At 29.0% G+C, this 115,343-nt stretch carries 123 protein-coding genes and 27 tRNA genes (2 of these 150 only partly in view); 105 read left to right on the top strand and 45 right to left on the bottom strand.

The annotated features are described in order from the left end of the window. Nucleotides 1-532: the 3' portion of an SAF domain-containing protein gene (locus HYG84_RS19045; RefSeq protein ID WP_212382409.1), read on the top strand. It extends 350 nt beyond the left edge of the window; only the last 532 of its 882 coding nucleotides appear in the window; its start codon lies beyond the left edge, outside the window; its stop codon occupies nucleotides 530-532. 149 nt (nucleotides 533-681) lie between these two features. Then, nucleotides 682-1,098, top strand: coding sequence for a hypothetical protein (locus tag HYG84_RS19040; protein ID WP_212382407.1), 417 nt, complete (start codon nucleotides 682-684; stop codon nucleotides 1,096-1,098). Nucleotides 1,099-1,160: 62 nt separating this feature from the next. On the opposite strand, the gene HYG84_RS19035 is transcribed toward HYG84_RS19040, so the two are convergent. Then, nucleotides 1,161-2,315 (bottom strand): DUF4317 family protein, encoded by a 1,155-nt coding sequence (locus HYG84_RS19035; RefSeq protein WP_212382405.1) that lies wholly within the window; start codon nucleotides 2,313-2,315, stop codon nucleotides 1,161-1,163. 263 nt (nucleotides 2,316-2,578) lie between these two features. Between HYG84_RS19035 and HYG84_RS19030 the strand changes: the two genes are divergently transcribed. The 16 genes from HYG84_RS19030 (at nucleotide 2,579) to HYG84_RS18955 (ending at nucleotide 16,753) form a co-directional block, all read left to right on the top strand. Continuing rightward, nucleotides 2,579-2,767: a hypothetical protein gene (locus HYG84_RS19030; RefSeq protein ID WP_212383358.1), complete on the top strand. Its 189-nt coding sequence runs from the start codon at nucleotides 2,579-2,581 to the stop codon at nucleotides 2,765-2,767. Further along, entirely contained in the window at nucleotides 2,767-3,144 is a 378-nt protein-coding gene (locus HYG84_RS19025; RefSeq protein WP_212382403.1) for a type II toxin-antitoxin system death-on-curing family toxin, read from the top strand. The genes HYG84_RS19030 and HYG84_RS19025 overlap by 1 nt, the downstream gene beginning before the upstream one ends. A gap of 429 nt (nucleotides 3,145-3,573) precedes the next feature. Continuing rightward, nucleotides 3,574-4,803, top strand: coding sequence for an S-layer homology domain-containing protein (locus HYG84_RS19020; RefSeq protein ID WP_212382401.1), 1,230 nt, complete (start codon nucleotides 3,574-3,576; stop codon nucleotides 4,801-4,803). A gap of 109 nt (nucleotides 4,804-4,912) precedes the next feature. Next, the gene (locus tag HYG84_RS19015) at nucleotides 4,913-7,879 is read left to right on the top strand and encodes an Athe_2463 domain-containing protein (protein ID WP_212382399.1); all 2,967 of its coding nucleotides are present in this window, start codon (nucleotides 4,913-4,915) and stop codon (nucleotides 7,877-7,879) included. 265 nt (nucleotides 7,880-8,144) lie between these two features. After that, on the top strand, nucleotides 8,145-8,339 hold the full coding sequence (locus tag HYG84_RS19010; protein ID WP_212382397.1) for a hypothetical protein: 195 nt from the start codon (nucleotides 8,145-8,147) through the stop codon (nucleotides 8,337-8,339). A 632-nt stretch (nucleotides 8,340-8,971) separates the two neighbouring features. Next, nucleotides 8,972-9,715 (top strand): PP2C family protein-serine/threonine phosphatase, encoded by a 744-nt coding sequence (locus HYG84_RS19005; RefSeq protein WP_212383338.1) that lies wholly within the window; start codon nucleotides 8,972-8,974, stop codon nucleotides 9,713-9,715. A 122-nt stretch (nucleotides 9,716-9,837) separates the two neighbouring features. Beyond that, on the top strand, nucleotides 9,838-10,536 hold the full coding sequence (locus tag HYG84_RS19000; protein WP_212383336.1) for a hypothetical protein: 699 nt from the start codon (nucleotides 9,838-9,840) through the stop codon (nucleotides 10,534-10,536). 16 nt (nucleotides 10,537-10,552) lie between these two features. Beyond that, on the top strand, nucleotides 10,553-11,341 hold the full coding sequence (locus tag HYG84_RS18995) for an AAA family ATPase (protein WP_212383334.1): 789 nt from the start codon (nucleotides 10,553-10,555) through the stop codon (nucleotides 11,339-11,341). 19 nt (nucleotides 11,342-11,360) lie between these two features. Continuing rightward, nucleotides 11,361-12,830, top strand: coding sequence for a CpaF family protein (locus HYG84_RS18990; RefSeq protein WP_212383332.1), 1,470 nt, complete (start codon nucleotides 11,361-11,363; stop codon nucleotides 12,828-12,830). A gap of 49 nt (nucleotides 12,831-12,879) precedes the next feature. Then, on the top strand, nucleotides 12,880-13,836 hold the full coding sequence (locus HYG84_RS18985) for a type II secretion system F family protein (protein ID WP_212383330.1): 957 nt from the start codon (nucleotides 12,880-12,882) through the stop codon (nucleotides 13,834-13,836). A gap of 18 nt (nucleotides 13,837-13,854) precedes the next feature. Further along, the gene (locus tag HYG84_RS18980; protein WP_212383326.1) at nucleotides 13,855-14,835 is read left to right on the top strand and encodes a hypothetical protein; all 981 of its coding nucleotides are present in this window, start codon (nucleotides 13,855-13,857) and stop codon (nucleotides 14,833-14,835) included. A 220-nt stretch (nucleotides 14,836-15,055) separates the two neighbouring features. Next, entirely contained in the window at nucleotides 15,056-15,274 is a 219-nt protein-coding gene (locus tag HYG84_RS18975; protein WP_212383323.1) for a hypothetical protein, read from the top strand. A gap of 57 nt (nucleotides 15,275-15,331) precedes the next feature. Next, on the top strand, nucleotides 15,332-15,562 hold the full coding sequence (locus HYG84_RS18970) for a hypothetical protein (RefSeq protein WP_212383320.1): 231 nt from the start codon (nucleotides 15,332-15,334) through the stop codon (nucleotides 15,560-15,562). A 114-nt stretch (nucleotides 15,563-15,676) separates the two neighbouring features. Next, nucleotides 15,677-15,868: a hypothetical protein gene (locus HYG84_RS18965; RefSeq protein WP_212383317.1), complete on the top strand. Its 192-nt coding sequence runs from the start codon at nucleotides 15,677-15,679 to the stop codon at nucleotides 15,866-15,868. 16 nt (nucleotides 15,869-15,884) lie between these two features. Further along, nucleotides 15,885-16,058 (top strand): hypothetical protein, encoded by a 174-nt coding sequence (locus tag HYG84_RS18960; protein WP_212383314.1) that lies wholly within the window; start codon nucleotides 15,885-15,887, stop codon nucleotides 16,056-16,058. Between the two features lie 119 nt (nucleotides 16,059-16,177). After that, nucleotides 16,178-16,753 (top strand): hypothetical protein, encoded by a 576-nt coding sequence (locus HYG84_RS18955; RefSeq protein ID WP_212383311.1) that lies wholly within the window; start codon nucleotides 16,178-16,180, stop codon nucleotides 16,751-16,753. A 50-nt stretch (nucleotides 16,754-16,803) separates the two neighbouring features. Here the strand turns inward: HYG84_RS18955 and HYG84_RS18950 are convergent, their stop codons facing one another. After that, complete coding sequence (locus HYG84_RS18950; RefSeq protein WP_212383307.1) at nucleotides 16,804-17,550, bottom strand: hypothetical protein; 747 nt, start codon at nucleotides 17,548-17,550, stop codon at nucleotides 16,804-16,806. 199 nt (nucleotides 17,551-17,749) lie between these two features. Between HYG84_RS18950 and HYG84_RS18945 the strand changes: the two genes are divergently transcribed. The 3 genes from HYG84_RS18945 (at nucleotide 17,750) to HYG84_RS18935 (ending at nucleotide 27,390) form a co-directional block, all read left to right on the top strand. Beyond that, complete coding sequence (locus HYG84_RS18945; protein WP_212383304.1) at nucleotides 17,750-20,986, top strand: fibronectin type III domain-containing protein; 3,237 nt, start codon at nucleotides 17,750-17,752, stop codon at nucleotides 20,984-20,986. A 115-nt stretch (nucleotides 20,987-21,101) separates the two neighbouring features. Continuing rightward, on the top strand, nucleotides 21,102-25,715 hold the full coding sequence (locus HYG84_RS18940) for a PA14 domain-containing protein (protein ID WP_212383301.1): 4,614 nt from the start codon (nucleotides 21,102-21,104) through the stop codon (nucleotides 25,713-25,715). Nucleotides 25,716-25,827: 112 nt separating this feature from the next. Continuing rightward, nucleotides 25,828-27,390, top strand: coding sequence for a hypothetical protein (locus HYG84_RS18935; protein WP_212383298.1), 1,563 nt, complete (start codon nucleotides 25,828-25,830; stop codon nucleotides 27,388-27,390). A 29-nt stretch (nucleotides 27,391-27,419) separates the two neighbouring features. On the opposite strand, the gene HYG84_RS18930 is transcribed toward HYG84_RS18935, so the two are convergent. Then, complete coding sequence (locus HYG84_RS18930) at nucleotides 27,420-28,025, bottom strand: hypothetical protein (protein ID WP_212383295.1); 606 nt, start codon at nucleotides 28,023-28,025, stop codon at nucleotides 27,420-27,422. A 106-nt stretch (nucleotides 28,026-28,131) separates the two neighbouring features. On the opposite strand from HYG84_RS18930, the gene HYG84_RS18925 reads away from it, so the two are divergent. Further along, nucleotides 28,132-29,079, top strand: a complete 948-nt coding sequence (locus tag HYG84_RS18925; RefSeq protein ID WP_212383292.1) for an endonuclease NucS domain-containing protein — start codon at nucleotides 28,132-28,134, stop codon at nucleotides 29,077-29,079. Between the two features lie 113 nt (nucleotides 29,080-29,192). Further along, complete coding sequence (locus HYG84_RS18920) at nucleotides 29,193-29,837, top strand: hypothetical protein (RefSeq protein ID WP_212383289.1); 645 nt, start codon at nucleotides 29,193-29,195, stop codon at nucleotides 29,835-29,837. Between the two features lie 27 nt (nucleotides 29,838-29,864). Here the strand turns inward: HYG84_RS18920 and HYG84_RS18915 are convergent, their stop codons facing one another. Next, entirely contained in the window at nucleotides 29,865-30,089 is a 225-nt protein-coding gene (locus tag HYG84_RS18915; RefSeq protein ID WP_212383286.1) for a hypothetical protein, read from the bottom strand. A gap of 182 nt (nucleotides 30,090-30,271) precedes the next feature. Here HYG84_RS18915 and HYG84_RS18910 point away from each other — a divergent pair, with 182 nt between their 5' ends. Together HYG84_RS18910 and HYG84_RS18905 are read left to right on the top strand one after the other, a co-directional pair. Beyond that, nucleotides 30,272-30,646, top strand: a complete 375-nt coding sequence (locus HYG84_RS18910) for a hypothetical protein (RefSeq protein WP_212383283.1) — start codon at nucleotides 30,272-30,274, stop codon at nucleotides 30,644-30,646. Nucleotides 30,647-30,765: 119 nt separating this feature from the next. Further along, complete coding sequence (locus tag HYG84_RS18905; protein ID WP_212383280.1) at nucleotides 30,766-31,113, top strand: hypothetical protein; 348 nt, start codon at nucleotides 30,766-30,768, stop codon at nucleotides 31,111-31,113. A gap of 43 nt (nucleotides 31,114-31,156) precedes the next feature. Here HYG84_RS18905 and HYG84_RS18900 read toward each other — a convergent pair whose 3' ends face one another. The 4 genes from HYG84_RS18900 to HYG84_RS18885 all read right to left on the bottom strand — a co-directional run bounded on the left by HYG84_RS18900 (nucleotide 31,157) and on the right by HYG84_RS18885 (nucleotide 33,358). After that, the gene (locus HYG84_RS18900; protein WP_212383275.1) at nucleotides 31,157-31,876 is read right to left on the bottom strand and encodes a hypothetical protein; all 720 of its coding nucleotides are present in this window, start codon (nucleotides 31,874-31,876) and stop codon (nucleotides 31,157-31,159) included. 102 nt (nucleotides 31,877-31,978) lie between these two features. Further along, entirely contained in the window at nucleotides 31,979-32,542 is a 564-nt protein-coding gene (gene lepB, locus HYG84_RS18895; protein WP_212383272.1) for a signal peptidase I, read from the bottom strand. A gap of 16 nt (nucleotides 32,543-32,558) precedes the next feature. Continuing rightward, on the bottom strand, nucleotides 32,559-33,041 hold the full coding sequence (locus HYG84_RS18890) for a hypothetical protein (protein ID WP_212383270.1): 483 nt from the start codon (nucleotides 33,039-33,041) through the stop codon (nucleotides 32,559-32,561). 125 nt (nucleotides 33,042-33,166) lie between these two features. Further along, nucleotides 33,167-33,358: a hypothetical protein gene (locus HYG84_RS18885; protein WP_212383268.1), complete on the bottom strand. Its 192-nt coding sequence runs from the start codon at nucleotides 33,356-33,358 to the stop codon at nucleotides 33,167-33,169. Nucleotides 33,359-33,630: 272 nt separating this feature from the next. Between HYG84_RS18885 and HYG84_RS18880 the strand changes: the two genes are divergently transcribed. Continuing rightward, nucleotides 33,631-34,431, top strand: a complete 801-nt coding sequence (locus HYG84_RS18880) for a hypothetical protein (protein WP_212383266.1) — start codon at nucleotides 33,631-33,633, stop codon at nucleotides 34,429-34,431. A gap of 100 nt (nucleotides 34,432-34,531) precedes the next feature. On the opposite strand, the gene HYG84_RS18875 is transcribed toward HYG84_RS18880, so the two are convergent. The 7 genes from HYG84_RS18875 to HYG84_RS18845 all read right to left on the bottom strand — a co-directional run bounded on the left by HYG84_RS18875 (nucleotide 34,532) and on the right by HYG84_RS18845 (nucleotide 43,773). After that, the gene (locus HYG84_RS18875; protein ID WP_212383264.1) at nucleotides 34,532-37,306 is read right to left on the bottom strand and encodes a cation-translocating P-type ATPase; all 2,775 of its coding nucleotides are present in this window, start codon (nucleotides 37,304-37,306) and stop codon (nucleotides 34,532-34,534) included. A 144-nt stretch (nucleotides 37,307-37,450) separates the two neighbouring features. Continuing rightward, the gene (locus tag HYG84_RS18870) at nucleotides 37,451-38,293 is read right to left on the bottom strand and encodes an AIM24 family protein (protein ID WP_212383262.1); all 843 of its coding nucleotides are present in this window, start codon (nucleotides 38,291-38,293) and stop codon (nucleotides 37,451-37,453) included. 73 nt (nucleotides 38,294-38,366) lie between these two features. Beyond that, a complete protein-coding gene (locus tag HYG84_RS18865) occupies nucleotides 38,367-39,008 on the bottom strand; it encodes a TerD family protein (protein ID WP_212383351.1) in 642 nt (213 codons plus the stop codon). Nucleotides 39,009-39,376: 368 nt separating this feature from the next. After that, nucleotides 39,377-40,114: a TerD family protein gene (locus HYG84_RS18860; protein ID WP_249168780.1), complete on the bottom strand. Its 738-nt coding sequence runs from the start codon at nucleotides 40,112-40,114 to the stop codon at nucleotides 39,377-39,379. A 238-nt stretch (nucleotides 40,115-40,352) separates the two neighbouring features. Continuing rightward, nucleotides 40,353-41,147, bottom strand: a complete 795-nt coding sequence (locus HYG84_RS18855) for an HAD hydrolase family protein (protein WP_212383261.1) — start codon at nucleotides 41,145-41,147, stop codon at nucleotides 40,353-40,355. A gap of 54 nt (nucleotides 41,148-41,201) precedes the next feature. After that, nucleotides 41,202-42,329 (bottom strand): cysteine protease StiP family protein, encoded by a 1,128-nt coding sequence (locus HYG84_RS18850; protein WP_212383260.1) that lies wholly within the window; start codon nucleotides 42,327-42,329, stop codon nucleotides 41,202-41,204. A gap of 94 nt (nucleotides 42,330-42,423) precedes the next feature. Beyond that, complete coding sequence (locus HYG84_RS18845) at nucleotides 42,424-43,773, bottom strand: phosphoribosyltransferase family protein (RefSeq protein ID WP_212383258.1); 1,350 nt, start codon at nucleotides 43,771-43,773, stop codon at nucleotides 42,424-42,426. 197 nt (nucleotides 43,774-43,970) lie between these two features. On the opposite strand from HYG84_RS18845, the gene HYG84_RS18840 reads away from it, so the two are divergent. After that, on the top strand, nucleotides 43,971-44,351 hold the full coding sequence (locus HYG84_RS18840; protein WP_212383256.1) for a hypothetical protein: 381 nt from the start codon (nucleotides 43,971-43,973) through the stop codon (nucleotides 44,349-44,351). Nucleotides 44,352-44,425: 74 nt separating this feature from the next. Here HYG84_RS18840 and HYG84_RS18835 read toward each other — a convergent pair whose 3' ends face one another. Further along, a complete protein-coding gene (locus tag HYG84_RS18835; protein WP_212383254.1) occupies nucleotides 44,426-45,595 on the bottom strand; it encodes an HpcH/HpaI aldolase/citrate lyase family protein in 1,170 nt (389 codons plus the stop codon). Between the two features lie 295 nt (nucleotides 45,596-45,890). Here HYG84_RS18835 and recD2 point away from each other — a divergent pair, with 295 nt between their 5' ends. Both recD2 and HYG84_RS18825 read left to right on the top strand, forming a co-directional pair. After that, complete coding sequence (recD2, locus tag HYG84_RS18830) at nucleotides 45,891-48,065, top strand: SF1B family DNA helicase RecD2 (protein ID WP_212383252.1); 2,175 nt, start codon at nucleotides 45,891-45,893, stop codon at nucleotides 48,063-48,065. Nucleotides 48,066-48,260: 195 nt separating this feature from the next. Further along, nucleotides 48,261-48,464 carry a hypothetical protein gene (locus HYG84_RS18825; protein ID WP_212383249.1) on the top strand — a complete coding sequence of 68 codons (204 nt, stop codon included), beginning with the start codon at nucleotides 48,261-48,263 and terminating at the stop codon, nucleotides 48,462-48,464. 62 nt (nucleotides 48,465-48,526) lie between these two features. Here the strand turns inward: HYG84_RS18825 and HYG84_RS18820 are convergent, their stop codons facing one another. Genes HYG84_RS18820 through HYG84_RS18810 form a run of 3 tightly spaced genes read right to left on the bottom strand, consistent with a single transcriptional unit; the run spans nucleotide 48,527 to nucleotide 50,683 of the window. Further along, nucleotides 48,527-49,201, bottom strand: coding sequence for a hypothetical protein (locus HYG84_RS18820; RefSeq protein WP_212383247.1), 675 nt, complete (start codon nucleotides 49,199-49,201; stop codon nucleotides 48,527-48,529). A 15-nt stretch (nucleotides 49,202-49,216) separates the two neighbouring features. Then, nucleotides 49,217-49,807, bottom strand: coding sequence for a membrane lipoprotein lipid attachment site-containing protein (locus tag HYG84_RS18815; RefSeq protein WP_212383246.1), 591 nt, complete (start codon nucleotides 49,805-49,807; stop codon nucleotides 49,217-49,219). 15 nt (nucleotides 49,808-49,822) lie between these two features. Next, a complete protein-coding gene (locus tag HYG84_RS18810) occupies nucleotides 49,823-50,683 on the bottom strand; it encodes an RDD family protein (protein WP_212383244.1) in 861 nt (286 codons plus the stop codon). Between the two features lie 224 nt (nucleotides 50,684-50,907). Between HYG84_RS18810 and HYG84_RS18805 the strand changes: the two genes are divergently transcribed. Then, complete coding sequence (locus HYG84_RS18805; RefSeq protein WP_212383242.1) at nucleotides 50,908-51,537, top strand: thymidine kinase; 630 nt, start codon at nucleotides 50,908-50,910, stop codon at nucleotides 51,535-51,537. Nucleotides 51,538-51,653: 116 nt separating this feature from the next. Here HYG84_RS18805 and HYG84_RS18800 read toward each other — a convergent pair whose 3' ends face one another. Further along, nucleotides 51,654-52,148: a hypothetical protein gene (locus HYG84_RS18800; protein ID WP_212383240.1), complete on the bottom strand. Its 495-nt coding sequence runs from the start codon at nucleotides 52,146-52,148 to the stop codon at nucleotides 51,654-51,656. A 217-nt stretch (nucleotides 52,149-52,365) separates the two neighbouring features. Between HYG84_RS18800 and HYG84_RS18795 the strand changes: the two genes are divergently transcribed. From HYG84_RS18795 to HYG84_RS18775, 5 genes are all read left to right on the top strand, one after another. Next, nucleotides 52,366-52,716, top strand: coding sequence for a hypothetical protein (locus HYG84_RS18795; RefSeq protein WP_212383238.1), 351 nt, complete (start codon nucleotides 52,366-52,368; stop codon nucleotides 52,714-52,716). Nucleotides 52,717-52,781: 65 nt separating this feature from the next. Then, entirely contained in the window at nucleotides 52,782-53,162 is a 381-nt protein-coding gene (locus HYG84_RS18790) for a hypothetical protein (RefSeq protein ID WP_212383236.1), read from the top strand. 261 nt (nucleotides 53,163-53,423) lie between these two features. Next, nucleotides 53,424-53,582: a hypothetical protein gene (locus HYG84_RS18785; protein WP_212383234.1), complete on the top strand. Its 159-nt coding sequence runs from the start codon at nucleotides 53,424-53,426 to the stop codon at nucleotides 53,580-53,582. 48 nt (nucleotides 53,583-53,630) lie between these two features. Next, nucleotides 53,631-53,972 carry a hypothetical protein gene (locus tag HYG84_RS18780; protein WP_212383232.1) on the top strand — a complete coding sequence of 114 codons (342 nt, stop codon included), beginning with the start codon at nucleotides 53,631-53,633 and terminating at the stop codon, nucleotides 53,970-53,972. A 63-nt stretch (nucleotides 53,973-54,035) separates the two neighbouring features. Beyond that, nucleotides 54,036-54,215: a hypothetical protein gene (locus HYG84_RS18775; protein ID WP_212383230.1), complete on the top strand. Its 180-nt coding sequence runs from the start codon at nucleotides 54,036-54,038 to the stop codon at nucleotides 54,213-54,215. A 343-nt stretch (nucleotides 54,216-54,558) separates the two neighbouring features. Here HYG84_RS18775 and HYG84_RS18770 read toward each other — a convergent pair whose 3' ends face one another. Beyond that, nucleotides 54,559-54,969, bottom strand: a complete 411-nt coding sequence (locus HYG84_RS18770) for a hypothetical protein (protein ID WP_212383228.1) — start codon at nucleotides 54,967-54,969, stop codon at nucleotides 54,559-54,561. A gap of 157 nt (nucleotides 54,970-55,126) precedes the next feature. Between HYG84_RS18770 and HYG84_RS18765 the strand changes: the two genes are divergently transcribed. The 6 genes from HYG84_RS18765 (at nucleotide 55,127) to HYG84_RS18740 (ending at nucleotide 61,223) form a co-directional block, all read left to right on the top strand. Next, nucleotides 55,127-55,321 (top strand): hypothetical protein, encoded by a 195-nt coding sequence (locus HYG84_RS18765; RefSeq protein ID WP_212383226.1) that lies wholly within the window; start codon nucleotides 55,127-55,129, stop codon nucleotides 55,319-55,321. Between the two features lie 181 nt (nucleotides 55,322-55,502). Beyond that, entirely contained in the window at nucleotides 55,503-56,048 is a 546-nt protein-coding gene (locus tag HYG84_RS18760) for a hypothetical protein (protein WP_212383222.1), read from the top strand. 80 nt (nucleotides 56,049-56,128) lie between these two features. Next, on the top strand, nucleotides 56,129-56,449 hold the full coding sequence (locus HYG84_RS18755; protein ID WP_212383219.1) for a hypothetical protein: 321 nt from the start codon (nucleotides 56,129-56,131) through the stop codon (nucleotides 56,447-56,449). Between the two features lie 117 nt (nucleotides 56,450-56,566). Then, on the top strand, nucleotides 56,567-56,923 hold the full coding sequence (locus HYG84_RS18750; protein WP_212383216.1) for a hypothetical protein: 357 nt from the start codon (nucleotides 56,567-56,569) through the stop codon (nucleotides 56,921-56,923). A 406-nt stretch (nucleotides 56,924-57,329) separates the two neighbouring features. After that, nucleotides 57,330-58,466 (top strand): DNA cytosine methyltransferase, encoded by a 1,137-nt coding sequence (locus tag HYG84_RS18745; protein WP_212383214.1) that lies wholly within the window; start codon nucleotides 57,330-57,332, stop codon nucleotides 58,464-58,466. Nucleotides 58,467-58,976: 510 nt separating this feature from the next. Beyond that, nucleotides 58,977-61,223: an ATP-dependent helicase gene (locus tag HYG84_RS18740; RefSeq protein WP_249168779.1), complete on the top strand. Its 2,247-nt coding sequence runs from the start codon at nucleotides 58,977-58,979 to the stop codon at nucleotides 61,221-61,223. 74 nt (nucleotides 61,224-61,297) lie between these two features. Here HYG84_RS18740 and HYG84_RS18735 read toward each other — a convergent pair whose 3' ends face one another. Together HYG84_RS18735 and HYG84_RS18730 are read right to left on the bottom strand one after the other, a co-directional pair. Continuing rightward, nucleotides 61,298-61,759 (bottom strand): hypothetical protein, encoded by a 462-nt coding sequence (locus tag HYG84_RS18735; protein WP_212383212.1) that lies wholly within the window; start codon nucleotides 61,757-61,759, stop codon nucleotides 61,298-61,300. A gap of 148 nt (nucleotides 61,760-61,907) precedes the next feature. Then, complete coding sequence (locus HYG84_RS18730) at nucleotides 61,908-62,141, bottom strand: hypothetical protein (RefSeq protein ID WP_212383210.1); 234 nt, start codon at nucleotides 62,139-62,141, stop codon at nucleotides 61,908-61,910. A gap of 252 nt (nucleotides 62,142-62,393) precedes the next feature. Between HYG84_RS18730 and HYG84_RS18725 the strand changes: the two genes are divergently transcribed. Next, a complete protein-coding gene (locus tag HYG84_RS18725; RefSeq protein WP_212383208.1) occupies nucleotides 62,394-62,852 on the top strand; it encodes a hypothetical protein in 459 nt (152 codons plus the stop codon). Between the two features lie 65 nt (nucleotides 62,853-62,917). Here HYG84_RS18725 and HYG84_RS18720 read toward each other — a convergent pair whose 3' ends face one another. Beyond that, entirely contained in the window at nucleotides 62,918-63,670 is a 753-nt protein-coding gene (locus tag HYG84_RS18720) for a Gmad2 immunoglobulin-like domain-containing protein (protein WP_212383206.1), read from the bottom strand. Nucleotides 63,671-63,906: 236 nt separating this feature from the next. Between HYG84_RS18720 and HYG84_RS18715 the strand changes: the two genes are divergently transcribed. The 8 genes from HYG84_RS18715 to HYG84_RS18675 all read left to right on the top strand — a co-directional run bounded on the left by HYG84_RS18715 (nucleotide 63,907) and on the right by HYG84_RS18675 (nucleotide 71,455). Then, nucleotides 63,907-64,827: an NUDIX hydrolase gene (locus HYG84_RS18715; protein ID WP_212383204.1), complete on the top strand. Its 921-nt coding sequence runs from the start codon at nucleotides 63,907-63,909 to the stop codon at nucleotides 64,825-64,827. Between the two features lie 14 nt (nucleotides 64,828-64,841). Continuing rightward, nucleotides 64,842-65,513 (top strand): cysteine hydrolase family protein, encoded by a 672-nt coding sequence (locus HYG84_RS18710; protein ID WP_212383202.1) that lies wholly within the window; start codon nucleotides 64,842-64,844, stop codon nucleotides 65,511-65,513. Between the two features lie 14 nt (nucleotides 65,514-65,527). Beyond that, nucleotides 65,528-66,886 carry a nicotinate phosphoribosyltransferase gene (locus HYG84_RS18705; RefSeq protein ID WP_212383199.1) on the top strand — a complete coding sequence of 453 codons (1,359 nt, stop codon included), beginning with the start codon at nucleotides 65,528-65,530 and terminating at the stop codon, nucleotides 66,884-66,886. Nucleotides 66,887-66,960: 74 nt separating this feature from the next. Next, nucleotides 66,961-68,280: an NAD(+) synthase gene (gene nadE / locus HYG84_RS20480; RefSeq protein ID WP_249168778.1), complete on the top strand. Its 1,320-nt coding sequence runs from the start codon at nucleotides 66,961-66,963 to the stop codon at nucleotides 68,278-68,280. A gap of 184 nt (nucleotides 68,281-68,464) precedes the next feature. Next, a complete protein-coding gene (locus HYG84_RS18690) occupies nucleotides 68,465-69,019 on the top strand; it encodes a hypothetical protein (RefSeq protein WP_212383196.1) in 555 nt (184 codons plus the stop codon). A 342-nt stretch (nucleotides 69,020-69,361) separates the two neighbouring features. Then, nucleotides 69,362-70,264 (top strand): DNA polymerase III subunit delta, encoded by a 903-nt coding sequence (holA, locus tag HYG84_RS18685; RefSeq protein ID WP_212383193.1) that lies wholly within the window; start codon nucleotides 69,362-69,364, stop codon nucleotides 70,262-70,264. Then, complete coding sequence (locus tag HYG84_RS18680; protein WP_212383190.1) at nucleotides 70,264-71,127, top strand: AAA family ATPase; 864 nt, start codon at nucleotides 70,264-70,266, stop codon at nucleotides 71,125-71,127. Before holA ends, HYG84_RS18680 begins: the two co-directional genes overlap by 1 nt. 121 nt (nucleotides 71,128-71,248) lie before the next feature. After that, nucleotides 71,249-71,455, top strand: coding sequence for a hypothetical protein (locus tag HYG84_RS18675; RefSeq protein ID WP_212383187.1), 207 nt, complete (start codon nucleotides 71,249-71,251; stop codon nucleotides 71,453-71,455). A gap of 29 nt (nucleotides 71,456-71,484) precedes the next feature. Here the strand turns inward: HYG84_RS18675 and HYG84_RS18670 are convergent, their stop codons facing one another. Both HYG84_RS18670 and HYG84_RS18665 read right to left on the bottom strand, forming a co-directional pair. Continuing rightward, a complete protein-coding gene (locus tag HYG84_RS18670; RefSeq protein ID WP_212383184.1) occupies nucleotides 71,485-71,652 on the bottom strand; it encodes a hypothetical protein in 168 nt (55 codons plus the stop codon). Between the two features lie 342 nt (nucleotides 71,653-71,994). Further along, nucleotides 71,995-73,134 carry a DNA primase gene (locus tag HYG84_RS18665; protein ID WP_212383181.1) on the bottom strand — a complete coding sequence of 380 codons (1,140 nt, stop codon included), beginning with the start codon at nucleotides 73,132-73,134 and terminating at the stop codon, nucleotides 71,995-71,997. Between the two features lie 317 nt (nucleotides 73,135-73,451). Between HYG84_RS18665 and HYG84_RS18660 the strand changes: the two genes are divergently transcribed. The 30 genes from HYG84_RS18660 (at nucleotide 73,452) to HYG84_RS18515 (ending at nucleotide 78,103) form a co-directional block, all read left to right on the top strand. Continuing rightward, nucleotides 73,452-73,537: transfer RNA gene (locus tag HYG84_RS18660), tRNA-Tyr, on the top strand. Nucleotides 73,538-73,657: 120 nt separating this feature from the next. Then, a complete protein-coding gene (locus tag HYG84_RS18655; RefSeq protein WP_212383178.1) occupies nucleotides 73,658-73,846 on the top strand; it encodes a hypothetical protein in 189 nt (62 codons plus the stop codon). Between the two features lie 86 nt (nucleotides 73,847-73,932). Next, nucleotides 73,933-74,009 (top strand) — tRNA-Cys (locus tag HYG84_RS18650). A gap of 4 nt (nucleotides 74,010-74,013) precedes the next feature. Continuing rightward, nucleotides 74,014-74,090: transfer RNA gene (locus HYG84_RS18645), tRNA-Ile, on the top strand. A gap of 5 nt (nucleotides 74,091-74,095) precedes the next feature. Then, nucleotides 74,096-74,171 (top strand) — tRNA-Lys (locus HYG84_RS18640). Between the two features lie 4 nt (nucleotides 74,172-74,175). Continuing rightward, nucleotides 74,176-74,252: transfer RNA gene (locus HYG84_RS18635), tRNA-Val, on the top strand. A 9-nt stretch (nucleotides 74,253-74,261) separates the two neighbouring features. Further along, a tRNA-Arg gene (locus HYG84_RS18630) sits at nucleotides 74,262-74,337 on the top strand. 9 nt (nucleotides 74,338-74,346) lie between these two features. Next, nucleotides 74,347-74,420: transfer RNA gene (locus HYG84_RS18625), tRNA-Gly, on the top strand. 5 nt (nucleotides 74,421-74,425) lie between these two features. Next, nucleotides 74,426-74,499, top strand: a tRNA-Gly gene (locus tag HYG84_RS18620). A 1-nt stretch (nucleotide 74,500) separates the two neighbouring features. Beyond that, nucleotides 74,501-74,576, top strand: a tRNA-Ala gene (locus HYG84_RS18615). A 112-nt stretch (nucleotides 74,577-74,688) separates the two neighbouring features. Then, a tRNA-Phe gene (locus HYG84_RS18610) sits at nucleotides 74,689-74,764 on the top strand. An 8-nt stretch (nucleotides 74,765-74,772) separates the two neighbouring features. After that, nucleotides 74,773-74,847 (top strand) — tRNA-Glu (locus HYG84_RS18605). A gap of 70 nt (nucleotides 74,848-74,917) precedes the next feature. Beyond that, nucleotides 74,918-74,994, top strand: a tRNA-Pro gene (locus HYG84_RS18600). 67 nt (nucleotides 74,995-75,061) lie between these two features. Next, nucleotides 75,062-75,132: transfer RNA gene (locus HYG84_RS18595), tRNA-Ser, on the top strand. A 55-nt stretch (nucleotides 75,133-75,187) separates the two neighbouring features. Next, a tRNA-OTHER gene (locus HYG84_RS18590) sits at nucleotides 75,188-75,258 on the top strand. A 6-nt stretch (nucleotides 75,259-75,264) separates the two neighbouring features. Continuing rightward, nucleotides 75,265-75,350 (top strand) — tRNA-Leu (locus HYG84_RS18585). A gap of 7 nt (nucleotides 75,351-75,357) precedes the next feature. Next, nucleotides 75,358-75,441, top strand: a tRNA-Leu gene (locus HYG84_RS18580). A 5-nt stretch (nucleotides 75,442-75,446) separates the two neighbouring features. Next, nucleotides 75,447-75,523 (top strand) — tRNA-His (locus tag HYG84_RS18575). A gap of 19 nt (nucleotides 75,524-75,542) precedes the next feature. Then, nucleotides 75,543-75,619, top strand: a tRNA-Pro gene (locus HYG84_RS18570). 78 nt (nucleotides 75,620-75,697) lie between these two features. Beyond that, the gene (locus HYG84_RS18565; RefSeq protein WP_212383175.1) at nucleotides 75,698-76,153 is read left to right on the top strand and encodes a hypothetical protein; all 456 of its coding nucleotides are present in this window, start codon (nucleotides 75,698-75,700) and stop codon (nucleotides 76,151-76,153) included. Between the two features lie 235 nt (nucleotides 76,154-76,388). Then, nucleotides 76,389-76,464 (top strand) — tRNA-Ile (locus HYG84_RS18560). A 9-nt stretch (nucleotides 76,465-76,473) separates the two neighbouring features. Next, a tRNA-Asp gene (locus HYG84_RS18555) sits at nucleotides 76,474-76,548 on the top strand. Nucleotides 76,549-76,613: 65 nt separating this feature from the next. Continuing rightward, nucleotides 76,614-76,688 (top strand) — tRNA-Asn (locus tag HYG84_RS18550). Nucleotides 76,689-76,708: 20 nt separating this feature from the next. Next, a tRNA-Gln gene (locus HYG84_RS18545) sits at nucleotides 76,709-76,784 on the top strand. 35 nt (nucleotides 76,785-76,819) lie between these two features. Further along, nucleotides 76,820-76,895, top strand: a tRNA-Thr gene (locus tag HYG84_RS18540). Between the two features lie 107 nt (nucleotides 76,896-77,002). After that, nucleotides 77,003-77,097, top strand: a tRNA-Ser gene (locus tag HYG84_RS18535). A 167-nt stretch (nucleotides 77,098-77,264) separates the two neighbouring features. Continuing rightward, nucleotides 77,265-77,339 (top strand) — tRNA-Met (locus HYG84_RS18530). 180 nt (nucleotides 77,340-77,519) lie between these two features. Continuing rightward, nucleotides 77,520-77,612: transfer RNA gene (locus HYG84_RS18525), tRNA-Ser, on the top strand. Between the two features lie 118 nt (nucleotides 77,613-77,730). Then, nucleotides 77,731-77,979 carry a hypothetical protein gene (locus HYG84_RS18520; protein ID WP_212383172.1) on the top strand — a complete coding sequence of 83 codons (249 nt, stop codon included), beginning with the start codon at nucleotides 77,731-77,733 and terminating at the stop codon, nucleotides 77,977-77,979. 48 nt (nucleotides 77,980-78,027) lie between these two features. After that, nucleotides 78,028-78,103, top strand: a tRNA-Trp gene (locus HYG84_RS18515). Between the two features lie 174 nt (nucleotides 78,104-78,277). Here the strand turns inward: HYG84_RS18515 and HYG84_RS18510 are convergent. Together HYG84_RS18510 and HYG84_RS18505 are read right to left on the bottom strand one after the other, a co-directional pair. Further along, entirely contained in the window at nucleotides 78,278-78,715 is a 438-nt protein-coding gene (locus HYG84_RS18510) for a hypothetical protein (RefSeq protein WP_212383169.1), read from the bottom strand. Between the two features lie 89 nt (nucleotides 78,716-78,804). Further along, nucleotides 78,805-79,395, bottom strand: coding sequence for a hypothetical protein (locus HYG84_RS18505; protein WP_212383166.1), 591 nt, complete (start codon nucleotides 79,393-79,395; stop codon nucleotides 78,805-78,807). A gap of 161 nt (nucleotides 79,396-79,556) precedes the next feature. Between HYG84_RS18505 and HYG84_RS18500 the strand changes: the two genes are divergently transcribed. Then, on the top strand, nucleotides 79,557-81,647 hold the full coding sequence (locus tag HYG84_RS18500) for a methyl-accepting chemotaxis protein (RefSeq protein WP_212383164.1): 2,091 nt from the start codon (nucleotides 79,557-79,559) through the stop codon (nucleotides 81,645-81,647). 16 nt (nucleotides 81,648-81,663) lie between these two features. Here HYG84_RS18500 and rnr read toward each other — a convergent pair whose 3' ends face one another. The 4 genes from rnr to HYG84_RS18480 all read right to left on the bottom strand — a co-directional run bounded on the left by rnr (nucleotide 81,664) and on the right by HYG84_RS18480 (nucleotide 85,920). Then, nucleotides 81,664-83,817: a ribonuclease R gene (rnr, locus tag HYG84_RS18495; protein WP_212383162.1), complete on the bottom strand. Its 2,154-nt coding sequence runs from the start codon at nucleotides 83,815-83,817 to the stop codon at nucleotides 81,664-81,666. 405 nt (nucleotides 83,818-84,222) lie between these two features. Further along, on the bottom strand, nucleotides 84,223-84,381 hold the full coding sequence (locus HYG84_RS18490; protein WP_212383160.1) for a hypothetical protein: 159 nt from the start codon (nucleotides 84,379-84,381) through the stop codon (nucleotides 84,223-84,225). 234 nt (nucleotides 84,382-84,615) lie between these two features. Then, nucleotides 84,616-84,801, bottom strand: coding sequence for a hypothetical protein (locus tag HYG84_RS18485; RefSeq protein ID WP_212383158.1), 186 nt, complete (start codon nucleotides 84,799-84,801; stop codon nucleotides 84,616-84,618). Between the two features lie 93 nt (nucleotides 84,802-84,894). Then, nucleotides 84,895-85,920: a hypothetical protein gene (locus HYG84_RS18480; RefSeq protein ID WP_212383156.1), complete on the bottom strand. Its 1,026-nt coding sequence runs from the start codon at nucleotides 85,918-85,920 to the stop codon at nucleotides 84,895-84,897. A gap of 254 nt (nucleotides 85,921-86,174) precedes the next feature. On the opposite strand from HYG84_RS18480, the gene HYG84_RS18475 reads away from it, so the two are divergent. The 6 genes from HYG84_RS18475 to HYG84_RS18450 all read left to right on the top strand — a co-directional run bounded on the left by HYG84_RS18475 (nucleotide 86,175) and on the right by HYG84_RS18450 (nucleotide 91,274). After that, on the top strand, nucleotides 86,175-86,642 hold the full coding sequence (locus HYG84_RS18475; protein ID WP_212383154.1) for a hypothetical protein: 468 nt from the start codon (nucleotides 86,175-86,177) through the stop codon (nucleotides 86,640-86,642). 31 nt (nucleotides 86,643-86,673) lie between these two features. Then, on the top strand, nucleotides 86,674-87,360 hold the full coding sequence (locus HYG84_RS18470; protein WP_212383151.1) for a hypothetical protein: 687 nt from the start codon (nucleotides 86,674-86,676) through the stop codon (nucleotides 87,358-87,360). Between the two features lie 162 nt (nucleotides 87,361-87,522). Next, nucleotides 87,523-88,281: an ATPase, T2SS/T4P/T4SS family gene (locus tag HYG84_RS18465; RefSeq protein ID WP_212383148.1), complete on the top strand. Its 759-nt coding sequence runs from the start codon at nucleotides 87,523-87,525 to the stop codon at nucleotides 88,279-88,281. Between the two features lie 29 nt (nucleotides 88,282-88,310). Beyond that, nucleotides 88,311-88,991: a hypothetical protein gene (locus HYG84_RS18460; RefSeq protein ID WP_212383145.1), complete on the top strand. Its 681-nt coding sequence runs from the start codon at nucleotides 88,311-88,313 to the stop codon at nucleotides 88,989-88,991. 230 nt (nucleotides 88,992-89,221) lie between these two features. Then, nucleotides 89,222-89,968 carry a LytR/AlgR family response regulator transcription factor gene (locus HYG84_RS18455; protein ID WP_212383142.1) on the top strand — a complete coding sequence of 249 codons (747 nt, stop codon included), beginning with the start codon at nucleotides 89,222-89,224 and terminating at the stop codon, nucleotides 89,966-89,968. Next, nucleotides 89,952-91,274 carry a sensor histidine kinase gene (locus tag HYG84_RS18450; protein ID WP_212383140.1) on the top strand — a complete coding sequence of 441 codons (1,323 nt, stop codon included), beginning with the start codon at nucleotides 89,952-89,954 and terminating at the stop codon, nucleotides 91,272-91,274. The genes HYG84_RS18455 and HYG84_RS18450 overlap by 17 nt, the downstream gene beginning before the upstream one ends. Nucleotides 91,275-91,292: 18 nt before the next feature. Here the strand turns inward: HYG84_RS18450 and HYG84_RS18445 are convergent, their stop codons facing one another. Together HYG84_RS18445 and HYG84_RS20920 are read right to left on the bottom strand one after the other, a co-directional pair. Continuing rightward, the gene (locus tag HYG84_RS18445; RefSeq protein ID WP_212383361.1) at nucleotides 91,293-91,460 is read right to left on the bottom strand and encodes a hypothetical protein; all 168 of its coding nucleotides are present in this window, start codon (nucleotides 91,458-91,460) and stop codon (nucleotides 91,293-91,295) included. After that, the gene (locus tag HYG84_RS20920) at nucleotides 91,417-92,046 is read right to left on the bottom strand and encodes an accessory gene regulator B family protein (RefSeq protein WP_212383137.1); all 630 of its coding nucleotides are present in this window, start codon (nucleotides 92,044-92,046) and stop codon (nucleotides 91,417-91,419) included. Before HYG84_RS20920 ends, HYG84_RS18445 begins: the two co-directional genes overlap by 44 nt. 325 nt (nucleotides 92,047-92,371) lie before the next feature. Here HYG84_RS20920 and HYG84_RS18435 point away from each other — a divergent pair, with 325 nt between their 5' ends. The 3 genes from HYG84_RS18435 (at nucleotide 92,372) to HYG84_RS18425 (ending at nucleotide 94,902) form a co-directional block, all read left to right on the top strand. Further along, entirely contained in the window at nucleotides 92,372-92,932 is a 561-nt protein-coding gene (locus HYG84_RS18435; RefSeq protein WP_212383135.1) for a hypothetical protein, read from the top strand. 17 nt (nucleotides 92,933-92,949) lie between these two features. Next, the gene (locus HYG84_RS18430) at nucleotides 92,950-94,263 is read left to right on the top strand and encodes a vWA domain-containing protein (RefSeq protein ID WP_212383133.1); all 1,314 of its coding nucleotides are present in this window, start codon (nucleotides 92,950-92,952) and stop codon (nucleotides 94,261-94,263) included. A gap of 96 nt (nucleotides 94,264-94,359) precedes the next feature. Next, on the top strand, nucleotides 94,360-94,902 hold the full coding sequence (locus tag HYG84_RS18425; protein WP_212383131.1) for a hypothetical protein: 543 nt from the start codon (nucleotides 94,360-94,362) through the stop codon (nucleotides 94,900-94,902). A 203-nt stretch (nucleotides 94,903-95,105) separates the two neighbouring features. Here HYG84_RS18425 and recA read toward each other — a convergent pair whose 3' ends face one another. Beyond that, the gene (gene recA, locus HYG84_RS18420; RefSeq protein ID WP_212383129.1) at nucleotides 95,106-96,116 is read right to left on the bottom strand and encodes a recombinase RecA; all 1,011 of its coding nucleotides are present in this window, start codon (nucleotides 96,114-96,116) and stop codon (nucleotides 95,106-95,108) included. A 351-nt stretch (nucleotides 96,117-96,467) separates the two neighbouring features. On the opposite strand from recA, the gene HYG84_RS18415 reads away from it, so the two are divergent. After that, nucleotides 96,468-97,199, top strand: coding sequence for a hypothetical protein (locus tag HYG84_RS18415; protein ID WP_212383127.1), 732 nt, complete (start codon nucleotides 96,468-96,470; stop codon nucleotides 97,197-97,199). 22 nt (nucleotides 97,200-97,221) lie between these two features. Here HYG84_RS18415 and HYG84_RS18410 read toward each other — a convergent pair whose 3' ends face one another. Next, nucleotides 97,222-97,446, bottom strand: coding sequence for a hypothetical protein (locus HYG84_RS18410; protein ID WP_212383126.1), 225 nt, complete (start codon nucleotides 97,444-97,446; stop codon nucleotides 97,222-97,224). 127 nt (nucleotides 97,447-97,573) lie between these two features. On the opposite strand from HYG84_RS18410, the gene HYG84_RS18405 reads away from it, so the two are divergent. The 3 genes from HYG84_RS18405 to HYG84_RS18395 all read left to right on the top strand — a co-directional run bounded on the left by HYG84_RS18405 (nucleotide 97,574) and on the right by HYG84_RS18395 (nucleotide 100,936). After that, a complete protein-coding gene (locus tag HYG84_RS18405) occupies nucleotides 97,574-98,290 on the top strand; it encodes a hypothetical protein (RefSeq protein ID WP_212383125.1) in 717 nt (238 codons plus the stop codon). An 80-nt stretch (nucleotides 98,291-98,370) separates the two neighbouring features. Then, nucleotides 98,371-100,149 carry a single-stranded-DNA-specific exonuclease RecJ gene (recJ, locus tag HYG84_RS18400; protein WP_212383124.1) on the top strand — a complete coding sequence of 593 codons (1,779 nt, stop codon included), beginning with the start codon at nucleotides 98,371-98,373 and terminating at the stop codon, nucleotides 100,147-100,149. 136 nt (nucleotides 100,150-100,285) lie between these two features. Next, nucleotides 100,286-100,936 carry a hypothetical protein gene (locus HYG84_RS18395; RefSeq protein WP_212383123.1) on the top strand — a complete coding sequence of 217 codons (651 nt, stop codon included), beginning with the start codon at nucleotides 100,286-100,288 and terminating at the stop codon, nucleotides 100,934-100,936. A 36-nt stretch (nucleotides 100,937-100,972) separates the two neighbouring features. Here HYG84_RS18395 and HYG84_RS18390 read toward each other — a convergent pair whose 3' ends face one another. The 3 genes from HYG84_RS18390 to HYG84_RS18380 all read right to left on the bottom strand — a co-directional run bounded on the left by HYG84_RS18390 (nucleotide 100,973) and on the right by HYG84_RS18380 (nucleotide 102,862). After that, a complete protein-coding gene (locus HYG84_RS18390; protein WP_212383122.1) occupies nucleotides 100,973-101,233 on the bottom strand; it encodes a hypothetical protein in 261 nt (86 codons plus the stop codon). 19 nt (nucleotides 101,234-101,252) lie between these two features. Further along, nucleotides 101,253-101,606 carry a hypothetical protein gene (locus tag HYG84_RS18385; RefSeq protein WP_212383121.1) on the bottom strand — a complete coding sequence of 118 codons (354 nt, stop codon included), beginning with the start codon at nucleotides 101,604-101,606 and terminating at the stop codon, nucleotides 101,253-101,255. 119 nt (nucleotides 101,607-101,725) lie between these two features. Next, on the bottom strand, nucleotides 101,726-102,862 hold the full coding sequence (locus HYG84_RS18380; protein ID WP_212383120.1) for a hypothetical protein: 1,137 nt from the start codon (nucleotides 102,860-102,862) through the stop codon (nucleotides 101,726-101,728). Nucleotides 102,863-103,334: 472 nt separating this feature from the next. Here HYG84_RS18380 and HYG84_RS18375 point away from each other — a divergent pair, with 472 nt between their 5' ends. The 4 genes from HYG84_RS18375 to HYG84_RS18360 all read left to right on the top strand — a co-directional run bounded on the left by HYG84_RS18375 (nucleotide 103,335) and on the right by HYG84_RS18360 (nucleotide 105,385). Next, a complete protein-coding gene (locus HYG84_RS18375; protein ID WP_212383118.1) occupies nucleotides 103,335-103,898 on the top strand; it encodes an RNA 2'-phosphotransferase in 564 nt (187 codons plus the stop codon). A gap of 216 nt (nucleotides 103,899-104,114) precedes the next feature. Then, nucleotides 104,115-104,384, top strand: coding sequence for a hypothetical protein (locus HYG84_RS18370; protein WP_212383116.1), 270 nt, complete (start codon nucleotides 104,115-104,117; stop codon nucleotides 104,382-104,384). Nucleotides 104,385-104,507: 123 nt separating this feature from the next. Next, nucleotides 104,508-104,792: a hypothetical protein gene (locus tag HYG84_RS18365; RefSeq protein WP_212383115.1), complete on the top strand. Its 285-nt coding sequence runs from the start codon at nucleotides 104,508-104,510 to the stop codon at nucleotides 104,790-104,792. 71 nt (nucleotides 104,793-104,863) lie between these two features. Beyond that, entirely contained in the window at nucleotides 104,864-105,385 is a 522-nt protein-coding gene (locus HYG84_RS18360; protein ID WP_212383113.1) for a DUF5698 domain-containing protein, read from the top strand. Nucleotides 105,386-105,466: 81 nt separating this feature from the next. On the opposite strand, the gene HYG84_RS18355 is transcribed toward HYG84_RS18360, so the two are convergent. Beyond that, entirely contained in the window at nucleotides 105,467-106,228 is a 762-nt protein-coding gene (locus HYG84_RS18355) for a metallophosphoesterase family protein (protein WP_212383111.1), read from the bottom strand. A 116-nt stretch (nucleotides 106,229-106,344) separates the two neighbouring features. Beyond that, a complete protein-coding gene (locus HYG84_RS18350) occupies nucleotides 106,345-106,728 on the bottom strand; it encodes a PadR family transcriptional regulator (protein WP_212383109.1) in 384 nt (127 codons plus the stop codon). Between the two features lie 133 nt (nucleotides 106,729-106,861). Here HYG84_RS18350 and HYG84_RS18345 point away from each other — a divergent pair, with 133 nt between their 5' ends. The 3 genes from HYG84_RS18345 (at nucleotide 106,862) to HYG84_RS18335 (ending at nucleotide 108,646) form a co-directional block, all read left to right on the top strand. Next, nucleotides 106,862-107,449, top strand: coding sequence for a hypothetical protein (locus tag HYG84_RS18345; protein ID WP_212383107.1), 588 nt, complete (start codon nucleotides 106,862-106,864; stop codon nucleotides 107,447-107,449). 19 nt (nucleotides 107,450-107,468) lie between these two features. Next, the gene (locus tag HYG84_RS18340) at nucleotides 107,469-108,227 is read left to right on the top strand and encodes an HAD family hydrolase (protein ID WP_212383105.1); all 759 of its coding nucleotides are present in this window, start codon (nucleotides 107,469-107,471) and stop codon (nucleotides 108,225-108,227) included. Between the two features lie 131 nt (nucleotides 108,228-108,358). Beyond that, nucleotides 108,359-108,646 (top strand): hypothetical protein, encoded by a 288-nt coding sequence (locus HYG84_RS18335; protein WP_212383103.1) that lies wholly within the window; start codon nucleotides 108,359-108,361, stop codon nucleotides 108,644-108,646. A 94-nt stretch (nucleotides 108,647-108,740) separates the two neighbouring features. Here the strand turns inward: HYG84_RS18335 and HYG84_RS18330 are convergent, their stop codons facing one another. Further along, a complete protein-coding gene (locus HYG84_RS18330; RefSeq protein ID WP_212383101.1) occupies nucleotides 108,741-109,460 on the bottom strand; it encodes a hypothetical protein in 720 nt (239 codons plus the stop codon). Between the two features lie 87 nt (nucleotides 109,461-109,547). Beyond that, a complete protein-coding gene (locus HYG84_RS18325; protein WP_212383099.1) occupies nucleotides 109,548-110,264 on the bottom strand; it encodes a hypothetical protein in 717 nt (238 codons plus the stop codon). Between the two features lie 244 nt (nucleotides 110,265-110,508). Between HYG84_RS18325 and HYG84_RS18320 the strand changes: the two genes are divergently transcribed. Beyond that, nucleotides 110,509-110,844, top strand: coding sequence for a hypothetical protein (locus tag HYG84_RS18320; protein WP_212383097.1), 336 nt, complete (start codon nucleotides 110,509-110,511; stop codon nucleotides 110,842-110,844). Nucleotides 110,845-110,912: 68 nt separating this feature from the next. Further along, a complete protein-coding gene (locus HYG84_RS20560; protein WP_256442603.1) occupies nucleotides 110,913-111,035 on the top strand; it encodes a hypothetical protein in 123 nt (40 codons plus the stop codon). 19 nt (nucleotides 111,036-111,054) lie between these two features. Here HYG84_RS20560 and HYG84_RS18315 read toward each other — a convergent pair whose 3' ends face one another. After that, nucleotides 111,055-111,942 (bottom strand): HsdM family class I SAM-dependent methyltransferase, encoded by an 888-nt coding sequence (locus HYG84_RS18315; protein WP_212383095.1) that lies wholly within the window; start codon nucleotides 111,940-111,942, stop codon nucleotides 111,055-111,057. A gap of 186 nt (nucleotides 111,943-112,128) precedes the next feature. On the opposite strand from HYG84_RS18315, the gene HYG84_RS18310 reads away from it, so the two are divergent. Beyond that, a complete protein-coding gene (locus HYG84_RS18310) occupies nucleotides 112,129-112,290 on the top strand; it encodes a DUF3006 family protein (protein ID WP_212383093.1) in 162 nt (53 codons plus the stop codon). Nucleotides 112,291-112,392: 102 nt separating this feature from the next. On the opposite strand, the gene HYG84_RS18305 is transcribed toward HYG84_RS18310, so the two are convergent. Beyond that, nucleotides 112,393-114,894 carry a hypothetical protein gene (locus HYG84_RS18305; RefSeq protein ID WP_212383091.1) on the bottom strand — a complete coding sequence of 834 codons (2,502 nt, stop codon included), beginning with the start codon at nucleotides 114,892-114,894 and terminating at the stop codon, nucleotides 112,393-112,395. A gap of 383 nt (nucleotides 114,895-115,277) precedes the next feature. Here HYG84_RS18305 and HYG84_RS18300 point away from each other — a divergent pair, with 383 nt between their 5' ends. Beyond that, a protein-coding gene (locus tag HYG84_RS18300; protein WP_212383090.1) for a hypothetical protein crosses the window boundary here: on the top strand, nucleotides 115,278-115,343 show its 5' end (the start). The gene runs 330 nt beyond the window's last position; the window shows 66 of its 396 coding nt (coding positions 1-66); the start codon lies at nucleotides 115,278-115,280; its stop codon lies off the right edge, out of view.

The raw sequence follows: 115,343 nt of genomic DNA, 5'->3' as shown, positions 1-115,343 counted from the left end.
AGGTGCTGATAAAAATGAGGAAATCTTTGAGAATACAAATTTAAGAAGAATGACTTATACAGCACAAGGTATTAATAACCTTGCGGGGCAAGTTAAATCAGGTGATAGGGTTGATTTTTGGATTAGATATACATTAGCAGACAAGATCAATAAAGACAAAGTTGTTGTTGTAGATAAGGTATTAGCAAATGTACCTATTCTAAAAGCACTTGACCAAAATTCACAGGAAATTAGAAATGGTTCAGAGGCTCCTTCAACCACCATTGAAGTTGCACTTACTCAAGAACAAATTCAAGAATTTATAAAGTGGAAAGGTATGGGTTCAATTACTCTAGTTAAAGTGCCTGTAGATGCCGATCTTGATAAAGAAAATGACATTACAAGAAAGAAGATGTCTATGAATGATTTAATCCTTGAAGTTATATCAATGACAGAGGACGAAATGAATAAAGAAGATATTGTTATTGATAAAAACAAAAAAGGAGAAGTAGGAAACTATGAAATTATTGAAGATATAACTGGTGGTAATTAATAAGTTGGCAATCAGCAGAGTTGCTGTTTATATATATATCTTTTTAAAGGGGACTCTTGATAATTCAAGGGTCTCTTTTGCTTTTACTTGAAACTAATATATGTGTTTTTATAATATTTAACCACTAAAGATATAGGAGGTATTTAATAATGAATAATATTTTAAAGGCATTAAAATTAGATCCTACACATGTAGACTTTAAAGTTGCGATTGATAACATTGGACAGACGTTTCAATTGATTATTGAGAGAGAAACAGAGGTTAAGTTGACATATGGGAAACAATTTACTATTGGTATAGATGAAGAAACAGATGGCTTATATGTAACATTTGATGATAATGCTATTGATGAAGAAACATTGGAAAAAATAGGTGCAATATACAATACTCAAGAAGATTATGAAACGTTTCAACATATACTGGCTGATATTTTTGGTATTACTATTCACTCAGTTTTCGCTTATGCTTATTTAGATTCAGAGGGCTATGCTCTACTGTCAATCGAATATAAAGAATATCTAAAAATTAAGGACCAAATTGATCAATTATTAGATTTTCTGATTTAGAGAAATATTTATATTAAATCAATAAGAAACTCCAGCCATTGTGACTGGAGTTTTGTTAAAAATTATTCTTGACCAATAAGTTTATTGAATTCATCCATTGAATCTACATTAAAGTTGAATCCTTCAGTTTGCAGATTTTCGTTTAATCTAACAACTAGAAACATTTCTCCGTTGTGATTTTGAACTTGTCTTAAATTACTAAGGCTCTTAGGAGTAATTTTGATTTCGGTGTCACTATTTCCAATATTAATAGATTTTTTGCTCGTATCAGGAAGAATATTATCAATTTTAAATTCATAATTTGGATCACCTAAAGTTTCTACAAAAGATTCTTCAATATCCTTTTGTATATCTGCTCCAAGAGAAGTAAGAATATTATTCAGTATGCCTTTGCTAATTCTTCTATATTCATCATCTTCCTCATCTATAAATCTATATGCAATTTCCTCATATAATTCAAGAAGTACATTAGGTTTGATTTTTCCACCCATAGTTAAGTTGAGTATATTATGAAAGTATTCTTTTTCCTGTTTTGCAGATAATTTAATTTCACAATTTAATATATTATATACAAAGGTAGCATTAACTTTATGTGATTTAGAGGAGTAATAAAAAACCTTATCCTTATTTATACTTTCATTTTCCCATACTGGATACATAAATGCATCCATTGGAGATTTAAGGTTTACAATCGGATCTAGTTGACTCTTAATGTCAAATCCTTTATTCTCATGTTCATAAATCATTTCAGATTTACCTTTTTCGGCTTTATTTACAGTGCATAAAATCATTTCATAAGAGCCATTCTCTCTAAAGAATGTGAACTGTATACAATTAATAACTATACTCTTATCGTATGGATAATTTTTAATTATTTTTTTAATTAACTTATCTGATTCTTTAACAAAATCATCTTTTGTATTAGTATTTCTTATATCATTTAGAATAGTATAACTGCCATCTTTATCGTCCTTGTTTTCTTCATTAAATGATTGCTCGAAGAGTTTTACATCGAATTGTCCTGTTAATGCTTTTTTAAAATTCTTAATAAGCATTTCTCCAAGTTCTTCTTCTAGTGCATCAAATCTACGTGACATATTTCCAAGTATCTCCCTATTATCACCGTTGATGTATACAGAATAGATTTGGTTAATTCTCACTAATGTTCCATCAAGTTTAAATTGTTTTTTTAAGTATGCCAGTTCATTTTTATTCATTCCAAATTCCTCCTTAGAATTTCATCTCTTGATTACTTTTTTTAACATAACACACGCTTTTATGTTTTTTACTTACTAGATAAAAAATATAATCTGACCATTCAAATAAATTATTAAACAAAAGTATCTATATTTTAAAATTGAACTTAATTATATGCGTTATATTAAAAAAGAAATCTACTTAAAAAAGGCAAAAAACAATTCAATTTTTGGTATAATATTACTAGATAAGCAAAAGATAGGGCTTTATAAAATAATCGTAAATGAAGTGTAATACTATGACTTTAGCAGAGAAATTGATTAAAGAATTTGAACAATTAAGTGAAGAAAGAAAGAGAGAAGTCATCAATTTTGTTGAATTCATAAAATTAAAAGAACAGAAAGAACTTGAAAGCCTTATGAATTGTGTTATTAATGAAAATAAAGAGGCTCTTGAGGAGTTGGCGAAATAATGAGAGTTTTAAATATACAAAATATAATATTATTTCATGAAAAGATTATTAAAGAAACAGGTGGAAGCACTGGTATAAGAGATAGAGGACTTATTGAAAGTGCTTTAGACAGGGCTTTTGCAACTTATGATGGAGTAGATTTGTATCCGAGTGTTGTTGAAAAAATTTCTGTTATAGCACATAGTCTAATTAGTAATCTTGGATTCATTGATGGAAATAAAAGAATTGGTGTGGCAGCAATGATTATGTTACTTAAAATAAATAACATAACGATATATTACTCTCAACAAGAATTAATTGATTTAGGAATTGGGGCAGCAGAAGGCTCTATGAATGAAAAAGATATATTAAATTGGATTAATGAACGAGTGGGTTAAATACTAAGATTTAGAAAACACAAAAAGAAATGTTAATTCGGTCTTTCCAAGGAGTTTTTCCGTATTAAGCAAAACCTATGATTTCAGAACCTTTATAAAATGCTCTTGTCGTATTTAAATCGAACCTTCCAAATTTGCTATTCAGTATTTCTATTATATAATTTGTAAATATTTCATGCCGTATCATATGTAATCTGTTCTCTTGAAAGATTTATTTCTTAATTTTTCAAAGAAGAATCACTCTTTACTCTAGGATATAGGCAGAATGTATACAATGTAAAAGATTAAAAGTATACTTTTATTTAGCAAAATGTGTTAAAATGATTTAAGTTATACTTGAATTGCCAGTCAACGATACATATAATTACTTGAAATCAATAAGAGCATTGATAAAATTATGAAGGAATATAACAATAGGAGGAATGGCTTATGAATAAGAAAAAATTTATTGCAATTACAGTTGGATTTACTATTATGATAGGCGGTTTAATAGGAGGTACTGCTCTTAATGTAAATGCTAATACTGATGCAGTAAAAGTACTTACAGTAAAAGAGACTTCTGAAAAACCTAATTCTTTCAAAGATGTAAAATCAACGGACTGGTTTTTTAATAATGTAAACACATTAACCGAACAGGGCTTAATTTCTGGCTATCCAGATGGTACATTTAAACCTAATAGTACAATTACTGTTGGCGAGTTTGTAAAGGTAGTTGTAAGTAGTAAAACCCAAGAGGTAAGGGCTGCTTCTAAAGGTGAGTTATGGTATATGGGGTATATTGAAAAGGCTCAAGAACTAGGTCTTGTTTTGCAAGGTGAATTTACTGCTGCTGACTATGACAGAAATATTACTAGAGGCGAAATTTCTAGGATGACTGTTAGAGCAATGGAAATGCAGGAAAAGGGATTAAGTGATGAAGAATTAGAGCCATATAAAAATCAGATTTCAGACTTTAACTCTATTCCATCAACACTTAAATCATTTGCTCTTAAAGCCTATACAAGTGGGATCATAAGTGGTTATCCAGATAAAACTTTTAAAACGCAAAATACTGCTACTAGAGCAGAGGCAAGTGCCATGATTCACAGATATTTGGATAAAAACTTTAGAATTATTCCAAAACTTGAACAAAAAACTACGACTACTTATCCTACAGATAAATTTGTTGATAAAGATGGAAAAGAACTTACGACTAACGATGGGAAAGTTTTGAATGTTGTAGAGAAAGAAGTAATTAAACCTTACTATCAAACTTTAGATATTCTTGAAAATAAATCAAGCCAATATGCTAAAATTGTGAATAATCAAGAGGCTGTTACGGTTTTTTTACAACCTAAACAAGACTCTGCCTATTGGGCTATTGAAATGACTTTTGCTTTTAGGTACAATGGGGATGGTGCTTCTAAAGAGTATCCTTACTACATAGAGTACAAACAAGCAAGTACTGAAAATAAAGAAGTTTTAAAAGAAACTCTTAAATCTTTCTTCCCAACAAAATATCAAGAACTTTATGATAAAATGATAGGATTATATGGTTCTCAAAATGTTTTTTCAGACAATAAGGTTTGGAAGTACGAAGGAACTTTAGAAGGAAGGAAATACTTTATTGCTGAAAATACTAATGGAAGTGTAAGTATTCAAATTGGAACTTTAAAATAATAATTTAAAAGATGTAGAACTTCTACATCTTTTTTTATGTAAAAAATTGATTTTGTAAAGGAGATAATTATAATATACATAAAATTTAATAATGGGGGTGAGAGAAATTATGAAAAGCCTCTTTAAAACAAAAATAGCAATATGTTTGTTGTTTGTTATGATTTTTACAAGTCTTAACCTTACTGGTTTTTTAGGTTCACTTAAAGAGGTACAGGCTAATGGTGTAAGTCCTTACACTATTCCGAAAATACAAGATCAAACTGGAGCAGAATATATTGTTGATTGGAGTTATGCAGCCACAACGATGAAAGAAGCGATAAATAAGAATACAAATCTTCAAGATAATTTAGTTCCTGTAAAAGTACAAAATAAAAGCAATCCTTCCGAAGTATTATGGGCTAATATTGATATATCTAAACTTCCAAATCTACCCGAATCTATATCTGCAAGTGGAAAAACATTAAAACTTAATGGATTTTTATTAGCGGGTAGAGGACTTGTTGCATATGGAGTACCAGAAGATGTGCCGGGAAATGAACTTAAAAACGATAAATACAGATATTTGGGATACAGCATAAACGGGGATAAATATACAAATCCTGATTTTCCACCTGATGCAGTAAGTGGAACCCATGCAAAGGATAAGAAATGGATAAAGCATCCATGGAATGATTCAAGAGTTCAATCAAGTAAATATGGAATAAGAAATCCTTCTCCAATTTATGTTGCAGGGCAATTTAGCACTATAGCAGGATGGCTTGAAAGGGCAATATGGCATGATGCTAGTGGAACTGTTTACTCCTATATAAAGGATGATGGAGTGATTAATAGAGGACAAAGCACAAGAACATATAGTACGTCAGAAATTCTTCATTATTTCCATGTAGAGGCTGAACCAACGGATTATACGAATGGAACTATAAGGGGATGGCATGATACACATGGTCCTTTATTTTATCAAACTTTTACGATTCCTGCACTTTATCAAATTGAACTTGTTCATATTATTCCGATTAGAGAAGGGGATTTTATTATTAAACATGAGGGAGAGGACTATACTGATGGTACAGTTATTAAATCTTTACCTTCAGGGACTCAAGCAGGTGTAACTGAATATCCTATAAATCTTGAATTAAAAGGAATAGATACCAATTTAGTACAAACTGTAGAGTGGTATCAATTCAATAGCCCTTCTGTAACAAATGGTTCTACATCATTTAGTCCGAGTTCTATAGGGAATGGAATAACGACTACGATTAACCGAAAGGGTTCAACAGCAGGGGCAATATATGCAATAGGAGCCATAATCAAATATAAAAATGGAACACAATATCCTGCCGGTACTGGAAATACATTAGGGGAAAAATATATACTCCATAAGGTCACTATTATAGAGCAAAATCAGGAAGCAGGAGAAGGTTCAGGAGAAATAGTATTTAATCCTAACAGTTCTTTTGATATAGGTGGTAATAGGTTAGGGTGGGTGAAATCTGATATTAATGTATCTGTCACTGTAACAGGGGAAACAACAAAGACCGCAAATGGTTCTGCATCTTGTCAATATAGTTATCAAAAAAGGCACGAACGAACGTATTGTTCTGACAGGGACGAGAATGGATCATGTACAGATTGGGATACTGAGGTGTGGTATACTACCGAATATGGAAATGCTTCAAGAGAATATACAGAAATATGGGAAATTAAAAGTCTAAAGGTTTGGGGAAGTGGAACTAATTTAGCAGGTTCATCGGTGAGGTTGCCTGAACAAACTATTAATGGAACTTCAGGCACTTATATTATTAGCCAAGAACTTTCAGCCATTCAACTACAAGCAGAAATTATAGAATGGCAACCTAAAAGTCAAAATTGGGGAAGTACGCAGCCACCTAATGATGGTAGTTGGACTGGAGGAAGTCCGCCAGTAGGTCGTACAAGTAAACCAACTGACAAATATTCTTCAAATTCAGGATTTTATTACCTAGACAAAACTAAACCTGTAATCGCTAGTGCCTCTCCAACAAGCCATAATTGGACAAATCAAACAGTAACAGTTCCAATTAGAATAACAGATAATTTATCTGGGCTTTGGAGAAACAGTAGTTTTTTTAGAGTGATTGATAAGAGTTATTATAATAGACCTATAGTAACTACTTATTATAATCACCGTTCAACGGATGATACTCAAACTGCTATTATGTCTCAAGATGGTATATATGAGATAGAGGTTGATGCAGAAGATACAGCACAAAATAAGATGACACAGGTTAAATATCGTGAATATCTTATTGATAAAACAAATCCATATGATGCAAGATTCTCTAGCGATAATAGAAGTTATATTGATGATGATTTAACAGTAACAGTAACAGTTGGAGATAATTTATCAGGAGTTGTAGAAACAAGATATGTGCTTAACAACAGTCCCTATAATAATTCAGGAATGAGGAATGTATCAGCAACAACACCTGAAAGACAAGAAGGATATAGTAACTTTAATGTGCATATAACTCAACCGGGTTCTTGGTGGATACATGTTTATCAAAAAGATAGAGCAGGTAATGAAACATGGTCAACATCTTCCGAGTATAGACTTGTAAGAATATCTGATCCTTGGATAGAGCCATCACAGATGAATAATAAGGTTCCAAGGGCAACAAGATTCGATATCTTAATAGATACTTACGGTTTAACGGAAGAAAGAGCAGATTATTCAATTATGAATATGGATTCACCTAAATGGATAGATGATGCTGTTGAAAGAAAAGTAAATGGTATATATTCAGCAAATAGTGGAAGAACATATGATTATATGAATTATTACTATGGAAAAGAGAAGGGTCCACAGGATTATGCAACCCCATCAACAGAAATTATGTGGTGGAAAGCATATATACCTCCTTATGGTACACCTGCAACATCAAACCGAGATGGTGGTAGATTAAGAAACCAAGAATATGTTGATGTTTATTTGACAGTAGGGGGATATTACCCAAGTGATACTCATACAAAAAAAGTATATTTTGATGTAATTCCTGAAACAAAGATAAAAACTGAAGTTATCAACAATCCTAAATAAAAATGGTGATAAAAAAGCATGTGAAATTTCACATGCTTTTTTAATAGTAGTAGGTTTATAATTTAATTATTATATGAATTTACACAAACAAAATTGATTTTGCTTTGTAGGCTATAGTATAATAGTAATAGAAATCTTCTTTAATTTATAAAAAGAAGGTAGTTGAATAATAACCACAGTGCGGTTCTGTGGGGGTTTGAGTGTTTATCCTCCTTTCTACAAAAGAAAATCCTCCTTTACAAGAGGTTGAAAGGAGGTGGGATTAATGGTTCTTTATTTAATGGTGTCCATAAGTACTCTACTTATTTTAATAATCATCTATTTGATGACTGCAAAGAGTGGCATTTATGCTGATAAGATAGAAATTAATGTTTGTAAAAACATATTTAAAATCAAAATCAGCAATAAAGAAAAATGCTCTGGCGAGACCGCTAAATCTCCAGAGCAACAGAACATGTAATTCACCTTTTTAAAAACACTCCAGAAGTCAAGGTATCCAAAATGCCTTGGCTTCTGTTTATATTATATCATATATCTTAAAAAAATAAACAATTTATATAAAAATATGTAGCATCTTTAGAAGTGCTTTAATTAGCACTTCCTTTTATGTTACATCTAATGCAATTTGTCTCACTTGTAACAACGGCTTTCCCTATTATTCTTCTAACATATAATACAAATATCTTTTAATAATTTATTTCCACATTCCCCACAAAAGTTCCCCAGATTCACTATTTTAACTCCACAAACTTTACATATGACTTTAAAGTTTAAATTAACTTTATACTTTATTATCAAAATCTCCCATTTAATTAATCAAAACTAACATTTGAAATACTATACTTCGTTTACCTTTAGAATTTCAAATATTTCAACAAACAATCTCATTTCTCATTGAGTCAAAGAATCCATATTATTTATATTTTGCTATTTGAAATATTAAAACTTGATTAAAACAAAAAACACCTGCAAGGTGTTTTTTTATTTGTAATATATTCATAATTTAAATTTATAAAAAAGGATGAGATTTTTTGACTTTAGATTTTCTTATCAGTAAAATGCTACAAAGTTTAGATAAGGGAGGTGCTTGAGATGGCCTTTAATTATTATGGCTTTTCTGACATAGGTAAGCAACTATCAGTTATGGAGGATTTTTTTGATGGATTTATTTTAAATAACAATGTGCTATTTATATGTGTTGCGGATGGATTAGGTGCTAAAAAAGGCACAGATGTTGCGTCCGTCATAGCCATTGATGAATTTAAAAAATATATGGAGAAAAACCTTCAGAGCGATAATATAAGCGAAATAGAAAAACATTCAAAGATAGCACTGTATTTGGCTAACAGAATGATCTATAACTATCGCAGAATTGACGAGGAGAAGTTCGGAAATTTCACAACAACTTTTACTGCTATTGCTATTAATAATAGAAAAGAAATTGTAATTATGCATGTAGGAAATACAAGGGTTTATTTATTCAGGGGTGGCAACTTAGTGCAAATGACAAAAGATGATACAGAGGCTATGACTTTATTAGAGCAGAGAAAGATTAAAGAAACGGATTATTCTATGCATCCAGATAGAAATGTACTTACTAAATTTTTAGGTATGCCAGATATGGATCCTTTTATTACAAAAGGAGTATTGCAGCAAGAAGATATCATTTTACTTTCAACTAATGGAATTTATGAAATGCTTGATAATGAGAAAATAACACAGATCCTAGTAAATACTGAATCTTCAAAACAGGCTTGCGAATGGCTTATTGAGGGAGCAAATGAAGTTGGAGGAGTAGACAATTCGGCAGTAGTTATAAGTTATATTAACTTTTAAAAAATTTGAAACCGGCTAGAGATTTATGCAAAATAGTATACCAAGTTAGATAAAAAATAATTTTTAATAATGTATTTTAAAATATACAGCAAAAAAACAAATATTGAGAGAGGTGATTTCATATGAAAAAAGCACTAAATATTATTGCAATGATCGTTCTTGTATTATCAATAGGTCTTTATTTTCTTATGACTCAAACCAACATCTTAGAGAAGAAGTTTGGGATGAAATTAAATAAGAAACAAGTGATTGTCGCATCCACGATGATTAATGAAGGAGATGCAATTACGCTAGATAACGTTAAAGAAATATTAGTAGATTCTGAACTTGTTTTAGTTAATCCAAAGGATAGTAAAGACACTAATTTTGTTAAAAAAAATTTGGATGAATTAGAGAAAACTCATTACGTGGCAACCCAAAAAATATATCCGGGAGAACAAGTTATTACAAGCAAGATCCAAACAAGAACCGAGGCAGATAACCCTAAAAAGTTAATGTATGCCATTACAGTTGACTACTTATCTACGGTGGGTTCTTCACTATATGCAGGTGATAGTCCTATTTTATGGCACTCATGGATAGAAAAAGTTGGTCAAGATGAAGTAAAACATACTGACAAGGTATTCAGTGTACCAGTGGAAATTCTTACTTTGAAAAATGGAGATGGAGAAATTATCAATACTGATAGAAGTCAACCTGCACAAATTCCAAGTGTCGCAATTATTAGAGTTGATGAAAATGATGTAAGGACTTTAGAAAAGGCTTTAGGAAAACCAAGCAATAAATTTTTCTTTGTGAAGCCAGTTCCAATTCTAAACTAAAAAAGGGGGTGTAACTATGGGGAAAATAATCACTTTATGGTCTCCTGCTAATCATACGGGAGTAACTACTACTGCAATTTTATTAGCAGAAAAAATATCAAAAGAGAAAACGGTATGTTTGATTGATATGGATTTAAATAATCCAGATACAACAATGTACCTTAATATAACAGATGCCGAGCATAATCTGGACAATCTGTTCCCATATATTGAAGGACATACGCTTACGGAAGAAATCTTTAAAATGAATCTAGTAAAAGTGAATGGTTTTGAATTACTTCAAGGTACGAAGAAAATAGATAAAGGGCCTACATTTGAAATAGAACTTTTGGAGCCAATTATTGATATGGCAAAGGAAATGTTTGATGTTGTTATTTTGAACACAAGAACTTCTTTAGATAATGCAGGTACATTTCTAAGTCTTAAAAAGGCTGACAGGCTTGTAATGGTGGTAAATCAAAATGCATTACACTTTAGAAAATTTATCGAAAAGTCCCAACTTATAGGAGCACTGCTAAGAGATTTGCTTGTAGTTGTTAATAAGTATGACAAAAACATAGTTTTATCACTAGAAAATATTACTGAAAACTTAAACACAGAAGTATATCCATTAAGCGATGTAGATCATGTGGTTATATCAAACAGCATTAACTCACAGGATCTTTTATTTGAAATATTCTCAAGTAAAAAAGCCAAAAAACATGAAGAAGAACTTGTAGTTATTAAAGATAAATTGCTAGTTGATCTAGGACTCAAGAAAGAAGAATTAGATGCAAAGAAAAAAGGGTTCTTCTTCAAGAAATAAGAAAAGGGGGTGAATCCTTATGTCCAAAATTTTTAATTTAGACAATCTAACGGATGGAAATTCTGTAGATACTCATACAGATCAAGTTCTAAGTTTAGATAAGGAAACATTTAATTTACAAAATAATGTATTTAATATAGATGCTCATTTATCAATCATTAATAATCACGAAAACTTAAATGTAGTAACTCTTATTGGTATGGATGAATATGAAAAGGTTACAAAAAGGGTAGTTGATGTATTAACTAATCCTAAAGGAACAAAAGAGGAAAAGATTCAACATAATAACTTACTTGCTAGATGTGCTAAAGGTAATAGAATGGCACAAAAACAAGTTAAGTCTCTTATAATTAAAGTTTTAACAGAAGAAAAGTTAATTGACTCTGCACTTATTATGAGTGCAGCAGACCGCATATATAAGGAGAATTACGGATTAGGGGAAATTCAAGAATTATATGATGATCCCCAAATTTCTGAAATATGGGTAAATGGTTATGATCATATTTGGATTGATAAAGGTGGAGTTAAAACAAGACTAAATAAGCGGTTTAAGAATGACCTTGATGTTGAGAGGGTTATTCAATTAATGCTTAGGTATGATAAAAAAAGTATTTCTCCTACAAATCCCAAGATAGAGTGTCGTATGGAAGATGGTTCTCGTCTTACAGTTATGATTCCTCCTACTGCTAAAAGACCTTATATTAACATTCGTAAGTTTGCATCATTTAAAATCACTACAGAGAACTATTTGAAATCAGGTGCTTTTAATGATGAAATGGCAGTATTACTTCAAAAGTTAGTAAAGGGAAGGGCAAATATGATTGTGTCAGGGGAGACTGCTTCTGGAAAAACAACTCTACTTAAATATTTAGTTCAATATATAAATCCAGATTATAGAATTGGTGTTATCGAATCTCATTTTGAGTTAAAAATAGATGAAACTTATCCTGAAAGAAATATTGTATCTGTTGAGGTACATGAAGAAGATCCAATAAATATATCTATGAAAGACTTATTTATATCTATGCTTCGTTTCTCTCCTGATGTAATTATAGTAGGAGAGGCTCGTTCAAACGAGGCTGAAGAAATGATTAAAGCATTTCGTAGAGGACATCAAGGTTCTATCGGAACAATTCACAGTTCATCTCCTAACCTTGCGATTGCAGATATTATGGACATGATAAACGAGGATGGTAAGGCTAGAAATGCGGAAATGCTACTCAAAAAGATTACTAATGCAGTAGATATTATTATTCAGTTAAGAAGATTTTCTGATGGCACAAGAAGAATTACCAAAATATCTGAAATTTGGGCTACGCCTGAAAATGAACTAGAATTTCGCTATGAGGTAAGAGATATTTATTCGTGGATTGTAGATTATAAACATCCTAATGATGGATATTTCAAAAGAGTAAATGAAATTAGTAAAGAACTTAAAGAAAAATTATTTTATTATGGTTTATCGGAAGAAGAATTAAAGAATCTATAGGGAGATTAACTTCTCCCTACCTTTTTTAAAATCAAGGGGGTGAAAATATATGAATTTTTTTCAAACTATAGATTGGACATCCAAATCGACACTAACCGTTATTTTCAACATTTTAATTGTAGGTAGTATTATTTTTTTAATTTCAAACTATTTAAAACAAATGCAAATGAAAAAGAAGGTTTCTCAAACACTAGTTTTAGTAAAATCATCTCAAAAAAAGAAAGATTTTATTGAGGAAATGATAATAAGAAACAAACATCTTAATAAATTGGCAATTGACTTAGAAGAAAAAATATCAATATGCGGATTTGAGGATACTACAGCATACGATATTGTAAAAAAATCATTTATTTATGCGGGGATAGGTACTGCCATCGGGATATTTATTCTTAATCCAGTTGCAGTTTTACTTTTCATGATTGTGGGTTTTGTAATTCCTATTATCGGTCTCAATGATAAAGTCGAATCTCAACTGAAAAAAATGGATAAGCAAATTTTAAAAGCAATTCAATCATTTCTCAATGAATATCAAAAAACTCAAAATATTGCAGAGATTTTAGAAGCAATTTGCCCTAAACTGGAGTATCCAATTAGAGCAGAATTTGAAAGACTTTTAAGACTTATCAATTCAGGTATGGATTTAGAAGATGCTTTGTATGACTTCGCAAAGCGAATGAGCAATGAGTGGATTTATTTATTTATAAATGCACTTGTTATTAATAAAGAAAATGGCTCTGACATTACAGATGTACTAATGAGAACAATTACTAAGATTTCAAATAGAGAAATTGTTCAAAGTGAAAAAGATATGGAGATATTTAGTGGAAAGATTCTTAATAGGATTTTGATGTTAACAGTTCCTGCTGCATTTGTTACGGTATTAATTTTAAGGCCAGAGGCTAAGGATCTATTTTTCCACACCACACAAGGTAAAATGGTAATTAATGCATCAGTAGTGCTTTGTATTATAAGTTTTATTATAAACAGAGTAACATCAAAAATGTAAAGAAAAGAGGTGTTTGACATGAGTGATGTTCTATTAACTTTCATCGTAGAGAATACAGGCTATATACTCCAAGTTTTTATTTATCTTTTTTTAGGTATATATCTTTTAACTATCCTTTGGCCAAAGAAAAAAGCATCTCTTGATGATCTATTTAATGAAGAAACATTAATTTTGACTAAAGAAGATAAGAAATATATGAAACTAGCACAGAACAAAATAATTGCATTATTAATTCCAAAGCCTGATTCAAATAGTTATAAAAAAACTTTAGTTAAGTTCTCTAAAATTGGTGGCTATGGTAAATATAAAAATTTAACCATATATTATGCCAAAAAAGCATATTTCACATTTTTAGCGATTGCAGGAGTATTGATTGCTAATATGTTACCTGCACTTCTGTTTCAACTGCAAATATATATGGAAGTCGAGAATCCACAAGTAATTAAATTGCCTATAGGTTTTATAATTTTCACTTTTATTATTCCACTTATTCTTTATATATACCCTGATCTTGAAATTAATTCTGCTGCTAATAAGCAAGAAACACAATTAAAAAAAGAATTAATATCATTAGGAATTTTTATTCACACTATGCTTGAAACAGGCAATAATGCCTATGATATTTTGACTCTTGTTAAGGAGATCAAGCCTGTATATAGGGAATATATAGAAGCAGCATTAAATGAATATTATGTTAATGTTCATTCTGCTTTGACCAATCTAAAGGATAAGGTGGGAATATATGAATTTGATATGATTGTCGATTCTTTAATATTTTCCTGCGAAACAGATAATAACTATGCATCAAAGTTCTTAGGAGAGTATTTAGATAGACTCGAAGAAACTACTAAGATTAATGATGAGAAGGGTAATAAGTTAAAACCATATATTCTTTTAGTATCTGCAATGCCTCCTCTTATTGCAGCCTTACTTATATGGTTCTATCCATGGATTACACAGGCTACAAGTAGTTTAATAAAAGGGGTATCTGGATTCTAATTAGTTTTAAAAGCAATTAAAACCTGTTAGATAAAAATAAAAATAATTATAAAAAATACTTGACATCATATGATATTAATTTTTATATTATCACTGTCGATGATGACAATCATAAATCAAAAGATAAAAACAAAATTACTTGACTTTGGAAAAGTAAATATAATATCCTAATAAAAATTTATATAGAAATTATTATACATTAAGAAAAGGAGTGGTTTTCATGAAAAAATTAATGAACAGAAAAGGATCATCTGAAATTGTATCTGTTGTGCTTTTAGTAGTTGTTATAGGTGGTTTAGCACTTGCAGTAACAGGAACTTTTTCAAAGCAAACAAATAGTTCTTTAAATGCAGGAATGACACAACAAACAAATCAATTAGGAACTAATTATCAAGATGCTGCAACTCAAAGAAACGCTACATCCCCAACATTACAATAATATAAATATTTGTTTAATGTTGAAATAAATTAAGATAGATAGAAGGGAGATGATTACATGAATAAATTATTCAATAGAAAAGGTTCTTCAGAAATGGTTTCAGTAATTTTATTAGTAGTTGTAATAGGAGGACTTGCACTTGCAGTAACAGGAACTTTTACAAAGCAATCTAAGCAAAGTTTTAGTTCTGGTATGACTACCCAAACTAATCAATTAACAAGCAACTTTAATGAGGCTATTCAAAATAAGAGTGCTGAAACTCCGGGATTAAGTGGATCAACTAACTAATTTATATAAAGATTAGATAAAGAAAGGGCTATAAACATTATTTCTTATTAAAGAAAAGATTCCTAGTCCTTTCAGTACATAACCCACAATATTAAGAGATAGGAGTTGATATTTATGAAATTTTCAAGAAAAGGAAGTAGTGAAATTATTGCTGTTGTATTACTTGTAGTTGTTATAGGAGGTTTATCCCTTGCAGTTTCAGGTTCAATCGCAAATCAAACAAGACAAAATACTGATGCAGGTTTAACTCATACAACTCAAAAATTTGAAGAAACATACAATAATATATCTTCACAGATTAAATAGTTTGGTGGTGATTGGCATGAAAAAACTAAGAAGAAAAGGTTTTATTATAACAGCAGAGTTGATATTACTTACAGTTATTATTTCTATCGCTGCTATACTAGTATTTTCAACAACGACAAAAACAATGCAGGATAACTTCGATACTGAAACTAAAACAAAATTGCAGAGAGATTTATGGACTAATCAATAATAGCACTATTTTCTTAGGTAAAAGAAGATAGTGCTTATTTTATTTAAAAGCACTTAATAACTTGAATACCCTATGCTATTTTAATAAAATAATTAAAATTTATGGCAGGAGGTGTCTTTATGAAACCATTTAACATGTTTAATAAAAAAGGCAACGTTCTTACTCTTGAGTTTGTCATTATAATTATAATTCTTACATTCTTTATTTTTTATCCATTTGCATTATATTCGGCTTACCAAACAAAAGACATTATTGCAGATGTAAAAGATAGAAGTTTACAACTTGTTGCAACTACAGGAGAGGTTACTCCTATTATAGTGGATTCGCTTGAAAAAGAATTAGAGTTTTATAATTTAAAACCAAACTCAAATCAAAGGATAATTATGGCTTTTTATAATATGACACAAGACAATGGAGAGTTCAATGATTCTACTTTATCTGCGGGGAAGAAAACAGTAGTTGAGTTCACTACCGATTCCAATGGAAGATTGAAAGGCAGAATTGTTCATGATAACATGTCAAAAGCATACAGGAAAGACTATGATATTATTAGAATGACACTAGAATATCCATCAGATAATTTCCTTAACTCTACATTAAGAATGATTGGGAAAAAACTTACAAATACGAATAATACTGGTGCTGAACTTGCATTTAAAACATCAGGATTTATTATGAGTGAATACAAAGACTAAAAATAAAGTGACTAGAAAATCTAGTCATTTTTTATTATAAATTAATATGTTCAAGACCCTTGTAGATTCATAATATGTAGAATACATAAAAGTAAAATACCAAGGATTATGCATGATATTAATTTATTATTTACTAAACTATTATAAATCCTATCTTTTAGCGAAAGATCTCTCTTATTTTCTGCTCCTTGAGTTTGTGGATCTTGGTTATCTAATGTAATATTTGATTGTTCAGTTGTCTTGTTTTCTGATTTACTTTCTTTTACAGATATTGTTTTGAGCAGTTCCTCATTATTTCCTCCATATCGAACTTCTTTCCCTTGAAGCAAAGCATCTATATCGGCAATTATTTTATCTCCAACTTCTTCAGGATGGTATCCTATATAATTATATTCTTCATTAATAAATGTTGATGGGATTTTTCCTCTTAGTTTTTCATGCATGTTAACTGAATCCATCATTTTGTCAAATACGGGTAAAATTTCGCTGTTATCTTTATCAAAAACCTTTATTGCTACTTGCTCTTTCGTGTATTTTTCATATATTCTTTTGGGTAAATCTTCTTCTAATTTTTTACAATATAGACACCAACTTGTGCCAAATATTGTTATTCTGACAGGTGCATTGCTGTACTCTTCGTCTGTAAATATAGGAATATTTTCAAACATATAAGGTTCTGATAATTTAACATTGTTTTTTTCTGCAAAAGCAGGAATTATTGCTGAAAGAATTGTGGCCAGAATTAGAATTATAGGTAATAATATTTTAAAAAGTTTTTTAAACTTAAATTTCTTCATAAGATAGTCTCCTTGTAATTTATTTTTATTTATAACATAACACACGTTTTTACTATACGAAGGCTGATTATTACAATAAAATCAAGGAATGTACCGAAGTGTTTTATTTTATCGCTTTAAAAATTGAATTACTTGAAATAAGTAATTAAAATATACTATCCTAATTAACAGACTAGTAATAAAGAAGGGAGGTATTCTTATGCGAAAAAAAAGAATGATGTTTTTTATAAGTTTTATATTGTTGATATCTGTTTTTTTGATAGTTCCAGTATATGCTGCTGAAAAAACAATATCGAACTCATTTACATTAAGGGATCCTTATTCAACTGGAACAATTTCTGTCCCAACAGGAATGAGTCCTGTATCATATTATTTCAATGTTTCATCAGTAAGTGGGCATAGCGGAAACGATTGGGGAAAAATTGAAGGATATAATCCATCAAGTAAACAATGGGAGGAAATAGATTATAGAACTACTCGGAATGGAATTACAATGAGTGGTAGTATTGTCAATGATGTGTATACGCAAATTAAGTTTACCTACTATGCAGATCATTGTATGTATGATATTGCAACTGTATCATACTCATTAACTGTGAGAGACTATGTTATTGTTCCTAAGAGTCCAACTTATTCTAATCATACAGAGAATTCGGTAAGAGCGACATGGGATACAAATGGCAATATAAGTGGTACTATATATACACTTTACAATGTTACCACAGGAAAAACTGTATATACAGGAACTAATAACTATTATATAGAGACAGGATTAAATACTAATGCTTATTACCAGTATAAAGTGATGGCGACTAATCCATCAGGAAGAACTTCTAGTTATTCTACTACATCAGGAACTTATACAGCAGCAAAACAGCCTATATCTCAAGGGTTTGATAATATTACAGAAAATAGTGTAAGGCTTAAATGGAGTTCAAATGGGAATCCATCTGGAACTATATATGAATGGAATGTAAAAAACACTAGTGGAACTATAATAACTAGTGGTTCAACTACCTCAACAGATGTTACAGCAACAGGGTTAAGTCGGGCTACTAACTATAAATTGTATGTTAGAGCAAAAAACCATTCAGGATTGGTTACATCATACACACATTTGGGAGATGCTTATACTATATCAACTCCAAGCAATCCAACTTATTCTAATACAACAGATAATTCTATAACTATTAGTTGGAGTGGTAATGGGAATCCTAGCGGAACCACATATGAATTGTATAATGTTACTACTAGACAAACTATTTATAATGGGCCAAATACATCGTATATTCAAAGTGGTCTTAATAGTAACACCCAATACCAATATAAAGTAAGGGCTAAAAATTCATCAAATAATTATTCGGAGTACTCAGGCACCACAAACAAATATACTTTGGCAAAACTCCCAATATCAGATGGCTTTTCTAATTTAGGTACATCAAGTGTTACTCTTAATTGGAACCACAATGAAAATCCAAGCAACACAGATTATCAATATGTAGTTCAAAGAGTAAGTGATGGGGTTTGGGTTGCAAGTGGGTGGGTAACAGGTACTAGTGTTAATGCAACTGGTTTATCACCAAATGTTGAATATAAATTTCTGGTTAAAGCAAAAAATAAAGAAAATATAGAAAACAGCACATTTACTTCATTAGGACAAACATACAGTCATGCAAACATTCCGACAAGTTTGACTTTAAGTAATCCTACTCAAAATTCAATGACAATTAGTTGGAACCCTAATGGAAACTCAAATGGTACTAAATATCAATTATTTAATATAAATAGTAATAAGGTTGTTTACGAAGGAACAAATACTTATTATACGGACACAGGACTAAATCCTGATACATTTTATCAATATAAAGTGAGAAGTATTAATGCTAATGATGTTGTAACAACTTATTCTACAACAACAGGTAAAGACACCCTTCCAAGCAATATTTCTTCTGATGGAATAGATTCAATTACGACTAATTCTATGAGGGGGAAGGTAAAAAGTACAAATAGTACTAATGGAACTGCTTACTATTATGAGATTGAAGAATATAATGGAGGACTCGTTGGGAATAGTGGTTGGATAAATAAGATATACCATAATTTCACTGGATTATCACCAAATAAAAAGTATGATATTTATGGTAGAGTTAAAAATAATTCTGGTCAATTAGATAGAATTTTTATTGGTGCATCAACTACATTGCCAAATACACCGGGAGTGACGTCATTAAAAAGTTCAAGTACAAGATTATCAAATCATCTAACATGGGATACTAGTGGCAATCCAAATTATACTGTTTATGAATTACATGTAAAACCTCTAAATGGTGGAACTTATTCGTTACTTTATAGCGGGACAAATAACTTCTATAATCATAATTCATCCACATGGAGTGGATATGTTTATAAAGTAAGAGCAAAAAATTTAGATGGTGAATATTCGCCATATAGTGCAGAATATATATATACTGATACAATAAAGCCAGTAGGGCAAAGTATTGTAATTAACGATAATGCACAATATACAAATAATAAAAGTGTTAATTTAACATTACTGGCAACTGATGATTTATCAGGAGTAGAATATATGAGATTTAAAACAGAGAACGGTAATTGGTCAAATTGGGTTCCTTATGATACGACTTATAATTATCAGATGGACAATGTTTATACACATCAAGGCACAAATAAAGTATATGTGGAATTTAAAGACAAAGCGGAAAACATAAGTGATCCTATTTATGACACTATTATCTATGATAATATAATGCCTATAGGAACATTGAAAACTGATAAAGAAAAAGTTACAGATAAAAATATTGAACTTGAAATCACTGCCTCTGATATAAATCCAACAAATGCTGATTTTATTTCTGGATTAGATAAGATTAGATTTAGAGAGATATATAGGGAAACAGTAGTGAAGGATTGGAGTTCATGGGAAAGGCCAGTGTATTCTAAAAGTTGGATTTTAAGTGATGGTGACGGTGCAAAAACAATAGAAATGGAAATAAGAGATAACGCAGGTAATACTAGAATAGTACAACTTACAATAGCACTTGATACATTATTTATTGATAGGGCCATATTTACTGACATAGTGAATCCACCGCTTAATAATCCTGAACTACCTACATCCGAACTTGTAAAGATTAAAAGGGGATATGAGTTTACATTTGTAGTTGAGACTAAAGGATTCCCTGATACTGCTACATGGTACTTTAACGAACAAAGTGGACTTATGGATACAATCGGAGATAATAAATTTAAGAAAACATTAATAATAGATGTAGATGCTGAACATATTAATAACACAGTATTGCCAATAGATATTACAGTTCATAGAAATAGTGATGGAGCAGAAAAGTATGCAACACTTAAAGTACACGTTGTAGGCACAGCAAGGGAAGATTATGATATTAACCTAACAAACTAAGATATAAGATAGCCGTAGAATTTTTGTTCTACGGTTATTTTTATGTGATAAAAAATTGAATTTTAAGTCTTAAATAACTATAATATGTTAAATTTCAAAAATGGGAGGTGGAAGTATGCGATTCATAAAAAGAAAAGGCTTAATCTCATTTATTGCACTGATAATGATTATTTTAAGTAGTTTATTTGTATTCTATTTTATGAATATGAATGACACTCATTCTTTGGGGCTTCATGTTAAACATGGGCTAGATAGGTCAACTAAGGCTTCTAGTGTTGTTGTAAATGAGGATGTTCTTGCAGAAGGTTCTTTTAAAATAGATGAAGATAAATCAAAAGAGATATTTGAAAAGTTAATTAATGTAAACTTAGGCACAGAAAATTTAATTAAATTAAGTCCTATAAAACAAAATAATGGAGTAAATTATGTGTTCCAATATAACGGCAATGAAACGACACCTTTTGATACATCAAGATTAGAGAAAACACCAAAAATGACTTATTTTGTTTTTAATGCTGATTCAAAACATGTATCAAATAAATCTGCTGATGTTGAAGATTTTATAAATAATATAAAACAAACATTAAACAGTGTTCAAATCAGCAATAATTCTACAGATGATAAATCAATTAAAGATTCCATTATGTCAGAGTTGGTTGCTAGAAATATGAGTGATATCCCAGTTAATAGGGATCCGAAAATTAAGGATACTCGTTCATTTACTTTGGCAGTCGCAGAAATTCCAATTAATACTTTTAATGGTAGTTTAAAAAAGATATATCGTTTTTCTACCTCGAGATTAAATAGTAAGGTGGATACACAACAAGATAATACAAAGGTAATAATCAATGGACTTAGAGGAGAATATTATAAGCATGAAATATTGACTGATTTATCAGGGGAACCTATGCCTCCTACTTCTAAAGGTGAAAAAATGGCTGAAAGAATAGATAAGGAAATAAACTTTCAATGGGGTTTATATGAACCACATCCAAATCTCGATAAAGATGGTTTTACTGTTGTTTGGACAGGGCTTGTAAAAGCACCAGAGACAGGAATAATCGACTTTAGAACAATCACTGATGATGGTGTAAGGCTTTGGGTGGATAACACTTTACTAATTGATAAGTGGGGGCAACAAGAAGGTGCTAAGGCTTGGACTGGAACAATATCTCTAACAAAAGACCAGTGGTATCCTATAAAAATGGAATACTATGAGAATACAGGTGAGGCGACAGCATATCTCCAATGGAGATATCAAGGAAGAACTGATTATTCTATTATTCCAAGTGCTTATTTATTGCCTTATTCATCAGATTATAGTGGAGATACACCTTATTATTCTAAGACTTTTACTATTAAGGAACCTCTAGGAATTAAAAGATTTGGAGAAATTCTTGAAGTTCCTATTATATTTGATGAAGGAAAAATGGTTAAAGATACAATAAATATGACTTTATTAGAAGGTACAGAAATGGTTCCATTTGTGATGGAGGATTTAGTAAAAACATCAACAGGACACATTAAGAAAGGTAAATTAGTTTTTGTTGATGATATTGAACCTAGTGAAGAAAAAGCATACAGTCTTATTTTCTCTGATGGAATCACTTATATACCGCCTGAAAGTGGAATAAACGTATCAAGTAATAGCACACATATTTCAGTATCTAATAATAATTTATACTCTCTTAAATTTAAAAAAGATTCAAGAGCAGGTTATTCACAGGCATATATTAATGGTAGCGGATATGATGCTATTGGAGAAAAGACTGATAAAAATTTCTATTTTTCCTCAAAAAATCAGGAGAGTGGATATACTGATTGGGGTTCGTTAAACAATTTTAAAATCTTAAAAGATAATGCTATTTATACAACAATTGAATATACGGTTAAAGATACGGCAAATGCATTAGAATACGATGTAATAGCGAGTTATTATAAAAACTCTCCAATAATTAAACATAAATTTAAAAATACAAACATTTCAAATCAAACACTATATTCTTATATTGGTGGACATGCACCTATGTTTGAAAGAACATCTCATATGGATGGCATTGGAGCGTGGGGAGTAAGTGGTACCTATCAAATTGTAGAGGGAAGCGACTATCAAGCATTACCTCATTCTTATTTAGCAACGGGTACTGCTTATTGGTCAAATCAAAACAACTATGAGATAGGGTTGCACACTAGAAATGGTGTAGCAATGGTAGATTCAATAGGAGATGTAAAATATGATGGTGGAAGAATAAATTTACATCATGACAGTGAACAGCAAGTTCTTCAACCTAACTCCTCTAGTAGTGAAAAAGAATTTTGGATGTCTGTGTCTCATAATGATTATTTAGGGGATGGAAAAGATGTTGCACAAAATATTACTTTAAGAATGGCTAACCCCACAACTCTTAAAACTCCAGATGTAGTTAATATATTAGATAAACCAGATAAACCTGTTATTGTGCCTTCTAAGGCAGGAGTTATATTGCCGGCTGAAATTATAACATTTGATATAAAAGATCAGTATGATCAAAATGGAAATCCTATTATTGATGTTCAATGGGAGGGCAAAACCCCTAATAATAGATATCGTGGAGGACTTCATACCATAAGGGCAAGAGTTAAAAATGGACTAGGTATGTGGAGTGATTGGGCTGAATATGATTTTGTAGTTAAATTTAAGGTGTTAGAAGTTTATCTGTTTGAACCACAATTACCCGCAGTAATTAATCAACTTGTTCCAAATCAAGTAGATGTTTATGGTATAAGTTTAAATAGTTTCAATAGTACTAAGCCATCTCTGGAACAGTATGATATGCTAATTTTTGGTTTCTCAAACAATTATGGACTTATAGACTTAAATGATGAAATGTATCAAAAGGTTGATAAGTATATAAATGAAGGCAGAGGGGTATTGTTCACACATGATACAATAAGCCATCATAGTAAGAACTTTAATAAGTTTGCACGATACTTTCAATTAGATCAAGGTACAGATGGAAAAACTCAAACTGCCATTCGTTGGGGATATAAATATCCTTCATATCCAACATTGAACCCTGAAGGCATTACTAAGGTTAAAGAGGGTTTACTGACCAAATATCCATTTTTAATTCCAGATATAATAGATGTTCAACCAACACATAGTCAATCATATGAGACAGGAGCAGATGTTTGGTTTGCAGCAGATCCTACAAGACCTCAAGAGACTTGGTTTGCGATAAGTAATAATAATGTAGTGTTTTTATCTTCAGGGCATCATACCTATAATTATGATGGAACAAAGGGTAGTCTATTAGTTAATGCACCAGATGATGAGAAGAAACTTATAATTAACACTATATTTTATACAAGCCAATTTAGAAAAAGTGAAATAATTGAAGAACCAAATGCTAAGATTTCCATTTCAGGCCCAAATGTACCGGGAGTATATTATAGGGGAGATACTTTAACTTTTAGTTTATATGATGCATTTTTACCAAATGGTGAACCAACATCATATGAATGGAAGTTAACAGAAAAATTTGGACAACATAGGACATTTACATTTGATAAATCAAATCCAACTTATAAAATAGATGCACCACCTAATATAATTCCTGAATATGAAATTTCAGTTCAATTTAAAGATGGTCTAAATGTTCCTTCTAATTGGATTACAGAAAGTTTTAAAATAGAGAACAGACCTCCATCTACACCAACCGTTGATGTAAATGATACCCATACTAGAGTAAATGATAAGTTTAGAGTATATCTAACACCTTCATCCATTGATCCCGATGGTGACACCATAACTTACGAGTGGGATGGTAAAGCAAGTGATGACCTATATCCAGTTGGAGAAAATGTGGTAAAGGTAAGAGCAAAAGACAGTCATGAAGCATACTCTGCATGGAAAACTGTGACCTTTGTAACTAATAGGGAACCAAATAATCCTATAATTACAGTAAAGCCAACAAGAACCGTATCTAGTGGTAAATTTTTTGTAAATATTTCAGCAAGTGCTACTGATCCTGATGGAGATTCAGTCACCATTGAATGGCAAGGAAGAGCCGTTAATGACTATTATGCAGTAGGTACACATACAATTAAGGCAAGAGCAAAAGATGTTTTCGGAGCATACTCTGATTGGGTTACAAAAACATTTACAGTGGTAAATAATCCACCAAGTCAGCCTGTAATTCATCAATCACCAACAGGAAATATATCTAATAGTCAGTATAAAACAATTACTGCTACTTCAAGTGATCCTGATGGAGATGCTGTAACATTCATTTGGACAGGAAGATTAGCAGAGACTAGCAGATATCCAATAGGGCGACATACTATTACTGTAAAAGCAAGAGATGCAGCAGGGCTAGAATCTCAACAGGCTGCAATAGTATTCTTTTCACTTGACCCTAGCGGTGGTGGTGGAATGACGTTGACGGATCCAGAGTCAAGAATCTATGAAAACGGTATTGAAGGCGGTCATATTTTAAAGTATACGTTTAATGTTCCATCTGTAAGTGGACATTCTGGTAGCGATTATGCATGGGTTAAAGGTTATAACCCAAGCACAAGACAATGGGAGCAAATTGAATATAAGACTACAAGTAATGGTATATTCTTAAATAATGGTGGAGGAACACTTCCAGTAGGTAAATATACTAAACTTGAATTCTTTTATTATGCATCACATTGTATGTATAACAAATCTAATATCACTTATACAGTGGAATATGGATTCTAATAAAAACTAGGGAAAATTCCCTAGTTTTTATTAATATAAAGAATTGAAATATAAAGAAAATATAAATTATAATATACATCATACATCAAATAATATAAAGGAGGGGTTTTGTATGGATATGATATTAAAACTTTCAAATAAAAGAAAGAAACAAAAGTTTACAGTTGTTGAGTTGATTATTTCGATCATTGTGTTAGGGTTATTAGCAGGATTAGCGGTTCCAAGATTTATAGGTGTTAAGAGAAATGCTGATGTTGCTTCGTTAATTATGGATATTGAAAGTCTTGAAAAAGCAATAGTAATATATGATTCTAATAAAAACTCTTTACCACTTGGAGAAAAAATAACACCGAATCAAAATTTACTTAAAGCAATAACTTCTATTGGAGATTCAGGTGAAGAACTTTATAAAATCAATTTGGAGCAAAGCAAAGAATATCATACTAATTTAAAGCATGGCTATGATAAAGATTCAGAAGATTACTTTGTATATTCAAAAGAAAGCAATAGAGTATTTTATGCGGGAGGCTTAATGGATGAATATGGAGAGTTGGTTTTTTCTTCTGTTAATGGAGAAATTAGAAATGTTAAGGTTGCAGATAAAATGCTGTCTATGACTAGAAATAATATAATGAAAGGTTCAAACACATTGATGACTGGAGAAGTTCCTGCGAATGAGACAATAAAAGTTCTAGTAAATAATTCAGAAATTCCAGTTGAATATGAAAATATTGCTTATGCAAAACATATGGATAACATATATGCTGCTAAGAGTCAATTTAAAACATTTAAATCAGAATTAATAGTGGAAAGAGATAAGGTTAATACTATTGAAGTAAAAACTGCAAAGGAAAGTAAAATATTTAATGTAGAATGGGTCAATCAGGCTCCACAAAGACCTACTATTGCTATGAATGTAACAGGCAGAATTGTAAACGGTCTTTATGAAATTATATTAGGGGCTTCATCTATAGATCCTGATGGAGACCAACTAAGATATGAATGGGTTGGAAAAAGTGAAAATGATTTGTACACCCAAGGAACACATACAGTAAAGGTAAGAGCAATAGATAATTTTGGAAAAGCATCTGAATGGACAACTAAAACATTTGACACTAAAGATCCAATGAAGGCAATATTTGATGATTGGAATAATTATATTAAAACAGATTCTAAATCAGGGGAGTGGAAATACAATTCAACTAGCAAGTCTATATATTCTACTAAAAATGTTGGATGGACAGGGTTTTGGAATCCAGAGGATGTTAATTTAAAAGATTATAAAGTTAATGTATCAATGGCAGTAACTCCTAATGCGGGTGATGACGATAATATTGGAATGGCTTTTAGGATGCAAGATTTAAATAATATGTACATATTTGCTTTTAGCAAAGGTACAGATTCACATATTTATATAACTGGTTTATATAAAGTAACTAATGGTGTGGTTAAAAAACTTGTTGATTATTCATCTTGGAGATGGAACTTTAATATATGGTATAATATGAAATTTGAAGTTGTGGGAAATAATATAAAAATATATAATGGAGAAAATTTGATTATTGATTATACAGACAATGATAATCCATTTTTAACAGGAGGTTATGGTCCATTTACTATAAGTCAACAGAATGGTACATTTAAAAATATTTCTGTAAGTATAATAAATGATTAATATAAAAAGGACTAGGTTTCTAGTCCTTTTTATATTAAACAATTACTTTTTACATAAACTTCTGCATTTTGAATTTCAAGAGGTTTTAGTTTTGGTAATGATTCTAGTATTTCTATTATTAAATCAATTTTATTCATTTCTATTCCTCGTTCATACAGTTCTCTATTTAATAAATCTAAATACTTTATTCTATGTCTATAAATTAGGTTATTTACTTGCTTTATTTTTATATATTCTTTAGTATCTATATACTTTCTTAAATGAGGGCATAGAGTAACCCTGCATATAAAGGGTCTTGCATAAACAGGCAAAGAGCATCCCTTATCTTTTTCAAAGAAAATACATACTTTATTCTCTCTATTCTCATTATTATTTATCTTATTTGCAGAGAAATATATAACATTTAGATCTGCATCAATTATATATGGATGTTTAGATATTATATCAATAAAAATAGATTTATCTCTATCAATTATATTTTTTATATCATAAAGATCTAATTCTACATCATACCAACAGCAGCCACGTTTAGGCACATTTTTTTCTCTTTTTCCACAAGGTAAGTTACAGTTGGCACAACCTGTATATTTAATAACGGGAATTTCTTTTTCAGTTGTAATCAATATTTTATTCATGTATATCACTCCTTTAAAGAAAATGATATAGAACCTTTTTTAATATTATCAAGCATAATTTTTATGTGTTATTTTAAAAATAGTATTTTAAAATTGAGGTGAAATGATGGAAAGTTTATTACAAGAAAAAATAGTAGATGAATTAAAATATATGTATAACAAATCATCCGAACATGAAACGATGATGATATTTTTTATTAGATATATGATTTATTTTAATAATAAAAAAATAGATACAAAAAATTTGATTGAATTTTTAATAAGAGAATTAAATATGCCAAATCAAAATGGCTTCCATTTTTATGATACAAAAATATATAAAAGGTTTTTTCAAGGAACTTATAGCCTTGAGAATATAGTAGATGATTTTTCATTTAGGCATCTTGAAATGATTGCTACAAATTTAAAAGGGCAGAAAGTTGTCAAGAAAGAAATTTTAAAAGAATTCTTTGGAAAATATAAAGTTATTACAGAACAAAAATTTAAATATGAAAAGAAAACACATCCTTACTATCAATTCAGATATAAACATTTTATGCTTTTTCTATTATATAATGATTTTGAGATAATGGCCGTAAATTCTCCAAGAATGATAGAGGGGGTAACGTATCCTTTAGACCATAATGATTTTGCACTTACAATAGATGAATATTATTGCAGATATGAAGATATATATAATGCTGAAAATGAAAAATCAACAGAAAAAGAGGTAGAGGATTATATAGTAAACAACAGAGGTGTATTAGAAGGTTTTAAGGTTCTTAAAAGACAATATGAAATAGATAGTGGTATTATTGATTTGCTATGTGAAGATGAACAAAAAAACAAGGTGGTAGTTGAGTTAAAGGCAAATAGCAGACCAAAAGATTTAACATGGCAACTTAATGCATATACAAAAGATGTAAAAAAGATATTTAAAGATGATAATATCAGAAAGGTTGCGGTTACACCTATGTTAGATAAACCTATTATAGATGAATTGAAAGAAATTGATGCTGAACTCTACTATTTTGAGAAAAGATACGATAAATTTACATTCATAAAACAATTTTAGTATATGATTATGAAATTATCAGATTATATTTGCTCAAAGAGGCTGGTTTCCTAGCCTCTTTAATTTTTATTTGAGATGTGGAAACATTTTTTAATAAAGTATAAAAACTTTATATGAAAAAGGTGATAAATATGAAAGCATATATTGCAATATTAATTATAATTTTTATGCTTTGGGCTGCCCTTTTTACTAATAGTAATCGAACTCTTGTGTCAAATACCTCCAGAATACATGATGACGCTATGATGATTGAAGATGAACAATATAAAAATCTTCTGAAGGAAAGAATTAGATTATTAGAAAGTAAAAAACCTATAAATATGTCCATTATCACTTTAAAGGAGTGTGGTATAAGGGAATCTGAATTTTTTCTTGATAACATGGAATTAGAATTGCAAATAGGTAAGACAAAAGACAAGAGGATATTAATTATTATATTTGAAAAAGATAATAAAGTTATTATATGGATAGATGATATTTTTAAGAAGTATTTTAACGGATTGAAAATAAAGTACCTTGAAAATGAGATTAAAAAAGGAATAAATGAGGAGATTTTAGAAGAAAAGATTTATCATGTCGTTAATAAAACATATCAATATTTAACTGATTATAATTTAGTTAGTGTATTTACCTACAGGGTTACATCATTTTTTAATGATATATTTATTAAATACGGTGCTCCGATAAAGAGAAAAACGGTTCCTAAGAATTACATTCATTTTAATAAACTAAAGGAAATAGAAAGGGCGATAAAATAAATTAAGGTGAGATTGACTCACCTTTTTTTATTTTATTTCTTCTATAATAACGTCTCCATAATTCCACTTATTTTCTATTTCATTATTTGTAAATATAAAGTTTGATTTTTCTTCAGTATAAAGTTTCCCATTTACCTCTAAACTACAAATAGAATTTGTTAGGTTTACAATTTTTAAAATATCCTTAAATATTCCTTTTTGATTGTTCATTTCACCACTTATGAACTGAACCTCTTGTTGTTTAAATATCATAGATAGAAAACCTCCCTATGTAAATATAATAATTAAATTATAACAGATATTTTTAAAATTTGAATGTTTGAAATAGAAATTAAGAATATTTGACTTTATAAATTTAAATATGGTATATTCTAATACATAATAATGATAATAAGGAATTTTGGCATAATGAAGTATAAAGCGAGGGATGTTAGGTGACTAAAAAGTTAATTTCAATAAATTATGCTTTAAGTGTTTTGAATAAAGTAGAAGATAATAATATAAATAAGGTTGATATAGAAAAACAAATTGAAAGAAAGATGAAGGAAATACATTTTTCATCAGAAGATACCGTTTATTTTACAAAAGAATTTCCTTGTGAGAAAACATGGACAAACTACTTAATTATTGGAACTGCTAAAAAGAAAAATAATACAATAGAAGTATTTATTACTGATTTAGGGTTTCTGAACAAGAGAGTTAGTTTTGATAAAGATTCTAAAATATACACATTGGAGTCTAAAGAGGATGGGATTTCCATACCAGAGTTTATTGAACAACTTAAAATGCGAAAATATGATAAGGATTGAAGATATTTTTCTTCATCCTTATTTTTAAAAAAAAGACTTGAAAAGTAAAAATATGATTCTCTAAAATCTCTTTACATAATTATATTAGGTTTTTATTTATTTAAGGAGGAGAATACATAATGAAAAAGGAAAAAGTTTTTGTTAATGTTTTAGGTTGGGAATTTAAAATGGTGATGACAAATAGAGCATATGATACATGTCCGTCAATTGCTGAAAATTCAGAGAGTGATGATTTATTTGTTCTTAATAATCTCAAATTGTTCTTAGAAAATGCTAAGTCAGTTGATTTAGAGGGAATTAAAGCAAATCAAAGATTCATCATTAATAATGGAATTTATGCTGCTGAACTTGTAATAGGCACTGAAATTGTTGTCACAAAATTTATTGAACAAAATCAGTTACAGAGATATATAAACAAATACAGTACAACAGTATTTAACTTAAATTCAAAAGATTTAGCAATATAACCAGAAAACTCTAGGCTAACCACCTAGAGTTCTTTTTTATTAATTAATCTTTTGGAACATTCATTGATGAATTATCAATGACATCTGACTTAGGATCATCTTTAGGTTTAATAATATCTATACCTTTACTGCTTGGATTATCAGAACCATTATCTTGTGTAGGGATATTAGAACTTTCTCCTTGCTCTGCCTCTATCATATCTGTATTTTCTTCAGGAATTAATGAATTCATAAGTTGTTGTTCTGGACTCTCCAATTGAGCATTTAAACCCAATGCATCACCATGAATGTCATTAAGATTAGAGTTTGTAAAATCATCAAAAATAGAAATTGCATTTTCAGTAGGATCCATACCTACCATATAAATATCCATTGGTATTTCTGCAACGGAATTACTAAAAAAATCATTAAAATCTTTAGACCAATCTCCATCAAAAATAGCCTGTGAGAATTCTAGTTCTTGCCCTATATCCATAAAGGCATCTAGTCCTATGTTTCCATCTAGGGAAACATCCCCTAAATAATCGTGAAAAAACATAGGATTATTTAAAAAGTCATCAATCGTATTATTATAAGCAGCACTATCAGAAATAAATTCACTGCTCTCCATTCCCATATATACTTGATCTAGTACCATTTGCATAGATTGATCCATCATAATGTTATCCATTCCAATATCAAAATTCATATTAGCATATACTACGTTTGTAGGGAAAAGTACCATAGCAAGGGTTACAGCATATACAATAATTCTTTTTTTCATAAAAACACCTCCAAAATTAGATTTTATGTATTATAGACTCTATTACTTATCTACTTCAAGTTGTAAAAAGTAAAAACACTATCATTTTGATTGATAGTGTCTTTACTTAATTAATTTAAACTTCGGATAATATTTGAAAGTTGCTTTCCCTAATATATCGCTCCTAGAAACATATTTATTTTTCCAAAAGCGAGAATCCTGAGAATCATTCCTGTTATCGCCTAACATAAAATATTTATTAATTGGTACTTTGTAAGGACCAAATTCTCCTTGGATTATTTCATTAACATATGGTTCATCTATAACTTCTTCATTTATATATACTTTACCATTATTAATATAAATTTCATCATTAGGAAGACCTATAATCCTTTTAACAAACAGAATTTTTTCGTCATCAGGATATTTAAAAATTACTACATCACCCCTTTGAGGAGTTGATATAAAATAAGACATTCGACTTGCGATAACACGATCATTAGGCATAATAGTTCCGATCATAGAACCAGTTGGCACTGATGCATTAACTATAAAGTAATTGTTTAATAAGAACACTATGCTTAGTGCCAATAGGGTTAATCGAATCCATTCAAATATTTCTTTTTTATTAATCCACTTGTATTGTTCATTTTTATGGTTGGCAACTTCAAAAACATTATCTTTCATGCCAGTACCTCCCTTGCTAGTATTCAAAAGTGATTTTTTTAAACTTTACTAATTCTTTATCATATTCCATTATATCTATTATATAAAAATTATCTATGATTTTCATAGCGATTTCAAGTTCAAGTTCATCAACCTTTTTTGGCAAACTGAAACAAATCTTATTTTTTCTTCTAAAGTTTATAAAATATTTATATATATCGTTCTTATTGTCAAAAGAATCATGCAGTTTTTTTGGTATTTTAACTTCGGTAGGAAGGGAATTCACAAAGAATCTATATCTTTCGATTCTGTGATGTATTTGTGATATTACTTCATCTGAATTATTTTCTTTTAAAGTTTTTTCATATTTACCAGTTTCAATTTCTTGTTTTGTAATTAGAAAGTCATCTATCAGTTTGAGTCTTGATTTGTAATTATATGTCCCACTTTTTTTATTAAGTGTGTTTCTTTTAAATTTTGAAATAGATTTTAGAAAATCCAATGAAGGCTCTTTTGCCATAATAAACACCTCTTTCATTAGTTTTTATATATTTTAAATAAAATAATGAGAAAATCAATTTTTAAAGAACTTAAATGTGTAAATAGCAAATAAAAGGAACAAGAATTCTTGTTCCTTTTGTAAGATTAATCTTTTCCTATTAAAATCATAAAATCTTGATATAGGAGATAAGTAGTTAATAGGCTAAATGGAATTTTCCAATACTGCTCTACTAAAGGAACATTTTCACGTCCATATAAGAGCATCATATAAAAAACCACTAAAGCACCAATATTCGATACAATAATTCTAAAGATTCGTTGACCTAAAGTTTCCACGTAGATTTCACCTGCCTTATGTTATTAATATTTTGCACAATCATATATCTATAATTTGATACATCTAGGAAACAGAATTCTTTAAGAGTAGAAATTTATATTAAAAAATAAAAAATTGCCTCCTTTTATACTTATAAAAAACAATTATTGTCATAGCATTTAGATTTTAATAAATAGCGGGAAAGGGTTTCAAGTATAAAATAAAATTATATATATTTTTGATTATTATGTATTAAATCTTTATAATTCTTGAGTAGAGAGGGGGGATTGAAGTGAAAAAAATTATTAAATATGTTTTGATAATGTGTATACTATTTAATTTAGCAGGTAGCACTACAACATTTGCAGCAAATAAGAGTGAAGAAATGATAAAGACCTTTTACAATTCTGTTACATCAGAAGGAGGGTATATTAATTATGTAATAGGTATAGTTGAAAATAAAAATGGTACTTATTCTTTAAATTTATTTATTAAAGAAAACATTACTGGTATTGAGTTAGGTTTTTTTGCAAGTCCATCTATTATGAAAAGTTTAGAAGATACAGATATACAATATGAACCTTATGTGGAAAATAAATTTTTCTATATAAAGGGAGAAAAAATATATAGTTCATTAAATGAAATATCTGTTGATTTGGTTCAGTTTTCATTTATTGAATTGGTTCAGATAGATAATTTTATTATGGGATCTGCTGATTTAACTATATGGGATAATTTAATGAAAAACAATAAATTAATAGATAGTATATATTCTACTAATCGTTATGTTTTTTCATATAGACCTCTTAAAATTAGCCATGGAAATTATACTGGAATTAATAATGGAGAGTATGTTTGGATATTAGAAAATGGAAAGAAAAATGATATTATAATAGAAACGAAAAACAGTAGAAGTTCCATGACCACTATAATTATCTTAGGGATATTAGTATTAGGTGGAGGATTATTTTTTATTTTAGGTGGTTCAATTAATTTAAATAAGATTAAAATGAGCAGAGATAAGAAAAAAAATAATAGTCAATATGGAGACAATTATTATGACGATTATTATGATGATTATAACGACTATTAGAAACTAAAAACAGTCGCTAATATGTATTGTCTATTAGTTAGAATATATACTAAAAGATAAAAATAACACCTTGAGGTAATCTCAAGGTGTTAAAATAACATTATTTATTAATAATTTTTCTAACTACCTTTACTAATTCACCAAAAATGATGATAGTAGAGGAGAAGCCAACAATTCTAATCCATGTTACTAAATCAAGAGGTACAGTTTTAAATATTGAACCTCCAAATTGAGTTACGGCTACTTGAATTAAAAATGTAGCAAAGATAGTTACTAGCATTATCTTATTATGGAATAAGTTTTTAAATACACTATCTGTACCAAATTCTCTTGAGTTAAATGCATTAAAAATTTGAAACATAACAAATGTAGTAAAGGTTATAGTTAATTGTTGAGTTTCATTTGATGGGTCTCCAAATGGTCTGGCCACAAGTAAGAATATTAACATACCAACCATAAATAATCCATGTAAAATAATTCTTGAAAGCATATCTTTTGTTACAATACTCGCATCTCTTTTTATAGGCTCTTTCTTCATTAAGTGTTTTCTAGGTGGTTCTAAGCCAAGAGTTAAAGCAGGAGGTCCATCCATTACAATATTAACCCATAATAGTTCAAGTGCAGTAAATGGCATTGGAAAACCAAATATCTCTGCTAAAAAGGCAGTTAAGAAAGCAACCACATTTACTGTTAATTGAAATTGAATGAATCTTTGAAAATTCTCGTAAATACCTCTACCCCAAAATATAGATGTTACTATTGATGAAAAAGAATCGTCAAGAAGTACAATATCAGCAGCCTCTTTAGATACTTCTGTACCTGCAATACCCATTGCAATACCGCAATCTGCTTTTTTAAGAGCAGGGGCATCATTAATACCATCACCAGTTACGGCTACAACATCACCTTTTTTCTTTAAAACATCTACGATTCTCTGTTTTGTCATTGGTTTACTTCTAGCGATAACTTTAATTCTATCAATTATATTAAGTAATTCTTCATCTGACATATCTTCGATTTCATGAGCCTCTAATACTAGAGCATCAGCATCTAAGATCTCTAATTCATTAGCAATTGCTGTTGCAGTAACCTTATTATCTCCAGTAAGGATTTTAAGATCAACACCTGCTGCACGAGATTCTCTTACAGCATCATAAACTTCTTTTCTAAGAGGATCAGCAATTCCAACAAAACCATCAAATATAAATTCATCTTCAATTTTTATTTGTTCATTTAACCAGTCCATTTCAGCGACTTCCCTATGTGCAAACCCAAGAACCCTCTTTGCTTGAGATTGTAACTTTTCTATCTCTGAAACAAGTTCTACCTTAATTTCATCTGTTAAATTCATTATTTGTCCATTTATTGCAACTTTAGTACATAAGTCTAAGATTTTTTCAGATGCTCCTTTAGTATATACTGTAAATGTTTCTCCATTTTTAATAACAGTAGACATCATTTTTCTATCTGAACTAAATGCATATTGATAAGCGACTTCTGCATTATGTCTTAAATCTTCATAATTACTAATGACTTCCTTATCATTTAAATATTTAGAGCATTTGCTTTCACATAATGTTCCTTCTTTCATATAATTAATGCACTTAGTAGGGGAAAGAGAACATATTGTTTTAGTAAAAGCCTCAAGTAATGAACATTCAGTGGCATTTCCAATAAATTCGTGTTTCTCATCTTTTATTTGTAAATTTGCAGTAGAGTTAATGGCAAAGTTTTCAATCATGTGACCTGATTGTAATTGGTCAGGTTTTATTAATTTACCATTACTATATATATCTACAACAGTCATTTTATTTTCTGTTAATGTACCAGTTTTATCAGAACAGATTACATTAATACTTCCAACAGTTTCACATGCAATCAATTTCTTAACAAGAGAATTGTTTTTAGCCATTTTTTGCATATTAAGTGATAAAGTCATAGAAATCATTGTCGGAAGTCCTTCTGGTACAGCAGCAACGATTAATGTTATGGATACTATAAAGGCATTTATAACTTCAGGAGCAGTAATACCTTCACCATTCATCATTTTAATAATCTTAATAACAAAAATAATACCTGCTGCAAAAGTACCAATTAAAGAGATTTTCTTTCCAAGATCGCCCAACTTTTCCTGAAGTGGAGTTTCATCTTCTTCTGAATCCTTTAATCCTTCTGCAATTCTACCCATTTCAGTATCGTCACCAACACTAGTAACAATCATAGTACCTTTTCCTTCTGTTACAAATGTCCCACCGAAAACCATATTTTTTCTTTCGCCAAGTGGAGTTTTGTCGTCATCCAATACTAATTCAGCATTTTTCTTTACATCATCGGATTCGCCAGTTAGCATAGATTCATTAATTTTAAGATTAAATGCTTCTATTAATCTCCCATCAGCAGGAGCCTTATCTCCAGTTTCTAAAAAAACAATATCTCCAACTACTAATTCTCTTTTTAATAAGTAAATTATTTTTCTATCCCTAAGTACTTTTACTTTAATATTATCATTAATTTGATTTAAAGTTTCAAAAGCCTTTTGAGATTTGCCTTCCATAGTCATTGCAATGGTAGTAGAGAGCATAACTGCTAATAATATAGCAATACTTTCTATGAAATCACTGTGTTGATTTGAATAATGAAGGTATACATTTGTTGATAAAGAAATAAAAGTCGCAACTAATAAAATTAAAATCATAGGATCCTTTAGATTATCTAAAAGTCTAGTAAAGAAACTTTCCTTTTTAGGAGGAGTAAACTCATTATATCCATATTTCTTTCTGCTTTCTTCAACTTGCTTGTTATTTAAGCCAGTTCCTTTTGATACACCCAAAGTTGACAATATTTCTTCATAAGATTTTTTGAATGAATTATTCATTCTTTCATCATCCTTTCTTACTTTCTTGATTTGTGTTTTTAACATAACACACGTTTTTTTAAACGTAATTGTAAAATAATTTTTTATTATTTTAAAAATACAAAAACCCCTCCTCAAAGATAGAGGAGAGGTTTATTAAGTTAATTAACCTAAGAAATTCTTTAAAGCACCTTTTACCATATTTTCCATGCCATTTCCTTGGCTTTGACTACCGAATTGACCTTGACTACCAATCTGCTCTCCACCAAATTGTTGTCCCATTTGTTGGAACCCATTTTGAGTGTTTTGGAAAGCAGAGTTTTGCATTTCAGGCTGATATCTCTTATCGTCAATGGCTAATTTAAAACCACTTTCCCTTTCATAAGGCTGAATAACAACTTTATGTCCCGGTTGTTTAAATTCAAGAGCATAAGATTCGCCTGAAGTTTGTCCAATCAACATTTTAAAACTCATATGTGCTTTTAATGTCGGATCTGGACCAGTCCAAGCAACTATTGCATCAGGATCTACAACGCATGGAGTATCAAGAATGATAGGGTTTCCATTTGTCATAATAGCAACTTGTGAACCCTGTCCTTGTCCAGTTATTTTTGAAGTAAATAGGCCTTTTTGCGATACAGTTCCTAACGCAAAGAAATTAATACCATACTTACATCCATCTGTAAGTGCAAGTAAGTTTTCACTCTCTACACTAATTGATTCTCCATTATTTAATCCAACAACAGTAACATGTTGAGCCAAGTCCGCAAGATATAGAATTCCTTGACCTTGTACTTTCATAAGTTCAAGATTTTCACCAGTTAACTTTCTACCCATATGTCTTGCTGCCATTGCCATTACATTTCCACCATTAGGGTCAAGCAAAACTTTATCAAATTTAAAGCGTCCTTGATATCCAACCATAGAGCCTTTTTTTGCATATAAAACGCCTTGTTGTTGTGCTTGTGCTAAACATGAAAGTTCGTTATGAACTGCTAATCTAAACATAGAAATCACTCCTATTCGATTTATTATTAGTTATATATTTGTTTTTTTAAAATCACAAAATTAAACTTGTATTTTAGGATATATTAACCCCAAACCTTCTACATAAATGAAACAATTCTTCTTGGGTTCCTTGTCCTAATGCCTTAAACTGCCAATCGTTACCTATTCTAATCATTTCTCCTACAATTAGAGAAGTTGAACCGGAATAATTTGAAGTCAAATCGTATCGAATAACTTCAATACCTGTATCCCTGTTTACAACTCGTATATATGCATTATTGATTTGTCCAAAATGTTGATCTCTTATATTTGCATCATGAATGGTTACTGTAAATAGAAGTCTCTGTACTTGTGGTGAGATTCTTAGTAAATCTATTAATACAGATTCATCATCACCTTCACCTTGTCCATTTCTATTGTCGCCAGTATGACGAACAGCACCATCAGGACTCAGGGGTTGATTATAGAATATAAAGTGTCCATCACTTATTACTCGTTGATTAGGATTTAGTGAATCAAATATAAACACCTGAACATCTAAATCGTGATCAAAATTATTTCCCCTACTACCGTATGCATTGTTCATTTTGTGAGTATTAACATCCCATCCAAGCCCTACAAGCAAATTTTTTAAATTTACATCTATCTTAGAAAGACTAATGCTTTGGTCTTTAGTTAGCGATAATCCTCTCCCTTTAGATAGATAAGGAGACATTCCATAACTATCCATGGCAGGTTGATTGTATTGTGTATATTGTGGTTCTCCAAAGCCCTGATTACTATTTGGATTGTTAAAGCCCTGTTGAGGGATATTTGTTTGATAATCTATATGCCCATTAGGGGCATATAGATTGGTTGGACTTCTTAATCCGAAGTTATTAGGGGAAGTTGGAGTATTACCTCTACTAAAATCAGCCATAGTAAAACCTCCCTTTTGTTAAGTTAATTCTTGGTGTTTCAAAATCACTAGAACTATTGTTGATATTCCTACGTCGATAGGAATCTAAAATAATTTATTAGGTATTCTGTACAATTAGTTGTGTTTCAAAGATGTAGGCGAATTGCTTAATAAAAATTTTATAACTAACCAACATTTACACCATATCTTTGACAAAGATTGACAAGTTCTTCTTGGGTGCCGTCACCTAATGCTATAAAGTTCCAACATGTATTATCTCTAACAAGTTTTGCAAAGATTAAAGATGTTGCACCTGCATAATTCCCTGATAAATCATATCTAGCAATTTGATTTCCAGTATCCTTGTTTACAAGTCTAATGAAGGCATTTTGAACATTCCCAAAACTTTGACCTTTTGCCCTTGCATTATCAATAGTAATAGTAAATAAAATTTCATTTATTTGAGGGGATACGAGATCTAGTGTGATATCCATTGTTTCATCATCACCTTCACCTTGACCATTTCTGTTATCTCCAGAATGTCTAACCGAGCCATCTGGACTAACTGATTGATTGTAGAAAACAAAATGAGCATCACTTAAAACTCTGCCATCTTGACCTAACATCCATGCTTGAATATCTAAGTCATAAGCAGAACCCATTGTATTTACATCCCATCCTGCACCAACCATTACATTCTTTAGAGACGGATCCACTTTAGAAAGACTTATGCCTGAATTTTTGGAGAGAGAAACACCGCCACCTTTAGCAAGAGAAATTCCTGCTCCAAAGTTTAATGGTCCTCCTAGATTTTCTTGTGGCACTACATGAGTTTGCATTTGCGGTTGATTATTACCAAGTCCTAACCCTAAGCCTAACCCATTGTTGTTTTGTTGCTGATTTGCTCCTGAACTAAAATCCATAATAATTCCTCCTTTAAATTTTCTTATTACCTACAAGATGTAATTCTGAAGATATAAGATTACTCTTTGGGCGATAGATTTATATATTATTAAGTAAAATACTCTGTTTCAAGTATTTGCTTTTTTAACATAACACACGATTTTCATAAGATTATTTACTTATAAAAAAAATAAAGAAAAATTTTAAAAATAAAAAAGAAATCAGACAATAAAAAACACAATATCAATAGATACTGTGTTATTCCAAAGTTGTGAGATCAAAAACTCTTTTTATTATTTCTTCACCTGCTAAAAAACCATGGTTTCGAGTAATTTCAATTTTATCTGTATTAATGTAATCTATAATATTTCCATGCCTTGGAACGATTCCAATATCAGCATTAGTTACCATGTCTAAATCCAAATCAGAATCACCTGAAGATATTATTTTTTTTCCATTTAAATATTTATCCCGGACATATTCAAGTGCTGACCATTTATTGATGAACTCTGGCATAATGTATATTTTTTTTCCATTATAAGAAATTTTCCATCCATGAGAATGTGCATACTTAGTAAATTCATTTAACTTTTTTTTATCTAACTTATTTTTTAAACTTATGACTCTAACTAATTTATCAACAAGAGTAAATTTTTTTAAAGAATTAAATCCAAATGTATCTAAGTATTTATTGAGAATTTCTGCATGAGACATCTTAAATTGTTGGACTTGTTTTTGAATATGTTCTTTCCAATACTTATCCTCTTTACCGTCAATAAATATGCTGCCTCCATTGTTTACAATAATATATTTAAGTCCCAAATTATATAAAAAATGTATTCGAGCAAATTCGTCTTTACTTCTTGCAGTAACAGGTATCAAAGTTACTATGTCCTGATTTAATAAATTTTGTATTAAATATAAAGATGTCTTAGTCATATAAGAGATTTCACTACCATTTATATTCTCCACACTTTGTACCTGTGGCATATTGTCATGAACAAATCTTTTAGAATAAATTATTGTTCTATCTAAATCTGTTGCAAATATCATAGGTTAGCCCTCCTTTGTCATAAAATATCCCCTTCAATAGAGAAGGGGAGTAGTTTACTTCATCGTTTTAATTAAACCACAGCACGAATAATTCATGTTTTTATATTCAATTACAGGAACATTTCTGTCCTTGGCAAGCAATAAAATATGTTTTAATTTTGGATTATTTATATCATTCACTAAAATCTTCCATGGAACCCTTCTTAATAAAACTCTTGTAGTTTCACCTATTCCGGGTTTAACCATGTTTACATCATCTATATTGAACTCTTTTTGAATTTCATTAACTTCCTTAATCCCAGTATTTAAAATAGAGGAGTGGAGTGTGTTTATGCAACTTTGCTTAATATATGACTGATTAACATTAAGAAATTCTTTGCAAATTTTCTCTATAAAATAGTTAGAGAGGTCTATATTTAGCCATTCCTCATAAAACTTTGCACCATGAAACTCATATTCTGTTACTAAATCATCTCTCTTAACAGTTCTACTCATAAGACCTGACACAGTGGAATTTAGACAGGCAGAAGGTATTAAAACATCTTCTCTAGTACCAAATATTTTTACGCATTGGGCTGGATCTGCTAAGACTGCTAAATCTTTTGGTATGATAACTTTATATTTACTATAAAATTCGTCTATTGCTTCATCTAGCACATCGTTAACTGCACCTTTACCTGTCCAACCATCTACAAATTGTATATTGTTTGAGTTATGCCTATTTAAGATGTAGCATAATGCATTTTCATCAATTCCTTTACCTCTAATAATTGAAATAGAATAATGAGGCACATCAATTCCATATGTTTCTTTAATATATTTTTTAATAAGCACCCCTATGGGTGTCCCTGCTCTTGCAAGAGATACTAGAATCACATCTCTACTTTTATCAAGCATGATTTTTTCTGCCGTAATAGCCACCAAAGTAGCCATATTAAGAGATAAATCATCTAAAGTTCTATGAAACACTTCCATATATTCATCTTGTGGAATATATTCAACAGGTAGCATTTCAGAATAGTGGTTTCCATTTTGAATCAAATATTCTCTTTCTACATTGTTTTGCTCTTTAATCTTTCCATTTATATTTGTTAGGAGAAAAATGCAATCATCTGCATTATAACTACCTATATATTCAGGCCTGTTAAGTTTTTTTGCTCTTTCTTTAATAAATTCATTCATGTATTAAAACCTCCTATATATAATTCTGCATTTAACATAACACATGATTTTTAAAGGGTAATAAAAGAGGGTGTAATAATACACACCCAACACTTTATTTAAAACATATAAATTTTATTGATTTTATTCCTACTTTCTGAAGTTCATTAGTGATTACATCCTTAAATTCACTTGGAACTTCTCTTTCAAATAACATAAAAACTTCATCATACATATCAGGCAATATATTGTAAATATAAGTACTTACACTTAAATCAAAAGGGTCATTAACTCTAATAGAATTTTTTATTGAATAACCTTTTTCATTAAATACATGAATAGGGCTTCTACTAGGAGACTGGAATATTATACCTTCTCCCATATAGGATGCTATTAAGCAGGGAACATATATAAATTCTCCATAGCCCATAACTAGTGTTTTATCATATTCTCTATTTAAGCGAATATTACTACCCAACATCTTCAGCGTTTGTATATTTGTTTGATTTTCTTTTGCAGTAATGCCAAACCGTCCAGTCATTTTAACATAAGGCTCATTATATTTAATGTGTCCTGACTCAAGTACTCTATTGAATTTATGTTTTTGGAGTTCAGGCATATATATACCTTTGGTCTCTGTTTTAATAGGATCGTTTATAAACATTCCGTAACTACAACTTCTACTATAATCAACAGGACTGTTATTACACTCTATTTCACCCTGAAGTAAAGAAATAGTAGAAATCTTTATGTTTAATTCTTTTTCAAATTCAAAGTAGTCATTTATTTGTTCATCATTTCTCCAGTCAAGTATCGAAGCAACTATATATTCTTTCCCCGGATATTTGTTATTTAATGCTCTTATCAGATTTAATGATGTTTTACCAGTGGTCATTTCATCATCCACAAGAACAATTCTTTTATATTTGTTAAAAAAATCTTGTTCAAGTGCATAGCATAAATGAGATGTTGCGTGAGAATGTTCTTCTTCAAAGTTAAAACTCGATTTTAGTCCTTTTAATTCATCTCTTGTTGTATGAATAAATGCAGCATTGTCACGAAATATACTGAACATTGAATGTCCCAAGCCTGTAGCAGTTTCTGCAAAGCCAATAAAAAGGGTAGGTTTAGATGGAATAATTGTATATTTATAGGTTTCATCTATAGCATCAGAAAGATACTTTTCATTTGATAGTGATTTTACTAAGAGGTCTCTATTAAATGGTGAGATTCCATCAATTTCATCAAGCATAATATCAGATAACAAAGCACCAGTTACTAGGGGAATCTGTGGTTTTATTGCTAAGTGCTTTCCTAAAAGTTTACTTACAAATAAGAAACTTCTTTTGGGATTAATTCTTGAGGCTATGCTAAAAAGTGATTCTAAAGGTATATTAAATTTATTTTCTTTTATTGTTAGTTTGATTTTTAAATCACTAACAATATTTAACTCCATTTTATTCATTGTTAATTTCCTCCTTAGAACTAAAATAAGTTTTTTTAATATAACATATATTTAAAAAGTCTTGATTCTAAGGAAGTAAATTCTGTATTATGTAAAAGTCAAAAAAAGGAATCTTACTTCAAAAGTGAAAGGGTTTAAACATAAATGATGTGCGATTTTGGTAATGAAATAAATAGGGTTATGAAAGGAGAAGAAAAATGAAAAAAACAATACATGGATTTAATCAAGTTACAGGGCAGGGAACAGTATCATATCTAAAAAGTCACGTTGAAAGTTTACAAGATAGAATTGATCAAGGTGATGTTAGAGCAAAGTTATATGAAGAACAAGTAATGGTCTTTAATAAGGCGATAGAGATGTGTGAAGGGAATATAAAACGATCAAATGAATTAACGACAAACGATATATATGAATCATTGAAACAACTTGCAAATCAACTTAATAGCATTAATTGCGGTCGTAATTGTGATGGATGTTCACTTAGAAAAATTGTATTTTCAGAAACAAATATAAGGTTAGGAACTATAAATTCTTATCAAATATGTGATATGCTTAGACGAATAAGGACTTATTGCTGATTTATCTGACGAACCCAGTATAAATGTATAAATAGAAACAAGTACCAATATGGTACTTGTTTTTATTTAGTAAATTAAAATAAGTCTGTGTAATTAATACCTTTTTTTATTACTCCGTAAATTTTGGCCATTAAAGCAACCTCCATAGCCCAATTTGTATGAGGTTTAACTTCATTCATTTTATTGCCAGATTCGCTTTTGAATACTCCAATATCTTGACTGCTTAAAATATTTGCTGCATCTTCATATTCTTCTTGAGTAACTACATACATTGCATTTACAAAACTGATGTGACTAGGATGTATAATTGTTTTTCCAACAAGACCATTGGCTTTATCCAAAATAATTTCTCGAATTAAACCATCAATTGCTTTATCAATCATATCTAATCTTTTCTTTCTTCCTTGACTACCTTTTTTAATAAAAGGAGTTTCTCGAAGTGTAGGTTTTAACAATCTATTGCTGTTAGAGAAATATTCCCATACGGGGCCAGAGATTGTGTAGTTATCTTCTGCTCTATTAAAAATATTGATAATATCTGTAATACAATCACTAATTACATTAATATCCCAAATTGTAAAATCCATTCCTCTACGGATAGAATAAAGACTAGAAAAATCTGTAGCACCTATTCTTACATTAAGAACAAGGTCTTTGTATGAATCAATAATTCCTTTGATTTTCATAAACTCATTGATTCTTGTTTCCTTATAGATAATTTCAGGAGTTTCTAAAATAGGCATTGCATAAAGTTTTGTATTATTTTTAATATTATATTCCTCAATTGCATCTAAATATAGAATACCATTTTTTGAAGTAAATTTAGGCAAATTGAATCCGCACAATAGATTTAACTTTTGACCATTATTATTTTTAAAAAGAAGTTTCTTTAATTGTTGAGGGTTCCTAACTCTAATAAACATAAGAGGTAGTTCATCTTCTTTAATTAAATCTTCATTTATAGCCCTATTTAACTTTTCCATTGTATCGAATATATTCTTCATACCGATTTCAACTTCATTATCGCCAATAGCATCTTCTAAACAGATAACTATAGAGGTCAGGGATGGGTGTTTTTTTATGATTAAATCATCAGCAATCTTTTCTTTAGTAGATGGCATATATAAGGTAGCCCCTAATGAGTGAGACAAAACTTCTTTCTTGGTATTTCTATTAAATGTTTCTGGTAATTTATAAAAAATGCTGTCTAATTTTTTCTTACTTAAATGTCCGTAGTGTTTCATATATAATCCTCCTGTGTTTTAAAAATTGTGATTTTAACATAACACATGATTTTTAAAACAGAATATACTTTTTGTCGCTATAAAAACGACATGGCTTAGTAATTCAAATATCAAAGCAGATTTAACTATAAACATATATATTCTTTTATTCATTGGAAATATTAGTCCATTAATGTTCCTATGTTATGTTACATAAGATGAAAGAATTAACTTGATATACAACTAATTAAATTTTTAAAATTTATAGGACATAATATAAGGATTTTATTCATTGTAACAGAGGAGGTATTTTATATTGGATAAATTAGTACACATAAAAAGTATTTTAATAAATAAAGTTCTTCATCATAATGTAGCAAATACGTATACAATTGCCATAGGAAAAGAAACTTCTTCAGGAAACGAAATTTCTATTGTTGGAAATTTTAAATGTGCAACAGGAGAAAAATTTAATTTCAATGGTAAATGGGTTTTTCATAAAACATATGGAAGACAATTTGAAGTACATGGTGTTGAAAAAATTACAGACTTAGATGAATTAGAAATCCGAAACTATCTAACAAGTTTTGATGGAATTGGACCATCAAGAGCAAAAAGGATTGTAGATGCTTTTGGAAAGAACACATTAAATGTAATAAAAAAGGAACATACAAGATTAGTTACTATTGGCATACCTAGTAATATTGTTCAAAAAGTTCATAATGAAATTGTTAAGAATGATGTTGTTAATAAATTGGTTGAGGGTTTGAGACCATATGGCATATCGCTAAGGAAAATTAATCAAATCTATGAAACTTATCATGAGGATTCTTTAAATATTTTAGAAACAAATCCATATAAATTAGCAGATGATATTTCAGGGATTAATTTTTCTGAAGTAGATTATATCGCACAAGACAAGGGAATAGAACATGATTGTGGATTTCGTATATATAGTTGTATTAAACATGCTCTATTTTTAGCATCTGAAAATGGACATACCTACCTTCCTGCCGATGAACTAATTAAAAAAGTTAATGCAATCTTGTCATTTAAGAATCAGATGCCAGTTGATAATAATTATATAATGAAAGTAATGCTTCATATGGAGGAGTATAAGGAACTCATTATAGAAGAAGATACAGCCGTATATCTACCAATGTATTATTTTGCCGAAAGGTATGCAGCAAGAAAACTCTATAAAATAAGAGAAAGCAAATACAATATTCCTCTCAATAAAGATCTTGATGAAATCATTAAAGAAATTCAGGATGAGATGGGAGTAGAATATGCAGCAAAACAGCAGGATGCAATAAAATCAGCACTTACAGATAAAGTCTTGGTTATTACAGGTGGTCCCGGCACTGGTAAAACTACAACAGTTAACGGTATAATTCAAGCCTTACTAAAAAATGAACCAAGAACTAAGATTGAACTTGCGGCACCTACTGGAAGGGCTGCAAAGCGTATGGAAGAATCAACAGGAAAAAACGCAAAAACAATTCACCGTATGCTTGAGTATAAGCCTTTTGGTGACGAATTGAAATGTGGTAGGAATGAGGACAATCCAGTAGATGCTGATGTTCTTATCGTGGACGAATATAGTATGGTTGACATTATCCTTTTAGATAAAAAACTTAGAGCCTTAGAAAACACTACTAAACTTATAATTGTTGGTGATGTTGATCAGTTGCCATCTGTAGGAGCAGGTAATGTGCTTGCGGATTTAATCAACTCTGATGTAATTAGTGTTGTGAGACTTGATACTATATTTAGACAGGCTGAAACATCTCCAATTGTACCAAATGCTACACTTATTAATGAAGGTCAAATGCCTAATTTAGATCATAAAGACTTTACATTAATAGAAGAAAGTGATGAAAATATAGTTGCGAAACTTATTGTTGATGAATATGTAAGACTTATTAAAGAGGATGGATTGACACTCGATGAAGTCCAAATTTTATCTCCTCTAAAAAAGAAAACCGTTTGTGGTAGTAAATCTCTAAATGATTTAGTACAAGAGGCTATTAATCCCTCTGTAAAAGGGAGGCCTGAAGTTGTTTTCGGTTCTACCTCTTATAGAATCGGTGATAAGGTTATGCAAACAAAAAATGATTATGAAAAAAAATGTTTTAATGGAGATATAGGATATATTATTGATATTAATAAAACAGGGCAAGATCCTATAATTATTGCAAAATTTGATGATCAAGAAATTGAGTTTATAGGTAGAGAAGAAATAATGAAACTCGAACTTGCCTATGCATGTAGTATTCATAAAAGTCAAGGAAGTGAATGTAAGATATGCCTTATTCCTGCTGTACTTAGTCACAAAAAGATGTTGAAGAAAAAACTTCTTTATACAGGAGTCACAAGAGGGAAGGCTGTAGTAAAATTTTTTGGGACAAAGGAGGCCATTGAATATTCAGTTAAAAACAATGATGAGGATGCTCGATATTCTAAGTTTTATTTAAGAATACAAAGATAATTTATTTTATATGAGGGTATCCAGTTTTGGAATTCATGGGGTTCTGATATCGTATGGGTGGAAAAGTTTCAATAAACGAAGTAGATATAATATTTATTTTAAAATATAATGATAAATAATAGGAGGACGAAATGATATGAATATTCCCGAAAAGTGTGAACGATGCAATAAAAATATTACAAGGAGGAGTTTAATTTGAGTGAAATAGAAGGTTTAATAAGAAGTACCATTGTGAATATAAAAAGAGAATGTTGCAAATGCAATAAAAAAATATCTTCTGTTGTTTTAAGCAAAGATAAAAAGACTTATTGCAATGATTGTGCATCAAAATATAATGTTGATATCGTGGCAGCATTTGATATGGGATACAGTGTTCCAGATAGAATAAAAAAAGCATGAGATAATTTTAATAAAAAAATAGAGAACAGCACTAACGCTGCTCTCTATTTTGCTTTATAAAATTAAAAATTCATTTTTACTCTCTTTACACAATATATATGGTCATTAGTTAAGCAATGATATAAAAGAATTTCTTCTTCTTTTAAATGATCTTTACCTAAGTATATTTTGCCTTTGCTTTTGATAGGTAGATGTCCATAAGCAGTTTGAGTATATTTTTTAATATTTTCATACCAGATAAATAATTCTGTGCTTTTTATTTTTTCATAAGTCGTAATAATATTATAGATAGTATCTAATCGAAACATCTGAAGTTGATATTCTAAATCTGTAAGAACAGTTATATTTACTTCTAAGGATTCATTTCTTACTTTAAAATGTTTTACGCCCCTATCTCTAATCTCATCTTCAATTTCTTCATTTCTATACATATCTTTTAGACGATTATGAACAACCTTATTTACATTTCCATTCATTATTGTATTTAATCTTTTGGCTCTTACTGTGTTTACTTTGTCTAGATAATAATCAAATCCTTTGAGAGATTTGTCATTATTAATTTTATCTTTATAATAAATTAAAATCTTTTTCATTTCACCATTTTTATTTTCAATAATAGAATCTAATTCTTCTGATTTAAGTACTTCTTTTAATAAATCATATTTCATGTTTTTAGGAGTTATATTTCTATCTGAATAAACTAGGCTTTTTATAATTCCCTGACTATTTTTACTCATAAATATCACCCCTATTTAAGGAAGTTTAATATCCTCATTAAATCTTGTTTTAACCTTTATAATTTGATTTTCTAATTCTTCAGCAGTTTTATTGAATCGTTTAGTCAGATCTTCAGTGGTTGCCTCTTTATGTTCTCTAACATATTTTAAATATTGATTATAAAAATCTTTTTCTTCTGCTGTTACTTTATGATTTTCTGTATTGTTCTGAACAACAATAATATTATCATTTTTATTAGACTCCCCAACTTTAATAGATTCATTAAACTTCCCTTTAGGACCCCATGTAACCACTCCTAATGGAGTTGAGTAATTCACAAGAGCCTCCTCTTGAATATCGTAGAAAAGAATTAATATTGCGTCATAGTTATTTTTATTATTTGCTATAATTTCTTTCCCATAAGTTTTAAGGGTGCTAGTAGAGGCTTTCCCTCTTAAATACACTTTGAATTCTGCCTTTTTATCGTAATAAACACTTCTATCGTTAGATTGCATTATAATGTAAGGACTTACATCCTTAATTATCTTGTCTTTTTTAAAGTTACAACCTGTCAGTAGTCCTGCTGCAAACAGTACAAATGTTAGTAAAATAATAATCTTTTTCATATTATCACTCCTTTATTACTCATAATTTATTACATTAGTTTTTGCGATAATATCATGTAGTCCTCTACCTTCTTTAGTAAACAGAATCATGAGATATCCTATGAATAAAAGACTGCTTAAAAATCTTCCTAAAAATTCTCTGAGGAGATATTGTCCCAAAGAAAGTGGCTGACTATAAGATTCACAGTTTATAATTTTAATTTTCATAATTTTTTTACCTAAAGTTTGTCCTTCTAAAACATAGCAAGGAACTACTACATAATAAAGAAAGAATAAAAACAAACTGATTAAACTTATTAATATTGATTTTCCTAATATTTGATTGATAAGCACCTTGTATCCACCTATTTCATAACTAGGAGACTTCATAACTTGTTGAATAGTTGGCACAATAAAAAGCATACTTAAAATACCAGTAGGAATTGAAAGGACAAGTCCGTCTAATAAACTTGCTAAAAATCTTTTCTTTTTATTGGCAGAAGGGACTCTTAAAGCATCTGCTGTATCTACCCTGTTTAATATTTTTCTTGATTCATAATAAGAGTTATTATGTCCATGCATAAGATCTTGGTTATGATTAAAACCTTGCTGCGAATTAAAATTGCCAAACTGATCTTGAGGTTGTGCATAATTATGGCCTTGATTATAATTATTTTGTTGACCTTGGTAATATTGTTCATTTGTGTTCACAGCATATGGCTCTAAATTAGGGCTTTGAGGATGTTGTCTGTATGGATTATTATACTGATCACTATAATTATCTTCAGGATAATTTTGATTACTATAATTGTTATAATTTATGTTTTCTTGTTGTTGGTTTGATTGTTGGAAATCATTGATGTTATTTAAATTATTAAGCCTATCTTTAAAACTCATATTGTATCACCTCTATTCGTATTTTAAACATAGAACATTATAAAGACTTCAGGATTTGTTTTCAATTAATTCCAATGTTTTTTTATTGAATAAAAAATCTTATCAAACAAATTGAGGTAGAATGTTATATTGATAAAGTAGATATATCGTAAAAATAAATTATTTGTTGCAAGTTAATAGGGATATCATTATGATACTAAAGAAATAAAAAAGGGGGGATCATTATGAATTTTTATGATGGTAAGTCAGGATTTATAACAGTAATTACGGGACCTATGTTTGCAGAAAAAAGTGGTGAACTTGTTAATAGATGCAAGAAGGAAGAAAAGTATGGGGGAAAAAAAGTAATTGCCTTTAAACCAAGTAATGATAATCGTTTTTCCGACGATGAAATAGTTAGTCGTTTAGGGCTAAAAATGGAAGCAGTATCTATTAATAAGATTATTGATAAGGAGTTAGAGAAAGAAATACTTAAAACAAGTGAAGGTTACGATATTGTTGCATTTGATGAAGTACAATTTTTTGATGACAAAATAGTAGATGTTGTTTTTGAAATTGCTTATAGAGGGAGTCACGTTATTGTGGCAGGTTTAGATCTTGATTTTAGAGCAAGACCTTTTGGATATACTGGAGATCTAATGGCAATTTCTGATAAAATAGTTAAGAAAACAGCATACTGTGCTTGTTGTGGTCGTCCTGCACAGTTCACACAAAGATTAGTGGATGCATTACCTGCTGAAGATGGCCCGATTGAACTTATTGGTGATAAAGAAAGTTATGAGCCTCGTTGTCGTTCTTGTTTCGTTCCTCCACATAAGGTAAGAGAATACAATAAGGCAGTTATAGACGTATGATTAGAGAAGATTTTTTTGATTTCTAATAAGCAATTAACTCTATTTATTATAAAAATGTATTATTTAAACAGTAAAATCACACTTAATTAAGTGTGATTTTAGTTTTAAGCAAATTATTAAATTAATCCTTCTTGGAAGGTTTTTGTACTACTTAGATCTAACCAATTTTTAATGACTTGAAAAAACTTATTAATCAAGGATTTATATTTTTTTTCAATATTAATAAGAAAATTTTCATTATCGTAGTTGCTATTAAATTCATTAATATCTTTATTAATATAATCTATTTGTTTAATTAGATGTGTAATATCCTTTTTCTGTAATAGAAGTATAAAAGATTCTGCTTTAAAGTAGTTATAACATAAATTATTCATTGTAGCGATTTTTTCTATTCTATTTTTGTGGTTATTTTCTAATAGTATATTTAATAAATAGGAATATTTGTTAGATAATTCAGCAAGAAACTTTATTTCAATCTCTGATAAGAAGCGATTTCTTAATGTTTTTCTTAATAATTTATTTAATACTTTAATTTCTTTATTTACATTTTCATGCTCTTTAATTGTATATAAAATGCTTAATAGGCATTGGATAATATGTGTTTCATACATACTAACTCCTCCTTTGTCTGTTGATATATAAATTAGTGTAATTATTGCTTTGTTTATATTGTGTTATGTTTAAAATTATAAAGTACTAAAAATAGAAAAACAATTTATGAGTATACTTTTTTAAATATAAGTTATAACAGTTTTAAAATATTTTGTTGAAATGGATATGGTGCATTATTATAATATGAACATTAATTTATAGGGAGGTATTTTATTTATGAGTTATATAATTAAATTTGGTGATTTAAAAGGAATGAGTCCAGAAGATGCCTATAATAATGGAGAAATTGAAGAACTTATTAAAATAAAAAATGTTCTTTTAAATAATTTTAATAACCCTAAATATGAACAATATAAAAAGACAAATTTAGAAGGGTATTTGGCAATAGAAGAAGTTATACTGAAAAATTATCAACCATTATTAAAGAAATTTAATGAACTATTCAATGCTCTTTCTGAAGAAAAGAAAGAAAACTTTCAGCAAGATATAAACAAGGAAATTTTCTATAATTATGACATTATAGGAATTAGGAAGTTGATTGAAAACATAAAAACGTTAAATAGATAATAAGTAACGTAATAAATTAGCCCAATAATATTAAAAGAAAATACAACATTGAAAAGGGGATTTATATGAATAATTTTAAAGGGCAATGGCCTAAACTTGATTGGGATTTTTTTAAAGAATTTGCTAAATTGCATAATGAGGTTTGCATGAAGAAAAGAACACAACAGGAATTTAGTGAATTTGTTATTAGAAACAAAGAAAAGTTTAATAATCCTGATTATTTACAAGTTTTCTCTGAAAATATAGAGTTGTTTAATGAGGAATTTTACAATGCTAATTATGAAATGTGTAAGATATTTTATGATTTTATGCAAAAAAATCCTGACTGGAACAAATTCGATTTTGGACTAAAAACTTGCATTAGGTTAGGTAGTTTTGAAGATTCTTTTAAAGAGTTTTTAGAAAAGCAAATCAGAAAGAAGATGCTTTTGAAGATTTTCATCTAATTGAAATTCTAAGGAGGGAATTCATATGGATTCTGAAAAGGCTTTTCAATTAATGACAAAAAATAAGACCGTAATGTCGGACGTATCGAAACAGTGTATACGATGCTTATAAAAAATATGTATTTTATAATAACGTGCGGAAGGCTTCTGATAACAAGTAGTTGTTAAAGAGGTTTGATGAAATAGTTAATAATAGTAGAGCAAATATATTGACATGCTTTAAGTTAACAAATATTAGGTGAAAAGAAGGAGTATAGGAAAATGAAAATAGGTATAGTAGAAATTAACGAATTAATAGATAAAGAGATAGAATCAGAAAAACAAGTGAATAGTCAAATAGTCATGGGGATGGTTAAGATTAAAGAATCGCTTAATAAATTATATGATGAAAAAGAAGCCCAAGCAAATAAGCAATATTAATTTGTATAATGATAAGAAAATAGTGACATTAACGAAGGAGGTCTTGCTTTGAAAAATCGTTTCAAAAATCGTAAGGAAAGGATAGATTTTTTAACTCGAAAATTAGGATTTGATTATGTTTCCTTAATGGTATCAATGACTGATGGACAAGTTAAAAAACATACTGATAAACTATATTCTGTACTTAAAGATAAAGAGGATTTTAAAATAAGAGATAAGGGCGTTCCATGTATGAGATGTGATTCTGAAGTCTTATGGGCTAGTGAATGTAATTGTGGAACTAATAGAGCAGTGTTTGATGAAACAATGTGGATTGAGGATATTGAAAACAATTCGGAACACTTGAAACAGGATATAGAATTTGCTAAATGTCATGGTATTGAGTTATGACATACCATAAGATGAGTACGATACTGAACCGATTGTAATTTTATAAAGGAGAGGTGCTATTTAATGAAAAAAGTATACATTTTGAATGAAAATGAACTTAATGAATTAAGAAGTCATTTAGGGAAAATAAATCATGATATTTCAGTAGTTAATCAAAACTTAAACAATAGAGATGTCATAATTAGTTATATGTCTCATATTGATGAAAATATAAAAAAAGCATTAGAAGTGATAAAAGATTAATTAAACATAACAGGGATGTTTCGGAACATAAAGAAGATGCGGAGGATGATTCGGTATGCAAAGATCATGTAAAATTTATAAGAATTATACTGGAAGTAGGTGAAGTATATTATGGACTTTTCAAAATATAGTTTTTGGGAATTAAATAAAATATATTTTCAGTTAGGACTTGAATTTGTCAAAAGAACATGGTGGGTGTTTGCTGCTCTGATAACGTTTAAATATATATTTGAGTTCTATAAGTCCAAAAGAAGTAAAAGAAAATAAAGCACAAATCAAATATTATGCAATACATTAATAAAAGGAATAAAATTATATATCTTATCAAAGAAGACTCCAGCGATTACTCTGGGGTCTTTTGGTTTGCTTGTAGAAAATTAATAATTTTATCTATTGCATCTATATCTGCATCAATATTTATCTCATCTATTGTTTTACTAGTATTTTTTAAAGCCAAGTAATTAAGATAATCTTTACTTATAAAAGAAGAATTTTTAACTTTTTCATCATGAAATGAAATAAGTAAATTTTCTAATTCTTGATATTTAAATTTATATAAAGAAACTTTAATTATTTTATCCAGTTCTTTAACAAGTACAGAATTCTTATTTGCATATTGCGGATTATTAAAGTTACTAGACAGTACCCCTTTATACCATTTTAGCCCTTCAACACCTTCTATTGTTTTAGAAAGAGAATCAACGGTTTTATCTTTATTTATACCAAACATAATTTTATGAGTATTTATATTCATTTAAATCACCTCTCTTTAAAAGTGATTATATTTTAGATTAAAAATATTGTTATGTCAAAAATACATATAAATAATAAAAATACATATTGAATTTATATAAAATATATGATAATATCTGAATACAGATAGTAAATTTTAACGAAAAGAGGTGTTTATAATGCATCAATTCAAAAATCTTAGATACATAATACTACTAAGAAAAACTAGATTTATAGGATTAATGATTAGTGCATTAATGTTCATGCTAAACGCCTATACTTTTAATATATTTCATTCCAAAAATGCTGAAGTAGGTATACTGATTAGTTTTGTTGGTTTATTGTATTTCATTTTTGATTTTAAAGGATACTAGAGATATGTAGGTGAATAACCTTAAAGACATTAATATATTAAATTTGTATTTTATAACATAGGGCAGTAATAACAATTCTTTTATGAATTATTATTACTGTTTTTTTATGCTTATTTTTTGACTTTTATATATAAAATGAATAAGATGTGTCATTAAGATTTGCAAAGGGGGGAGTAGATATATGTTTAGAAAGTTATTCAAAAGAGAGAAGGATAAGGAAACTGACAATGTTATTAATAAGAACAATAATGATATTTTACAAAAACTACAGAATAAACAAAATGTATATAGCAAATTAGATTTTAATTATGAACATTTAAATAAGTATCTATCTAAGTGTATAGGTTCTTATCTATCTTCTATATACAGGCAAGACATCTCTGTTTCCAAAAAGTACTTAACAGATGATTGTTTGGAAAAAACAATTAAGGAGATAGATGAAACTAAAAAGTTATTTAAGTATTCAAATGAATATGTGAATATAATAAGTGCTGAACTTGAAAGTCAATCGATTCAGTCGATTAACTATATTAGCCATATTACAATTAAAGTAGAAATTGCAGCAGTATATCATAGAGAAAATATATTTACAGGAACCGTTAAAAAGATTGAAGAATTGTATACGGAAAGTATAATCTTTGAATACAAGGATACCGGGTGGAAAATGGCAGGTGTTCTGAATCAAAATTTTATCAAAATGAATGATGAAGTAATTGTGAGAATGTAATAAAAAATAATTACTGTTAAAAAAATAAATCTATATGTTATGTTAAAACAGAAATAAATTAATAAATGGAGGTGTTGTGTATGCTAGTAAATGATCCTAATATTATTGTCCAAAGTTCTGGTCTAAAAGAAGTTAAAATTCTTGAAGGGGGACAAATTCAACTCGAACTTAAAAATAAAGCAACTCTTATTTTTACTCCTAAAGTATTAGAGAATGACTTAGTAGAGTATGATATTGAATATCTAAAAGGTAAAGATGTTAAAAAGATTGAAAGACTTCAGGATAAAATTGCTAAACTTAAAGAGGAAATCACTGAAATTAAACTTAGTGATGATTCTGATTCAGAGGAAGATGATGAAGATGAAGAAAATGATGAAGATCTAGACGAGGATGAAGAATAATCAAGGAAAATATTTTATATTTTTCTTGAAATAATCTTGACTTGTTAAAGTGTAAATTACTATAATCCTTAACGTATTAGATATAAGGATTAAATTAAATAATTGGAGGTCATGTAAATGCCAGAAAAAATTTATGAAGTTCAAGAATATATTATACCTACAGATAACGGTAAGGAAAGAAAAATCAAGATGACAGCAGGTAATGTTATTAGAGTAAATGCTGATAATGGTTTTTTATCTTTTGATATTGCTGTTAATAAAGCAAGAGATAAAGATCCAACATACATTAACCGTATTAATGTTACTCATGATGGAACTAAAAAATTAGTGGAAAAATTCCAACCGGGGCAACAAATATTTGTTGTTTGGGCTGAAGTTGAATCTGATAAAGAAGATAAAGATGGAAATCCATATGTAAACAAATATCTTGAAAGATTCTGGTATGGTAGATTCCCACAAATGAAAGATCAATAGAATACATCCATTAAAGATATCGGTGGTCCCCCCTACCGATATCTTTTTTATTTGACTTCTATACTTTTACTTTTGTAATATGCTTAAAAATTTTTAGATTTTATTTATAGCATGGAGGTAATTTAAATGCATGAATTACAAATTATAAACAGATTTTTTGTTATCAATCCCCAATAATAGGGTTAGGAGGCTCTGATACTCCTCCTCTCTCTAAGTTGGTCGTAGGGAGTGTTATCGCATCTATAAATTTTAATGCGATAATAGTAAAACGATAAAGTAGGAAACGCCTTTATCTATGTGATTAAAGGCTCACTGTATTTGACTAGTACAGTTACGCACAGGTTATTGATGTTCCCTTTCAGTTCGAGAGTTTAAAATACTAAGAATTGATAGGAGAATAAAGATAATGAAAGATCTAAAAAATGAAGTTAAATTAGGCTCAATGTTTTGTGGAATGGGTGGTTTTGATGAAGGGGTAAGAAGGCTAGGTTTTAAAACAATTTGGGCTTTAGATATTATGCCTGAAGCAGTAAAAAGTTTTAAAGCGAATCATCCAGACGCAAATGTATACTGCAAAAATGTTCATACAATTAAAGATTTTAATACATTAAGTAATCAAAAGATAGATGGATTAGTATTTGGACCACCATGTCAAGGATTCTCAAGAGCAAATTCTAAAAGGACGATGGATGATCCTAGAAATTATGCTTATATTGCGACTCTTAGAGCATTAGAACAAACTAATGCAGAGTTCTTCATTTTTGAAAATGTTGTAGGGCTGCTAGATATGAATTTTGAAGATGGCTCTAGTGTATTTAAAAAGATAAAACATGACTATGAAACCTGTGGAAAAGGATACATTATAACATATCAGGTTATTGATTGTGCTACTGTTGGGGTGCCACAGGTCAATAGATTAAGACTTATTATGGTAGGTATACGCAATGACCTAAATTACAAATATAAATTTTTACCTACAACCCATGGAGAAGATAAACTTCCATTTATAACACAAAAGGATGCAATATGGCACCTTAAAGATACTGATCAAACCGGTCAATATTATAATGGTGCCTATGATTGGAAATTTTTATCAAGAAGGAGACAAAAACCATGGGAAGAACCTGCCTATACAATAGAGGCTTCAGCCAGATATGCAAAGATACATCCCGGATTTGGAAAAATGAAATGGATATCTGAAAATAAATGGCATATTCCAGATGAATGTAGGAGGTTGTCTGTATTGGAATCTAAAATAATACAAACATTCTCTGAAGATTATATTGTGTGTGGTTCATTGGAAAAACAATATACGCAAATAGGAAATGCTGTCCCACCTAAACTTGCAGAGTTTGTTGGAATGCCTTTAGTAGAATATTTTAATAACAGATTAAATATTGAAGAAAAATACAAAGAGGAAGTAGATTGGCTAATAGAAAAGATAGAAATTCAACCAAGTAATAATTTTTACAAAGGACTCCTTAACTGGATTTATTCAGGCAAAGATTTAACTGAAAGACAAAGAAGATATATTTTAGTTTAAAAGAAGGAGTTTAATGATTAGTAGACATTTATATTATAGGGAAAATTGCTTGTTGTGATAACTTATTTATTGGTTTTAAAGCAATTTAAAAGTGGAATAATGTTATTCCACTTTTTATATGTTTCCAATGTAGTATTATTAATGATTGCAAAATTTCTTTGCACTTCAAAACGAAAGTCATTGAATTTGCTTTAAGTCTTTTTTATTATAAAAATGTTTTTAATTAATAATTAGAGTGCTAAAAATATCTTTAAAAGTTAAACACCCAATATTTAATATCTTAACTAATATTATCGTAAATGATACTAAAAAGATATCGTACAGTAATATTTATGTGTTACATTAAAAATACTGATGTAATTCTTGCACGTTCAGGTATCATTCAGTGTAAAGAAGCATTAGAGTCTTATAGTATAAAAACATAAATGAAATATTAAATTAAAAACTTGTTAAGTATGTGAGACTTTCAATATAATTAACAACAAAACTATATAAAGGAAGTGAATTGAAGTGAATGAAGAATTTTTTCAAAGACTTAAAGAGGAATTTAATATAGATTTAAATATGCAACAAAGGATGGCTGTAATACATACAGAAGGTCCTAGTCTTATTCTAGCAGTTCCGGGCGGAGGAAAAACTACTGCGTTATTAAGTAGAACAGCAAACTTGATTTTAAATAATGGTATAGATCCAGAAAACATACTTTCTGTTACTTTCAGTAGATCGTCAGCAAAAGACATGGAAGATAGATTTAATAAGATATTTGCTAATGTTATAAAAAGTGATATTCATTTTTCTACTATTCATAGTTTTGCCAATAAAGTTGTTCAAGAGTATAATAAATTATATCATTTGGATTATATTATTATCGAGGCACAGGATAACAATAAAAATAGAGGAATAGAACCTCCAATTACAAAAATCAAATTATTGAAACAAATCTATTTTAATTATAATGAAGAACATATAAATGATGAAAAACTTGAAGAATTATCTAATAAAATAGGTTTTGCTAAAAATATGATGCTGAAAAAAACTGAATTTAGTAATTATAAGTGGGAGATAGATAACTTCGAAAAAATATATGAAGATTATGAAAGAATCAAGAGAGAGAATGGATACGTAGACTATGATGATATGCTTTCAGAATGTCTAAGAATATTCAAGGAAGAGCCTTTAATTCTGAATAAATACAGAGCGAGATATCAATATATTCAGGTGGACGAGGCTCAAGATACATCAAAGGTACAGCATGAGTTAATAAAAATACTAGGTGAGCCTTGTAACAATATATTTTATGTTGCTGATGATGATCAATCTATATATGGATTTAGAGCAGCATTTCCAGAGTTTTTACTTAATATTGATAAGATTTATCCTAATACAAAAATATTTCGTATGGAGCAAAATTATCGTTCTACAAATAATATTGTTTCTGTATGTGGAGATTTTATTAAGACAAACAAAGAAAGATATGAAAAAAATATATTTACGGAAAATGAAGATGGAGAATTGGTAAACGTAATTGAATTAAAAGATGTAGAGCAACAACTTAATCACATAGTATCTACTTTAAAAAAAGAAAAAGACTTATCAAGGGTTGCAATACTTTATAGAAATAATATGTCATCAATAGGGTTAGCCGAGAAGTTATATAGTGAAGGAATACCTTTTTATATGAAAGGGTTTAATAAATACTTTTTTAAGCACTGGCTAGTTGAGGATATTATATCTTTCATGAAGTTAGCAGAAGATAATAATGATATAGATTCTTTTCAGAGGATTTATGGAAAAATGGAAGGTTACTATATTTCTCATAAAATGATTAATGATATAAAAAAAGATAAAAGTAATAAATCAATATTTGAAAAATTGATAGATCTTCCATATCTTGAAGATTATCAAAAGGATAATATGATAAGATTAAAATGGAATTTTAATATTTTGTCAAGAAAGAAAACAGAACAGGCTATAGAATTTATTGAATATGATCTAAAGTATAATACCCAATTGAAAAAAAGTGCAGACGAATATGGATATTCTATAGAAAACTTAAAATCCATTATAGCAAATCTTAGATTGATTTCTAAAAGTTCGCCTACAGTAGCAGATTTTATTCAAAAATTAAAAGATTTAGAACAGCACATGGAAAATTCGGTATTTAACAAAAATAAAAATGCAATAACATTAACAACGATACATTCAAGCAAAGGCCTTGAGTGGAAAGAGGTTTATATGATAGATCTTATTGATGGACTGTTCCCTACCTTTTCAAGTTTGGAACTTGCAGAAAAAGGGGTTAAAAAATATATAGAAGAAGAAAGACGGCTATTTTATGTAGGAATGACTAGGGCTAAAGAAAAGTTGACTTTATATAAAATTGAAACTAAGAATAATGAAAAAGTAGAGCCATCTCAATTTTTAAAAGAAATGGATGCAATTCTTCACCCTGATAAGCCAAGTAATATTATTGGAAGCATGTTAAAGAATAAGGATAATGGAAGAAGTCAGCAGATTAGAGCAGACTCAAATCATTCTAAGATTTCTAAAAGTACTAATACTTCAATAGGTAATAGTAGTAAACAGAATGTTGAAAGGATTGGGGTTAATACAGTTATAGAACATAAATCTTTTGGGAAAGGTGTAGTTCAATTTTATGACGGATATATAGTGAAAATTAAGTTTGACGATCATAATACTGCGAAGACAATGGTTTTACAGCCTTGCTTAGATAGAAAACTTATTAAAATAATTTAAAAGAACAGAGATAATCTCTGTTCTTCTATTTTATTGAAAGCATTTTTATGTCTTTGATATACACTACCTTGCTTTTAACTAAGTTTTTCTATTAGATCATCAACCTCTTTAAGTGATAATTTATCCATGTACTTATTACAAGGTTTATAGTATGAACAATTTTTATGATGAATATTACTACTCATTAACGATAAATCAAAATAAATATGACAACAGTCTAAAAGATTTTGGATTTCTAAACTTTCTTGTCTCTCTTTAGTTAATTCTTTTAAGAAATCCTCTTTTTCCTTTTTGCATATATTTAGATCTTTCATATGTTCAATAAAATCATTTTCATTATTTTTATTAAATACACATTTATTACAATTGCTATCTGTATCTCCATACCAATGGGATTGCATTGTGCTATTTGTGTGTTTTTCAAGATCTCTTTTTAATGCCTCCAAATGATGATTTATAATTACCTTTATTCCACCTCCACAAATTTCACTCCATGTTCCCTCGTTTTTTATATCTAGTTTAATAAGTAAATTCATTAATAATCCCTTCTTTCTTCTTTAATTAAAACTCTTTTTAGTTTTTATATTATATATATCTTAATAATTTAAAATCAATATTAAATTGATTTATCAAAAAATAAAACAGGCATAGTGAAAAAATTTAACTATACCTGTTAGTAACTTTTTATTTTTGATTAGTAGCCTTGATAAGTGCTTCGCCAACTAATGCTTTTAACTGATCATCGGACATTTTATTTAAATTTTTTATAATATTAGATTTGCCCGGTAAGAACTTGAATTTTTTATTTGTCATAATTTCTTTTATAATTACAGATCTGTCTATAGAATCAATGACCTCATCTTGTGGTAGATTTAATTCTCTTGCATCTTCAACTACTTTAATTTTATTTTCTTTCATAAAGATTCCTCCCTACAGTGCTTTTTATGAAAGTATTATATATGTATATATATAAGAATCAAATTTTAGATATATATTTTATTATAAAATAAAGTATTTACCCATACTTTCAATATATAAGAGGGAGCAAATGAGAGATTTATTATAAAATACATAAAGTTACATCAAAAGATATTTAACTTGATTCATAAATAGACTCTAGTTATAATGTGAAAAATTGAATTGTTGACTTATGAATAAGGAGGAATATATATGGCTAAGTTTTGTCCAATTATTAATAGTAGAGTAGTTTATTTGGAGTGTAAAGAATGTGAAGAAAGAAATTGTGAAAATCAGGATGTTGAATTAACTGTTGAAAAAATAATGAGACCAAAGAATAAAATAGAGGAGATATCTATGATTGATAATGAAAAAAGAAGTGATAAGTTTATACCTATGAATAGAGAACAGTTTAATTTATGCACTGCTTTTGCTTTGAGAAATGGTGATAGAAAAGTATGTTATTGTAAAATAGAGGATGATATATATTATGGAGGAATGGCTAATACATTCAAAGAAGCCCTTGAATGGTGTAAAACTTTCTATGAAGAAAATCCTGATTGTGATTTAAAGATCGTCAACTATTCAGGATCGGTAAGTATATGGGATAAGCATTCTATTTTATATGAACTAGGTATAATTACAATAAAGAAGATTGTTCCAAGTATTTAGATGAACTGAATTTAAAAATTAATTTATATACAAGAAAAAGATGACCTAATATTAGGTCATCTTTGTTATTCTTTAATGTAATTTAACTTCATGGTAGTTTTTTCCATGGCATCTCCATCTTTAGGGCTAGTTACAAATACTTCTAGGATTATAGATTGAGACTCGATATCTAGTTTTATATCTTTTGCAAATATTCCTGTGTCTGGTGCAGCCGTTGTTGCTTGAATGGCTCCCTTTGTAATAACCTCACCATTCTCTTTAGTAATTTTATATTCAACTGAACCTTCCCATACTGAAGCATAACCTAAGACTTTTACAGTTCCTTTTTGATCTATCTCTCTTGCAGGATAGATAAGTTTAATACTCTTACCTTCCTCTATCATTTTTTCAAAAACTACTGGAACCTCTACATAGTTTTCATCACTAGAATATATTCTTACCTTACCTTTTTTAGTTTGTGGAGTATCAAAGAAATATAGGTATTTATTAAAGTGATTCCAACTATCATGACTTTCTGTAATTTCAATTACTTTATCCTCTTTATTAAGGACATTATTATTATCATCTAAAACATCAACATTCAAAGAATTGAGAGAAGTTAATCCTTTAATTTGGATTTTATTATCTATTTTAATCATTTCAAATGGCGTTTCTAACAGAATGTCTTTGTTCTCTGATAATATTACTACCTTATTTTTATTCTCTTGCTCGTTGATTTCAGGTGTGTCAACTTGATTTAGGTTGGGGTAGGATTTTGCACATCCTACTAATCCGACAACTAAAACAATTAATAATAGCAATAAACTATTTTTTTTCATAACTAATCCTCCTATAAATTTGTTTTCAAATAAATTATTTCAAATTATATATAGATAAGTCAAGGTTTTTAACTATATATTTTCATTTTCAATATAACACACATGAAAATATTTCTAATTTATTTAAAAAATATTAAATTAGACTTGACAAGTGCAATAGTAATTAATATAATGTTATTAACAAATAGTTAATAACTTAGGGTTAATAATATAAAATTATAAAAGAGGTGGCCATTATGAATAATGAAATCAGAAATGCAAATGGATTAACAGAACAGGAATTTATAGATACATATGACGCAGGTAAATACAACGATAATAAACCTTCAGTAACATCGGATGTTTTAATTTTTACTGTACAAAGCCAAGATAACGCAAAAGATTTCAATAACTTAAACGACAAAAAATTAAAAATCTTGATGGTGCAAAGAGGAGATTTTCCAGATATTAATAAATGGGCTTTACCGGGAGGATTTATTGAAAAAGGAGAGACATCATTACAAGCAGCAGAAAGAGAACTTCAAGAAGAAACTGGTATAGAAGAAGTTTATTTAGAACAACTATACACATGGGATAATATTGGAAGGGATATAAGAGATAGAGTTATTTCTATTTCTCATATAGCACTCGTGGACAGTACAGAATTAGAAATAAAGGCGGGTAGTGATGCTAAAGATGCAAGATGGTTTGGAGTAGATAAGAAGATCACAAGGATAGATAAACAGATTACTGAAAATGGATACATTAAACACAAATATATAGATCTTTGTCTTATTAATGAAGATATAAAAATTAAAGGAGAAGTAAGAGAAACAATTACAGTTAAAGGTAGGGCAAGAAAAGTTAAATTAGAAGTTTTAAATAAAAAAAACAGTCAAATTGCTTTTGACCATGCAATGATGATTTACTATGGGTTGCAAAGATTAAAAAACAAAGTCGAATACACTGATATAGCATTTAACCTATTACCGGAATTGTTTACTATCGCAGAGGCCCATAAAATCTTTGAACTGACAACTGGTATAGAATATACAAATCAAAACTTTAGAAAAAGATTTGATCATATGATGATAGAAACCAATGAAACATCAAAAAAATATAGTCCTAGACCTGCTAAGTTATACAAATTAAATATCAATTGGGATGATGAAGAATAAAGGGGGAATGGTTTATGAGTATAAATAGAAATGAAGTTCTGACTAAAGGAATTAAGGCACTAGAGGGAATGATAGATGTAGTTAATGTAGCACCTGCATTGGATATAGCACAATTAAATCCAGAAGAAACTGTTTTATCAATTGTGGATATGGTTAAAGGATTTACAACAGAAGGTATTCTAAGTAGTCCTAGAGCAAAAGAACTTATAGATCCAATTAAAAGACTACTTGAGAAATCTAAAAGCAGAGGGTTTACAGTTGTTGCTTTTTTAGATAGTCATACTAAGGAGTCTATGGAACTTAAATTTAGGCCAGAACATTGTTTGCAAGGGACAGAAGAAAGCGAATTAGTAGACGAAATGAAAAATCTTGGGATAGATTTAGTTTTTCCTAAAAACTCGACTAATGGATTTATTACAGATGAATATCTAAATTGGATTAAAACTTCAGGTTCTAAGTTTAAGAATTTTATAATAGTAGGTGTTTGTAGCGATATTTGTATCTCTCAATATGCACTAACTAAGAAATCATATTTTAATGAAAGAGATATGAATAGTAGAGTAATTGTACCAATGAATTATACAGATACTTATGATTTAGGAGTACACAATGCAGATTTAATGAATTTATTTAGTTTTTATCAACTTATAGATAATGGAATAGAAGTCGTTAAGACTATAGAATAAAGGGGGCGTTCATTATGACAAAATTCAACAATCAAAGAATAGCAAAGGAAGTTTTTCAAATAGATCCAAGGATTAAATCAGGATGGTTTTCTGATGAATACTTAAATAATACAGCAAAAATATTAACTGTTCTAGCACAAGAAGGTTATAAGTTTGGTGACAATAAAAGTGATTTGATTGATGTAAATACAAAAAAAGTAGAAAATGGAAACATTATAGTAGAAATGCAGTTTTTCACAAGAAGAAAACCATTAAGTATTATAGTAGGTGTAGATGAAGCGTTAGCCATTTTAGAAGAAGAAACAGGGTATTATGATGAAAAAGGAAATTTTGTAAATACGTATCATGAGTTAGATGTAGAGGCTGTTCATGATGGAAATATTGTAAGATATAACGGAGATCCATTAAATGTTCAGCCTATGCTGAAAATTAGAGGTAGATATAGAGATTTTGCACATCTTGAAACAGTATTGTTAGGTGTATTATCGGAACCAACAAGAATTGCAACTAATGTATTTAATACGCTAGTTGCTGCTAACGGAAAAGATGTATTATTTTTCCCGGCCAGATTCGCACATTATAAAATGCAAGGTATACATGGATATGCACACAAAATTGCGATTGAGGTATATAACGAAATGTATGGTCAAAAATTACCTGCTTTTGTATCCACTCATGAACAAGGTTCTTGGTGGGGAGGAAAAGGCGGAGGAACTGTATCTCATGCAACTATTGCCTCTTTCTTAGGAAATACTCCTGAAACCATGATGCAGTTTGCTAGGGTAATGCCAGTTGAGATTCCAAGAACTGCACTTATAGATTTTCATAACGATTGCATTGGAGAAACATTAGCAATAATGGAGAAGATGTTTAATAAATATTGGGAATTATATCAGGCAAAGGAATATGACGAGGCTGAAAAATACAAACTGTATGGAGTTAGACCTGACACAAGTGGTAATATGATTGACAAGTGTATTGATGAACCATATTCTGATGATGATTTTGGAGTAAATCCTAAATTAATTTGGAGATTAAGAAAAGCAATCAACAACGCATATAAGGATTGGACAAGTCAGTTTAACTGTACAGATCTTATGTCTAATAAAAAAGAAATTGCCAAACAATGGTGTGAAGATATAAAAATAGCAGTAACAGGTGGCTTTAGTGTTGAAAAAATTGAAAGGTTTGAAAAGTTACAAGTACCAGTTGATATTTATGGAGTAGGCTCAAGCCTTCTAAGTAACGATAAAAAAACTAACAATGATTTTACTGCTGATGTAGTAAGAATTCAGATTAATGGAGAATGGCATAAGTTGTCTAAAGTAGGACGTAGGCCATGTGATAATTCAGAATTAGTAAAAATTCAATAAAAATATGTTATGTTAAAAATGATCAAATATTACAGGGGATTTTCCCCTGTAATATAATTTGAAGGAGTGATTTTATGAAGAAATTAATTGTAGTATTCGGTGGTGCATTTAGTCCGATAACCAATGGACATTTATCTCTTGCCACAGAAATTATTAATGAACATAAGGTTGAAAAAATTTTATTCTTACCAGTAAGTGATATATATTCAAAGAAAGATCTTATTTCTGCTGATAATAGAGTATCTATGCTAAAGGAAGTGTCTAAATCAAACAGTAAATTCGAGGTATCAGAGGTAGAAACAAGTTCAAAAAAACTTTTAAACACTATTGATTCATTAAGAATAATTCAAGAACAATATCCTAAAAACAAAATTGCATTTGCTATGGGGACGGATAATTTATCATACCTTCATACTTGGGAAGGATATGATGATTTAGCAAAGAACTTTTTGTTTATGATAATTGAAAGAAATGGTGAGTCAATGGATAGAATTATAAACTCTAATCCACTTTTGAAAAAATATGAAAATAGTTTTATAAAACTAAAAGAAAAAATTAGGAATGATATTAGTTCTACTAAAGTTAGAGATTTATTAAAAGAGGGAAAATCTGTAAGATATTTAGTTCCTGATGAAGTATACCATTACATCCAGAATAATAATTTATATACTCTCCGCAATTGGGATAAAGAAATCGAAAAGATCGTTTCTTGGATTAAAGAAGTTATTAATACAGCAGGGGCCAAGGGTATTATACTTGGGCTTAGTGGAGGTTTAGATAGTGCAGTTGTTGCAGCATTATCTAAAAAGGCAACGGATAATGTATTAGGACTTATAATGCCTTGTAGTAACGGATTAAAAGATGAATTGGATGCTTGCAAGGTTTCAGAAAGTTTTAACATAGATACAAGAGTCGTAGATCTTAAACTGTCTTGGGAAAAAACGTTAGAAACAATCAAACAAAGTACAGAAGTCGAACTTTCTAGTATGGCTATTTCTAATATTAAACCGAGACTTAGAATGACAACCTTATATACTATTGGCCAATCATTAGGATATTTAGTAGCAGGAACAAGTAATAAATCAGAAATAACTATGGGATATTTTACAAAATGGGGAGATGGAGCATCTGACTTTAATCCTCTTGCTAATTATACTAAAACCGAAATATTTGAAATGGCAAGATACTTAGATATTCCTGAAGATATTATCAATAAGCCTCCAAGTGCTAATCTGTGGGAAGGTCAAACAGATGAAGATGAAATGGGGATTACTTATAAGGAACTTGATGAATACTTAATGAATGGAACTGGAACTGAAAAAATCATACAAAAAATCGAAAGCACTTACAACAAGACCTCTCATAAAAGATATATGCCTAAGATTATGAAATAAAGAAAAGATACCTAACTATAGGTGTCTTTTTTAAGAAGGGTTCCCAAAATAGTGTGTTGATAATGATATTACTAAGCATGGAACAATTTAACCAAAAACAAAATATCGTGCAGATTTAGTGTTGAATATAAGTTATCATATAGATAGTTACGATTAAATATTAGTAAGGAAAGAAGGAATTACAGTGGCAAATACAATAATAAATAGATTATTAATAAAAGGTGAAAAAGGTGAAGTAAGTCAATTCTATAACTTTATCAAGAAAGATACAGAAGAAGAAACCTTTGGTATTGGAGTTGTTGATTTTAATAAAATAGAGCCAATGCCTAATGAAATAATGGCTTTAGAATTAGAAAACGGTTGTGCAGAAGACAGATATTTTGAATGGACTAATAAATACTGGGGAAGCAAAGGCAATGCTTGTGGTATTTCAAATAGAGTAAATACAAAAAATGATATATGGTTTAAAACATCAGGGGGAAATTCTAAAAAGATAGTTGAAAAACTATCAGAAATGTTTCCCAACATAGAAATAGAATACTCCTTCTATGACGATTTTGATTTAGGAAGTAATGTCGGAAAATGTATTTTTAGAAATGCAACTTTATTGAATGAAACTAAATTAGATAATAAAAGTAAAGAAGCATTTGAATTCATACTAACACTTGAAGCGTGTACTCCTGATATAAAAGGATTAATATATAATTTTGAAATTGATAATTACGAATATATGGAATAATTATTTTGGTTTTGGGTGGAGAAGATTACGGAGCAGATATGTCCACCATATTACAAAAATTAGAAGACGGGAAATTATAGCCCCATCCACGCACTTGTTTTGATACCCTTTAAGAAGAAGTTGAAATAAGACAAATGTTGAATTCATAGATGATAATATTGAAAATTTCATTAAATTCAGAGAAAATTATGGGATGAATCTAATAAGAGTTTAGATCAGTATTTGAAATAAAGAGGAGGGTTTTGACCTTCCTCTATTTTTTATAATATAATTTAAAAAATCTTGATAAACCTCTTAAAATTTCATTATTATGAGTTATGTTAAACATAAGGAGGTATGTATATGGAATTTAATAAGGTTATTTATATAAATAGTGAAGAAGTATTTTTACTACATGAAAAATTAAAAGAAATAAAAATGAGTTTTATAAATCAACATTTGGATTTTAATTATAGAGAATTTCCTAACGAGATAAATGCTGCAATATTAAGGAACGAAATAGAGACATATCCTTTAATGGCTGAAAAAAAGATGATTGTGTTAAAGGAAATTAAGGAAGATGACGAAATGGTTAAACTATTTCAAGATATTCCCGATTTTTGTTCAATCATTATTGTGGCTACACTTGATAAGCGAAAGAAATTATTCAAAAGTATCAAGAAAATAGGAGAAGTAATAGAATTAAAACCCTATAATGAATCTCAAATGGTTAATTGGATAGTTAAAAAGGCTGAAGAATCTGGTATTAAGATATCTAAAAAATGTGCGAGTAAAATAATTAGCCTGTGCGGGCTTGACGATATGTACAATATCTATACAGAAATTATTAAACTTTCTAATATGAATCAAGAAATAACTGAAGAATTGATTGAAAAGGTAGTGACTAAATCTATAGAGTATGATTCATTTCAAATTGTAAATGCAATTAGTAATAAGGATAAAGCAAATGCCTATCAACTTATTCATAACTTCTGTCAAAGAAATGAATACTTTCCTTTGATTGTAAGTCTTATTAATAGAAATTTTGCTATTCTTAAAATGATGAAAACGATGAAAGATAACGAAATTAAGGATGCAGCAGGAATACATCCTTATTCTTTAAAAGTTTTAAAGCCATATGTTAAACAATTTAATGAGGAAAATTTAGATTTTTATATAAATGTATGTTCAGAAATTGATTTTGACATGAAAAATGGAATTGATCATAGGATAGCACTTGAAAAATTAATAGGAGTGATCGAGTAATGAAATTAATTGGACAGGATAAAATAATAGATAGTTTAGATTTCAAAGGACCATATGCGATTATTGGACCAAAGGGAAGTGGTAAAACCACACTAGCAAAGGAAATTGCTTTAAAGGTTGTTTGCGAACATGGTTTAGGATGTAGAGATTGTAAAAAGTGTAGTACCTTTATAAGCGAAAATTATCCAGACTTCCATTATCTATCGGGTGGAAAAATTGATGAGGTTAAAGAACTTGTCAGAAAATTAAATATAAAACCTTTTTACAAAAGGCATGTTGTTATTTTTGATAATTTTGATGAAATGACATTTGCTGCACAAAATTCGCTCCTTACAATAATTGAGGAGTCAACACAAGATATATTATTTATTTTAGTAGGTTCAAAGGTTAGTAAAATATTAAGAACAATTCTCTCAAGATGCTACAAACTTTCACCAACTCTATTAGGTGAAGATGTAATAAAAAAACAACTTAAAGAGAAATATCCTGAAGAAGATATAAAGTTGTTAGATTTTGCTGTATCCTATAGTTTTGGCAGTCTTGGGGTTGCATTTGATATTATTGAAAGAAAAGAGTTCTACATCATGTTAAGGGAAGATGTCCTAAATATAAAGAAGAAAAATTTCTTTGAAATGGCAAGTCGTTATGCTAAAGATTATAAGGGTGATACAAATGAGATATTTAATTTTTATGAAAAGTTTATAAGATATTTAATGATAAAAAATATAGAAAATAATGTAAGTAATATTAGATTATATAATTCATTAAAGCAATTATTAGAGTATAAGGAACAAATGGATAATAACATCAATAAGACTATGCTGTTTCAAAACATCATTATATCATTGCAAAAGGCTATATAACAGAAGTGATATTTATGGAATATATTCATTAGTAGAGAGCAGTAAAAAATGTTTTGAGAATATAGAAGAATTAAAGAAAGAAATTCAGAATACTATCATAAAAGTTTCTGATATGGTTTATATGGACGCTTTATTGAATATCATAATAATTGATAAAATAGAAAGAGAATTGACTTATAAAATATATTCTCATGATATAGATGGAGAGAAAGTCTATGATACAGTAGACGAAATCTTGCAAGGTTTTGATATAAAAACAGAACTAAATGAATCTATTTATATTACTGTTGATAATAAAATTATAACAATATGTAAATATATAATTTAAAACCCCTAGATAGGGGTTTTAAATTTAGACTAGTTACTTAATTTAATCGATTCCTGAGCCTTTTTATTTATTTGAATAGTTGTGTTCGCATTTGAATTTGAGACGTAAATTGCTGTAATAGACGAAATTGCTAAAAGTAATACAAGAGCAAATACTTCTACACTACCTTTTCTCCATAGTTTTTTAGTTTTTCTCATAACAATCACCCTTTCTATATTAAAACTTGCTATATAATAAAATAGAAAAAGAATATATTTAAAATCAAGTCTAAATTAATATAAGTTATAAAAAAATAAAATAAATTGGAATGAATTAAATACAAACAGGGCATTATATTAATAGAACTCCTCATTGTATCCATAAAATCATCTTTTTTATAGAGACTAATACATCATACTTTGAAAAATTAAGATGAAAACATTTATATAGTGACAACGAAGGTCTACACAAAACGCATAACAATATAAATGCATAAAGAGGAGATCAGATAAAAAACCTCACCAAAAGGTGAGGTTTTAGTTATATAATTTAATTTGTTTTTACAGGTTTTTAACATGTTTGAGTAGATATTCAAAAACATTACCACGATAGTTATTATATTGATTCATCCAATAATCGACACTTGAGCGGGTATTGATATTAAGGTATTCGAGAAAATTATCTATTCCATATTTTTTAATATATTCATCAGGATCTAACCCTTCTGGTAATATAAGTATATCAAGGTTCCCGACCTTCTCTAGCGTTCTTTCTACTGCTCTAATTCCTGCATCATCACCATCATATATAATAATTACCTGTTCTGCAATTTCTTGAAGAATTTTATAATGAATGGAAGTAAGTGCAGTTCCTAGAGTTCCAATGGCATAATCAATACCTGCTTGATGCATAGCAATTACATCCATATACCCCTCACTAACAATAATTTTTTTTAATTTTCCATTAGTATTAATCTTTTTAAAGTTAATCATATTAAGAGCATAGAGATTATTTGATTTTTTAAATAGAGGAGTATTTCTTGTATTAATATATTTTTTAGGACTACTACCTAAAGTTCTTCCTCCAAAACTAATAATATCGCTGCCATCTAAATTATATATAGGAAACATGATTCTATCTTTAAACATATCATAATATCTACCTGTCTTTTCATCTTGCCCAATAACACCTGCTGTCAATAAATCTTCTTCTGAGAAATCTTTTGATAAATATCTTAACAATTTGTTAAATTTAGGAGCATAGCCCAATTCAAATTTATCTATGATTTCTGAAGTTAAACCTCTATTTAATAAGTAATTTATAGCCTCTTGATTTTCCTTTAGTTGTTCTTTGAAAAACAGCATGGTTTCATAATTAATAAGTCTATAAATTTCATTTTCATATTCTTTATTTCGTCTTGCCTTAATCACTTCTAAAGGATTTCGCTTCAGTTTTCCTTTAAATATTCTTTCGGTCATTATCCATTCATCTGTATTTGACATGTCAGCACAAAGACTTACTAAATCTTGATTGAAACCACACACAGGGCAAGAAAACTTATTATCCTTAAAATACATATAGTGGCTATTGTCCTTGATGCAATTTGTCCTAAGAAGTGTATGTTTTAAACCTCTAACTTCTTCAAATTTAAACATATTACATATATTCTTATTTATCTCGCCTTTGAATATGTCAATCACTAAAATCCCTCCATTGCCATTAACATAACACATTTTAATAAAACCCTAATTATGTACTTAAACATATATTAAATAATCATAAATCGTAGAATCAATAAAATTTATTAGATTTGGTTTGAGAGTCGTAAAATTGTTGAAATTTTTCTAACTATTAATAAGTAGGCATTAATTATGGGATACAGTATTGAAAATATACAGTACTTACGGTACTGTTTTCGCATTTTAATAAAAAAGTCAAAAAAATAAAATTTACTATTGACTTTTAATATATCTGTATGTATAATATTAAAACATTTTGCTTGATGGCAAAAAAATATGGATGGATACCCAAGTTAGGTTAAAGGGGGCTGACTGTAAATCAGTTGCTTTGGCTTCGGAGGTTCAAATCCTTCTCCGTCCACCAGTCTGCCTTCCTATGATACCTTACGAGGCCATAGGTAAAAACCTTAGTGAGAAGAATAGGTTGAAGGCTTTAATACTTCTCACAACAAAATTTATTAATTATTCTAGGAGGTTGATTCACATGAGAAGATTACAAGTATTAGTTAAATTGCAAAGAAATACAAGTATTCTAAAACCTTTTTTACATGAAGATAAAGGTTTAGTTTGCGATTCTAATTTTGCTCCTTGGATAATTATATTTAACTTTAAAAACCTTATAATTAATAGTTTACTTATGCAAAGAAATAAATATATATATAGCCTATGTTGATGTCTAATTGTATTTTTATATATTGATCAATATAGTTGTATATAAACTATTCTGTATAAGAATAGTTTTTTATTTGCCTAAAATATGCATAGATATCCAAATGGTTTAAGGAATCATACTGCAAATACGAGAATTGTGAGTTCAAATCTCACTCTATGCTCCAATACGGGTATTTAGTTCAGTTGGTTAGAGCAATCGCCTCATAAGCGATAAGTCACTGGTTCAAGTCCAGTAATACCCACCATTTTTGGAAGTATAACTCAAGTGGTAGAGTAACCGACTTTTAATCGGTAGGCTACAGGTTCGAGTCCTGTTACTTCCACCAATATAGAGGTGTAACTCAGTTGAGGAGAGTATATCCCTTACAAGGATAAAGTTGCAGGCTCAAGTCCTGTCACCTCTACCAATTATATATGTCTCCGTAGCCTAATAGGATAGGCTCTTGATTACGAATTAAGTATATGCAGGTTCAAGTCCTGTCGAAGATTCCAAAACAATATGCAGGTATGGTCTAATGGTATGATCTCTGACTTCCAATCAGAGGACATGGGTTCGATTCCCATTATCTGCTCCAAATATATCCCTGTAGCCTAAAGGAGAGGCAGCAGATTTCCAATCTGCTTCATGTAGGTTAAATCCTATCAGGGATGCCATGGGGTAATAGTTTAGATGGGAGAACACTTGGTTTGCAACCAAGAGGTCGAGGGGTCAATTCCCTCTTACTCCACCATTATGTATAAAAGGATGTGGCAGCATGGATTATAAAAGAATTGAAAACATGATTTCATTAGCGATACTTATTGTCATCATTATAAGCCTATTTATCCTTGCTTAATAAATATGGGAAGATAACTCATTTGGTAGAGTGCCTGTGTGAAATACAGGAGGTGACTGGTTCAAGTCCAGTTCTTCCCACCATTATATATGGCAGATTGGTGAAGTGGCAAACACACAAGACTTTCAATCTTGGATCAGGGGTTCAATCCCCCTATCTGTCACCATTATTAATTAAATTATAAAAAGATATTGATTTTAGAAAAGACATGAGTATAATCTTAAAATCTTTAGTATCAGAGTGTGGCCAAGTTTGGTAAGGCACATGGTTTGGGACCATGAAATCGTAGGTTCAAATCCTACCACTCTGACCATTTTAAAAATATTTTTAATAAAATCAAAAATATTTTTAAACATGTGTTATGTTAAAAAAGAAGTTGTGGACATGTAGTTCAGTGGTTAGAATACACCTGTGATGGGTGAGGCCATTGGTTCAAATCCAATCATGTCCAAAATGTGGGAATGTGGCGGAATCAGCATACACATACGGCTTAAGCCCGTATGTGCGGACATGTAGTTCAGTGGTTAGAATACATCTGTGATGGGTGAGGTCATTGGTTCAAATCCAATCATGTCCAAAATGTGGGAGTGTGGTGGAATCGGCATACACATACGGTTTAAGCCCGTATGCCCTCTGGGATTGAGAGTTCAAATCTCTCCACTCCTACCAAATATATAGGGGTATGGTGGAATGGCAGACACGCTAGGCTTAGAATCTAGTGGCAATAGTCGTAGGAGTTCGAGTCTCCTTGCCCCTACCAATATGGTAAGGATAGTTCAGTTGGATAGAACGCTAGATTGTGGATCTAGTTGTCGAGGGTTCAAGTCCCTCTCCTTACCCCAAATATCAAAAATGTAATATCAGAGTGTGGCCAAGTTTGGTAAGGCACATGGTTTGGGACCATGAAATCGCAGGTTCAAGTCCTGCCACTCTGACCATTTTAGAAATATTTAAAATATGTGTTATGTTTAATTTGATAGAGATTAAAATATTAAAACCCAAAGGAGATGATAATGATGATGAAGATAAGTGTTGGAAATAAGGGATCTGTACCCACAATAGAGTATGTTGTACTTATTACAATGATTGCACTTGTTATCGCTTTACCTTTCATGATGATATTTAATTCTAAAGAGGATGCAATGTTAGATAGAAAAGATAAAGTTAAACAATTTGAGTTACTACCTTTAGAAAGAGATGGTTCTCATTTAGGATATGGCTTTTATAATGGAGATCCAGTATATGTAGTAAAGGTTACAAAGGATAATTCAACAAAAACAACTTACATAAAAGAAAAAAACATAGTATCTCTGAAAGAAGGAAAAGAGAATAAAATAGAGGCTATACGAACTAGCAGGTTTTCTGAAAAATACTTAATTGAAGTTTGCAATAAAGAATTAATATCAAATTATGGCGTAATAAAAGAAAGATCCAGAACAGCATCTCCTGTGATGATCATCCCATCTATGTAATCATAGAAACGATAAATATTGCAAAAACACACTAATTGAAAAATTTTCCTTATTAGGGATAGTAGACTACCTACTCTAATTAAAAAACTATAATAGGTTAGAAACTTGTCCCTTGTGGTAGTCCAAAACAAGTTCCTATTATATGTCGCTAAGATCATAGGTTGGGAGGCGACAAAACATATTTTTAAAATTAGTTTAAAAATATTTAAGACATATGTTATGTTAAAACAAATATAGACATGTAGTTCAGCGGTTAGAATATACGTCTGATAAACGTATGGTCATTGGTTCAAATCCAATCATGTCTACCATTTAAATATGACCTGTTAGTTCAGTGGTAGAATATCTGACTGTCTATCAGAAGGTCATGGGTTCGAGTCCCATACAGGTCGCCATTTAGATCTTAGCAATACTATCAAGATTTTTTATATAAGTTTAAAGTTATATACTAATATATTATTCTTGGGTAGTTCAGAGGTGGAACGCCTGACTGTTAATCAGGATGTCGTGGGTTCGATCCCCACCCCAAGAGCCATTATGTTTTAAATCTAATGATAGGGAATAGCCAAATTGGTACGGCACTAGACTTTGACTCTAGTAATCGTAGGTTCGAATCCTACTTCCCTAACCATTAATAGAATTATAGAATAAAGAGTTTACTAATTTGCCGAAGTAGCACAATTGGCAGTGCATCCGATTTGTAATCGGAAGGTTGTGGGTTCAAATCCCACTTTCGGCTCCAATTTATTTAATTATTAATTGTTAGGCGAAAGGCAAAAATTGGTGTAATATAGAAAAACTAAGAAAAGAGCATATCTATATTGGTTTTATATTCACACCACATAATATGGAAGGATGTCCGAGAGGTTTATGGTGTCGGTCTTGAAAACCGATAGGGGTAGCGTTCCTATCCCTCGTGGGTTCAAATCCCACTCCTTCTGCCATTACATATCTCTATCAAGAAGGTGGAATATTGAGGAAAGATATTCTTCTTCAATAACGAGTGGAGATTGTTTGATTTAACTATTGTCTGAGTAGATAATGTATATAACTAACTGCTAATAGGCTAAGTTCTGACATGAGAATTAAGGGAGGTTATGTAGATTATTGTAGCAGGGTGATGCAGAGGTGGCAGTTTAGGTTCATAACCTAAAAGTCGTGGGTTCGAGTCCCATCCCTGCTCCCATTACGTAATTCAATACAAACCTGTTTTCTAAAGTATTTTTTATACTTTCTCGATGTATAAGTGAGAGAGATAAAGTGCCTATTATTTAAGGGTGTAACAAGCAGCCATCATACCTAGAATTAACTATTTATATTCTATGATATAGTAGTAACACAATGGTTTTGTATTGGACTTTTATGTGGAAGGTTGTCCGAATTGGTAAGGAAGCGGACTGCTAATCCGTAGTCGGACTAATAATTCGACTTGTGGGTTCGAGTCCCACACCTTCCGCCATAATTATATTTAAAAAAGAAAATATAGATAATAACAGGATGTGATATTATGCTGATTAAATATTCAAAAGGAGGACTACTTATAAGTTCTGTCGCCTCATGATAGAGGAGGTGTAGCCATGAGTAGATCTTTTAAAAGAACGCCAGTTATGAAAACTGGTGCCCAAGGGTCGAGAAAATTTTCAAAACGAGAGTCTAACAAAAAAGTTAGAAGATATAATAATGTTATTACTAATGGGAAAGCGTATAGAAAACTCTATAATTCATGGAATATATATGATTATATTTTCTATGTTCCTTGGAGTAATCATGAAAATTATCTTTATAGATCAAAAAATGAGTGGGAAAAGTATTATTATAGAAAATAAAATTTATTAATACGATATATTAGCCAACTGTACAAAAGTTGGCATTATAGGGGTGTAGTTCAGTTGGAAGAACAGTGGTCTCCAAAACCATATGTCAGGGGTTCGATTCCCTTCACTCCTGCCAATATGTTAAGAATAAAAAAGACTTTGGATTTCTCAAGGTCTTTTTTTATAAAAAACTCCTCTAAATCTTAGAGAAGGAGATTATAAAGGAGAACACTTAAAAAATAGAAGTATCCTTTAAAATTGTATCATAAAAATAAAAGGAAGGGAATAAATCCCTTCTAATTATTAATCCTTAATTTGATAATGTATCTTCATCAGAATCAATATCATCTACTTGAATTATAGGAATTTCTAAATAATGCTTTTCTGTAGGTTCCCCAACAAACGCATAACAATAAACCATATCATCTCTATCATATCCTATTTCAATTTCTGTAATTTTCTTATCTATAATATTTTTTTCATAGTATTCTATCATAGATATACTATCGGCTAAATCAGGCAATTCCTCTCCTGACTCATCTTCTTCTTGAATAGCCCACCTAAAATGGACTTCGTAACATAAGCCATCATCTAATTTAACATCGCTCTTAATATGGTGAAAAACGTGTACTTGCAATAATTCTATTACCTTTTTACCTAACAATATTTCTTCATATTTCGATTTATCATTCACACCATGTTTTTCAATATATCTTTCAAGTCTACTATAATTTGTACATGAACCCATTCTATCATTCTCCTTTCAATATTAAATGCCACATATGAAACAGTGAAACCCTACATATAAAAGACTATCAATATTATGTAATTATCAATTTATATTTCAAGTTGATTAATTATACGTATTGCCAGTACGATAATAATTTCTCGATAGTCTGATATCAAATTAGCATCAGTTTTTGCATATTGAACCAGACAATAGAGTATCTCATTTTGTGTATCAATACCATTTTTAAGAAGTATGAAATAAGTTATGATATTAACCACAATTTCTTCAACATCTTCATTTTTATAAAATAGATTATGAATATGAATATAGTAATGTATATATTCGTGTACTATTACTTGAGAGGTTTCTAGTATTGATAAGTTTCTAGCAAATAATATCTTCATACTATTATTTTTTTCAACAATAAAAGCACCCTTTACAGGCAATTGCTTATTAAATTCTAACTTTAATCGTTTATCAGATTTAAGTATGTGATATATTTTATTAAAAACGTTTTGGCAAATTAGGGGATCTCCTTCTGGATAAAAGTATTCTTCACCATAAGTTTTTAATAAATATGTGCCTAAGTTCATTAACCGTACATCATCTAAAAGATACTTTTCAACTTCTTTATAAAATTTAATATATCTACCAAGCAATATGTCAAATTCATTTTCTAAGAAAGACCTTGATTCCACTTTATACTCCTCCTTCTAACTGTTTCATTAATTACTGCATATTTGTTTTTAATATAACACCTGTTTTAGACATAAAAGAGCCAATGAAAGTTTTAAAATATATGTTATGTTAAAAGCAAATTACTAAAGATCAAACTTTTGTTGTTTAAGGAGGATTCTAGGTGAAAAAAAAAGAGAAAGTTAGTGTAAAATTTAAATTTAATTCTGTACGTTCAAGACTCATGATTTCATTAGTGTGTATGTCTATTTTTGCAATAGGTTCAGTGGGAATAATAAATTATATTAAATCTTTTAATATTCTACAGCAAAAACTAGCAGTTACTAGTAGCCAAACTTTAGGATATATTAATACAAGTATCAGTAATTATCTTGTAGGTGTAGAGAGTCAGGCAGCAATACTTTCAGAACTTCCAATTCTGAAAGATACTTATCATTACAATGTAAGCAGAGAGGAAATTGATGTAGTATCAAGTGCCACTGTCAATGAATCAATTGATACAATATCTAGTGCTACTGTTGGTGCTAAAGATTCATTAATAGGGGTATTTAAAGAAATAGAAAAAATTAACCCTAATGTAAAAAATGTATTTTTTTCTATAATAGATAAGACAACTATAATATATCCAGAGGTAGATTTAAGTAGATTTGATCCTACAACAAGAACTTGGTACCAACTAGCCATAAAGGACAATGGCAAGGCAGTATGGATTGACCCATATAAAGACATTACTTCTGGAGATATCATAGTAACTGTATCTAAGGCTGTGATAGATAATGGTAAGATTATAGGAGTCGTTGGTTTAGATGTTGATTTAAAAGAGTTTTCTAAGAATCTATCCAGTCTAAAAATAGGTGAAGAAGGATACGTGTATGTTGCAGACTCAAATGGAATAGCATTAGTACATCCTAATGAAAAAATTGTCGGAACGGATGATCCTAAAAAATCACCTATATGGACAGATGTTTTAATGAAAGGAAAAGGTTTCGTAAATTATAATTATAAGGGAGCGAAAAGGTTAGGAATTTATGAAACCAATGAAAAAACCGGATGGAAAATTATTTCTTCAATACCAGAAGAAGAACTATTAAGAGATACAAAAATATTGCTAACAAATACTATATTTATCGGATTGACAGTAATATTAATAACTATGTTATTTTCTTTTTTTATTAGTAAAAGTATTGGAAATAATATAAGAAAATTATTAGATAGTTTCAATAAGGCATCAGAAGGAGACTTAACAGTATCGACTAACTTTAAATCTATAGATGAATTCGGAGATTTAGGTAAAAGTTTTAATAAGATGATTCATAATATTAGAGAACTAATGTTAAATGTTAGAGCATCATCTAAAATTGTTGCACAAACTTCTGATTCAATACTTCAAATAACGGCCGAAACAAATATTGCAATGAATGATATTGCTGCTACAATTCAAGAAGTTGCAACTGGGACTCATGAACAAGCAAGAGATATTGATATGAACTCAAATAATATAAGTGAGTTAGCGAGAGAAATAGAGGAGATTACTAGACATACTTTTGAAGTAGACAAATTGTCCAATAATGCTAAAATATTAGGATATGAGGGTTTAGGTCAGGTTAAAATACTTGTAGATAAAACTGAAAGAACTGGAGAATCTACTAAAAAGGTTAATGAAATAATATTGGAAATGAAAGATTCGGCAGATGAAATTAATTCAATTACTGAAACAATTAATCAGATTGCAGATCAGACAAATTTACTCGCTTTAAATGCAGCAATAGAGGCTGCAAGAGCAGGAGAGGCAGGTAGAGGCTTCTCTGTTGTGGCTGATGAAGTCAGAAAACTTGCAGAACAATCATCTAAAGCCACCCAAAATATTAGTAATCTAATTTCTAATATGAATGATAAAACGAATGAGGCTGTTAACGCTATGAAACAATCGAAAACAAGTGTTGATGAACAAGTTGTTGCAGTAGATTTAACCAAAGGTATTTTTGATAAGATTCTAAATTCAGTTCAGGAACTTGATTCTAAAGTTACAGAAATAAAAGAATCTACAATTGAAATGGATAATAAGAAAAATCAAATTGTTGACAATACCCAAAGTGTTTCAGTAGTTTCAGAAGAAATTAGTGCTAGTACCCAAGAAGTATCGGCATCGGCAGAAGAAATTGCAGCAACAACAAGCACTTTTGTAGAGTGTTCAGAAAACTTAAAGCAGTTATCAGATGAATTAATTCAACAGATGAATAGTTTTAAGTTATAAAGAGAGAGGGGTAATATTACTCCTCTTTATCATCTTCATATATCTTCTCGATTAATTTAAATGTTATTTGTTTTTTATTTAAATCTATTTCATAAACCTGTACTATTACTTTTACTCCGAATGTAAATTTGTCATTTTTATTATTTTGAGAGTAATAGGAGAAAATATCTTCATCATATAAATATTGCTTATCCATATTGAAATCTTCGACATAAATAAATCCCTCAACAGTGTTTTCAAGAGATACAAATATACCTTTGTTTGTTACTCCAGATACAATTCCTTTAAATTCTTGGCCTTTTTTATCTAACATATATTCGCACATTTTGAGTTTTTTACTATCATTTTCACATTGATTTGCCTTCATTTCCATAGAAGTAGCATGTTTGCTTATGTCAGGAAGTTCCTTGTTATACTCTAGAATTTCTTTCTGTGATAAATTTCCATGCAAATACGCTTTAATTATCCTATGAATTTGAAGATCAGGGTATCTTCTAATAGGTGAAGTAAAATGACTATAGTGTGTACTGGCAAGTCCAAAGTGGCCAATGTTTTCGTTACTATACTTAGCCTTCGTCAAACTTCTAAGGAGTATATGATTTATTTGAAAGTATTCTTTTTTATTTTTATATTCTTCTAATATAATTTGTAACCCTTTGGGAGAAGGAGTAATATTAACTTGTTCTTCTGATATAGTATTAAGGAATTTTATGAATGATTGTGCTTTCTCATCTGAAGGTTTATCATGAATTCTATAAAGAAAAGGAATTTCTTTAATAGAGAAATATCTACTAATAGCCTCATTTGTAACAATCATAAATTCTTCTATTAAGTTTGTAGCAGAATTTTTTTCATACAACTCAATAGAGATAGGTTTCTTCTTGTTGTTTAATATAACTTTAGGTTCAGGAAAATCAAAATCAATAGAACCTCTATTATATCTTTTCTGGGCTAATATATTTCTTAATTCTTCCATCATTAATATGTCATCAAGAACATGTCCATATCTTAATATTAATTCTTCATCTTTTTTTTCGATAATTTTATTTATATTAATATAAGTCATTTTCTCAATAGTATTAATTAATGATTCTACAATTTCAGTATTAACAACTTCTCCATTGTGATTTATTTCCATAAAACAAGTAAGAGCAAACCTATTTGTATTTGGATTTAGACTACATAACCCATTTGAAAGTTTTTCAGGTAACATAGGAAGCACACGATCTACCAAATATACACTAGTTCCTCTATTTAATGCTTCTTTATCAAGGGGTGCTCCTTTTTTAACATAATGTGTAACATCTGCTATATGAACGCCCAATTTGTAGTTTCCATTTTTCAATTTTTCAATAGAAACTGCATCATCAAAATCTTTAGTATCTTCACCATCAATAGTGAAAATTTTTAAATGTCTTAAATCTTTCCGGTGCAGAAGTTCTCTTTTTATTTCTTCCTTATCAATTTTATCAGGAAAATCTTCTATTTGTTTTAACACCTCATTAGGAAACTCCGTAGACAGTCCATATTGCCTAATTATTGATATAATATCCATTCCAACTTCATCTTTTTTTCCTAAAATTTCGGATATGGTGCCTTCAGGATTTTTACCATTTTTGGCTCTCTTAATAATTTTAACGATTACCTTATCATTATTCCTTGCACCATTAAAGTGTTCTTTATTAATATAAATATCTTTAAATTTATCATTGTCAGGAATAACAAAAGCATAACTTCCATTATCAATAAAATCTCCTACAATTTTATGTTTTTTTTCTTCAATAATAGATATAATTTTGCCTTCAGATTCATTGCTTTTAGAATGAGAGGTGTATATGATTTTCCCTATAACAAGGTCTCCGTCCATAGCACCGTTTAAATTCTTACTATGAATAAATAAATCTTTAGCAAATCTATTTTTATCTAGAGGAATTAAAAATCCAAAATGATTACTCTTTCCTTGATAATACCCAATGATAGCATCACTAGATAAGATATAAGTTTTATTTGGCATAAAATATACAATTTGCATTTTCTCTAGTTCTTGAAGAAACCTAAAACAGTTAGATTGATTTCTTCTAAGAATAGGGTATAGTCCTATCAATTCTTCATAAGTCTTAGGAGTATAATCACTATCATTCAATAAGGTGATAAGAAACTTTTTAAACATAAGAATCACATCCTTTCGGTAAGGTAACAGCATTATAAAAAAGAAAGAAGTTAGAATCAAATTAAAAATAAAAAGTATAATAAAAAACAGTATTAATGAATACTGTTTTTTGTATATTTCATATTATATTAATTATTTTTTAACTATTTTATAATCGAGAATTATATGTGCTAAAGGCACCTGAATAAAAGACCACCATATATTTATATTTAAGATCCATAGTATATATATAACTATTGGAATTGTAATAATAAACCCTAAATAGCATACATTACTTGACAATAAATAGTTATCTATCTTCTTTAATAGTTTTATTATAATTACTCATTCCTTTCAATATTAATTTTGCCCTTCTAAAATTTTAGGTACTCCTAATCTTACTAAATCATTTTCATAAGAAATATTTCAATTATCTAAAAGATTTCTGAATCCTTGATGCCATAGTGCTTCTTCTTTTCTTCTATCTTTTATCTCATTCAAGAGTCTTGTAAGTAAATCTTCCCATTCAGCATTTTGTCTTACAAAAACACTGCGATTTATAACTAATAAACTATTGTTTAACATCTTTAATTGCGTTTGTCATTATGTCTACTTTTGTGTTAAAAATCAATGAAACAGCCTTATACTTTAAAGGAAATAGACGAAAATGATTTTTAACCCTCCCCAATTTAAACAATTTACAGTATCTTTATTTTAAGAATTTTAAACACAGGATTTTTATTATTGGCTTTGTTTTAAAAGAATGCTGATAGTTCCTATAAAAAATGTATTAGTATTACGAAATATTAGATTATTGATTTATTCTTCAATGACATTGAATGACAAACAAGAGCCTTTACCAATTAATATTCCTCTGGTTTCTTCTGTCACACCCTCTGGTACAACCAACGTACCATACCAACCTTTTAAATTTTCTTTAACCTCTTTAAGAGTAACAATTTTATACTTATAACATGGTGACATTGGAACATATTCAATATTCATTTTTAATCCTCCTTCATACTGTTATTAGATACCTAGTACCTTGTATATACATTTTCTGTAAATCAACACTAATTTAAAGCAAAGCCTTATTGTTTAATCTAACATGCGAATGATAATAGAAATATCAGTATTTGAAAATACTTTTACTATAATGGGCTTAACATCTTCCCAACGGCATTTATCGAGTCCTGATGCAATCTTAGGCATAACTAGAAACTTTTCATTATTAACAATCATTTGATCTTTTAAATCATCTAAACATAACCTTAAATTTTTCAAATACTCGTCATAAGGAATACATTCTCTATTTCTATAATAAGTTTTCCCGGGAACTCTTGCAGCCTTCCATGATTGATCTTTAGTAATTAGATTATAAACCTTTCCAACTTTATTACTTTCGTATTTGATGGCTTTACCTATAATGGCTCTAGGTTTTAGATATACTTTCATTAATGGATCTTTTTTATCAAATATTTTTGTAATACCTGCATTCACATGACAGTCCTCTGCAATGCAATGTGCATAAACATATTTTAATTTATTAGTATTAAATAAATCTCCAATTTCTTCAGTTATAGAGAATTCCGATGATAGATTAGTATTATTGCTAAATAAAGATAATTGTTCCAGTTCTTGTACAGCAAGATATTTATAATCTTGCCAAAACACTTCAATACTTATATCTTTATTACACCATAAAGGTACTTTATATGGACTAAGTTCCCAACTTATTTGAGGATACTCAATTCCCTGTTTATATCCCCATGTTCCAATGGCAATTCTTTGAGCACCTTGAAGTGATTTATTGAGATGTTCAAGAGCCTTGTATACCGCAGGGACCTGAAGATCTACACCACCAGTAGCATCTGCATGAGGATTATATAATGAATTAGCCATATTACATAAATTATTAAGAGTAGTAGGGTGGTTTTTTAAGTATTCATAGTAAGAACGGTTATAAAATTTCTCCAAGGCCTGTTCTCTAGTATAAATCTCATTATTATATTGATAAACTACTTTCCATTTGCCTACTCCATATTTTTTATCCCACTCATTTTTGGACTTCTCTCTATTTTTAGGTCCACCTGCACGACCAATTTTTTTAACTATTCTAAACATAATTAATGCCTCCTATCAATTAATGAATTTCCATATTAAAATCTAATATATATTACATACAAACAACTTCTTTTCTCAAATTATTTTTTTAAACATAACACAGTTTTGAAAGTTTGTTTTTCATATTTTGTGTTATGTTTAGAGTACAAACTTGAAAAAAAGGATATTTAACCATTACTATATATGCACATATTATTTTAGGTATTTATCTACTATATTTTAAAGATATTATTTATATAAAAGGAGGAATTTCATTGAATCTATCGCAATTAGAACGAATAGAAAAAATAAATGAACTAATAAAAGTTATTGGAGATACTGATAGAAAATTTTTTAATTATAATGGCTGTTATTCAAGATTTGTAGTGCAAGGTAAAAAACTTTTTTATATTGATAAATATACTGAAAAAAGAATATATCCTTATCAAAGTTCAAAACACATAGGGTTTTCTGATGGTGGAACGCTGTGGGCCTTAATCAATGATTTTAGAGAATGGATTATTAAAGGTAAACGATCTAATGGAAATAATGGATATGGCGGTTTATATTGTACAAGTTGGGGCTATTCAATCGCAGGAATGGATAAAGTAATATCTAAGGCAAAGGAAATAGGATATTTGAATAATACAGATCCTACATTTCGGATGATGTGTGAAAAGATAAAAGCCAACGGTAATGAATGGTATTTAAGTCATTCTTTAAGAAAAGATTTAGATTGTTAAGTTTGATGATATATATAAAGGAGATATTAATATGAAGTATATGGTAGGTATGGAAGGTTTATTGATTAGTATTTTAAATGTCACTAAGATTGATATAAATGAACCTTTTAATTTGAATGGTTATGAACATAATCCAATTACTATCAAAAGGACAAGGGATGTTATAGGCAGTCTACAGGCTTTAAATAGCAGGAGTGAAGTAGTAGATTACGAGGAAATGTGCAAAATATACACACATGGATATACTATAGATTTAAATGATTTAAATTTATTTAAAGGTTATAAGGATAAGACTGATTACGTAGAGGAAGAAGCCGAATTTTTAGGATACGATAAATCCTTTATTCCACAGGAGAGGTGGAATGTTATTCGAGAGGGAAAGCATGAAATAAATTTTGAAATCTACATGAATGATAGTTTCTCTGTAGAGGTGTTAGGTCATAAAACTATTTTAGATAGAATTGTAATTAAAGGTCGTGGTTATACTGATGAAATATGGAACGGCAAAATATTTATGACTAATAAAGAAGAAACCATGAGAGTTCCGCTACCTAGTGATATAAAAAATAAAGTTTTAAGATATATGATTGCTTTAAAAATTAGGTATAAGCACAATAATGGGAAAAATGAAATTTATTATAAAAATATTCAACTGATCATAGGATTTTTAACAGGACAAAAAATAGAAGAAAGAACAAGATGTTGCAGAGGGCTTTAGAAAAATTATGTTGCATTATAAAGCATGATAATTAGTAATATTCAAATATCTAATACAAAAATCACACAAGTAATTTGTGTGATTTTTATGCATTTTTATCATGTTATTCAAATTAATTATCAACTTCATGTGTTATGTTGAAAATAAAAGGGTGTGCGAATAATGATAGGATATATGAATAATTTTAATGATTTAGTAAGGTTTGGAGTTATGACTAATGATATGAAAGATTTTTTAATTAAGAGTATAAACAGAAAGAAAAACATATTATTTGTAGGTGGAGGTAGTTCTGAAGAAATAGCATTATTAAAAGCATCAGTTAATCATATTCATCCAGAGCATTCAATTGTTATTGTTGAAAGACCTCTTAATATTAATAAAGATAGATATAAAGACAATAAATGTAAATCTATTATTGATAACAGTAAATGTATTATTGATAACATTGATAAGTCTTATCTTGATAGGACTATTATAGGAGAGTGTAGGTGGCCAGAAGAATTACATTTTTTTGTTCATGTTGGAGAAATGCATGGTTCCAATTATTTAGCAACTTTAACTGCTGACAACCCTAAAGAGGCTTTATATAAGTTATCTATGCTATATTATCAATTAAACAAAACTAATATTAATAAAATAAATACAATAATTGCAGAGTCGGTAAATATTATCGTGCAAGTTGAGAAAATAGAGGATAATTCAATAAAGGTATTAAGTATTGGAGAAGTGATTGGTTTTGGAGGAATAGAAATTATAGAAGAAATGAATAGACATATATACAAAAATATGATAGATCCCAAACTAATAATAGAAGAAAATACTGACGCTTTAACAAAAACATTTCACATTAGAGATATGTTTAAACATGAAAAAGAAACAAATAAATTTATAAATACAGGTTGGATGCCAATGTTTAAATAGATGTAATTATTAAAAAGGAGGAGTTTTTAATGAGAGTAAAAGATATTTTTGTGGAAACAGATTTAGAAAATATAATACAGTCTTTAGAAAAATTAAACTTTTACAAAGCAAAATTCAATAAAAAGATCAAGAGATTAATAAATAGTATTATAGAGTCTCAAAATATAAAAACAGGGTATTGCATAGGCCTCGATAAATATAACGATATAAGAATCTATAAAGAAGTAAGTCCTATTAAATTAGAAACTAATAAGTATCATCATGTAAGTAAAATTGCAAATATGTATATTATGAAAGAAATGAAGGTTTTAACTCATGCTGAAATCTGTGCTAAGATACTTGAATATATTAGTCAAGATTTTGAACTTTTTACAGAACCAGAAAGGAAATATTATTACGATGGTGATAGGTATAAAACTTTTATTGATCCAGTTTCAGAGTTTGTATCTATGATAGTAACATTTTTGATTTCTCAGGTAGATAATCAAATTCAATTTGTGCTTCTTCTTTCGATTGGATTTACGGCAGGTATTTTACTGATTGATGGAATAAGAAATAAAAATTTAAGTGCTAAAATGCTCTTTGTTATCTTAGCCTTAATTGCTTTAATGGCTCAGTTATTAATGTTATTAATAATTGTTGGAATAAGTTTGAACTTTATGAGAAAAAAAATAGTTATTAAAAAAATTCAAAAAGAACTATTTAATTAAAACAGATAAATATTATTAAGTTTAAGTTGTAGATAAATAAAAGTCCTTTAGTGTTTGCTAAAGGACTTTTATTTGTCTATAAGAAAGGTTAATCTTATTATTTTTATTAATTAAACTTAGAAAATATATAGTTAGTTTGTCTAATATTTTTCAAAATCTATAATAGAAAATTGAAATTAGAGCAGAAACAAATAAAATATTAAAGAAAAAATGAAGAAAGAGGGGATGATATGCTGAATATAATAATTTGTGAAGATGATAAAAGATTCAAAAACAGTATTGACGAATATGTTTTACAATATATTTCTACAAACGGAATCCAAGGAGAAATAAAGTTAACAACAAATGATCCATATAAAGTTATTGATTATGTTAAAGAAAACAATCATTCAGTTAATGTATATTTTTTAGATATTGCACTTAAATCAGATATAAATGGGCTAATATTAGCCAAAGAGATAAGAAAGCACGATATGAATGGATATTTAATTTTCGTAACTGGTCATCCAGAATTAACATTAAAAACATTTCAATATAAATTAAAAGCGTTGGATTATATATGCAAAGGTGACAACAACTTAAAAAAAAGAATAAGTGAATGTTTAGACGTAGTTGTCTCTGAATGTAATAAACTTAATTTACATCAAAATAATGATATTTTATTTATTAAATCAGGTGCAAATTTTTACAGTATTCCCTATGGTAAGATTATTTTCATTGAAACAACTATAAATCATAAAATTATCATTCATACACTTGATAATCAAATTGAGGTATATGGCTCTTTGTCGGAGATTGGCGAAAAACTTAATAAAGATTTTTACAGATGTCATAGATCTTTTATAATTAACTTCAAACATATTAAGAGAATAAATTTAAATCGAAATGATCTATATGTAATAATGCAAGGTGATCACAAATGTTTTATTTCTAAAAAGTTTTTGAAGGGGGTCATAAACTATGCCAATAACAATTAATATAATTTCTTCAATTATGAGTGCCTTTGTATTTGCATATATTAATAAAGTGTTAAATAAAGTAGATAGAAATATATTTCTTTATAAAACTTCTCAATATGCACTAGTGATCGGAAGTGCTATATTTGCATCAACTTTTATAAATCAAATATTAATTAAAATTAGTTTAATTAATTTAACGTTATTTATTTGCAATAAACTTATTTATAAAACAAAAACAACTCATTCCATTATATATGCAGTTTTTAGTTATTTTATATTCATGATTGGAGACATAGTTTCAGGATTTATTTTAATGTGTATTCTTAATTATAATTTATTAGAAATTCAAAATACAAATATCCTATGGCTTTTGTCAAATAGTTTAACTATCATCATAACTGTGTCTATTATAAGTATTAAATTTATAAAAGAAGTATTAACTGTTAAGGAAACACCCGCAAAACAGGAACTATTAATTGTAATATATGCAATTATTACAGTTTTGCTATTTGATGTACTGCTTTTAATGATTAGTCGATTACCTGAAGATATTGTAAAAAATATTATAAGTACATATGTTGCAATATTCTTATTGTATTTTATCATTACCACGTTAACTTTTCATATAAATAACAATTTAGCAGAAGAAAGATTTAAATATGAACAAAAGAATAGACAATATGAACATTTAATGCTATACACAGAACTTGTGGATCAATTAGTTATGAATTTTAGAAAATTTAGGCATGATTTTAATAATATAATGGCTACACTAAATGGATATTTTGAAAATAATGATATAGAAGGGTTAAAGGAATTTTACAATAAAGAAATATTAAGGGAGTATGGTAAGATTGATATTACAGATGACATATCTTATATTAATCATATTAAAAATCCTGCTATAAGAGGAGTTTTGTCTACGAAGATGGTATATGCAATGCAGTTAGGTGTAGAATTCAAAATAAGTATATTACAGGACATTGATGATATGCAAATAAAAACTATTGATATATGTAGAATTCTTGGTATATTGTTAGATAATGCCATAGAGGAGGCTATGAATACAGAAGATAAAATAGTTTCTTTTGGAATCATGGAAGATAACCAAGAAATATCATTAGTTGTATCAAATACATTTAAAGATAAGCCTCAAATAAACAAGATATTTACCAATTCGTACTCAACAAAGGGAGTTAATAGGGGGATGGGACTAAAGATACTCAAGGAGATAATTAAATCTTATCATAATGTTATAATCAATACATTAATTGATGAGAATCTTTTTGTACAAGAGATCATAATAAATAAAACGCTAGATTAATCTAGCGTTTTTCTTGTTTTATTTATTAATATAGTTCTGCTTTTTAAGTAATGAATCGGGAATTGTTGGTTCTTCAAAAATTAATATAACAGAAGCATAAACTGATGTATGGGCTAAAATATCAGCGAGTAATGCGATCATTTTAGCCAGAAAAACTTTTACTGCTGCCCATGTTATAATGTTCATAGTTTCTAAACCTCCTTTTAAAAAGTCTATATACAAACGGCGTGATTAATAATGAGTTAATAATAATTGATAAGAATATAATATTAGAATAAAAATCTTGTTTAATAACCATAGAAAGTATCATTAATAAAATTGAAGTTATAGAAGAACCAATTTTTAATATTTTACGTAATTTAGGATTGACATATGGTTTTTCCTCTAAATCAGCAGGTGCATATAATATTATCAGTATAAAAGAAATAATAAATGAAATAATTTTAGGCACCAATTTAATAATGATAAATCTTGATATGTATATAGGAGAAAAAAATACAAAGATACTAAGCAGGAAACATGTCCAACTTTTTTTTGCGTGTACTCCACCTGATAAGAGTCTTAGTGAGTTCATACTGACAAAAGAAATAAGAAAATATTTAAATATTCCTAACTTATAGGAGAGTATAAATAATAAAATTACTTTCAAAATATTACATAAGAATATCTCTATCCCATATCCAATACATTCTAAATCATCTTTGTTTTTATTAGGTAAAGTTTCAGAAATAAATTTAATAGTTTTTAGTTTAATATTTTCCCTGATGCTCATTTATTTTATCACCTCTTTTTCAACATAACACATATATAAAGTGAGATTTCTCTCATGAGTGATATTAAAAACAGCAAACATGATAAAAAAGCAGTAGTTCGTGATAGGTCCATTTACTTCTCATAGTTAAATATATATAATCGTATTATCTTTGAATTTATCCATAGAGTTATCCTGTATTTTTTTGATTTATCCCCATGTATTTAATGCATGGGGATTTTTTTATGAAAAATTCAAATTAAAACTTGACTTCGATAAATTGTTTCACTATAATGCCATCACACTGTAAGAATGACAGTTAACTGTAATTAAAGAGGTGATATTTATGGAAGATAAAAAGAAATATTCAGCAAAAGAAATTGCAGATATTATTTCATCAAGTGGTGAATTTGATATAAGCACAAGAACAGTTAATTATTATGCTTTCGATAAAAAATTATTTAAACTAGATAACACTGGAAAAAATGTTTTTACGGATGTAGAAATAAAAAAGATAAAAGGGATTCTTATTTTAAAAAAGTATACAAATTTTACTTTAAAACAAGTAAAGGATATTATTAATCAATTTTCATTAGAGGAAATAGAGGAAAGATTTAAAGGGATAAATATTTATGAAAATACAACTGATTTTTATCAAAGTAATACTTCTAGTTATGTTGCTAAGAAAATTCATTTTAACAACACAGATGACATTATTAAACAAAATAAAAGTGTGGAAAGATCTTTTCTAGCAGCATCTTCAACAGAGGATTACTCAAATAAAATGAAAAATAATAATACAAAAATAACTATTAAAATAAACAAAGATATAACACTTGTTGTGAGTAATGATATTGACTCAAATAAATTAACTAAAATAATAGAGATTATTAATATATTAAATTAAAGAGGAGATGGTTTTATATGAAAATAAAAACAGGATTTGCGAAAGAGATTATTTTAAATAGGGAAGGGTTAAATCATATGGAAATTGAATTAATTCCTCCAATATTGGAAGTAGAAAAAGATAGTAAAAAACCAGTTTTGATGGTTTTGGTTCTTGACAGAAGTGCTTCAATGGATGGCACAGTTGATTCAAATGGCAGATATAATCTTTCTTATTCCTCACTATCTAATCCTAAAGAAAGGTGTTATAGAGAGAGTGAGTCTAAATTGAGTAGAGCAAAAAACTCTGCTATTAAATTCATGGATTTACTAACAGAAAAAGATTTGTTCGGAGTAGTTACATTTGATGATTTAGCATTTACAGAGCAGGAACTAGTTCATATAACGAGAAATAACAGAAATGAAGTTATGTCCACAATAAGAAAAATTACGACAGGAGGTTGCACTAATATTTCTGATAGTATCAGCAAGGCTTTTTCTATGATTACAGAAGAACATATTAAAAACTATGATTGTAAGATTATTGTTGTAAGTGATGGACAAGCAAATAGAGGAATTACCGATATAGATGGATTGTCTACATTGACATTAAAATTGTTTGAAGCAGGGGTTACTATATCTACACTAGGAATAGGGTTAGATTACGATTCAAAAATACTTAATGCAATTAGTACGAGCGGTGGAGGATTATTTTACCATGTGGAGGATTTGGGTTTATTAGATCAAATATTTAAAGATGAATTAAACCTATCTAGGTCAACTACCGCAAAAGGTGTGAAACTGTTATTAGAACTGCCTAATTTAATTGAAATAAGCGAGAATCTTAATTCATATACTCAAGAAATTAAAGATGATTATATTGAAGTCTTTATTGGAGATATGCACACTAAGCGAAGTGTTATTTTTGAAATAAAGAATAACTTTGTTAACGAAGATATCCAATTCAACATAAAAGTTGTATATAAAACTAAAGACGGAGCAGATCATATTGTCAAAACATCTAATTATTTGAAAGTTGTATGCGAAGAACAAAAACTTTCAAAGTATAAGGAGAACAGTGATATTGTGAAAAGGGTTGTAGATCTTATTAAAAACAAGGCTGTTGTATCTTCCGTTGAATCTTATGAAAATGGCAATATAATAGGGCTTCAGAATACTTTTATGAATTCAAGTGTTAGACTGGATTCAATTGCTTGTAATTATACAAGTGTTAATGTATCTCAAGAAAAGAATGAGTTAAAGGATTTAGAGACAAAGTATTCAAGCAATTCTATCACCAGATCTATGAGTAAGACAATGTATGCTAGTTTTAGTAGTTCAATGAGAAAATAGAATTATATAAGATAGGCACTATCAAGTGTCTATCTTTTTTGATAAAATATAGTAAGTTTCACATGTTTATTATATAGGCTAGGGGGATTATTATTAATGTCTGAAGGAAAAGTAATAAATTTTAATAAAAAGAAACAGGAAAAAAATAATAACCGAGATGTTCTTTTTATAGAATTGTCTCAACAAGAGATATGGGTTGCATTTACAAGAATGAAAAAAGTTATAGAAATATTTTTTAATGATATAGAGCAGCAATCAAAAAACTATTACAACTTTTGTAGAAATTTTACGAAACGATTAGAGACTTTGTACGAAGAACTTGCTCGTGATAATAAAATATTAGAACAGAAACAGGAGACAAGGATTTGCGTCAGTGAAAATGATGACAAAACTAAAGTAGACTCAGAAGCGAAAAAACTTTTACTAGAATTAAATATAAAAGAGGCTCAAATACTACTTGTTTCCTTTGAAATGATGAATATGGCTCATGTTGATAATCAACTAAATAATAAACAACTAAATTCAGGGGTAAGGGAGTATTTTGAGATTAGTTTAAGTTTGTATAAGAGATTAAATGTTGCTTATCAGAATAAATTACAAAACATAAATCAGATATTCTATGCCAAGAAAGATAAATAAAATAAAAATGATATATAAAAAGTCGTATCTATAAGATACGATTTAGTTATTTTGACTACACAACTATAACTGTGTAAAGTTGAGAGAGGATTTTATGTTTGTTGATGTGTAATTTCATCTATCTTAGGATTTTTACAACTCTATTATAATAACTCATTCTTCTTTTAAAAATTCTGATCTTGTTATTTTAATTATTTATTATCTTATTCCATTTCTTCAATCATATGTGGAAGTAAGATTTTTCTAATTGCTAAATCAATTTCTTTTGTTATTTCAGGATTGTCTTTTAACCACTGTTTAGCATTTTCCCTACCTTGTCCTAATCTTTGATCCTCATATGAATACCAAGCCCCAGATTTATTAATAATACCATGGTTACTTCCTAATTTTAGAACATCTCCTTCATAAGATATACCTAAACCATACATGATATCAGGTGTTGCTTCTTTAAATGGAGGAGCAACTTTATTTTTCACAATTTTAATCTTAGTCTCATTTCCTATTATATTATCTTTATCTTTGATAGAGCCTGTTCTTCTCACATCCATTCTAATACTAGAGTAAAACTTTAAAGCCCTTCCTCCGGGGGTTGTTTCAGGGTTTCCAAACATTACTCCAACTTTTTCTCTTAATTGATTTATAAAAACTGCGGTACATTGAGACTTGTTAATTGATCCAGTAAGTTTTCTAAGTGCTTGGGACATTAATCTTGCTTGTAATCCTATATGACTATCACCCATCTCTCCCTCTATCTCTGCTTTAGGAGTAAGTGCTGCTACAGAGTCTACAACTATTACATCAACAGCACCACTTCTAACTAGTGACTCTGCAATTTCCAGAGCCATTTCTCCTGTATCTGGTTGAGATATAATTAAGTTCTCAATATCAACTCCTATTGCCTTTGCATAAATAGGATCGAGAGCATGTTCAGCGTCCACAAACGCAGCAATACCACCATTTTTTTGACATTCTGCAATTATATGAAGGGCGATAGTTGTTTTTCCTGACGATTCAGGTCCATATATTTCAATTATCCTTCCACGAGGAACCCCACCAACACCTAACGCTATATCTAAATCTAGTGATCCAGTTGATATAACTTCCATTTTTTTTATAGGTGTATCCCCTAACTTCATAATAGAACCAGTTCCAAATTGCTTTTTTATAGTATTCATAGCAAGTTCAAGTGCCTTATTTTTTGCTTGTAAGTCCATGTAAAAGCCTCCTTGTGTTTTAAAATATTGTACTTTTAACATAACACATAAAATGCAACAATGAATTGCGTATCATTAAAATTTAGTAGACATATAGTGGAATAAGGGTTGTCTAAATAACTAGATGGAAATATAAATCAACCTCTTTACGAATTAACTATTTCTACAAGTAGTATAGTTCAAATGAGCAAATTCTCTTATTTATTTGAGGGAATTTTTTGTAATAAAAATTTGATTTTGCAATTTCTTTACATAATATACAGAGTGTAAGATACGCACTATAAGTAATTTAATATAATCTTATGTTATGTTAAAACCAGAGGCAAAATAGGAAAGGTGGTGATGTGATGTATGAACATAAAAAAACATATTCAGCAAATATATGAATTTAGAATAATTCAATCAACTAAGGCAATTATTGATGGTTTAATAAATAATATTGAAAAATATAACATAGGTAGAGATGAAATTGTCAATTTGCAAGATGATAAATGCTTTATTGATTATTTTTACTATAAATTACTTACAGAAGAAAAAATAATTAAGAGTAGAGATATAGATGTTGCTTTGAGTCTATATTTAAAATATACAGCGAAATTAAATAGTATTTATGGACAAAGTTTTAATGAGGATAAAAGTCAAGATGAAAAACTTATAGCATATTTAATTATAAATAGTTGCGTAAAAGAATATTTAAATCTTGAAATAGAACTATGCAATAAATACAAAACTGATACATCACAAGTTAGTGCCTCATTAAGAACTTCTGACTCCGTAGCAGGGATTCTAAATACTTTGATTTTTAAAGAGGTAAAAGAAAAAGAGGATAATTTATCAGAAAAGGACAAGCAAATTTTAGAGGATATATATAAGATCTGTGAAAAATGGGGAGATATAGATAAGTTATTAAGTGATACAGAATCTTTTCTGGAAGATTACTTGGATAACATAATTTATACAATACAGATAGAATACCAAGATCAAGTAAATTATACTAATAGACTAAATGAGAAGATTCTTATAGATGTTAATAAAAGTCTAAAGAAATTATTATTCGATATTAAGAATATTACAGAAGAATAAAAATAACCTATTTTTAAATAGGTTATCGTGCAATTAAATCTGTAAAAAATTCAATTTCTATTCGAGTTATCATAGTAAGATCATATTTATTTTGTTGTATTTTGATTATACCAATCTTTTCAAATATTCTTTTAGATATATCTATAAACTCATTTTGAGTTATTGTAAATGTGTCTGGTTCTTTATCGTGACGATAATGAAAGGTTACTTGAACCATTTTAACCTTATAAACTGGCTTTTGAAACATATATATCACTCCCTACCCACTGAATTTGTAGAAGGATATTAGGAAATGATTAAAGCCAGTGTCAAGTTAAAAACTTTGATTTTCAGGTATGTAATTTGTAATTATATAAAAATAGGGGGTGTTTGTTATGAATATTAACACAACATTAGTTATTAATTCTATTAAAAATGATATTCAGAAAAAAATAGATATGGAACAAAAAAGACTTAATGATATTCATGATTCAATGAGGATGGCCGAGGAGTTTCTCTTAGACAATGGGAGCCATGATATTACTCAAGATGATGATATACTTCAAAAGGTTATGATAACAATTAAGGAACTTAGAGAAAAAATTAGTATTAATGATACAGATATAAAGAGTATTCAACAAAGTTTAGAATCTTTAAATTCAATTAGCAATAAGATCGACAAGGCTATATTAACTAGTCTTACTACAAAAGTTGAGGATATAAAAGACGATATTAATATAATTACTAATAAATTAAATAGTACAAATGAATTCCTTCCCATTCTTTTAAATCTTCATTTTGTGTGTCCACAATGTAAAGGATCTTCTAATGGAACATCAAGTGGGGGAGAAAATAAGCGTTTTAATAGCACAGGTTCAACAATATGTACTTATTGTGAAGGCATAGGTGTGTTGAGTATTGGAAAAATACTCCAGAATGAGAATCTATTGGAGGACGAAACTTTTAATCAACATAATCGCCAAGAAAGAAATGAAATGATTGAAGATAGAAAAAGATTGATTGATGAAGTTAGAAATAAAAATAAAGAAGTTGATAAACAAGAAGAAAATTTAGCCTCATATAATAATTTCAACATTCAAAGAAAGAAATAAATTCTTGAGTAGTTATATTATCAGTATCTATAATAAGCCAAAGAAATTCTTTGGCTTAATAATTTTAAAGGAGGTATATTATGAAATGGATAACTAAGACTAATGATAAAAACATTATTAACCATTTATCAAAAAGTTGTAAAATTACCGAATTTCAGGCTAATCTTTTAATGAATCGTGGAATTGTTGATATAGATAAAGCGAATAAATATTTATATGGAGACTTATCATATCTTTATGATCAGCGTATGATTTTGGATATTGATAAAGGCGGTGAAATAATAGCACAGGCAATAAAGGATAAAAAAAAGATAACGGTATTTGGTGATTATGATACTGATGGAATTACTGCAATTGCAGCCAGTATCAGGGCTTTAAATTACCTTGGAGCAAATGTTGACTTTTATCTTCCTCATCGAATTAAAGAGGGTTATGGAATGAATTGTGATGCTATTAGAGTGTTAAAAGATAAAGGGACAGAACTCATTATTACAGTAGATAATGGTATAGCAAGTATAGAAGAAGTTAAACTTGCTAAAGAGTTAGGGATGCAAATTGTAGTTACGGACCATCATGATTGCCCTCCAGCATTACCTGAAGCAGATGCAGTTATTAATATGAAACGTGCAAATGATCCATATCCAAATAAGAATTTGTGTGGATGTGCATTAATCTGGAGAGTAATGGAAGTCGTTTTCAAGAAGTTAGATGAAAACATTGATTTTATTTACGATTTACTTCCTATTGTTGCAATTGGAACAATTCAGGATATGATGGATTTAACGGACGAGAATAGAATTCTCGTAAAAGAAGGGCTGCTTGCTGCTAACTATGGACTCATCGAAGGAATTAATGCACTTATGAAAGTATATGAACTTAAAGAACTGAGAGCATCAGATGTTGCTTATAAAATAGGACCTACTCTTAATGCAGATGGTCGTCTTTATACAGCCGAAACTGCTGTAGAATTGATGATAACGGATAATAAAGAAAGAGCATTAGATCTTGCAAAAGAACTTCATCAGGTTAATGAAGAAAGAAAACTGCTTACTGCTATGCACTTAGAAGAAACCGAGACTATTATTAAACAAAATAATCTTGATGATAATTTTGTAATGGTTGTTTTAAATAAAAATATACCAGAAGGTTTGGTTGGTCTTATTGCAAGTAAGATTAAAGAAAAATATCAAGTCCCTACATTTATCTTTACAGAAGGAGAAGAATATTTTAAGTGTTCTGGCAGAGGGGTAGAAGAACATCCACTTGACTTGTTTTCTGCTATACAAAAAACTAAACATTTGTGGGTTAAGGGCGGAGGACATAAAATGGCTTGTGGTTTATCCATGAAAAAGGATAAACAAATACTTCAGAAGTTTTCTGATGAATTGAATCAGATTGCAAAAAAATTATTAAATAATGAACCTTTCGTTCCATATATAGAAATTGATGGTGTAATAGATAACCCAACGGAAGATTTAGTTCGAGAACTTGAAATTTTAGAACCAATTGGTAAAGGAAATGTGTCACCAAGAATTGCTACAAATCTTCTTGATATTGAGGAAGCAAGACCAGTGGGAGACGGCTCACATCTTCGATTTAAATTTAATTATAAAGTGGATGATAATGTTAAAGATATTTACGGAATTGCATTTGGAATGACATATTTATATCAGAAATATAATTCTCCAAACCAAATCAAAGTTCTTTATTCACCGAGTATAAATGTATATACTTCTCCTAAAAACAATCAGACATATAGAAATGTTCAAATGCAGGTGCAGGATTTTAAACCATTAGAAAAGAGAGATAAGTCATTTCTTATTAGTTCACTAAAAGGTAGTGTGAAGAAGGCTAATTAAAGCATCCCTAAGAAGAATGCTTTTTTATGATTTAAATAAAAAATTATAAAAAAAGTTGAAATGTCTTGAAAGGCTTATTAAAATGCTACTGTATTATATAAGTATAATTTTTATGGAATTCAAGGAGGAATTTTACATGGCAATAGTAAATACAAAACAAATCACTAAAAGCAATAACTCAACTAAATTAGTAGAATTCAATGATAGATTGCAGTTTAACGACTTTTCTCAAGAATTAGGAGTACAAAAATCAACAGTTCATGGTAAGTTTTCAAGAGTACAAATTGTGATTGTTGATTGGACAAAAGGGAAAGGTGATAAAGCAGTCGTAGTGCAGCATAATTTAACACCTGATGTTATGAAGGGCGTTTGTGAAATGGTTTTAAGCGGAAATACAGCAGAATTTGAAAAGCAAGATAGATACACAAAATCAACAGGATTTAATGAAAGCAAAATTAATTTTTATCAAAAAGATGAAGAAGGTTTCTCTCCTGTAACTAATTTCAATATTAAATACCAAGGGAATATGAACAGTCCTTGGACTATTTCGATTGAGACAGGTAAAGGTAAGGCTCAAAAGAGCGAAAATGGAGGAATTAGTATTGCTAAAGGTACTTATATAAAAGAAAATGTAAGTACTGTATATCTTTCAAAAGGTGAAATGCTTATAAGGATGCTTGAAGTTAGAGATTATATCAAAGACTTTGAGACCGCACATTTTTATAAAATGCTTGAACAAAGATTAGAATGGGAAAAAATTCAACAAGAAAAGAATCAAAAAAAATAATAACAAAACCTGCATTTAAATAATGCAGGTTTTTATTTATTCAATATCGTTTACAAATTTTATGAAATCGCTATTTAAGAAATTATCTCCATAGAATTCAATAGGATTAGAAATATCGAATCTTCCTGTGTCATCAATAAAAGGATTTACAATACACATTCCCTCATGTAAAAAACTTATCATTGAGTCAGTACAGTGTCCTATTTCATTCATAATATTAGATTGTAATTCTCCTAATCGTTTAATTATTTTTAGTTGTTTTATTGTTAATGTGATTTCTTTATTTTGGTTTTCCATAATTATTCTCCTTTAAAATCTATTGTGACATGCCATTGATATAAGCAGAGTAGTTATGAATCGAGGCTAAGAAATCTTCTTTGTCAAAATTATCTACAGGTGATACTAGATAGAATTTAGCACTACAAGTATCTTCCATAAACATGTCGATATTTTCTTTGTTTTTCTCTATAACTTCTTGAACAATATAGTCTATAATCTCTTTTGTAGAAGTCATTCTTAATATTTTTTGTCTATCATCATTATTTATTAATTCCAATAGTGCATAACTATAGTCATTTTTCAATTCAATATAATAAACGATTCTTTTTTCTCCAAAGGGGATCATTTCTTCCATGGTTCTTCTAATGTTAACAAATAATGAATTTGCCATAATTATCAATTCCTCCTATTAAGTTTAATTATATCAATATTACAGTCCAATTGTAATATCAACTAAAAAATGTGTGTACTTTAAGAAGATGCCCTATGTTTTACATAGGGCATTAAAAATTAATTTAATTCTTTATCTAATTTTTCATAGTTTAAGTTAAATGCTTTACCTGCAATAGATTCAAGTACCGCTTGTTTTCCTTCATCTTTAATTTCGTTAGCCATTTCAACAAATAATTTAGTTAAATCATAACCTGTAATTTCTTTGTCGGGATTCATAAATAAGAACAAATTAAATTTATCCTGAATATATCTTGTGTCTTTTTTTCCTAATTTCAGTTTATAACAAGCATTGTCAAGGGTTAATTGAGGATACTTAACCTTGTATTGCATTTGTTTTTTTATGAGTTTGATAGTATCTCTTAGTTTAACAAATATATTTGGAACATCATCTTTGATAGTATCAATATTCGCATTTTGTCCCCTATGAATCATTCTTACTGATTCATGTGGCTGTTCAAAAACAACAGTAGTGCTTCCAATTTTCCAAATAGGATTTATCTCATTAGCCGAGAATCCTGTATCTGAAGTTTTAATCATTATGCCCGGAATATAATCTTCATCTTTGTTATAAAGGTTTTGAAGCGTTTCCTTTTCATCAGGAAATAACATTTTAACATACATGTAGTCATAGTCCATACATGCAACTTCAAACTTAATGTTCTTAACTCTTTCACCTAGAGTGTCAAGTGTTGTCTTTAATAATTCGTTAGCAGGAATTGGTTTATAACCACCATTAGCAGCACTAAATATTGCCCGAATTTTATTGTCAATAATAACTATCATAACTTTATCTATTTGGGAAATAAGTTCATTAAGTACAAGTTTTAATGTTTTGTCACTAAGATCTAAAAGTCCCTTTCCATAAATGTCGATGCGACTTTTAATAGATACAAAAGAGTTTAAGGATATTGGATAGATCATATCATTTACTTTTGCAAATACCCTGCTTTCATCAATAGCATCTTGTTGAGCCGTCATTTTTAATTGATATCCATGAGATAAAAGTTGATCAATTGTTAAAAATTCAATTGCCTTTGTATCTACAGTAACTCTAAATGTATTTTGCTCTCTACGATTTAGTTCTGAAATTAAACTATCAGAATCGTAAAACTTCATTGTGTAATCATCACATCCTAAATTTCCATGAGTTAAGATGTTATTAGTATATTTTAAAGCAGTATTAGTGTTTGTCATTATAAAATACCTCCTAAAATTATGTATTTAAATACCTAAATAATTTATTATCTGTAATATAAAAAAAGATTAATAAACATTTCAAGGAAAAATATATAATATATTATTTTTTTATAAAGCCTTTCATAACTTGAAATTCACCCAATTCTTTTACATGATGTAGTATCAAAAATGTTAAAGAAAGTGATGATGATAAAATGAAGAATATTTTTATATTAATAGTGTATTAAATGGGACAGAAAATAAAAAGGTTGCCAATATACTATTTCACGACTCTACACCTAAAACAACAACAGTAGAGGCACTTCCTGAAATTATAGAAGGATTACAAGCCCAAGATTATGTTTTTAAGGTTTTAGGTGAACATGCCTATGCTCCACAATTTAAATAAGAGATCTCCTGCCATCTAGTAGGAGTTTTTTATATGTTATATTAAATAAGCAATTATGTAGGGGGAAAGGAGAGATATAAGATGAATAATAAAAAAGTAATAGATTTAAGTAAAAAAATTTCTTATGTTTTAAGACATCATCCCGAGAAATTTGGGCTTCAATTGGATGAAGACGGTTGGGTAAGTGTGAAGGCTTTATTAACAAGCATTAAGAATTATGATAAGAAGTGGCAGCATATTACTATAGAGGATATTCGGTTTATTGTAGATACGGATGATAAAAAAAGATATGAACTTCTTGACGAAAAAATTAGAGCATTTTATGGCCATTCTGTAGTGAATAAAATTAATAAGGTTCCTTGTGGACCACCAGAAATCTTGTATCATGGTACAACTCCAGAGGCATATAAAAGTATTCAAAACAACGGATTGAAATCTATGAGTAGGCAATATGTTCATTATTCCCTAGATCAGGATACAGCCTTAATGGTAGCAAAGCGAAGGACAAAACACCCAGTTATATTATTGATAAAAGCAAATGATGCATATAAAGATGGAATTAACTTTTATAGAGAAACAAGTGGAATTTATTTAAGTGAAAACCTGCCGTCAAGATATATTAAAGAAGCAGGAGAGAGGGAATAGATATAAAAAAGTATAAAGTAGGTTTTATATCAGATATTCATGTATATGGGGAATTCAGAAATGTCTTTGCAGACCTTTAGAAAATTGTCATGAATTAGGTAGTATGAATGCTGCTGATGAAGTAGAGAACGCATTGTATATTAAAGAAATATAAATCTAAGGAGTGAGGAATATGGATATAGAATTAAAAGGTAAAAAGTAATATTTAGCAGGATGATGGCCGGGGCAACATATAAACTTATTCATAAGTATAGAGCGTGGTCGCATTTTGATAAAGAAATCTTATCAACGGGGGATTTAGACGCTGTAGTGGGAAAGTATATAGATAGTGTGAAGGATACCTTCTGTACAATGGATGGTCCTGAACCATCAATACAAGTATACTTAGATAATAAAAAAGTTGGTGAATTTGAAAAGTCATCAATAAATAAAGATTTTATTATTGATGAAATTAAAAAGATGATATTTTTACTGTCCAGCAAATAAAATCAGAGTTTAAAGATGGTTTTTAAAGACCGTCTTTTTTATTTGATATATGGTTGAATGTTTTTCTAAAATATAGCAATCAATTATAATTAGGTATTAATAATTTTGAGGAGGTTATTAGATATGAATAGTAAAAATATACTTTATTTAAATTTCTTTTGGTACGCATCAGAGGAAGGTGGAATTTTTCAGTTAGATCACTTTATTAAGATAACTGGTGATGACAATATTATGGATACTGTCAATAATACACTGGATAATTATATGGAAGAAGTATTTGCAGATGAACATGCAGGGGTATTTTTGGATGAATATTTAGATAGAGTAAAGGAACAGGGATATACAGTTGAATATATTATTAAAGATAATATTCCAGAGGGTTCAGAAATTATAGAAATTGAGTTTTAATTTTTAAAAAAGACTTATTTAAATATATTCTTTAAAAAAGAAAGGTATTTAGGAAAAGAGGAGTAGATAGTATGGTGTTAAATTTAATGTTAGTTTTCATTTTGAATATTTTATCTAATACAATAGGAACAATGAAAACAATTTTTATTTCTAAGAACCTAAATAAAGAGGTATACATTATCACATTTATAGATGCAATAATGTTTATGTCTATATTCAAAAGTATTAGTCAAGAAAATAGTTTTTTATTTATTATTGCTTTTGCATTAGGTAAGACAATTGGCTCTATGTTAGGAAATTATATAGAAAGTAAACTTGCTCTAGGAATTTTAGGTGTTACTGTTTATGCAAAACAGGGAAAAGCGGTGTTAATTGCTGATACACTTAGAGGATTAGGGTATTCTGTAACAAATTTTGAAGGATATGGGATGAATGGTAGCAAGAGATATGCGATAAATATTGTTATAGCAAGAAAAGAATTTAAACTGCTAAAAGAAATATTAGAAAAATACGATTATACCGAAGCCAACATGATAATATCTGAAATTAAAAAAACGACAGGTAAAATTAATACATTGGCTCATAATTTATAGACAACATTCATTTGTAATTATTAAACAAAAACTCCCCTAATTATTAGGGGAGTTTTTAAGTTTAAAGTTTTAGTGAATTGATTATATTCCTTGAATAATTCTTTCATATAATCTTCTAGGTCTATTTAATTCAATCATTTTTTGAACAGTAATGTTTCTTGGATAATCAAATCTATGAAATTCAACAACCTTTTTTTCTGTATCAAAAATAACAAAAGAACCCAAATTATTATTGTCTCTTGGTTGGCCTATACTGCCTACATTAATAATATACTTTTCTTCTGGATTTAGTTTGAAAGTCATTTTATCATAAACATCAATTTCTTCTACTTGGTATCTATAATTGTGTGGTAAATGATTATAGTATTTCTTTACGCCTTTCCAAATTACAGGTATATGAGTATGGCCAACAAATAGTACTTGAGTTTCAAGGAGTTTTAGATTAATACGAGCATACATTTCATCCTCTATATACTTAAATCTATCGTTTAAGGCCCCATGAGCAATTGAATAATCTTCTTCAATGTATATTTTATTGTCAGGTAATGATTTGAGAAATGCAATATTTTCTTTAGTCAACTCATTTCTAGTCCATTCCATAGCCTCTTTAGCACGAGTATTGAAACTTAATATTTGATCTACATCAAATGATGCACAATCATGATTTCCCATAACACATTTAAATTGCTTTACTAGGGAAACACATTCGTTAGGGTTAACCATATAACCTACAAAATCTCCTAACCCATTAATTCTATCTATGTTTTTGTTTTTTAATATTTCTAAAACACTTGTTAGTGCTTCTAAATTCCCATGTACATCTGAAATAAATCCAATTCTCATAAAAATCCCTCCATAGAAAAATAAAATCCTAAAAATTTTTAATATTTTACATGAAGATAAGATGTATTTCAATAAAACAACTCACCTAAAATTAGGTGAGTTTCAAAGAAGGAATTTTACATCAATAGGTCAATAAATTTCTGTATCAAGTCTTTATTTTGCTTTAAAGTATGTACTACGTCAGGAGATATTGTCTTGTAATATTTTAATCCTTCATCTGTTATTCTATAGTATCTCTTTGATCTATTGTTTACTGCTGTGCTTGTGTCCCAATTACTAGAAATCCAGCCTTGTTCTTCTAAGGAATGAAGTGTTTCATAAATAGTCGAGTATGATATTGGGACATGAAAATCAATAAAATATTCTTTTAACTTATCATAGAATTCTTTCCCATAAAAACTTTGTCCTTTTGCAAGTTCTTTTAACATGTAAACTGTAAAAAGTTTTTTTACATTTAGAACATCCCTTGGTGCAAGTAAGCGATTCCGTTTTTTACTCAACTTGAAACGACCTCCTAACCTAAATAATAATATCGTAAATGATAAAAACATTATAACACACATTGGGTATATTAGCAAAATATTCCTAATTATGTGTTATGTTAAAAATAGAGTCTATGCAAGGAGGTTTTTTATGACATTTTTAAGTAAGATTAAAAGAGTTTTTTCAAAACTAGATGTTGATACTTTACATGAAACAGGTAACAAAAAAATGAATCAAGATAAAAAAGTCTCTGAAGAATCAAATAGATTAAATATCTCTAATAAAAGTATTTATAGTTCCGTAAAGCAATTAAATAAAGAACTGATAAAAGTTGGTGAAAAAGATTACCAATTTAAATATTCGAAGAGAAGAAAAAAAGTGATCTGTATGTTTACCTATAAAATAGATATATTGCATTTTCAAAGTAACTTTTATATAGATAAGAAAAAAGCAAAACAATTGTTTAAAACAAACTTTGGCTTTGAGTACTCTACTTTAAAATTAAATTATTTTACCGCTAAAATTAAAAATGAACTAAAGTATCATCCTATATTTGAATTAAGAAGTAGTCCTGTATTTAGAAACAAAGAAAATCATTATTGTTACAGTTGCATATATTTAACTATTAAACCTTATGACATTGTTCAAAAAAATAAAAGAGATATGGTTTATGAAATGAAATTTATTAAAAATCGAATAGACTTAGAATATAAAAATATATGTAAAGAAAAGAATTAATAAAACAGGGGGAATGTATATGATAATAGAGAACAAAAAGAATAATACTATGCATCAATTTAATGGGAAGGTGGCCATCTTCGATCTGGATGATACTTTGCAGCCAACTTCGCACTTATATGAGGATGCAAAACTAAAAGCAAAAGATAAGTTGATTGAAATCTTTGGAGAGAAAATCAATCATGTAGGAATTCTTCCTTTAATAGAGGAGATAGACATAGAGCATGTAAGTAATTTAGGTTTCAGGAGAACTAGATTTCCAATGTCTGTTATAGAGGCTTATATGATACTTTGCCAAAAAGTTAAGAAATCACCTGAAATTCAAGAAATGAGGGAATTATATGAACTATCGGATTGTATTTATGATATTGTAGAACCATTATATAAAAATGCATATAAAACTATTCAGGCAGTTAAGAATATGGGATTTAAAGTATATATTTTAACAGCCGGGGATGATGTTGTGCAATCATATAAGATATATAAAAATGGTCTTTACAACATTATAAATCAAAAGAATATCATTGTTACTCCACATAAAACAAATGATGTTTATCAGAGGTTATTTGGTAAATACGGATTTAATAATTGTGTTATGATTGGAAACAGTATCCGTTCGGATATTAATCCTGCACTAGAAGTGGGAATGTATGCAATTCATATTCCTTGTGAAACTGTATGGTCCTATGATGAAGTAGAACTAAATGAAAACGAAAAATTCTTTCAGATAAATAGGGTTGAGGATTTACCAGAAGTTTTAACTAATATATTTAAGTAATTTAAAAGGGCATAAGGCTCTTTTTTATTGATAAAATGCGATTTTTCTTGTAAAATTAAAGTATTTATATAATAATCTTAATTAAGGAGTGTCTTGGTGATTTTATAATTGAATGATAGGAGGCAGGGCAAATGAAAGGTATGGAAGAAATAACTCTTTTAAAAGAACCATTGATTGAGACTAGAGAAAATGCATTATATATAAATGATCTAATGATATATCATTCTAAAGAGGAAAATATTATTGATGTAATATATGCTAAACTAAATACTGCTCTAAAAAACGATAAAGAAAAAGTTTTACTTGAAGTGTCAAAAGATATATTATTGATAAATGGAAAAGAGATAGTGAAAGGTTCAGAGGAGGTAGCAGATGTTTTATTTATAAGATTAAAAAGTGCCTTTAAGAACTTTAGATAGCAAATTCCCTTTATTAAAGAGAGGCCTGAGTACTTCTCTTTTTTATTAACTCAAATTAAAAGAGGGTGTTAATCACCCTCTAAATAATAAATATTTACATATTTGACTGTATGAAAGTTGTTTTAAGAATTGAAAGATTAATATACCTGATTATTTCATTTTCTTCTAATGATTTTAGAATGTACTCCAGTGTATGGTCGTAATAACGATAGTCTAAATTACATAAAGAGACTTCCTCTAAGTCAAAAAAATTCTTATTAGAATGTTTATCATACAATCCAATATCAGAAAATAAAAAAACATTTTTACAATATCCAGCACTTACTTTTCCACGAATTTGAAAAAAGTCTAAAAGATTTAATGAAAATGTATCGTCTTTAATAACTACGCCACCCTTACAATTTTCTAAAATATAAACAATAAAAGGCAATATATCAGGCTGCACTTCTACATATTGCTGTCCATCAGATTTAAGTAATTCAAAGAAACCATAAAAAGCCTCATATGCATCTCTTATTTCATATCGTCTTTTGTATTTCCAAGAGACATCTCCGAGCCTTTTTCTTACATTTCCATCGTATTTGTATTTATCGACTATAATACTTGGCACTCCGCATATTCGCAGTTCATTTTTTTCTGCTAAATATTCTACTTCAAAACCAGTTAATGTATCATTCCCGCCATTTTCAAAACCTGCACAATCATCAATAAAATACATTGATGTATTAGTTTTATGAAATTTTCCTAATTCTACTTTGTCAGTGTATACATTTTTTAATATAATATCTGGATCTAAAATATTTAAAGTAAACATTTAATTTTCTCCTTTATTAATTATTTAATTCCTTTAATCTATATATTAATATTTCCAAAAGGAAACAGGAGTTTTTAAGTTAGATATCTAACTTAATGACTCTTTTACTTCTGCAATTAATAATGCAATTTGTTCGTCTGCTTCAGGAAGAATTTGCTTAATTAGTTCAAGAGGTTTAAGGAACTCTTGAAGTATAAATTCTTGATTATTTTCTAACATGTTTTCTTTAATTTCTTTATAGATTCTTAATAATAAACTTTTTCTAATAGATAGTGTGAATTCAATATTTTCTTTGATGACAATATTACATGTATTAAATTCTTCACACTCTTTATTTTTTTCTTGCATATAAGTGTGGTGAAGTAATGAATCTTCTATATAAGAAGGTGAAACCATTATTTTATTAACCAACCTTTTTGCTAAAGTAACTGAATCATGTTCAAAAGGTTTATTTTGATTAATTCCAAAGTCTAATACTAAAAAAGAGGTTTCGTCTGGATCACATTCACAATGTAAACTACTTTCCAAAAATATACTGCTAGAAAGAATACCATTTGATATGCTGCTAAAAAGTTTTGGAATACCTTCTGTCATATCAAAACCTAAAACTTGCTCTTCTGTATCCATATAAAAGCAACTACTAATTCCTGAATTATAATCTCCTAAAGTCATTAATATTTTAAAGAGATCATCTAAAAATTGATTTTTAAGTTTTAATACTGCCCAATCTGGCAAAATATCCTTAGCCATAATAAATTCTGTATCTAAAAGAAAATGTTCTATATTAATATCCTTTTCAATCATAAATAATAAACCTCCTTATAATTTAGTAGGTAAATTATAATGGATTGAATAAATTCATTTCAATAATTTATTGATGTTGTTAACGATATTTTCCATAGCATTTTAATTATAAATTTTTTGATATTAGTGCAAGGGTTTTTAATAGGCATTTCAATGCATTGCAAAAAATATTTGACAATAAAAAGTATAATTTGATATACAGAAATATGAAAAAATTATATAAAAAGCAAATGAGGTGATTACTATGATAGCAATAGAACAAAAGAAAAAGTATGGAGCAATAGAAACTTATGTATCTTTTTCTACATTAAATAGAATAAGGCATTTTAAAATAAAAGGTCTCTTAGAAAGTGGCATTGAAACAATGCAGAATAGATTACAAGCGGATAAGGATACATTGTTAATAGAAATGGGTGGTTATGTTTTTCGAGAACTTGGGAAAGAAGGAAAAAATCATCATGTGCGTATAGAAGGAGAAGAAAAAGAGATATTAGATAGAATGTCAAAAGAATTAAATTTGTACACAAAACATATAAGTATGTATGCTATACACTTAGGATTAAATAAAAATGGAAGATAGTTATTCTCCTTTCTTTTTAATTTATAAACAAGTATCGGACATTAAATTATTTAGAGAGGGGTGGACGCATGAAGAAAGCATATAAGATAGTAAAGGTCTTATTGATCTTACCCATAATTGTATTTTTAATTTTATTTATATTAGACTGTTTAATCTATGGGAGGATAAAAAGAAAAGAAAAAGCAGGATAATTAATCCTGCTAATTTAGGCTATATAACATTTTTTAGATTTGGGATATCTATTAATACACTCATATCTCTTTCTTTTAGATATGTCTCTTTAATTAAATTCAAATCGCATTTTCCAGTTTCATTTCCTCGTCTATCCCAACCAATATCATCACATATAGCCATAAATATGTTATAATTGCCCGGCTCATAACCTTTTATTTTCTTTCTAAAGTACACAATACTTGTGTTAACAGAAGTCCCTGTAAAATAAAAGGTTTCAGATGGAAGTGATATGCTTGAAAGATAATAAGTTTGACTAATCAACCACTCTCTTAGTTTTTTATAAGTACTATTTGAAAGTATCCCATCAGGAAGAACTAACATTCCATAACCACCTTCTTTAAGACATCTAACGGCCATTTCAAGAAAGTATTCCTCTGATTTTCTCTTTGCTATATTAAATCCACTTTTTTCGATATTTAGTCCAAAAGGAGGATTACCTATGACAATATCAAAAGAATTTTCAAATCTATCAAGATATTCTAACGCATCTCCATTAATAATATTTGCTTTAGGATAACACAAAGAGGCTATATCTGCATATTCCCTCATCAGTTCAACTCCAGTAATGTTAAGTGTTTTATTTTTATTTTCTAAAGCGTTAATAATATTCCCAGTGCCACAAGAAAATTCTAAAACCTTGTCATTATCATTAAGTTGTAATATATCAGCCATAAAACTTGTAACGATGTCTGGTGTGAAAAATTGGTCATTAGAATATTTTCCATATATCCCTCCATAACCCGTATGGAGTGTTTTTAATTCTGAGATCTCGTTATCTGATAATTTTCTTTTTCTTGATTCTTCGAGAAGTTCCTTTGCTCTATCAATTCTTGTTAATCTCTCTAAATAATTTTTTTTATTCATAAAATCCCTCCTGTGATTAATTAAATCCTTATGATTAGTTTTTATATTAAGGTTTTTATTAATAGAGTTTCAAAGATTTTTAGATGAATCTAAAGAAATTGCAATATTATAAAAAACATTTGACAATGGACTATATCTTGCAACATAAATATTTTGAAATAAACTAACATGGAAGGGGGTGGCGTTATGAGAATAAGAGGATTGATTGATGGTTTTGAAGATTACTATGCGATTCTTGAACTTGAGGATGGTAGTTATGCTAAAGTCCAAATAGTTGAATTGCCACAGGATGCAAGAGAAGGAGATGAAGTGACTATTGATGAGGAAGTGGTAGAAATTTTATTTTAATAAATGTTAAAACCAAGCCCATAAATATCTAATATACAGAGGATATTATGGGTATTTTTATTGAACAAAAAAGACATCTCAAATCGAGATGCCTTAATTGTTTTAATTAGTATATGTTTTTACATTACGAATGTTTAGTTCCCTAGCAGTTTTATTAACTAATTTAATTACATGCTCCCCATGTGGTAGATTTTTAGCAATATTAATATATTGATATCCTTTAGTTTCTTGAGATAAGTTTATACTTGGATGTTGGACACCATCTACATAAACATCTACTCGAGTAGAACCTTTGCTTGACACATGCATTTCAACATCTGCACCAGTACCTATGAATGGGATTTCTACTGAAGCACCATTGGAGGTAGTATAAGGATTTGCAGCAGTCTTATTACTCCATGAATAGATAAAGTTTTTAAACGTTAGTCTATTATTTGTAATTAAATTATTATGAACAATGATACTTGGATGAATTATTGATACTTCATTTGAAATGTATTTATTCCCTGCTGAATCTAATGCGATAACTTTGTAGTAATAAGGCTCCATATCATGCGTCAAGTCAGTATATTTTATATACTCTGTTGCAGCATATAAGATATTAGCATTAGTCGTTGTTTTAGTATTATAGATAGTATCATAGGGTGCTATTATAGAAGTGTTCATGTTACTATCTTTGCTCCTATATATTAAATATTTTTCAAATCCAAAAGCATTGTTGATATATAAGGTGTTAGCATGATTTTCAATACTAGTTGTTAAATTAAGGCTATTCACTGGCGTATAAGTAGTATATGTTCTTACATTACGAATGTTTAGTTCCCTAGTAGTTTTATTAACTAATTTAATTACATGCTCCCCATGCGGTAGATTTCTAACAATGTTAATATATTGATATCCTTTAGTTTCTTGAGATAAGTTTATACTTGGATGTTGGACACCATCTACATAAACATCTACCCGAGTAGAACCTTTGCTTGACACATACATTTCAACATCTGCACCAGTACCTATGAATGGGATTTCTACTGAAGCACCATTGGAGGTAGTATAAGGATTTGCAGCAGTCTTATTACCCCATGTATAGACGAAATTTTTAAACGTTAGTCTATTATTTGCAATTAAATTATTATGAGTAATAACATTTGTAGTATTTATCTTGATTTCATTAGAAATCCAACGGTATCCACCGCTATCTATGCCCATAACCCTATAATAATAAGGCTCATTATCGTGAGTGATGTCAGTATATTTTATATGCTTTGCAGCCACGTATTCTACATTAGAACTTGTAGTTGTTTTTGTTGTTTCAATAATATCATATGCATAAGCATTATTAATATCTATATTTGGATTTTTACTCCTATATATAATATACTTTTGCATACCAAATACGCTATTTAAATATAAAGTATTAGCATGATTTTCAATTGTTCCAGATAAATCAGGAGTTATTACTGAATCATTATCATTATGGACTCTAATATTATGAATATTTAGTTCTCTAACGGTTTTATTAACTAATTTAATAACATGTTCTCCATGCGGTAGATTTTTAGCAATATCAATATATTGATATCCTTTAGTTTCTTGAGATAAGTTTATACTTGGATGTTGGACACCATCTACATAAACATCTACTCGAGTAGAACCTTTGCTTGACACATACATTTCAACATCTGCACCAGTACCTATGAATGGGATTTCTACTGAAGCACCATTGGAGATAGTGTAAGGATTTGCAGCAGTTTTATTACTCCATGTATAGACGAAGTTTTTAAATCTTTGTGTAGCATTGTTAAAATAAGAATAACTGGTTTCATTACTGTTCCCTGATCCGCTAGATTGAATAGTATATTTTTCATCACCTGCTGAAGTTCTTACAACAAGATTATATTTTTTATTAGGCTCAAACGTAAGTTGTGCTTTAAATACTTTTGTGTAAGTGTCAGCAGCATAAATATTTTTCATATAACTAGCAAATTCAATATTTTCATATGTTACAGGAACTTCTTCACCATTAAGCGTTATTGCAACCGATTCTGCCTGAACAGTTTCTCCTTTTAGCGTATATGTATTAGCAACTATATTTACGGGTTTAGATTTAGTAAGCATCGTGCCACCTAGAGAAATATTCCTAACAGGTATTGAGGTAAATCCATAAATGATTTCACCATCACTATTTGTAAGCCCTTTAGTATAGTAGACTCTATTTGACTCTACACTGTAGATAAAATATTTATCTTCCGTTTCTTGTCCATATTTAAGTCGTGTATGGTATTCTCTAATTTCATCTAAGTCTAATCTATATAAAGTCTTACCAGTATCTCCAGTAGACTGTATAGACGCTAATAGTTGTGGATTTGTTTCGGTTAAATCCAATTTCTCTAGTACAGGGTATTTATCATTTTGTACATAATACATCTCAACTGCTTTTTCAAGTGTGTCAATATCTCTATATAATGCTGTGACACTAGCATCTTTGGTGATATTAGCAAGTTTAGGAATTGCCAAACCAACTAATAAAGCAAGAACTACAATCATAACTATGATTTCCATGAGATTCAGCCATTTCTTTTTTGTTTTATGAAATAAATTAAACATATTATTCTGCCTCCTTTAAAGTTATTTAAACGTATATAGATTATAAAAAGTTTAGATGTGGAATCAAGTTTTGATAATTGGTTTTAAAGACAATGTATTTATCTAGTTTTGCAGAGTGCTGAGTAGGGAAAAGGAATTAAAGTTTTTAAGCATATATTAATTATTATGTAATGGGTAAGTTAAAAGGATATATAATTTAGAAGTTATGTTAAATCGAATAATTAATAATATAAAAACAACATAAACAAGTTGAGTAAGTCATTTTAACTATGAGAGACCTTAAACTATAGGTGTTTTTATTAATATTACTTGATAATAAGTAGTATGTTTGAGTATAAAGAAGATGTAAATATAGTAGGATTTATAATAATAGGAGGATTTAAATGCAAAATATAAATATAAATTTTCATAATAGGGTAGAGGAAGCAATAGATAATTATTGTATAGAA

Source organism: Alkaliphilus sp. B6464 (assembly GCF_018141165.1).
Taxonomy (GTDB): Bacteria; Bacillota; Clostridia; order Peptostreptococcales; family Natronincolaceae; genus Alkaliphilus_B.
The sequence above is the reverse complement of the archived record's forward strand: the minus strand, read 5'-3'. Positions and strand labels throughout refer to the sequence as shown.

Coding starts and splice junctions, on each gene's coding strand:
- HYG84_RS19040 (WP_212382407.1), top strand. CDS start 682: ATGAATAATATTTTAAAGGCATTAAAATTAGATCCTACACATGTAGAC.
- HYG84_RS19035 (WP_212382405.1), bottom strand. CDS start 2,315: ATGAATAAAAATGAACTGGCATACTTAAAAAAACAATTTAAACTTGAT.
- HYG84_RS19030 (WP_212383358.1), top strand. CDS start 2,579: ATGAAGTGTAATACTATGACTTTAGCAGAGAAATTGATTAAAGAATTT.
- HYG84_RS19025 (WP_212382403.1), top strand. CDS start 2,767: ATGAGAGTTTTAAATATACAAAATATAATATTATTTCATGAAAAGATT.
- HYG84_RS19020 (WP_212382401.1), top strand. CDS start 3,574: ATGAATAAGAAAAAATTTATTGCAATTACAGTTGGATTTACTATTATG.
- HYG84_RS19015 (WP_212382399.1), top strand. CDS start 4,913: ATGAAAAGCCTCTTTAAAACAAAAATAGCAATATGTTTGTTGTTTGTT.
- HYG84_RS19010 (WP_212382397.1), top strand. CDS start 8,145: ATGGTTCTTTATTTAATGGTGTCCATAAGTACTCTACTTATTTTAATA.
- HYG84_RS19005 (WP_212383338.1), top strand. CDS start 8,972: ATGGCCTTTAATTATTATGGCTTTTCTGACATAGGTAAGCAACTATCA.
- HYG84_RS19000 (WP_212383336.1), top strand. CDS start 9,838: ATGAAAAAAGCACTAAATATTATTGCAATGATCGTTCTTGTATTATCA.
- HYG84_RS18995 (WP_212383334.1), top strand. CDS start 10,553: ATGGGGAAAATAATCACTTTATGGTCTCCTGCTAATCATACGGGAGTA.
- HYG84_RS18990 (WP_212383332.1), top strand. CDS start 11,361: ATGTCCAAAATTTTTAATTTAGACAATCTAACGGATGGAAATTCTGTA.
- HYG84_RS18985 (WP_212383330.1), top strand. CDS start 12,880: ATGAATTTTTTTCAAACTATAGATTGGACATCCAAATCGACACTAACC.
- HYG84_RS18980 (WP_212383326.1), top strand. CDS start 13,855: ATGAGTGATGTTCTATTAACTTTCATCGTAGAGAATACAGGCTATATA.
- HYG84_RS18975 (WP_212383323.1), top strand. CDS start 15,056: ATGAAAAAATTAATGAACAGAAAAGGATCATCTGAAATTGTATCTGTT.
- HYG84_RS18970 (WP_212383320.1), top strand. CDS start 15,332: ATGAATAAATTATTCAATAGAAAAGGTTCTTCAGAAATGGTTTCAGTA.
- HYG84_RS18965 (WP_212383317.1), top strand. CDS start 15,677: ATGAAATTTTCAAGAAAAGGAAGTAGTGAAATTATTGCTGTTGTATTA.
- HYG84_RS18960 (WP_212383314.1), top strand. CDS start 15,885: ATGAAAAAACTAAGAAGAAAAGGTTTTATTATAACAGCAGAGTTGATA.
- HYG84_RS18955 (WP_212383311.1), top strand. CDS start 16,178: ATGAAACCATTTAACATGTTTAATAAAAAAGGCAACGTTCTTACTCTT.
- HYG84_RS18950 (WP_212383307.1), bottom strand. CDS start 17,550: ATGAAGAAATTTAAGTTTAAAAAACTTTTTAAAATATTATTACCTATA.
- HYG84_RS18945 (WP_212383304.1), top strand. CDS start 17,750: ATGCGAAAAAAAAGAATGATGTTTTTTATAAGTTTTATATTGTTGATA.
- HYG84_RS18940 (WP_212383301.1), top strand. CDS start 21,102: ATGCGATTCATAAAAAGAAAAGGCTTAATCTCATTTATTGCACTGATA.
- HYG84_RS18935 (WP_212383298.1), top strand. CDS start 25,828: ATGGATATGATATTAAAACTTTCAAATAAAAGAAAGAAACAAAAGTTT.
- HYG84_RS18930 (WP_212383295.1), bottom strand. CDS start 28,025: ATGAATAAAATATTGATTACAACTGAAAAAGAAATTCCCGTTATTAAA.
- HYG84_RS18925 (WP_212383292.1), top strand. CDS start 28,132: ATGGAAAGTTTATTACAAGAAAAAATAGTAGATGAATTAAAATATATG.
- HYG84_RS18920 (WP_212383289.1), top strand. CDS start 29,193: ATGAAAAAGGTGATAAATATGAAAGCATATATTGCAATATTAATTATA.
- HYG84_RS18915 (WP_212383286.1), bottom strand. CDS start 30,089: ATGATATTTAAACAACAAGAGGTTCAGTTCATAAGTGGTGAAATGAAC.
- HYG84_RS18905 (WP_212383280.1), top strand. CDS start 30,766: ATGAAAAAGGAAAAAGTTTTTGTTAATGTTTTAGGTTGGGAATTTAAA.
- HYG84_RS18900 (WP_212383275.1), bottom strand. CDS start 31,876: ATGAAAAAAAGAATTATTGTATATGCTGTAACCCTTGCTATGGTACTT.
- lepB (WP_212383272.1), bottom strand. CDS start 32,542: ATGAAAGATAATGTTTTTGAAGTTGCCAACCATAAAAATGAACAATAC.
- HYG84_RS18890 (WP_212383270.1), bottom strand. CDS start 33,041: ATGGCAAAAGAGCCTTCATTGGATTTTCTAAAATCTATTTCAAAATTT.
- HYG84_RS18875 (WP_212383264.1), bottom strand. CDS start 37,306: ATGAATAATTCATTCAAAAAATCTTATGAAGAAATATTGTCAACTTTG.
- HYG84_RS18870 (WP_212383262.1), bottom strand. CDS start 38,293: ATGTTTAGATTAGCAGTTCATAACGAACTTTCATGTTTAGCACAAGCA.
- HYG84_RS18865 (WP_212383351.1), bottom strand. CDS start 39,008: ATGTCTCCTTATCTATCTAAAGGGAGAGGATTATCGCTAACTAAAGAC.
- HYG84_RS18860 (WP_249168780.1), bottom strand. CDS start 40,114: ATGGATTTTAGTTCAGGAGCAAATCAGCAACAAAACAACAATGGGTTA.
- HYG84_RS18855 (WP_212383261.1), bottom strand. CDS start 41,147: ATGATATTTGCAACAGATTTAGATAGAACAATAATTTATTCTAAAAGA.
- HYG84_RS18850 (WP_212383260.1), bottom strand. CDS start 42,329: ATGAATGAATTTATTAAAGAAAGAGCAAAAAAACTTAACAGGCCTGAA.
- HYG84_RS18845 (WP_212383258.1), bottom strand. CDS start 43,773: ATGAATAAAATGGAGTTAAATATTGTTAGTGATTTAAAAATCAAACTA.
- HYG84_RS18840 (WP_212383256.1), top strand. CDS start 43,971: ATGAAAAAAACAATACATGGATTTAATCAAGTTACAGGGCAGGGAACA.
- HYG84_RS18835 (WP_212383254.1), bottom strand. CDS start 45,595: ATGAAACACTACGGACATTTAAGTAAGAAAAAATTAGACAGCATTTTT.
- HYG84_RS18820 (WP_212383247.1), bottom strand. CDS start 49,201: ATGAGTAAAAATAGTCAGGGAATTATAAAAAGCCTAGTTTATTCAGAT.
- HYG84_RS18815 (WP_212383246.1), bottom strand. CDS start 49,807: ATGAAAAAGATTATTATTTTACTAACATTTGTACTGTTTGCAGCAGGA.
- HYG84_RS18810 (WP_212383244.1), bottom strand. CDS start 50,683: ATGAGTTTTAAAGATAGGCTTAATAATTTAAATAACATCAATGATTTC.
- HYG84_RS18805 (WP_212383242.1), top strand. CDS start 50,908: ATGAATTTTTATGATGGTAAGTCAGGATTTATAACAGTAATTACGGGA.
- HYG84_RS18800 (WP_212383240.1), bottom strand. CDS start 52,148: ATGTATGAAACACATATTATCCAATGCCTATTAAGCATTTTATATACA.
- HYG84_RS18795 (WP_212383238.1), top strand. CDS start 52,366: ATGAGTTATATAATTAAATTTGGTGATTTAAAAGGAATGAGTCCAGAA.
- HYG84_RS18790 (WP_212383236.1), top strand. CDS start 52,782: ATGAATAATTTTAAAGGGCAATGGCCTAAACTTGATTGGGATTTTTTT.
- HYG84_RS18785 (WP_212383234.1), top strand. CDS start 53,424: ATGAAAATAGGTATAGTAGAAATTAACGAATTAATAGATAAAGAGATA.
- HYG84_RS18775 (WP_212383230.1), top strand. CDS start 54,036: ATGAAAAAAGTATACATTTTGAATGAAAATGAACTTAATGAATTAAGA.
- HYG84_RS18770 (WP_212383228.1), bottom strand. CDS start 54,969: ATGAATATAAATACTCATAAAATTATGTTTGGTATAAATAAAGATAAA.
- HYG84_RS18765 (WP_212383226.1), top strand. CDS start 55,127: ATGCATCAATTCAAAAATCTTAGATACATAATACTACTAAGAAAAACT.
- HYG84_RS18760 (WP_212383222.1), top strand. CDS start 55,503: ATGTTTAGAAAGTTATTCAAAAGAGAGAAGGATAAGGAAACTGACAAT.
- HYG84_RS18755 (WP_212383219.1), top strand. CDS start 56,129: ATGCTAGTAAATGATCCTAATATTATTGTCCAAAGTTCTGGTCTAAAA.
- HYG84_RS18750 (WP_212383216.1), top strand. CDS start 56,567: ATGCCAGAAAAAATTTATGAAGTTCAAGAATATATTATACCTACAGAT.
- HYG84_RS18745 (WP_212383214.1), top strand. CDS start 57,330: ATGAAAGATCTAAAAAATGAAGTTAAATTAGGCTCAATGTTTTGTGGA.
- HYG84_RS18735 (WP_212383212.1), bottom strand. CDS start 61,759: ATGAATTTACTTATTAAACTAGATATAAAAAACGAGGGAACATGGAGT.
- HYG84_RS18730 (WP_212383210.1), bottom strand. CDS start 62,141: ATGAAAGAAAATAAAATTAAAGTAGTTGAAGATGCAAGAGAATTAAAT.
- HYG84_RS18725 (WP_212383208.1), top strand. CDS start 62,394: ATGGCTAAGTTTTGTCCAATTATTAATAGTAGAGTAGTTTATTTGGAG.
- HYG84_RS18720 (WP_212383206.1), bottom strand. CDS start 63,670: ATGAAAAAAAATAGTTTATTGCTATTATTAATTGTTTTAGTTGTCGGA.
- HYG84_RS18715 (WP_212383204.1), top strand. CDS start 63,907: ATGAATAATGAAATCAGAAATGCAAATGGATTAACAGAACAGGAATTT.
- HYG84_RS18710 (WP_212383202.1), top strand. CDS start 64,842: ATGAGTATAAATAGAAATGAAGTTCTGACTAAAGGAATTAAGGCACTA.
- HYG84_RS18705 (WP_212383199.1), top strand. CDS start 65,528: ATGACAAAATTCAACAATCAAAGAATAGCAAAGGAAGTTTTTCAAATA.
- nadE (WP_249168778.1), top strand. CDS start 66,961: ATGAAGAAATTAATTGTAGTATTCGGTGGTGCATTTAGTCCGATAACC.
- holA (WP_212383193.1), top strand. CDS start 69,362: ATGGAATTTAATAAGGTTATTTATATAAATAGTGAAGAAGTATTTTTA.
- HYG84_RS18680 (WP_212383190.1), top strand. CDS start 70,264: ATGAAATTAATTGGACAGGATAAAATAATAGATAGTTTAGATTTCAAA.
- HYG84_RS18675 (WP_212383187.1), top strand. CDS start 71,249: ATGGACGCTTTATTGAATATCATAATAATTGATAAAATAGAAAGAGAA.
- HYG84_RS18670 (WP_212383184.1), bottom strand. CDS start 71,652: ATGAGAAAAACTAAAAAACTATGGAGAAAAGGTAGTGTAGAAGTATTT.
- HYG84_RS18655 (WP_212383178.1), top strand. CDS start 73,658: ATGAGAAGATTACAAGTATTAGTTAAATTGCAAAGAAATACAAGTATT.
- HYG84_RS18565 (WP_212383175.1), top strand. CDS start 75,698: ATGATGAAGATAAGTGTTGGAAATAAGGGATCTGTACCCACAATAGAG.
- HYG84_RS18520 (WP_212383172.1), top strand. CDS start 77,731: ATGAGTAGATCTTTTAAAAGAACGCCAGTTATGAAAACTGGTGCCCAA.
- HYG84_RS18510 (WP_212383169.1), bottom strand. CDS start 78,715: ATGGGTTCATGTACAAATTATAGTAGACTTGAAAGATATATTGAAAAA.
- rnr (WP_212383162.1), bottom strand. CDS start 83,817: ATGTTTAAAAAGTTTCTTATCACCTTATTGAATGATAGTGATTATACT.
- HYG84_RS18490 (WP_212383160.1), bottom strand. CDS start 84,381: ATGTTAAACAATAGTTTATTAGTTATAAATCGCAGTGTTTTTGTAAGA.
- HYG84_RS18485 (WP_212383158.1), bottom strand. CDS start 84,801: ATGAATATTGAATATGTTCCAATGTCACCATGTTATAAGTATAAAATT.
- HYG84_RS18480 (WP_212383156.1), bottom strand. CDS start 85,920: ATGTTTAGAATAGTTAAAAAAATTGGTCGTGCAGGTGGACCTAAAAAT.
- HYG84_RS18470 (WP_212383151.1), top strand. CDS start 86,674: ATGAAGTATATGGTAGGTATGGAAGGTTTATTGATTAGTATTTTAAAT.
- HYG84_RS18465 (WP_212383148.1), top strand. CDS start 87,523: ATGATAGGATATATGAATAATTTTAATGATTTAGTAAGGTTTGGAGTT.
- HYG84_RS18460 (WP_212383145.1), top strand. CDS start 88,311: ATGAGAGTAAAAGATATTTTTGTGGAAACAGATTTAGAAAATATAATA.
- HYG84_RS18455 (WP_212383142.1), top strand. CDS start 89,222: ATGCTGAATATAATAATTTGTGAAGATGATAAAAGATTCAAAAACAGT.
- HYG84_RS18450 (WP_212383140.1), top strand. CDS start 89,952: ATGCCAATAACAATTAATATAATTTCTTCAATTATGAGTGCCTTTGTA.
- HYG84_RS18445 (WP_212383361.1), bottom strand. CDS start 91,460: ATGAACATTATAACATGGGCAGCAGTAAAAGTTTTTCTGGCTAAAATG.
- HYG84_RS20920 (WP_212383137.1), bottom strand. CDS start 92,046: ATGAGCATCAGGGAAAATATTAAACTAAAAACTATTAAATTTATTTCT.
- HYG84_RS18435 (WP_212383135.1), top strand. CDS start 92,372: ATGGAAGATAAAAAGAAATATTCAGCAAAAGAAATTGCAGATATTATT.
- HYG84_RS18430 (WP_212383133.1), top strand. CDS start 92,950: ATGAAAATAAAAACAGGATTTGCGAAAGAGATTATTTTAAATAGGGAA.
- HYG84_RS18425 (WP_212383131.1), top strand. CDS start 94,360: ATGTCTGAAGGAAAAGTAATAAATTTTAATAAAAAGAAACAGGAAAAA.
- recA (WP_212383129.1), bottom strand. CDS start 96,116: ATGGACTTACAAGCAAAAAATAAGGCACTTGAACTTGCTATGAATACT.
- HYG84_RS18415 (WP_212383127.1), top strand. CDS start 96,468: ATGAACATAAAAAAACATATTCAGCAAATATATGAATTTAGAATAATT.
- HYG84_RS18410 (WP_212383126.1), bottom strand. CDS start 97,446: ATGTTTCAAAAGCCAGTTTATAAGGTTAAAATGGTTCAAGTAACCTTT.
- HYG84_RS18405 (WP_212383125.1), top strand. CDS start 97,574: ATGAATATTAACACAACATTAGTTATTAATTCTATTAAAAATGATATT.
- recJ (WP_212383124.1), top strand. CDS start 98,371: ATGAAATGGATAACTAAGACTAATGATAAAAACATTATTAACCATTTA.
- HYG84_RS18395 (WP_212383123.1), top strand. CDS start 100,286: ATGGCAATAGTAAATACAAAACAAATCACTAAAAGCAATAACTCAACT.
- HYG84_RS18390 (WP_212383122.1), bottom strand. CDS start 101,233: ATGGAAAACCAAAATAAAGAAATCACATTAACAATAAAACAACTAAAA.
- HYG84_RS18385 (WP_212383121.1), bottom strand. CDS start 101,606: ATGGCAAATTCATTATTTGTTAACATTAGAAGAACCATGGAAGAAATG.
- HYG84_RS18380 (WP_212383120.1), bottom strand. CDS start 102,862: ATGACAAACACTAATACTGCTTTAAAATATACTAATAACATCTTAACT.
- HYG84_RS18375 (WP_212383118.1), top strand. CDS start 103,335: ATGAATAATAAAAAAGTAATAGATTTAAGTAAAAAAATTTCTTATGTT.
- HYG84_RS18370 (WP_212383116.1), top strand. CDS start 104,115: ATGGCCGGGGCAACATATAAACTTATTCATAAGTATAGAGCGTGGTCG.
- HYG84_RS18365 (WP_212383115.1), top strand. CDS start 104,508: ATGAATAGTAAAAATATACTTTATTTAAATTTCTTTTGGTACGCATCA.
- HYG84_RS18360 (WP_212383113.1), top strand. CDS start 104,864: ATGGTGTTAAATTTAATGTTAGTTTTCATTTTGAATATTTTATCTAAT.
- HYG84_RS18355 (WP_212383111.1), bottom strand. CDS start 106,228: ATGAGAATTGGATTTATTTCAGATGTACATGGGAATTTAGAAGCACTA.
- HYG84_RS18345 (WP_212383107.1), top strand. CDS start 106,862: ATGACATTTTTAAGTAAGATTAAAAGAGTTTTTTCAAAACTAGATGTT.
- HYG84_RS18340 (WP_212383105.1), top strand. CDS start 107,469: ATGATAATAGAGAACAAAAAGAATAATACTATGCATCAATTTAATGGG.
- HYG84_RS18335 (WP_212383103.1), top strand. CDS start 108,359: ATGAAAGGTATGGAAGAAATAACTCTTTTAAAAGAACCATTGATTGAG.
- HYG84_RS18330 (WP_212383101.1), bottom strand. CDS start 109,460: ATGTTTACTTTAAATATTTTAGATCCAGATATTATATTAAAAAATGTA.
- HYG84_RS18325 (WP_212383099.1), bottom strand. CDS start 110,264: ATGATTGAAAAGGATATTAATATAGAACATTTTCTTTTAGATACAGAA.
- HYG84_RS18320 (WP_212383097.1), top strand. CDS start 110,509: ATGATAGCAATAGAACAAAAGAAAAAGTATGGAGCAATAGAAACTTAT.
- HYG84_RS20560 (WP_256442603.1), top strand. CDS start 110,913: ATGAAGAAAGCATATAAGATAGTAAAGGTCTTATTGATCTTACCCATA.
- HYG84_RS18315 (WP_212383095.1), bottom strand. CDS start 111,942: ATGAATAAAAAAAATTATTTAGAGAGATTAACAAGAATTGATAGAGCA.
- HYG84_RS18310 (WP_212383093.1), top strand. CDS start 112,129: ATGAGAATAAGAGGATTGATTGATGGTTTTGAAGATTACTATGCGATT.
- HYG84_RS18305 (WP_212383091.1), bottom strand. CDS start 114,894: ATGTTTAATTTATTTCATAAAACAAAAAAGAAATGGCTGAATCTCATG.